This window comes from Streptomyces macrosporus, from assembly GCF_039533145.1.
In the GTDB taxonomy this organism is placed as follows: domain Bacteria; phylum Actinomycetota; class Actinomycetes; order Streptomycetales; family Streptomycetaceae; genus Streptomyces; species Streptomyces macrosporus.
Map to the genome: position 1 here is coordinate 1 of NZ_BAAASZ010000030.1, position 115,343 is coordinate 115,343.

At 70.8% G+C, this 115,343-nt stretch carries 87 protein-coding genes and 21 pseudogenes (1 of these 108 running past the window's edge); 55 read left to right on the forward strand and 53 right to left on the reverse strand.

Annotated features, from left to right (window positions below; all coding sequences use genetic code 11):
• Nucleotides 1–302: 302 nt before the first annotated feature.
• Nucleotides 303–1,112, reverse strand: a pseudogene (locus tag ABD335_RS21365) (phytanoyl-CoA dioxygenase family protein); the annotation flags it as partial.
• A gap of 114 nt (nucleotides 1,113–1,226) precedes the next feature.
• Between ABD335_RS21365 and ABD335_RS21370 the strand changes: the two are divergent.
• On the forward strand, nucleotides 1,227–1,709 hold the full coding sequence (locus tag ABD335_RS21370; RefSeq protein WP_344326024.1) for a transposase: 483 nt from the start codon (nucleotides 1,227–1,229) through the stop codon (nucleotides 1,707–1,709).
• A gap of 19 nt (nucleotides 1,710–1,728) precedes the next feature.
• Here the strand turns inward: ABD335_RS21370 and ABD335_RS21375 are convergent, their stop codons facing one another.
• Genes ABD335_RS21375 through ABD335_RS21390 form a run of 4 tightly spaced genes read right to left on the reverse strand, consistent with a single transcriptional unit; the run spans nucleotide 1,729 to nucleotide 3,730 of the window.
• Nucleotides 1,729–2,331: a dihydrofolate reductase family protein gene (locus ABD335_RS21375; protein WP_344326027.1), complete on the reverse strand. Its 603-nt coding sequence runs from the start codon at nucleotides 2,329–2,331 to the stop codon at nucleotides 1,729–1,731.
• Nucleotides 2,328–3,182, reverse strand: a complete 855-nt coding sequence (locus tag ABD335_RS21380; RefSeq protein ID WP_344326029.1) for a metalloregulator ArsR/SmtB family transcription factor — start codon at nucleotides 3,180–3,182, stop codon at nucleotides 2,328–2,330. The genes ABD335_RS21375 and ABD335_RS21380 overlap by 4 nt, the downstream gene beginning before the upstream one ends.
• A 33-nt stretch (nucleotides 3,183–3,215) precedes the next feature.
• On the reverse strand, nucleotides 3,216–3,599 hold the full coding sequence (locus ABD335_RS21385) for a hypothetical protein (RefSeq protein WP_344326031.1): 384 nt from the start codon (nucleotides 3,597–3,599) through the stop codon (nucleotides 3,216–3,218).
• Entirely contained in the window at nucleotides 3,599–3,730 is a 132-nt protein-coding gene (locus ABD335_RS21390) for a hypothetical protein (protein ID WP_344326033.1), read from the reverse strand. Before ABD335_RS21390 ends, ABD335_RS21385 begins: the two co-directional genes overlap by 1 nt.
• Nucleotides 3,731–4,459: 729 nt before the next feature.
• On the opposite strand from ABD335_RS21390, the gene ABD335_RS21395 reads away from it, so the two are divergent.
• Nucleotides 4,460–6,442 carry a DNA translocase FtsK gene (locus ABD335_RS21395; protein WP_344326035.1) on the forward strand — a complete coding sequence of 661 codons (1,983 nt, stop codon included), beginning with the start codon at nucleotides 4,460–4,462 and terminating at the stop codon, nucleotides 6,440–6,442.
• A 460-nt stretch (nucleotides 6,443–6,902) separates the two neighbouring features.
• On the opposite strand, the gene ABD335_RS21400 is transcribed toward ABD335_RS21395, so the two are convergent.
• Both ABD335_RS21400 and ABD335_RS30875 read right to left on the reverse strand, forming a co-directional pair.
• A complete protein-coding gene (locus ABD335_RS21400; RefSeq protein WP_344326038.1) occupies nucleotides 6,903–7,709 on the reverse strand; it encodes a thioesterase family protein in 807 nt (268 codons plus the stop codon).
• A 122-nt stretch (nucleotides 7,710–7,831) separates the two neighbouring features.
• Nucleotides 7,832–7,945 (reverse strand): annotated as a pseudogene (locus ABD335_RS30875) (IS5-like element ISMt1 family transposase); the annotation flags it as partial.
• Nucleotides 7,946–8,244: 299 nt separating this feature from the next.
• Here ABD335_RS30875 and ABD335_RS21405 point away from each other — a divergent pair.
• A complete protein-coding gene (locus tag ABD335_RS21405) occupies nucleotides 8,245–8,664 on the forward strand; it encodes a hypothetical protein (RefSeq protein WP_344326206.1) in 420 nt (139 codons plus the stop codon).
• 338 nt (nucleotides 8,665–9,002) lie between these two features.
• Here ABD335_RS21405 and ABD335_RS21410 read toward each other — a convergent pair whose 3' ends face one another.
• A complete protein-coding gene (locus ABD335_RS21410; protein WP_344326040.1) occupies nucleotides 9,003–10,403 on the reverse strand; it encodes a helix-turn-helix domain-containing protein in 1,401 nt (466 codons plus the stop codon).
• A gap of 351 nt (nucleotides 10,404–10,754) precedes the next feature.
• On the opposite strand from ABD335_RS21410, the gene ABD335_RS21415 reads away from it, so the two are divergent.
• Nucleotides 10,755–11,489, forward strand: a complete 735-nt coding sequence (locus ABD335_RS21415; RefSeq protein WP_344326042.1) for a DUF4232 domain-containing protein — start codon at nucleotides 10,755–10,757, stop codon at nucleotides 11,487–11,489.
• A 324-nt stretch (nucleotides 11,490–11,813) separates the two neighbouring features.
• Here ABD335_RS21415 and ABD335_RS21420 read toward each other — a convergent pair whose 3' ends face one another.
• The 4 genes from ABD335_RS21420 to ABD335_RS21440 form a co-directional block, all read right to left on the reverse strand.
• Entirely contained in the window at nucleotides 11,814–12,026 is a 213-nt protein-coding gene (locus ABD335_RS21420) for a hypothetical protein (protein WP_344326044.1), read from the reverse strand.
• Nucleotides 12,027–13,100: 1,074 nt separating this feature from the next.
• Entirely contained in the window at nucleotides 13,101–14,723 is a 1,623-nt protein-coding gene (locus ABD335_RS21430; RefSeq protein WP_425583705.1) for a glycoside hydrolase family 27 protein, read from the reverse strand.
• Between the two features lie 168 nt (nucleotides 14,724–14,891).
• Complete coding sequence (locus ABD335_RS21435) at nucleotides 14,892–16,532, reverse strand: glycoside hydrolase family 43 protein (RefSeq protein WP_344326048.1); 1,641 nt, start codon at nucleotides 16,530–16,532, stop codon at nucleotides 14,892–14,894.
• Between the two features lie 1,265 nt (nucleotides 16,533–17,797).
• Nucleotides 17,798–18,178: a VOC family protein gene (locus tag ABD335_RS21440; RefSeq protein WP_344326050.1), complete on the reverse strand. Its 381-nt coding sequence runs from the start codon at nucleotides 18,176–18,178 to the stop codon at nucleotides 17,798–17,800.
• A gap of 695 nt (nucleotides 18,179–18,873) precedes the next feature.
• Here ABD335_RS21440 and ABD335_RS21445 point away from each other — a divergent pair.
• Complete coding sequence (locus ABD335_RS21445; RefSeq protein ID WP_344326219.1) at nucleotides 18,874–19,233, forward strand: hypothetical protein; 360 nt, start codon at nucleotides 18,874–18,876, stop codon at nucleotides 19,231–19,233.
• 411 nt (nucleotides 19,234–19,644) lie between these two features.
• Here the strand turns inward: ABD335_RS21445 and ABD335_RS21450 are convergent, their stop codons facing one another.
• Nucleotides 19,645–19,872 carry a hypothetical protein gene (locus ABD335_RS21450; protein WP_344326053.1) on the reverse strand — a complete coding sequence of 76 codons (228 nt, stop codon included), beginning with the start codon at nucleotides 19,870–19,872 and terminating at the stop codon, nucleotides 19,645–19,647.
• An 865-nt stretch (nucleotides 19,873–20,737) separates the two neighbouring features.
• Here ABD335_RS21450 and ABD335_RS21460 point away from each other — a divergent pair.
• The gene (locus tag ABD335_RS21460; protein WP_344326055.1) at nucleotides 20,738–21,574 is read left to right on the forward strand and encodes a DUF4231 domain-containing protein; all 837 of its coding nucleotides are present in this window, start codon (nucleotides 20,738–20,740) and stop codon (nucleotides 21,572–21,574) included.
• Nucleotides 21,575–21,579: 5 nt separating this feature from the next.
• Here ABD335_RS21460 and ABD335_RS21465 read toward each other — a convergent pair whose 3' ends face one another.
• Entirely contained in the window at nucleotides 21,580–25,119 is a 3,540-nt protein-coding gene (locus ABD335_RS21465) for a TIR domain-containing protein (protein WP_344326057.1), read from the reverse strand.
• A 304-nt stretch (nucleotides 25,120–25,423) separates the two neighbouring features.
• A pseudogene (locus tag ABD335_RS21470) lies at nucleotides 25,424–26,980 on the reverse strand (SpoIIE family protein phosphatase).
• A gap of 789 nt (nucleotides 26,981–27,769) precedes the next feature.
• On the opposite strand from ABD335_RS21470, the gene ABD335_RS21475 reads away from it, so the two are divergent.
• Both ABD335_RS21475 and ABD335_RS21480 read left to right on the forward strand, forming a co-directional pair.
• Entirely contained in the window at nucleotides 27,770–28,333 is a 564-nt protein-coding gene (locus ABD335_RS21475; RefSeq protein WP_344326059.1) for a dihydrofolate reductase family protein, read from the forward strand.
• 8 nt (nucleotides 28,334–28,341) lie between these two features.
• Nucleotides 28,342–28,557 (forward strand): annotated as a pseudogene (locus ABD335_RS21480) (transposase); the annotation flags it as partial.
• On the opposite strand, the gene ABD335_RS21485 reads toward ABD335_RS21480, so the two are convergent.
• A complete protein-coding gene (locus tag ABD335_RS21485; RefSeq protein WP_344326061.1) occupies nucleotides 28,535–29,425 on the reverse strand; it encodes a cyclase family protein in 891 nt (296 codons plus the stop codon). The pseudogene ABD335_RS21480 and the gene ABD335_RS21485 sit on opposite strands and share 23 nt — an antisense overlap.
• A gap of 233 nt (nucleotides 29,426–29,658) precedes the next feature.
• Here ABD335_RS21485 and ABD335_RS21490 point away from each other — a divergent pair.
• The 3 genes and pseudogenes from ABD335_RS21490 to ABD335_RS21500 form a co-directional block, all read left to right on the forward strand.
• Nucleotides 29,659–29,892, forward strand: a pseudogene (locus tag ABD335_RS21490) (hypothetical protein); the annotation flags it as partial.
• 51 nt (nucleotides 29,893–29,943) lie between these two features.
• Complete coding sequence (locus tag ABD335_RS21495) at nucleotides 29,944–30,486, forward strand: GNAT family N-acetyltransferase (protein WP_344326208.1); 543 nt, start codon at nucleotides 29,944–29,946, stop codon at nucleotides 30,484–30,486.
• Nucleotides 30,487–30,529: 43 nt separating this feature from the next.
• Nucleotides 30,530–31,117, forward strand: a pseudogene (locus ABD335_RS21500) (transposase); the annotation flags it as partial.
• A gap of 377 nt (nucleotides 31,118–31,494) precedes the next feature.
• Here the strand turns inward: ABD335_RS21500 and ABD335_RS21505 are convergent.
• Together ABD335_RS21505 and ABD335_RS21510 are read right to left on the reverse strand one after the other, a co-directional pair.
• Complete coding sequence (locus tag ABD335_RS21505) at nucleotides 31,495–32,850, reverse strand: alpha-lytic protease prodomain-containing protein (protein WP_344326063.1); 1,356 nt, start codon at nucleotides 32,848–32,850, stop codon at nucleotides 31,495–31,497.
• Between the two features lie 157 nt (nucleotides 32,851–33,007).
• Nucleotides 33,008–33,979 carry a LysR family transcriptional regulator gene (locus ABD335_RS21510; RefSeq protein WP_344326065.1) on the reverse strand — a complete coding sequence of 324 codons (972 nt, stop codon included), beginning with the start codon at nucleotides 33,977–33,979 and terminating at the stop codon, nucleotides 33,008–33,010.
• A gap of 304 nt (nucleotides 33,980–34,283) precedes the next feature.
• On the opposite strand from ABD335_RS21510, the pseudogene ABD335_RS31040 reads away from it, so the two are divergent.
• Nucleotides 34,284–34,415, forward strand: a pseudogene (locus ABD335_RS31040) (four-helix bundle copper-binding protein); the annotation flags it as partial.
• Between the two features lie 327 nt (nucleotides 34,416–34,742).
• Here ABD335_RS31040 and ABD335_RS21520 read toward each other — a convergent pair.
• From ABD335_RS21520 to ABD335_RS21535, 4 genes are all read right to left on the reverse strand, one after another.
• Complete coding sequence (locus ABD335_RS21520; RefSeq protein ID WP_344326068.1) at nucleotides 34,743–35,564, reverse strand: dioxygenase family protein; 822 nt, start codon at nucleotides 35,562–35,564, stop codon at nucleotides 34,743–34,745.
• A 53-nt stretch (nucleotides 35,565–35,617) separates the two neighbouring features.
• Nucleotides 35,618–36,520, reverse strand: coding sequence for a helix-turn-helix transcriptional regulator (locus ABD335_RS21525; protein WP_344326070.1), 903 nt, complete (start codon nucleotides 36,518–36,520; stop codon nucleotides 35,618–35,620).
• Nucleotides 36,521–37,460: 940 nt separating this feature from the next.
• Complete coding sequence (locus ABD335_RS21530) at nucleotides 37,461–37,976, reverse strand: lytic polysaccharide monooxygenase auxiliary activity family 9 protein (protein WP_344326072.1); 516 nt, start codon at nucleotides 37,974–37,976, stop codon at nucleotides 37,461–37,463.
• 633 nt (nucleotides 37,977–38,609) lie between these two features.
• A complete protein-coding gene (locus tag ABD335_RS21535) occupies nucleotides 38,610–39,152 on the reverse strand; it encodes a DapH/DapD/GlmU-related protein (RefSeq protein WP_344326074.1) in 543 nt (180 codons plus the stop codon).
• A 105-nt stretch (nucleotides 39,153–39,257) separates the two neighbouring features.
• Between ABD335_RS21535 and ABD335_RS21540 the strand changes: the two are divergent.
• The 3 genes and pseudogenes from ABD335_RS21540 to ABD335_RS21550 all read left to right on the forward strand — a co-directional run bounded on the left by ABD335_RS21540 (nucleotide 39,258) and on the right by ABD335_RS21550 (nucleotide 42,442).
• Nucleotides 39,258–40,172: pseudogene (locus ABD335_RS21540) on the forward strand (IS982 family transposase).
• 34 nt (nucleotides 40,173–40,206) lie between these two features.
• Nucleotides 40,207–41,019 carry a VWA domain-containing protein gene (locus ABD335_RS21545; RefSeq protein ID WP_344326076.1) on the forward strand — a complete coding sequence of 271 codons (813 nt, stop codon included), beginning with the start codon at nucleotides 40,207–40,209 and terminating at the stop codon, nucleotides 41,017–41,019.
• 562 nt (nucleotides 41,020–41,581) lie between these two features.
• Entirely contained in the window at nucleotides 41,582–42,442 is an 861-nt protein-coding gene (locus tag ABD335_RS21550) for a methyltransferase domain-containing protein (RefSeq protein WP_425583706.1), read from the forward strand.
• A 244-nt stretch (nucleotides 42,443–42,686) separates the two neighbouring features.
• On the opposite strand, the pseudogene ABD335_RS21555 reads toward ABD335_RS21550, so the two are convergent.
• Nucleotides 42,687–42,971 (reverse strand): annotated as a pseudogene (locus ABD335_RS21555) (IS5/IS1182 family transposase); the annotation flags it as partial.
• Nucleotides 42,972–43,630: 659 nt separating this feature from the next.
• Complete coding sequence (locus ABD335_RS21560) at nucleotides 43,631–45,067, reverse strand: aminotransferase-like domain-containing protein (RefSeq protein ID WP_344326080.1); 1,437 nt, start codon at nucleotides 45,065–45,067, stop codon at nucleotides 43,631–43,633.
• On the opposite strand from ABD335_RS21560, the gene ABD335_RS21565 reads away from it, so the two are divergent.
• The 3 genes and pseudogenes from ABD335_RS21565 to ABD335_RS21575 all read left to right on the forward strand — a co-directional run bounded on the left by ABD335_RS21565 (nucleotide 45,030) and on the right by ABD335_RS21575 (nucleotide 48,128).
• A complete protein-coding gene (locus ABD335_RS21565) occupies nucleotides 45,030–45,968 on the forward strand; it encodes a DMT family transporter (protein ID WP_425583697.1) in 939 nt (312 codons plus the stop codon). The genes ABD335_RS21560 and ABD335_RS21565 overlap by 38 nt on opposite strands.
• Before the next feature lie 208 nt (nucleotides 45,969–46,176).
• Nucleotides 46,177–46,941, forward strand: a pseudogene (locus ABD335_RS21570) (transposase).
• A gap of 449 nt (nucleotides 46,942–47,390) precedes the next feature.
• Nucleotides 47,391–48,128 (forward strand): VOC family protein, encoded by a 738-nt coding sequence (locus ABD335_RS21575; RefSeq protein WP_344326210.1) that lies wholly within the window; start codon nucleotides 47,391–47,393, stop codon nucleotides 48,126–48,128.
• Between the two features lie 172 nt (nucleotides 48,129–48,300).
• On the opposite strand, the gene ABD335_RS21580 is transcribed toward ABD335_RS21575, so the two are convergent.
• Nucleotides 48,301–48,720 (reverse strand): hypothetical protein, encoded by a 420-nt coding sequence (locus ABD335_RS21580; protein ID WP_344326085.1) that lies wholly within the window; start codon nucleotides 48,718–48,720, stop codon nucleotides 48,301–48,303.
• 105 nt (nucleotides 48,721–48,825) lie between these two features.
• On the opposite strand from ABD335_RS21580, the gene ABD335_RS21585 reads away from it, so the two are divergent.
• Nucleotides 48,826–49,365: a GNAT family N-acetyltransferase gene (locus ABD335_RS21585; protein WP_344326087.1), complete on the forward strand. Its 540-nt coding sequence runs from the start codon at nucleotides 48,826–48,828 to the stop codon at nucleotides 49,363–49,365.
• Nucleotides 49,366–49,579: 214 nt separating this feature from the next.
• Here ABD335_RS21585 and ABD335_RS21590 read toward each other — a convergent pair.
• Together ABD335_RS21590 and ABD335_RS21595 are read right to left on the reverse strand one after the other, a co-directional pair.
• A pseudogene (locus ABD335_RS21590) lies at nucleotides 49,580–49,696 on the reverse strand (IS110 family transposase); the annotation flags it as partial.
• The gene (locus ABD335_RS21595) at nucleotides 49,648–50,289 is read right to left on the reverse strand and encodes an IS110 family transposase (RefSeq protein WP_344326089.1); all 642 of its coding nucleotides are present in this window, start codon (nucleotides 50,287–50,289) and stop codon (nucleotides 49,648–49,650) included. The pseudogene ABD335_RS21590 and the gene ABD335_RS21595, both read right to left, overlap by 49 nt.
• Nucleotides 50,290–50,678: 389 nt before the next feature.
• On the opposite strand from ABD335_RS21595, the pseudogene ABD335_RS21600 reads away from it, so the two are divergent.
• Nucleotides 50,679–50,978, forward strand: a pseudogene (locus ABD335_RS21600) (transposase); the annotation flags it as partial.
• Between the two features lie 98 nt (nucleotides 50,979–51,076).
• Here ABD335_RS21600 and ABD335_RS21605 read toward each other — a convergent pair.
• The 5 genes from ABD335_RS21605 to ABD335_RS21625 all read right to left on the reverse strand — a co-directional run bounded on the left by ABD335_RS21605 (nucleotide 51,077) and on the right by ABD335_RS21625 (nucleotide 55,727).
• On the reverse strand, nucleotides 51,077–51,550 hold the full coding sequence (locus ABD335_RS21605; protein WP_344326092.1) for a S26 family signal peptidase: 474 nt from the start codon (nucleotides 51,548–51,550) through the stop codon (nucleotides 51,077–51,079).
• Nucleotides 51,550–53,391: an ABC transporter ATP-binding protein gene (locus ABD335_RS21610; protein ID WP_344326094.1), complete on the reverse strand. Its 1,842-nt coding sequence runs from the start codon at nucleotides 53,389–53,391 to the stop codon at nucleotides 51,550–51,552. The genes ABD335_RS21605 and ABD335_RS21610 overlap by 1 nt, the downstream gene beginning before the upstream one ends.
• A complete protein-coding gene (locus tag ABD335_RS21615; protein WP_344326096.1) occupies nucleotides 53,388–53,933 on the reverse strand; it encodes a TlpA family protein disulfide reductase in 546 nt (181 codons plus the stop codon). The genes ABD335_RS21610 and ABD335_RS21615 overlap by 4 nt, the downstream gene beginning before the upstream one ends.
• Nucleotides 53,934–53,942: 9 nt before the next feature.
• Complete coding sequence (locus tag ABD335_RS21620) at nucleotides 53,943–54,506, reverse strand: MauE/DoxX family redox-associated membrane protein (protein ID WP_344326098.1); 564 nt, start codon at nucleotides 54,504–54,506, stop codon at nucleotides 53,943–53,945.
• Nucleotides 54,507–54,926: 420 nt separating this feature from the next.
• Nucleotides 54,927–55,727 (reverse strand): AraC family transcriptional regulator, encoded by an 801-nt coding sequence (locus ABD335_RS21625; RefSeq protein WP_344326101.1) that lies wholly within the window; start codon nucleotides 55,725–55,727, stop codon nucleotides 54,927–54,929.
• A 480-nt stretch (nucleotides 55,728–56,207) separates the two neighbouring features.
• Between ABD335_RS21625 and ABD335_RS21630 the strand changes: the two are divergent.
• Both ABD335_RS21630 and ABD335_RS21635 read left to right on the forward strand, forming a co-directional pair.
• Nucleotides 56,208–56,881 (forward strand): annotated as a pseudogene (locus ABD335_RS21630) (transposase); the annotation flags it as partial.
• Nucleotides 56,882–56,954: 73 nt separating this feature from the next.
• Nucleotides 56,955–57,743, forward strand: coding sequence for a nucleotidyltransferase domain-containing protein (locus ABD335_RS21635; RefSeq protein ID WP_344326103.1), 789 nt, complete (start codon nucleotides 56,955–56,957; stop codon nucleotides 57,741–57,743).
• A 1,047-nt stretch (nucleotides 57,744–58,790) separates the two neighbouring features.
• On the opposite strand, the gene ABD335_RS21640 is transcribed toward ABD335_RS21635, so the two are convergent.
• The 4 genes from ABD335_RS21640 to ABD335_RS21655 are packed head-to-tail and all read right to left on the reverse strand — an operon-like array spanning nucleotide 58,791 to nucleotide 61,965.
• The gene (locus ABD335_RS21640; protein ID WP_344326105.1) at nucleotides 58,791–60,206 is read right to left on the reverse strand and encodes an amidase; all 1,416 of its coding nucleotides are present in this window, start codon (nucleotides 60,204–60,206) and stop codon (nucleotides 58,791–58,793) included.
• Nucleotides 60,197–61,000: a hypothetical protein gene (locus ABD335_RS21645; RefSeq protein ID WP_344326107.1), complete on the reverse strand. Its 804-nt coding sequence runs from the start codon at nucleotides 60,998–61,000 to the stop codon at nucleotides 60,197–60,199. The genes ABD335_RS21640 and ABD335_RS21645 overlap by 10 nt, the downstream gene beginning before the upstream one ends.
• Nucleotides 61,001–61,003: 3 nt before the next feature.
• Nucleotides 61,004–61,507: a hypothetical protein gene (locus tag ABD335_RS21650; RefSeq protein WP_344326110.1), complete on the reverse strand. Its 504-nt coding sequence runs from the start codon at nucleotides 61,505–61,507 to the stop codon at nucleotides 61,004–61,006.
• Nucleotides 61,504–61,965, reverse strand: a complete 462-nt coding sequence (locus ABD335_RS21655) for an XRE family transcriptional regulator (RefSeq protein ID WP_344326112.1) — start codon at nucleotides 61,963–61,965, stop codon at nucleotides 61,504–61,506. The genes ABD335_RS21650 and ABD335_RS21655 overlap by 4 nt, the downstream gene beginning before the upstream one ends.
• Before the next feature lie 74 nt (nucleotides 61,966–62,039).
• On the opposite strand from ABD335_RS21655, the pseudogene ABD335_RS21660 reads away from it, so the two are divergent.
• From ABD335_RS21660 to ABD335_RS21680, 5 genes and pseudogenes are all read left to right on the forward strand, one after another.
• Nucleotides 62,040–62,501, forward strand: a pseudogene (locus ABD335_RS21660) (transposase family protein); the annotation flags it as partial.
• 461 nt (nucleotides 62,502–62,962) lie between these two features.
• The gene (locus ABD335_RS21665; protein WP_344326116.1) at nucleotides 62,963–63,364 is read left to right on the forward strand and encodes a hypothetical protein; all 402 of its coding nucleotides are present in this window, start codon (nucleotides 62,963–62,965) and stop codon (nucleotides 63,362–63,364) included.
• A 385-nt stretch (nucleotides 63,365–63,749) separates the two neighbouring features.
• The gene (locus ABD335_RS21670) at nucleotides 63,750–64,412 is read left to right on the forward strand and encodes a DedA family protein (protein WP_344326118.1); all 663 of its coding nucleotides are present in this window, start codon (nucleotides 63,750–63,752) and stop codon (nucleotides 64,410–64,412) included.
• 290 nt (nucleotides 64,413–64,702) lie between these two features.
• Entirely contained in the window at nucleotides 64,703–65,698 is a 996-nt protein-coding gene (locus ABD335_RS21675; RefSeq protein ID WP_344326120.1) for a sensor histidine kinase, read from the forward strand.
• Nucleotides 65,698–66,333, forward strand: coding sequence for a response regulator (locus tag ABD335_RS21680; RefSeq protein WP_344326212.1), 636 nt, complete (start codon nucleotides 65,698–65,700; stop codon nucleotides 66,331–66,333). The genes ABD335_RS21675 and ABD335_RS21680 overlap by 1 nt, the downstream gene beginning before the upstream one ends.
• Before the next feature lie 780 nt (nucleotides 66,334–67,113).
• Here the strand turns inward: ABD335_RS21680 and ABD335_RS21690 are convergent.
• Nucleotides 67,114–68,127, reverse strand: a complete 1,014-nt coding sequence (locus ABD335_RS21690) for a LacI family DNA-binding transcriptional regulator (RefSeq protein WP_344326122.1) — start codon at nucleotides 68,125–68,127, stop codon at nucleotides 67,114–67,116.
• 427 nt (nucleotides 68,128–68,554) lie between these two features.
• On the opposite strand from ABD335_RS21690, the gene ABD335_RS21695 reads away from it, so the two are divergent.
• From ABD335_RS21695 to ABD335_RS21705, 3 genes are all read left to right on the forward strand, one after another.
• Entirely contained in the window at nucleotides 68,555–69,520 is a 966-nt protein-coding gene (locus ABD335_RS21695) for a glycoside hydrolase family 6 protein (protein WP_344326124.1), read from the forward strand.
• A 1,288-nt stretch (nucleotides 69,521–70,808) separates the two neighbouring features.
• Nucleotides 70,809–72,086, forward strand: a complete 1,278-nt coding sequence (locus ABD335_RS21700) for a CE1 family esterase (RefSeq protein WP_344326126.1) — start codon at nucleotides 70,809–70,811, stop codon at nucleotides 72,084–72,086.
• Nucleotides 72,087–72,504: 418 nt separating this feature from the next.
• Nucleotides 72,505–73,821 (forward strand): glycoside hydrolase family 10 protein, encoded by a 1,317-nt coding sequence (locus ABD335_RS21705; protein ID WP_344326128.1) that lies wholly within the window; start codon nucleotides 72,505–72,507, stop codon nucleotides 73,819–73,821.
• Between the two features lie 981 nt (nucleotides 73,822–74,802).
• Here ABD335_RS21705 and ABD335_RS21710 read toward each other — a convergent pair.
• Nucleotides 74,803–76,350, reverse strand: coding sequence for a GH39 family glycosyl hydrolase (locus ABD335_RS21710; RefSeq protein ID WP_344326130.1), 1,548 nt, complete (start codon nucleotides 76,348–76,350; stop codon nucleotides 74,803–74,805).
• A 554-nt stretch (nucleotides 76,351–76,904) separates the two neighbouring features.
• Between ABD335_RS21710 and ABD335_RS21715 the strand changes: the two genes are divergently transcribed.
• From ABD335_RS21715 to ABD335_RS21735, 5 genes are all read left to right on the forward strand, one after another.
• Nucleotides 76,905–78,176: an ABC transporter substrate-binding protein gene (locus ABD335_RS21715; protein WP_344326132.1), complete on the forward strand. Its 1,272-nt coding sequence runs from the start codon at nucleotides 76,905–76,907 to the stop codon at nucleotides 78,174–78,176.
• Between the two features lie 10 nt (nucleotides 78,177–78,186).
• Nucleotides 78,187–79,209 (forward strand): carbohydrate ABC transporter permease, encoded by a 1,023-nt coding sequence (locus ABD335_RS21720; protein WP_425583699.1) that lies wholly within the window; start codon nucleotides 78,187–78,189, stop codon nucleotides 79,207–79,209.
• The gene (locus ABD335_RS21725; RefSeq protein WP_344326135.1) at nucleotides 79,209–80,111 is read left to right on the forward strand and encodes a carbohydrate ABC transporter permease; all 903 of its coding nucleotides are present in this window, start codon (nucleotides 79,209–79,211) and stop codon (nucleotides 80,109–80,111) included. Before ABD335_RS21720 ends, ABD335_RS21725 begins: the two co-directional genes overlap by 1 nt.
• Before the next feature lie 133 nt (nucleotides 80,112–80,244).
• Nucleotides 80,245–81,255 carry an alpha-L-arabinofuranosidase C-terminal domain-containing protein gene (locus ABD335_RS21730; RefSeq protein WP_344326137.1) on the forward strand — a complete coding sequence of 337 codons (1,011 nt, stop codon included), beginning with the start codon at nucleotides 80,245–80,247 and terminating at the stop codon, nucleotides 81,253–81,255.
• Complete coding sequence (locus tag ABD335_RS21735) at nucleotides 81,252–83,048, forward strand: CocE/NonD family hydrolase (RefSeq protein WP_344326139.1); 1,797 nt, start codon at nucleotides 81,252–81,254, stop codon at nucleotides 83,046–83,048. Before ABD335_RS21730 ends, ABD335_RS21735 begins: the two co-directional genes overlap by 4 nt.
• 26 nt (nucleotides 83,049–83,074) lie before the next feature.
• Here the strand turns inward: ABD335_RS21735 and ABD335_RS21740 are convergent, their stop codons facing one another.
• The 4 genes and pseudogenes from ABD335_RS21740 to ABD335_RS30880 all read right to left on the reverse strand — a co-directional run.
• A complete protein-coding gene (locus ABD335_RS21740) occupies nucleotides 83,075–84,133 on the reverse strand; it encodes a LacI family DNA-binding transcriptional regulator (protein ID WP_344326144.1) in 1,059 nt (352 codons plus the stop codon).
• Between the two features lie 211 nt (nucleotides 84,134–84,344).
• Nucleotides 84,345–85,880 carry a glycoside hydrolase family 43 protein gene (locus ABD335_RS21745; protein WP_344326146.1) on the reverse strand — a complete coding sequence of 512 codons (1,536 nt, stop codon included), beginning with the start codon at nucleotides 85,878–85,880 and terminating at the stop codon, nucleotides 84,345–84,347.
• A gap of 58 nt (nucleotides 85,881–85,938) precedes the next feature.
• Nucleotides 85,939–86,426: pseudogene (locus ABD335_RS21750) on the reverse strand (transposase); the annotation flags it as partial.
• Nucleotides 86,405–86,991 (reverse strand): annotated as a pseudogene (locus ABD335_RS30880) (hypothetical protein); the annotation flags it as partial. The pseudogenes ABD335_RS21750 and ABD335_RS30880, both read right to left, overlap by 22 nt.
• A gap of 234 nt (nucleotides 86,992–87,225) precedes the next feature.
• Between ABD335_RS30880 and ABD335_RS21765 the strand changes: the two are divergent.
• The 5 genes from ABD335_RS21765 (at nucleotide 87,226) to ABD335_RS21785 (ending at nucleotide 93,140) form a co-directional block, all read left to right on the forward strand.
• The gene (locus ABD335_RS21765; RefSeq protein WP_344326151.1) at nucleotides 87,226–88,200 is read left to right on the forward strand and encodes an alpha/beta hydrolase; all 975 of its coding nucleotides are present in this window, start codon (nucleotides 87,226–87,228) and stop codon (nucleotides 88,198–88,200) included.
• Nucleotides 88,200–89,411 carry an acyltransferase family protein gene (locus ABD335_RS21770; RefSeq protein ID WP_344326153.1) on the forward strand — a complete coding sequence of 404 codons (1,212 nt, stop codon included), beginning with the start codon at nucleotides 88,200–88,202 and terminating at the stop codon, nucleotides 89,409–89,411. Before ABD335_RS21765 ends, ABD335_RS21770 begins: the two co-directional genes overlap by 1 nt.
• Nucleotides 89,412–89,700: 289 nt before the next feature.
• Entirely contained in the window at nucleotides 89,701–90,768 is a 1,068-nt protein-coding gene (locus ABD335_RS21775; RefSeq protein WP_425583700.1) for a fatty acid desaturase family protein, read from the forward strand.
• 459 nt (nucleotides 90,769–91,227) lie between these two features.
• Entirely contained in the window at nucleotides 91,228–92,469 is a 1,242-nt protein-coding gene (locus ABD335_RS21780; protein ID WP_344326156.1) for a sensor histidine kinase, read from the forward strand.
• Nucleotides 92,466–93,140 (forward strand): response regulator, encoded by a 675-nt coding sequence (locus tag ABD335_RS21785; RefSeq protein WP_344326158.1) that lies wholly within the window; start codon nucleotides 92,466–92,468, stop codon nucleotides 93,138–93,140. The genes ABD335_RS21780 and ABD335_RS21785 overlap by 4 nt, the downstream gene beginning before the upstream one ends.
• Here the strand turns inward: ABD335_RS21785 and ABD335_RS21790 are convergent.
• Nucleotides 93,061–93,453, reverse strand: coding sequence for a transposase (locus tag ABD335_RS21790; protein ID WP_425583701.1), 393 nt, complete (start codon nucleotides 93,451–93,453; stop codon nucleotides 93,061–93,063). The genes ABD335_RS21785 and ABD335_RS21790 overlap by 80 nt on opposite strands.
• Before the next feature lie 198 nt (nucleotides 93,454–93,651).
• Between ABD335_RS21790 and ABD335_RS21795 the strand changes: the two genes are divergently transcribed.
• Nucleotides 93,652–94,062, forward strand: coding sequence for a RidA family protein (locus tag ABD335_RS21795; protein ID WP_344326160.1), 411 nt, complete (start codon nucleotides 93,652–93,654; stop codon nucleotides 94,060–94,062).
• Nucleotides 94,063–94,395: 333 nt separating this feature from the next.
• Here the strand turns inward: ABD335_RS21795 and ABD335_RS21800 are convergent, their stop codons facing one another.
• Together ABD335_RS21800 and ABD335_RS21805 are read right to left on the reverse strand one after the other, a co-directional pair.
• A complete protein-coding gene (locus ABD335_RS21800; RefSeq protein WP_344326162.1) occupies nucleotides 94,396–95,013 on the reverse strand; it encodes an amidohydrolase family protein in 618 nt (205 codons plus the stop codon).
• 151 nt (nucleotides 95,014–95,164) lie between these two features.
• Nucleotides 95,165–95,395: pseudogene (locus tag ABD335_RS21805) on the reverse strand (amidohydrolase family protein); the annotation flags it as partial.
• On the opposite strand from ABD335_RS21805, the gene ABD335_RS21810 reads away from it, so the two are divergent.
• Complete coding sequence (locus tag ABD335_RS21810) at nucleotides 95,316–95,624, forward strand: TetR/AcrR family transcriptional regulator C-terminal domain-containing protein (protein WP_344326164.1); 309 nt, start codon at nucleotides 95,316–95,318, stop codon at nucleotides 95,622–95,624. The pseudogene ABD335_RS21805 and the gene ABD335_RS21810 sit on opposite strands and share 80 nt — an antisense overlap.
• A gap of 41 nt (nucleotides 95,625–95,665) precedes the next feature.
• Here ABD335_RS21810 and ABD335_RS21815 read toward each other — a convergent pair whose 3' ends face one another.
• Nucleotides 95,666–96,103 (reverse strand): MerR family transcriptional regulator, encoded by a 438-nt coding sequence (locus ABD335_RS21815; protein WP_344326165.1) that lies wholly within the window; start codon nucleotides 96,101–96,103, stop codon nucleotides 95,666–95,668.
• Nucleotides 96,104–96,470: 367 nt separating this feature from the next.
• On the opposite strand from ABD335_RS21815, the gene ABD335_RS21820 reads away from it, so the two are divergent.
• Nucleotides 96,471–98,012: a SulP family inorganic anion transporter gene (locus ABD335_RS21820; protein ID WP_344326168.1), complete on the forward strand. Its 1,542-nt coding sequence runs from the start codon at nucleotides 96,471–96,473 to the stop codon at nucleotides 98,010–98,012.
• Nucleotides 98,013–98,077: 65 nt separating this feature from the next.
• On the opposite strand, the gene ABD335_RS21825 is transcribed toward ABD335_RS21820, so the two are convergent.
• Complete coding sequence (locus tag ABD335_RS21825) at nucleotides 98,078–98,500, reverse strand: VOC family protein (RefSeq protein ID WP_344326170.1); 423 nt, start codon at nucleotides 98,498–98,500, stop codon at nucleotides 98,078–98,080.
• A 249-nt stretch (nucleotides 98,501–98,749) separates the two neighbouring features.
• Between ABD335_RS21825 and ABD335_RS30885 the strand changes: the two genes are divergently transcribed.
• The 5 genes and pseudogenes from ABD335_RS30885 (at nucleotide 98,750) to ABD335_RS21845 (ending at nucleotide 102,983) form a co-directional block, all read left to right on the forward strand.
• On the forward strand, nucleotides 98,750–99,418 hold the full coding sequence (locus tag ABD335_RS30885; RefSeq protein ID WP_425583702.1) for a zinc finger domain-containing protein: 669 nt from the start codon (nucleotides 98,750–98,752) through the stop codon (nucleotides 99,416–99,418).
• Between the two features lie 20 nt (nucleotides 99,419–99,438).
• Complete coding sequence (locus ABD335_RS21830; protein ID WP_344326171.1) at nucleotides 99,439–100,497, forward strand: outer membrane protein assembly factor BamB family protein; 1,059 nt, start codon at nucleotides 99,439–99,441, stop codon at nucleotides 100,495–100,497.
• A gap of 21 nt (nucleotides 100,498–100,518) precedes the next feature.
• Nucleotides 100,519–100,773, forward strand: a pseudogene (locus ABD335_RS21835) (transposase); the annotation flags it as partial.
• A 518-nt stretch (nucleotides 100,774–101,291) separates the two neighbouring features.
• Complete coding sequence (locus ABD335_RS30890; protein WP_425583703.1) at nucleotides 101,292–101,741, forward strand: hypothetical protein; 450 nt, start codon at nucleotides 101,292–101,294, stop codon at nucleotides 101,739–101,741.
• Between the two features lie 111 nt (nucleotides 101,742–101,852).
• A complete protein-coding gene (locus ABD335_RS21845) occupies nucleotides 101,853–102,983 on the forward strand; it encodes a methyltransferase (protein WP_344326173.1) in 1,131 nt (376 codons plus the stop codon).
• Between the two features lie 547 nt (nucleotides 102,984–103,530).
• Here ABD335_RS21845 and ABD335_RS21850 read toward each other — a convergent pair.
• A complete protein-coding gene (locus ABD335_RS21850) occupies nucleotides 103,531–104,565 on the reverse strand; it encodes a PucR family transcriptional regulator (RefSeq protein ID WP_344326175.1) in 1,035 nt (344 codons plus the stop codon).
• A 108-nt stretch (nucleotides 104,566–104,673) separates the two neighbouring features.
• Between ABD335_RS21850 and ABD335_RS21855 the strand changes: the two genes are divergently transcribed.
• Nucleotides 104,674–105,570, forward strand: a complete 897-nt coding sequence (locus tag ABD335_RS21855) for an alpha/beta hydrolase (RefSeq protein WP_344326177.1) — start codon at nucleotides 104,674–104,676, stop codon at nucleotides 105,568–105,570.
• Between the two features lie 94 nt (nucleotides 105,571–105,664).
• Nucleotides 105,665–106,951, forward strand: coding sequence for a serine hydrolase domain-containing protein (locus ABD335_RS21860; protein WP_344326179.1), 1,287 nt, complete (start codon nucleotides 105,665–105,667; stop codon nucleotides 106,949–106,951).
• A gap of 383 nt (nucleotides 106,952–107,334) precedes the next feature.
• Here ABD335_RS21860 and ABD335_RS21865 read toward each other — a convergent pair.
• The 3 genes and pseudogenes from ABD335_RS21865 to ABD335_RS21875 form a co-directional block, all read right to left on the reverse strand.
• A pseudogene (locus ABD335_RS21865) lies at nucleotides 107,335–107,490 on the reverse strand (GNAT family N-acetyltransferase); the annotation flags it as partial.
• Nucleotides 107,491–107,827: 337 nt separating this feature from the next.
• A complete protein-coding gene (locus tag ABD335_RS21870) occupies nucleotides 107,828–109,138 on the reverse strand; it encodes a hypothetical protein (protein ID WP_344326181.1) in 1,311 nt (436 codons plus the stop codon).
• Nucleotides 109,139–109,645: 507 nt separating this feature from the next.
• On the reverse strand, nucleotides 109,646–109,819 hold the full coding sequence (locus ABD335_RS21875; protein ID WP_344326182.1) for a hypothetical protein: 174 nt from the start codon (nucleotides 109,817–109,819) through the stop codon (nucleotides 109,646–109,648).
• 801 nt (nucleotides 109,820–110,620) lie between these two features.
• Here ABD335_RS21875 and ABD335_RS21880 point away from each other — a divergent pair.
• The 5 genes and pseudogenes from ABD335_RS21880 (at nucleotide 110,621) to ABD335_RS21900 (ending at nucleotide 113,940) form a co-directional block, all read left to right on the forward strand.
• Nucleotides 110,621–110,974: a hypothetical protein gene (locus tag ABD335_RS21880; protein ID WP_344326184.1), complete on the forward strand. Its 354-nt coding sequence runs from the start codon at nucleotides 110,621–110,623 to the stop codon at nucleotides 110,972–110,974.
• Nucleotides 110,962–111,393, forward strand: a complete 432-nt coding sequence (locus ABD335_RS21885) for an ArsR/SmtB family transcription factor (RefSeq protein WP_344326186.1) — start codon at nucleotides 110,962–110,964, stop codon at nucleotides 111,391–111,393. The genes ABD335_RS21880 and ABD335_RS21885 overlap by 13 nt, the downstream gene beginning before the upstream one ends.
• A 698-nt stretch (nucleotides 111,394–112,091) precedes the next feature.
• Nucleotides 112,092–112,436, forward strand: a pseudogene (locus ABD335_RS21890) (transposase); the annotation flags it as partial.
• 243 nt (nucleotides 112,437–112,679) lie between these two features.
• On the forward strand, nucleotides 112,680–113,027 hold the full coding sequence (locus tag ABD335_RS21895) for a hypothetical protein (RefSeq protein WP_344326188.1): 348 nt from the start codon (nucleotides 112,680–112,682) through the stop codon (nucleotides 113,025–113,027).
• A 28-nt stretch (nucleotides 113,028–113,055) separates the two neighbouring features.
• On the forward strand, nucleotides 113,056–113,940 hold the full coding sequence (locus ABD335_RS21900; RefSeq protein WP_344326190.1) for a fructosamine kinase family protein: 885 nt from the start codon (nucleotides 113,056–113,058) through the stop codon (nucleotides 113,938–113,940).
• A 24-nt stretch (nucleotides 113,941–113,964) separates the two neighbouring features.
• On the opposite strand, the pseudogene ABD335_RS21905 reads toward ABD335_RS21900, so the two are convergent.
• Together ABD335_RS21905 and ABD335_RS21910 are read right to left on the reverse strand one after the other, a co-directional pair.
• A pseudogene (locus ABD335_RS21905) lies at nucleotides 113,965–114,195 on the reverse strand (IS701 family transposase); the annotation flags it as partial.
• 96 nt (nucleotides 114,196–114,291) lie between these two features.
• Nucleotides 114,292–115,343 carry the 3' portion of an MFS transporter gene (locus tag ABD335_RS21910; protein ID WP_344326215.1) on the reverse strand. It continues 187 nt past the right edge of the window, so the window shows 1,052 of its 1,239 coding nt (coding positions 188–1,239); the start codon falls outside the window, past its right edge; it ends in the stop codon at nucleotides 114,292–114,294.

Below are 115,343 nucleotides of genomic sequence, written 5' to 3' on the forward strand. Positions count from 1 at the left end.
TGCCCGGAAGAAGTTCCGAGCAGCACGAACGTGCCGCTCCGGTTCAACCACGGAGCAGCGGAACGTTCAGCAGAAGTGAGACGAACGCCCCGCCGCTAGCGGAGCGTCCTCGTCACCGCGGCACAGGCCGCGCACGAAGCACCAGACATGTCGCCGATACTATCGGGGCCGACCGCCGTCTGATCCTGGCGGGGCCGGCCTCCGCCCGCATGGTCACCGGCCCGGGCTTGGCGCTGCCGGGACGTGCCGCCGCCCGGGCACTGGTCCTCCGCCCGGTTCCGGGAACGGATGAAGCATGTCCACCCGGCGCTGCCGTCGGTGCCGTCCCCGTCCGGACCGGGGGTCTCCTGTCCCAGGCCCCGACGGATCGCGATCTCCACGGGTGAGTACGCGCCGTCGGCCCGCTCCAGTTCGTACGGCGCGGCCGGCATCAGCGGCGGCTGGGCCATGAAGCGCGGCCGCACCCCATGGTGCGGTTGCGCCGCGTGCACCAGGAACGGATGGCACAGGAAGACGTCGCCCGGAGACCCGGTGGCGAGGGCGAGTGGCCGGTGGTCGGACGCCGCCACCAGATCGGGCGCAAGGGCCGGCCCGCTCGCCCCGTCCTCCCCGTACTTCTCCAGCACCTTCGGCACGTCGAGGTGTGAGCCGACCCGGATCCGGGTCGGGGCGTCCTCCTCACCGACCTCGCTGAACAGGAACAGCATCAGCAGCGCCCGGCCCCGGGAGCGCAGGTTTGTGAAGTACCAGCTCTCGCCCTCCGGCAGATAGCTGCCCTCGATGTGCCAGCCCGCGTCGTCCGGCTCCTCCTCGTGGGGGAAGCGCAGCGGGAAAGTGCCCAGCGAGTAGCGCGGCTCCCAGCGTCCCGTGCCGACGAGCAGGTCGTACGCGTGATGCAGGAACGGGGAGTTGGGTGCGGCGGCGAACGGCCCCTGCGCCATGCCGGCCACCCGGTGCACGGGCTGCGTCCACGTCGCCGGATCGTCCGGGTCGCAGCCCGTCTCTCGCCACAGCAGCCGTGCGCAGTCCGCGGCCACGCGCGGCGCGACGGCGCCCTCCAACTTCACGAAGCCGTCGCGGAGGAAGCGGGATACCAAGGTCGTGTCGTCCATGCCCTCATCGTGCGGCGACACCGGTTCCGATCACCCGACACTTTCCGCACCGCCTTTGTCGGGTGCTCACCGAGCCCCTTCCTGCCCCCTCCCGTCCGACCTGACCGACGAACAGTGGGCGCTGATCGAGCCGTCGCCGGCCTGGTGGACTTCCGGTCGGTGCGGGCCGCCGACACCCTCGGCCCGCTGCTCGCCGTCCACGTGGTCGCCGCCGGTGTGCAAGACCGTGACGGCACCCGGCGGCCACTGCCGCGGGCCCGGCTGGACCGCCCCACCGTGGAGAAGGTCTGGACGGACCAGGACTTCGCCGGCCGCCTGGTGGCCCGGGCCGAGGAGGTCCTGGAGCGCACCGTGGAGATCGTCCGCAAACCGTCCGGCCGACGCGGCTTCCAGGTCCGGCCCAGACGGTGGGTGGTGGAGCGCATCTTCGCCTGGATCACCACACGACGCCGTCTGGCTCGGGGTCACGAGCGCGACCCGGCGCACTCCGAGTCCATGGTCCGTTGGGCGATGACCGAGGTCGTACTGCGCCGCCTCGCCCGCGGTCGCCCCGCGATCCGAGCAGCACGGCGACCTCTGCGACGAACCACCCCGTAGCCCGACCTCGAACACGCTCTCAGCGGACTCGGTCGTAGACCAGAGCCAACGTGCCGTGCTCGCCCGTGGCCTGGCTGACGAGCGCCCACCGCCCCGCGGGCAGACCGTCGTCGAAGAGGCGCGGCCCGCCGCCGAGGAAGACCGGGAAGACCGTGAGCGCCATCCGGTCGACCATGTCGGCCGCCGGCAGCGCCTTGATGACGCTCGCGCTGGAGAGCACGAGGATGTCGCCGCCTTCGGTCGCCTTCAGCTCCGCGGCCACCTCGGCGGTCGGCTTGTCGACGATCCTCGTCCGCTCCCACGGCGCCTCGCCGAGGGTGGAGGAGAGGACCACCTTGTCGGTCCCGACGAGCCACTTCGCGAACTCCTCGTCGCGCGGGTCGGCACCCTCCATGCCGATCACGGTGGGCCAGAAGCCGAGGAACCCCTCGGCGTTGACCCGCCCGAGCAGGGCCGTCGTCGCCGGCTCCCACAGGCTGGTCAGATGGTCGCGGGCGACATCGGTGACGGCGTACGGCATCACCCGGCTCATGTCCCGGGGATCGTCCGGCTTCGCGCAGCGGCCGTCGAGGGAGAGGCTCATGTTGGTGACGACCCTGCGGCCGGCGGTCTGCTCTGTCACTTCGTGCTCCGTGTGTCGGTGCTGTCGGTGCCGTGCGGGTCCGCGGCGAGGATCGCCGCGAGCCTGTCGAGGCTCTGGCCGAAGCCGATCTCGATGCCTGCGACGAAGTCCGCGGAGTCCACGGTGCTGTCGGCGATCCGGTAGTGGACGTCGAGGTCTGTGCCGGCTTCGGTGGGTTGGAGGTCGAGGACGACGTGGGCGGTGAAGGCGGGGCCGCCGTCGGGGAGCAGCGGGGAGAGTCGGTAGGCGAGGCGTTCACCGGGGCGTACGTCGTCGACGACTCCCTCCGCGCGACCGGCGGCCGGACCGGAGCCTTCGGTGTCCTCGGCGTCGCGGTACTCCTGGACGATCCGCCCACCCGGCCGTGCCTCGAAGACGAGTTCGGAGACGCGCAGGTCGTCGGGTGTCCACCAGCGGGCGAGCAAGGGTGCCTCGGTGAGATGGCGCCAGACCAGCCCGGGGCGTCCCGTCAGGGACCGGAGGAACCTGAACGAGCGGCCGTCGGCCCACCCCGGCTCCTCCGCGGCGAGCCGCTCCGCGCGGAGGCTGAGTCCGTAGCGGTCATAGGTCGCGCGCGGGCCGCCGGTCTGGTCCGCGGTGTCGGCGAGTCGGTTGAGCACGGCCGCCAGGTCCCGCAGGGGAGCGGGCCGGAGCGCATAGACGCGGCGCCGGCCGGTGCGCTGGGAGGTGACGATGCCGGCCCGTTCGAGGGTCTGCAGATGCTTGGTCGTCTGCGGCTGACGCGCCTCGGCGAGCTGGGCGAGGACACCGACCGAGCGGGGCCGCTCGGCCAACAGGTTCACGAGCCGCCAGCGGACCGGGTCGGCCAGTGCGGTGAGAAGCGCGTCCATGGGGAGAAGCATTCTTGATGAAGAATATTCCCGTCAAGGAATATTTCGCGGATCGGCCGGACCCCGCTGCGAATCCGTCAGGCCGCTGCCACCGCCGGTCCGGAGACGCCGACCACTGACGCCCGAGGCTGTGCGGAGCATCCGCGGCCGGCGCGGCCAGGGCACTTCGTCGCTCTCGGTCGGCCGGGCGATCGTCGGCCCGGCACGGACGAGGGCACCGACCGTCTCGCCGAGGCCGTGCGCCCACTCGTGGCTGTCGGTGGCGCCCTCGAGAGGAGGTCCGTCGGTGTAGGTGTGGCGCACCCGACGGCGGATGGCACCGCGGCCGCCCAGGTGGTCGTGCCGCAGCAGCAGTTCGTCCTCCTGGCCCTCCTCCGGTACGTCGCCCAGCGAGTGCGGCAACGGGTGGAACTCCATCACGCGGACCCGACCCCGTCGCGCGGCAGGCCGGCGACGACCTGCGCCCAGCGGTCCAGGTCGGGCAGGTGGCGCAGGGCGCCCTTACCGGTGCAGACCAGATCGAAGCGCCGCTCGCCCAGGATCTCCACGGCGTCGTAGACGTTGCCTTGGAGGTACTCCGCCGTCAGCCCCGTCCGTCCGGCTCCGGTCGGGCTCGCCCCGGGCGTCGAACTCGTCCGGCACCAGGCGCTCCACGAGCGTCACGCCCGCAGACTACCGACCACCCCACATGAGATGGCCTGTAAAGAACAAGTTCAGACGCGGCCGGCGCCTCGGCGGCTCGTCCATGTGGCGGTGGGAGGTGAGCCCGTGGGCAGGAAGACAGGACGGGAGGCCCTCGGCCGAGCCGGTCGAATCCGGCCTCAGTTGCACGACGCCGGTGTTGCCGGGCACCGACAGCACCGCGCACCGAGGCCGCCGCGCGCAGCACGGGCTCACCGGGTGGCTGGGGGAACACCCCGGCTTTGGTACGGTGTGCCTCCGGCGGTGGCCGGGCGCCACGACCGTGCCTGCCCCAGTGGGTCCGCCGAGCCACGACTCCTGGACCGGGGCAAAGCCCCCGTCGAAAAGCGGAGTTGATGAGTTACGGACGGTTCCGCAGGTCAGCAGGCTTCTTCCCGCGGATGCGGACTGCCGTACCGCCTCCACGAACACCTCCCGCCGTCCGCTACAGTCCGTCCACCTGGATGTGGCACAAGGGGGCGTAGATGCGTCGCGGCACATGCCCGGTCTGCAAGCACCGAGCACCGGTGGCAGGCGGGATCATCAGTCACCACGAGAACGGTGGTCAAAGCTGCCGTGGAGAGGGACGTACAGCCGTGGAAGAGCGACTCTCACATGAAAGCGCCTCGCGTGCCGCCGGCGGGGAGGACACCGCCGCGGGCGCGGCATCGCGCTCCCCGAGCGACGCCCGGACGAGGGCGGTCATACGCCTGTCCGCGTTCCTGACGGTGGCCGGCCTGCTCGTCTTCGTCCTCGGAGTGGTCCTCGGCTCCCTGCCTCTCCTGGTGGGCGGAGGCGTCGTCTTCGCCGCCGCGGGCCTCGGCGCCCTCGCGGTCCGCCGCACCCCGGCGGGCCGGCGCGGCGCCCCCCGGGAGCCAGCCGAGGAGCGGGGGACGGCCTCGGCGGAGACGGCGGACATCGTCTCCGCCGAGCAGGAGCGGGAAGAGGAGCCGGACGAGGAGAAGAAGCAGGAGGAACGCTGCGAGCGCGAGCCCGAGGCCGTGGACGCCATCCCCGCCCGGCAGGAGACGGAACCCGAGGCACCGCGGGAGGGGGAGCACCCCGAGCCGGAGCGGGAGCACCCCGAGCCGGAGGCGGCGAACGCCCTGCGGAACGCGGTGCGCGAACTGCTGAGCGGCCTGCCCGAGCGGGGGGCCCCGCTGGAGAAGGCGATCGCGTACTGCCTGTCCAGGACGGACTCGGCTGACGACCCCCGGGTCCGGGACGAGGCCGAGGAGCTGGCGCGCGAACACGTCGCCGCGGACGAGCGCATTCTGTGTGTGGCTCTCTCGGGGACCCGCGAGGACGAGGGGCGCCCTGCCCTGCTCGTCCTCACCGACCGCGGCGCGGCCGTGTCGGACAAGGGGACGTCGTACCGGTTCGTTCCCGGACCCGAGGATGTGTTCGATCCCGTGGGAGACGCGTCGTGGGGGTGGCTGTCGGTCGGAGAGCTGACCTTCTTCTTCCGCGACAACCCCGACCTGCGCGCCGCCCTGGCGGCTCGGGAGAAGACCGCGACCACCGGGGCGCCGGAAGCGACCGCCGTGCCGACTGTCGACGAGCCCATCGCGTCCGCCGAAGAGTCCGGCAGCGACGAGGCCCGGGAGCCGGAAGTGTCTGCCGACGAACCGGAGCAGGCCGCTGACGAGCCCACCCTGCCTGCCGACGACCCCGAGCCGGTCACCGACGAGCCCACCCCGGTCACCGACGAGCCCACCCCGGCCACCGACGAGCCCACCCCGGCCACCGACGAACCCACCCCGGCCACCGACGAACCCGAGCCGGCCACCGACGAACCCGAGCCGGCTGCCGTAGAGTCCACCGTTGCCGAGGAACCCGGCAGCGACGAGGATCCGGAACCGGAAGCGCCTGCGGTCGAGGTCGAGACACCCCAGGCTCCGGAACATCCTCAGGCCGCATCCGGCAACGACTCCTCTGCCGGCGAACATGCCGCATCCACCGAAGAGTCCGACGGCGGGACTCCGGAGGCAAAGGCCCCCGCCGACGAACCGGAGCAGGCCGCTGACGAGCCCGCCCCGGCCGCCGATGAACCTGAGCCGGCTGCCGACGAGCTCACCCCGTCTGCCGACGAACCCGCCCCGGCCACCGACGAACCCGAGCCGGTCACCGACGAGCTCGCCCCGGCTGCCGACGAGCCTGAGCCGGCTGCCGACGAGTTCACTCCGGCCGCCGACGAACCCGCCGTCGAGGCCCCAAAGGCACCTGCCGACGAGCCCGCCGCACCCACCGACGAACCGGAACCGACCGCCGACGAACCCGAGCAACCCGCCGCACCCGCCGACGGGCCCACCACGTCCGCCCACGAGCCGTTCGCCCAGCAGGCGGAGGCCGCCGGAATGGAGGCCGAGGCCCTCCGCGAGATCGCGCAGGCGGTCGTCACCGACCAGAACGCCAGCATCGTCTACGTTCAGGAGCGCTTCTCCCTCTCCCGCGCGGCCGCACGGCGTGCCCTCGACGCGCTCGAGGCGCTTGGGCTGGTCTCGGCTCCGGCCAAGAACGGGCGGCGCAAGGCCTTGGCCACGTCCCTCGACCACCTCACCCCATCGGACAAGCGCTGAACCGTGTGCGGTGTCGGGGCGGAACCCGCAGGTCAGGGGTCCGCGCCGACTTCCATCCACGGTGCGCGGGCGGGTACAGGGCCGGAGGGCGCCCCTGGGGGAGCGCCCTCCGGCCGTCTCGCTCGTCGCTTTCCCCAGGCTCTGCCGCCGGTCGTCTGGTGATTTGTCAGGTGGACCTCTCCTGGTTCCTCAACGACGTTCCGGGCCGGGCCGCGCGCTCGGGAGCGGTCAAACCAGTGGCCGATCGGACGGTCGGGGCACGTCGGGTCGCTCGGACGCGAGTGGAGCCGTACCGCATTCCTGCGCAACGGCGCCAGCTCGGGGAAGGGTCCCCCGACGGCCCCCGACCGGGGCGGAGTGTGGCGGGCCATCCGACGTCTCCCTGCGTCTGCTCTCCTGGCCTTCGCCGCCCTCGCGGGAACCCTCGTCGGCTACCGCGGGCTCGCCCAAAGGGACGACCTCACGCCCCTGGCAGAGGTCGGACCGTGAGGATCTGCTGGGCGTGACCGACCGGGCCGTCGACGTCGTGCAGAACCGTGCGGGTGAGGCCCTGCCCGGAGGGGCCGAAGGTGACCGTGGTGTCCAGTCCCGTCCATGCGCCGTGTGGTTGGCGGTGGAGGTGGACGGTCAGGTCGACGTTGGGGAACATCCACGCGGTGGGTGGCTGCCGGGCGGCGATGCCGTTGGCGGTGTCGACGAGGGCGAGATACGACGCGAGTGGGCTGACGGGCACACCGGCGACCAGATCGAGCGGCGTGGAGAGCCAGGCGGTCGTACGCCCCGGCCGGGGCGGTGTGACCGGGCGGACGTCCAGGGAGGCCACGTAGCCGCCGGGCCACACGTCGGACATCTGCCACGCGGTGAGTGACTCGGGCGGGGCGAGGCGGTCGTCGGGGCCGCCCGCGACCGCGGTGGTGTCGAGGCCGGCCAGGAACCAGGCGCGGGCTCGGACGACCGGGCGGTCGGCGATCCGTACGACCGCTTCGAGGAGTTCGATGGTCCGCCCGGGACGGATGGTCTCCACCTGGATGTCGCACTCGTCGAGGGCGAGACGGCCGAGGATGTCGTAGCTGATCCGGGAAAGGACCAGGCCGCTGTCCGGTCCGGCGGCCCGATGGCGGTCGATGGCGTGGACGACGAGCCCGCCCAGCGGGCTGAAGTGCTGTTCGTCCGGATCCCAGGCCCCGCTCGCGTGCGCCGTCGGCTTGTAGCGGTGGTCGTCGATGGGCTCGAAGTAACTGCCTCGGGGCGCGGTGGGGGCGGGCAAGGGCCATTTCTCCTTCGGTGTCACAGGCGTTGTGGGGCAGCCGGAGCGGTCGCCGGGTCAGCTGCCCAGCACGCTACCGACATCTGCTCGTCTCGCCGAGTGAGAAAGTGCACATTGCAATTAACGGATCGATGCGACGTCAGCTTGTCGACCAGCCGCTCGACGGTGTTCCGCTCCGTGCACAGACCGGCGTCGTGACCGACGGGTCGGCCGCCCCGGCTCCCCTTCTCCTGCCGGCACCGGCACGTTGCCGCGGTCCTGGGCGCCGGTTTCGTCGGGCGCGTGGTTCTCGCCCTGACCGCCTGTGGCCGCGAACACGGTCACCCGCCCGGGGCTCTGCCGGTCCGACGCGGCCCCGGCGCCGCTCCGTGTCCCTCTGTTGCTCCTGCCGTCAACGGACCGCATCACCCCACCCTGGGCCGCCCCGAGCGAAACAGAGGCGCTGGAGTACGATTCCCGTTCGATTGACCGTACGGCTCTGGGGGGACGGGTCTTGAGCGCCCAACTGAGGGAAACTGCAGCGCAGTTGGCAGACATGCTCTGGCGTCGGCACACCGTGTACCGGGACCGAGCCGGGGGTGTGGTCATCCGGGGAGAGCATGTGCAGCGTTGGATCAGCCTCGCCCCCTCGGGCCGCGAAAACGAAATCCTGCTCCGTGCGGGCCGTATCCTCGACGGCGGCACCACCGCTCCGGCGCGTTCGGAGACCGTCGTACCGCTCCGTTCCGGCATCGGCGAGCTCGCCACGGCCTGCCGCCGCCTGCTCGCCGAGACCGCCGCCGACGCCGCACCGCCCGCCCCGGCGGCTCCCGGCCGAACCAAGCGGTCCGAGAAGCCGAAGCGGACCGGACGCAAAGGGAAACGGATGAGCCTCGCCTCCTGGGTGATCCTCGCCTGTGTGGTCGGCGTCGTCGCCCTGTACGCCTACAGCACTGCGGCGACAGGCACGCGCTGAGGAAAGCCCGCAGACCCATGAGGCCATCCGCTGTACTCCGCAGATGCCCGTGCGGCGGGTGGCCGGTGCCGGTGGTCCCGGACGCCGAGTCTTTCGGCAGGTGGGGCAAGCCCCACCGGGCGTAGTCCGGTTGGTCGTCGGTGCCCACGATCAGGTCGGCCGGCCGTCCCGCGTGTAGTCGGTGAGCTTGAGGTTCCGTCCGAAGCGGACGCCGTTCTCGATGGCGCCCGCGGTGCCGGACAGGCCGCCGGACCGTGCCGGGCGGCGCCGTGACCATGCCGCCCCGCCCCCCGCCGCCGGGGCTCGGCGCCGCCGGGGAGCCTCCGGGGCGGCCCGGCTCACTCCTCGTTCGGCTCCTCCGTCCAACCGTCCGTCCCCAGCGGGTACATGTACGTGGGACGTCCCTGGGCTCCGCTGGTGCGGAACGGCGTGCCGCGGTCGTCGACGCGGAGCGTCCCGCGGCGGTCGCCGCTGGACCACTCCACCTCCAGGTACCAACCGACGTCGTGGGCGTCCGTGCTCGCGGTGACGTAGAAGACCTCGGGGTCGTTCTCGCTCACCTTGTAGGGGAAGTCCCGTTGTCCGGAGGCGGGTTCGGGCTCCGGGCGGCCCGCGTCCAGGTCCACGGCGAAGTGCTTGGTGGAGACGTTGCCGCCGCAGCCGACGCCCGTCGCGTAGTTGTTCCACGCGAGGGGGGACTTCCGGTCGGTCACGCGGACGTGGAGGTCCTTGAGGACGACCGTCTCGTCACCCGTGCCCTGGACGGTCAGTTCCACGTACTGGCTGCCGGAGGAGACCGCGCCGGTGGCCGCCACCCAGCCGGGGGCCTCCGGCGCGAAGGGCGGCGGGGGGACCTTGGAGGGCGGTTTGTCGACGAGGTAGTACTGGCTGCACGGGCTCTCCCAGGCGTACGGGCGGACGGAGACGGTCAGCGGGACGCCGCCGCGCGCGGTGCCGTCGGACGGTCGTGCCTTCTTCTCGTTCCGTGCCGGTCCGTCCTCACGGCCTTTCGCGCGGCCGTCCTCGCTCGATGAGGGGGACGGGCTCGCGCTGCCGGTCCGGGAGGCCGACGGGGATGCCGAACCGTCCATTCGCTCCGAGACGGCCCCGCCGTTCCGACCGTCTCCGGCCGCGGTGACGGCGGGCCGTTTCGACGCGGTCTCCTCCCCGTCGGTCAGCGGCTGCGCGGCGAGGGCGGCGGCTCCGGCGACGAGCGCGGCGGAGACGCCGGCGAGCAGCGCGGTACGGCGCCGGCCGCGGAGGAGCCGGCGGCGGGGACGGCCGCCGTCGGTGGCCGGGACGTGGCCGGCCGCCGGCTCGGAGTCGGGGGCGGGTGCCGGTTCCGGCTCGGGTTCCGAGTGCTGTGCCGATGTGGGCTCGGAGTCGGGGGCGGGTGCCGGTTCCCGGTCCGGGGACGTGGGCGCCGTGACGGGAACGGGTTCCTCCGCGGCGGGTTCCTTCGGGGCGGCGGCCGGCTTGGTCCTCCGTCCCCGCTGCTCGTCCGCCAGCCGCCACCGTCGGTGGAGTTCCGCCAACTCCTCCGGCGTCGCCTTGCACACCCGCGCGAACCGCTCCACGGACGCGTACTCCATGGGCACCGCCTCGCCCTTGCAGTACCGGTGCAACGTCGACGTGCTGATGTGCAGTCGCCTGGCGAGGGCCCCGTAGCTCAACCCCGAACGGTCCTTCAACTCCCGCAGCGACGCCGCGAACTCGGCCGTCTCGTCAGCCGCCTCCACCGCTTCCCCTCCCTCTTCCCTCCACCGGTCCCAACGCGTGCCGTACTCATCCAAGCACGGTCGTCCCGGCCGACGGCCATGGTCGGCCACCGTCCGTCCCGTTGTGTCGCCCTCTCGACCGGTCGCGGAGGCGTCCCGGGTGGGACGGAGTTTCCGCAGGTCGGAGGGGGGTGGGACATCCCGGCGTCCCGGATGCCCCGGCCGGCGTTGTCCCGGCCGGGGCGGGACGGTCACGGTGGTGGACATGCCGCGGTGCTCGCCGCGGAGCCGATGTCCGGCTCTTTCCCACCCGGCCTGAACGCTCGTTCGCAGCACGTGGCCGAAGTATTCATCCGAAATGAGGACCCACCCGTGTTCCGTACCCGACGCATGCCCCGGTTCGCCGTCGCCGCCACGCTCGTCGCCGCCGCCTCCCTCTCCATGGCCGCGTGCCAGTCCGGCACCGGCGTGGAGAAGACGGGCAAGGCGCCCGCCGAGAGCTCGCCCGCCTCCCCGGAGCGGAAGGGGTCGGGCGAGGACGCCCCCGAGAGCGCCCCGCAGGGCACGGGCGACACCCCGGCACAGGAGACCGGAACCGGTGGGGACGGCGACGCGGCGGCCCCCGCCGACCACAAGCGCTCGACCGGCCGGGAGGGCAGCCGGGAAGGCGGGGACGCCTCCGCCACGTCCGAAAGGTGCGGACCGTCCGACGTCGAGCTCGTCGTCCGGCAGGTCTCCCGGCCCATCAACCACATGCTCCTGACGGTCACCAACACCGGAGGCGCCGTCTGCGACGTCTACGGCTACCCGCTCCTCCGCTTCGACGAGGCCCACACCCCGACCCCGCCCGTGGAGGACAGCGCCCCGCAGGCGGTGATCTCGCTGCGGCCCGGCGAGTCCGCCTACGCGGGCATCACCACCTACACCCCCGACAACGGCGACTCCGTGAGCGTCACCAAGCTCGGCGTCCTCCTCACCGACCGCGACGGCAGGGCGGTGGAGGGCGACCGCCCGGTGACGCTCACCCTGCCGAGCGGCACCGGGATCAACGCCGGTGCCCGCGTCACGTACTGGCAGGCCGACCAGGACGCCGCCCTGATGTGGTGACCTCCGGTCCCTCGTCCGGGCGTCCCCGCCGCGTCGGCCGCGGCGGGGACGCCCGCCGTCCGGCGCGGCGACCGCGCAGAGTGGAGACATGATCGTTCCCCCTTCCGTGCCCCGGCGGCCGGACCTCCCTCGGCGCGCGCCCGGCGGCCGGCCGGCGCAGCCCCATCGCCAAGGTGAAAGCTCCACCCGGCACCATCTCCCATCCGCCGGCCCACACCTCACTGCCCGCAACCACAGGCCCGGCCAGACCGGTGAGGACCAGGTCGACCGAGTAGGCCCCGGCGACCGGCACCACACCTTCCGCCTTCCGGGACGACACGGGTGTCACCGGCTCAGCCGGTAGGCGCCGTACTCCACCTGACGGCCGTCCCGCTCACGCTCCAGTCGGGCCGCCATCGCGCGCCGCAGTCCGCTCTGGTCCGTCAGCATCCGGGCGGAGGCCGGATCACCGCTGCTGCCGAAGAAGAACACGAAGGACAGCAGCCGACCGTGCGGGGCGAGGTGGTCGACGACGGAGGCAGACGAGGTCCGCGTCATGTGACAGCCCTCGTCCGTTGTGGCCTGTCCACCGGACATGGCCGGAATGTGGGCAAAGCGCGACGGTACGTCACGGCCATGGGGGAGAAGTGGCTGCATTTCGCCCGTCGATTGCCCGACAGGCCGGCCTTGCCACGGCGAAGGGCCGGCCCCGGCCGGCCGGACCGCGTCCCCCTCGTCGGAAGGCTCCCGCACGTACGCCCCACCGCTGTGGTGAGGCGGATCAGTCGCTCGTAGCGGACCAGGGCGGCGGCCAGGCCGAGAGGCCAGGTGGTTGCGGGGTTGGCGTTCATAGCGGGGAGAGACGGCGGTAGCCGGCCGGCCAGGCCAGGGCCCGCTCGATCACCCGGCGGTGCCGCCCCGGCCGCTCGCCGGACTCGATGCCTTGCGGGCGATGCGCTTGCCGCGGAGCCGGCTGCGCAACTCGGGGGCCTTGTCCCCGAAGGGTGGACACCTGTTCGTGTCGTTGTGCGGCAAGTGTGACGGTGGCCGACCGCTGCTCGTGGACGATCGGTGCCTGTTGCCCGAGGCGTGAATGCCGCCTGCGGGTGCGCTCGGTGGCCCGAAGCGCGTCGGCTACCAGCGAGGTGCGCAGGTGATCGGCGATCGACCGGCCCGCCACCTGTAGAAGCTGGAGCGGGTCACCTCCAGCACGTCGCGCAACCGCTGCACGCCGCAGGCGCGGCGGTGGTCTCAATGAACCGGCAGCGGTTCACCAGGTCATCTCTGGTGCGAAAAACTCCGTCGCCGTGCACAGGATGTCCCGTTCGGCGGCGAGCTTCCGGTTCTCCCTGCGCACGGCCGTTGACCGCGAAGACCCTGTCGTGCAGGCCGTTGAGCTTGTGGCCCCAGGGTGCCTCCTCGAACAGCGTGGGCCGGCTGCTCGCCTGAGCCCGGCGGTCGGTGGTGGTCGAATCGGGATCATGGCGCCCTCCAGGTGGTGTGGGGTGACGAGGGGCGCTCGGGCAGCCGTGGGAGGAACACGGCCGTGAGCGGGCCGGTGGCGGTGGCCACACCCGGCTGCCCCGGCGGTGAGCCGCCGGGGCAGCCGCCCCCGTCCGTGTGCGACGTCCCTTACACGCGGGTCCACTTCTGGTTGTCCTGGCCGTTGCAGGTCCACAGGATCAGCCGGGTCCCGTTGGCGGTGCCGGCCTGCTCGGCGTCCAGGCAGAGCCCGGCGTGGACGTTGCGGATCGACCCGTCGGAGCGGACGGTCCACTTCTGGTTGTCCTGGCCGTTGCAAGGCCAGGTGACGACGCGGGTGCCGTTGGTCGTGCCCTGGTTGTGGGCGTCCAGGCATTTGTCGCCGAAGACGCGGATCTCGCCGCCGGCCCAGGTGGTCCACAGCTGGTTGGCGGCTGTGTGGCAGTCCCAGAGCAGCACGGACGCCCCGGCCGTGGTGGAGGCGCCGTCGACGTCCAGGCAGCGGCCGGACCCGTTGCCGCGCAGACGGGCGGTGGTGGCGGCCAGCGGGCTGCCGCCCGTCACCCGGAAGACGGCGACGCCGTGGGCGGGGACGCTGGCCGAGATGTGGCCGGACGTGTTCGACGTGCTGCCGGTCCACAGGTCGGTGAGCGTGAACGCGTTGCCGGACAGGCCGACCTGGGCGGTCGTGGTGGTGACGGTCGCGGTGCCGCCGCCCCGGTTGAACAGGCCCACGGCGACCGATCCGTCCGACAGGGGTTTGGCGAACACCTCGGTGGCGCCGTCGTCGCGCACCCGCCGCCCACCCGCGCCCAGCGGGTCCTGGTTCACGGCCAGCAGGCGCGGGTTGCGCAGGATCGCGCTGACGTCGGCGGACATGGTGCGGATGTCGTTGCCTGCCATCAGCGGTGCCGCCATCAGGGCCCACAGCGCGAAGTGCGAACGCGACTCGGTGAGCGTCAGGCCCGGCCTGCCGACCACCAGCATGTCCGGGTCGTTCCAGTGGCCGGGGCCGGCCTGGGCGGCCAGCGGGGCATTGACGTCGACGACGTTGCCCACGCCCATCGGGTAGCTGTTGGTGTTGCCGTTCTGCCAGACGTCCAGCAGGTCCTCGGTGGTGCGCCACAGGTCGGCGACCTCGCCCCAGTTGTACGTGTCGCCCGTGATGGCGTGGAAGCTGTTGGGGTTGATGCTGTAGACGATGGGCCGCCCCGTGGCGCGAAGAGCGTCGCGCATCAGGGAGAACCGGGCGATCTGCTCCTCGCGGGTGCCGTTGGGGGAGCACCAGTCGTACTTGAGGTAGTCCACGCCCCAGGAGGCGAAGGTGCGCGCGTCCTGGGCCTCGTGCCCCATGCTGCCGGTGGAGCCGGGGTGGGTGCCCACGCGCTGGGCGCAGGTGCGTTCGGTGGGCACCTGGTAGATCCCGAACTTCAGCCCGCGGCTGTGGATGTAGTCGCCCAGGGCCTTCATACCGCTGGGGAACTTGGTCGGATGCGCGCGCAGATTGCCCTGCGCGTCACGCTGGGGGTCGAACCAGCAGTCGTCGACCACCACGTACTGGTAGCCCGCGTCGCGCATTCCCGAGGTGATCATGGCGTCGGCCGCCTGGCGTACCACCGTCTCGTTGACGTTGCATCCGAAGCTGTTCCAGCTGTTCCAGCCCAGCGGCGGGGTGAGCGCCGGGCTGCCGGGCGCTGCCTGAGCGGTCGAGTGGACCGGGGCTGTGACCGAGGCGGTGGCCGCCAGCGCGACGGACGCAAGGACGCGGAGCAGTCGTGCGATGGGGCGTTTGGGCACCGTGGTTCCTTTCCCGTGGGGCGCCGCCGGGCCGATCTCCGAACGGTATCCGCGACGCGGTCGGCAGGTGGGGTGGCGCGGGTCGACAGGTCGAGTCGGCCGGACGGCCGACCGAAGAGGATGAGCGCGGCCGGGCGACCGCGGTCATGGCGTGGTGAGCGCGAACCGCCGGACGGTGACCGAGCCGCCGAGCGCCTGGGTGGCGTGGTTGAAGATCGCGTAGCGGTGGCCCATGAAGAACCGCCAGTCGTTCCCCATGGTGAAGGCGGGCCCCATGGAGGTGAAGGCGACGCCGTCGGTGCTGTAGGAGAAGCGCGCCTGCCGACCGGTGCCGGGCCGGATGTCGGCTTGCACGCGCAGCCAGACGCGGCTGCCCCCGAGGGCGGTGCCTGCCGTCTCGTAGCCGGTGCCGGTGGTGTTCCAGTTGGTGTCCATGGTCAGGCCGGTGACCGTGACCACGCGCGACGAGCCCCCGGCGCGCTTGACGCCGATCCAGGCGGAGGAGTCGCGCAGGACGGCCAGTCCGGCCCGGTCGCCGTCCCGCATCCCGGAGACGTCGAGTTCGATCGTGGCGGTGGAGGTGGGGCCCTGAATGCGGTGGGTGAGGGTGTTGCGGGCCCCGTACAGGTCGTTGGTGACGGTGGCGGTCCGCAGGTGCAGCCCGTTGTCGACCGACCACTTGGTGTTGTCCGGGTTGTGGTTCCACTCCCAGTTCGGCTTCAGCCTCGTTCCGTCGAAGGTGTCGACGCCGGTCATGGGGGTGACCTGGCGGGGAGGGGACGGCACGTTCGGCTGGGGGTAGGTCACGCCCCAGGCGCCGTTGACGAGCTGGATGACGGGCCAGCCGTCCGAGGTCCAGGAGACCGGTGCCAGGACGGGGACCCGGCCGCCGGGGTAGGCGTCCACGAAGGCCATGTAGTACCACTGGCCGCTTGGGGTCTGTACGAGCCCGCCCTGGTGCGGCACCCCGCCCCCGGCGATCGGGCCGCGCAGGTCGAGCAGGACCTGCCGCATCGTGTACGGCCCGAAGGGGCCGGAGGTGGACTTGAGGATGTACTGGCCGTTGGCCGGACGGGTCAGGAAGATGTAGTGGTTGCCGTTGATCCTGTAGAAGCGGGCGCCCTCGAGGGTGCCGACGCTGGACGGCGTGCTGAACACCTGCTGGGTGCGGACCTGGGTGCGCCCGTCCGGCGAGAGCTGGGCCACGTGGATGGTGGTGTTCCCGTAGGCGACGTACAGGGTGTCGTCGGTGTCCACGAGCATCCCGGCGTCGTAGTAGGCGGTGCCGAGGGTGGTGAGCCGGTTCCAGGGGCCCTCGGCGGCGGGGGCGGTGTAGATGTACGTCCGGGCGAAGTCGATCTGGCCGATCCAGTAGAACGTCCGGTTGCTCGGACGGTAGGCCAGGGAGGACGCCCAGATGCCCCTGACGTAGCCGCGCCCGCCGTCGAGGTCGTACTTGGCGCCGAAGTCCAGCACCGGCACCGAGTGGCCGGCGAACTCCCAGTTGACCAGGTCGTAACTGCGCAGGATGGGCGCGCCGGGCGAGTAGTGCATCGTCGAGGCCGAGTAGTAGTAGGCGTTGCCGACGCGGATGATGTCGATGTCCGCGAAGTCCTGCCAGATCACCGGGTTGGTGAAGTCGGCCAGGGGCCGGGGGCCGGAGCCCGCGGCGGCGGAAGGGGCGGCGGCGTGGGCCGGAGTGAGTGGCAGCGCGGCTGCCGAGACCAGTCCGGCGGTGGCGGCCAGGGCCCTCCGGCGGCTCACTTCATGAGGCTTCCATGACATATGCGGCTCTCCTTCGCTGGGCGTGGATGCGGTAGGCCCTGCCGGGCGGGGATGGCTTTCCAGCCGCTGCGACTCCACCGGCAGCGAGGGGAACGCGGTCCCCGGCACGGTTCTTGGCGTGGTGCCGAACGAGGGGTGGGTGCTTGTCGCGGGCCGGCCAGGGGCGCGTCCACGCCCGTCGTTCCGGGAGGGGTGGGCATCGGCGCGGCGCGCGGGTCCGGGCGCGGCGGGCTCGACGGGGTCGGCGAGTGGGGCACTGAGCGCTCCAAGACGGCTCGGTCGGAGGGTCGGCCCACACGAACATCGCGTCGATCTGCGACTCCGGCGCGGTGCATGCGCGGAGAGCCTCTCCGGAAGGGAACAACGTGCGAATGTTCTGCGTGGCCTGCCGGGCGGGCGCAGACCGTTTCACCCGATCCAGTGTCCGATATTTCGAACGTATGACGGATGGTCGGACAGCATGGATGATAGGGAGCGAAGAGATGGTGTCAATACCCTCCACGCCTGCCGTGTCGCACGCGGCTGGGAGGCGGGCCGGCCGAAGCGGGGTACGCGGAACCGTTGCCGCTGTTCGTATGGCCGACGGGAGCGATCCGAGGCGGCCGAGCCGCCACGGAGGCGTCCGTGCGAAGGCGCCCCGCCATACGGGGTGTCGGATGTCGGCGTGCGGAGTCGGTCCGGGCGGTCCGACGGTCCCGGTGCGGACGGTCGCCGTCAACGGCCGCGCCACGCCGACCTCTTCGTCGAGAGGGCCGGCTCGGCCCGGCTCCTGGAGAAGCACGGCTTCCGGCGCGCCGGAACGTCGAGCCACGGAGAGGGCGAGCACGTGCCGCTCGTCCTCCCGTCGTCCTCCGACGGTGTGCGGGGGCTTTGACCTCGTGGTTCGTGGTGGACGAGATGGTGGGGCGCCGGTCCCCGTCCGAGGTCCGTCATCCCGTTCCGCGTCATCGCCACGGCGGAAGGAGTTGCCGTCGCGAGGCTTGACGGTGGCGAGCGGGGTCGCTATACGGCGGTCGCCGCGCCCCGGGCCTGCTGGTGGAGTTCACCGGCATCGACCACGGCGAACTCGACCGCCCAACCCGCCACCCGGGGTGACGGGTTGGGTAAAGGTGCGACGTAGCGCTTCATTTGGCCAGTGAGCATTCGAGCCGGCCGGTCCAGTGCTCCGCGGCAAGGGAGTTGTGCCCCCAGCCGTAGCCGGCGGTTCCCGGATCCTGTTGGCGGCTGTGGGGCGGCTGCTGCGTCGATCGTTCGGGCGAGGGCCGTCAGAGTGGGGCGAGGCGACGCTTGAGCAGGCAGAACTCGTTGCCTTCCGGATCGGCGAGGACGTGCCAGGAAGCCTCCGCGGGCTGACCGATGTCGACGAGTTTGGCCCCGGCGGCCAGGAGGCGTTCGAGTTCGGCGTCCTGATCGCGGTCGGTGGGGTTGACGTCGATGTGCAGCCGGGCATGCCCGTTCTTCGGCTCGTCGCTGCGGATGAGGAAGATCGTCGGCTGCGGGCCGCCGAACCCTTCGCGCGGTCCGATCTCGATGCAGCCCTCCTCTTCGCGATCGAGCTCTACGAAGTCCAGGACCTCGCACCAGAACCGCGCCTGCGCCTCGGGGTCGTGGCACTTGAGCACGAGCTCACTGATACGGCATGCCATGGGCGAAACCTGCTCTCAGCGTGGGAAATGCCGGGGCGGCCGCACGTGGATTTCATGGGCTCCCCGCAGTGACAACAAGCTCGCGATCGTACTGGGCGAGGCGAGCGGGGTCGAGTTGATTCCAGGCCCTCGCAGTAGGGCAGCCGGCCTGCCTTGATCCACCCGAGGCAAGATCATGTACGGAGCCGCCAAGAAGACCTGGGCACTCCCACAGCACGAGATCCGCCGGCCGGCTGATGTGAGACCACACCGGCCCGGCCGGGACATCAGCACCCCGCACTCCGCCCACAGAGGCACGCTTGTGGTCACCGAGACGGCTGCTTCGAGCGAAGCGCCCACCTGCGCCGCTCCGCACCGTCGGCCTGCGCTGCGGCGAGGGCTCGGACCTGTGAGGCGAGTGATGTCGAGTGAAGCGCGTGACGGTGTAACGCTGGGCGGACGGCGCGCGTTGCCCAGAAGGTGCGCGGCCCGCCGCGGAACGGGCCGCCGGCCGAGCGGAACGCGAGCTGTACGGAGGCGCAGAGGATGCCGACGGGCCGGTGGGCCCATGAGATCATCGTGTCCGCGGTCCTGGAGACCCTGGCGCTGTCGTCCTGTCGTCCTGTCGTCCTGTTGGTCACGGGCCGGGCGGCTCCACCGGAGCACAGGCGACACCGAACTGCGGTATCTGGGAGATGGGCATGGGGGGGGGCAGCGTGATGACGGAAGTGCGCCGGGAGCGTACGCGTGCCGAGCGGGTGACCGAAGGATTGACCGTTGCCGTGGCGTCGGTCCTCTCGTTCGGTCTGCTGGCCGGCCCGGCAATCGTCTTCGGCGCAACCGCCTGGCACCTGGTCACCAACGCCGGCACCACCACGTCGGGTGGGCTCTTGGTGCCGGTGACCCTCCTCGTTCTCGTGGCGCTGCCGCTCGTCCTGGCCCGCGTGGTGTTCCGCTCGGGCCGGCGCAAGGGCAGGGGGCGGTTGACGGCGGCGGTCCCGGCAGTGCTGACGCTGCTCGGCTCGTCCGTCGTGCCGTCTGCGGTTCTGTGCCTGAGCGTCGTGTACGCGGACTGACCTCGTGCATCAGGTGGTACAGGGATTCCACGCGGAGGGGTTCGGCCGGTGGGGCGGCCCCGGCGACCCCGATCGGGGAGGTGGGAAAACGGGCTGGAGTGTCGGAGGACGGGGTGCGGGGCGGGCGTGATTCGCACGCTGATACCGGCGGGGCCCGGATGGAGCTGGAAGATCAGCCAGGTGTCCGGAGGGCGCAGAGCGGTGAAGGCGGTGGGCAGACGGCTGGTCAAGGCCGAGCGGTGAGCTCGGGCACGACCGCGCCGGACCGGGGACGATCGGACACCGGTCACCTCGGGGAGACAGGGCTGCACCGAACCACCCGAAGTGTTCCGAACCGCCGGCAGTCTTGCCCTGGGATCTCAAGATCCCCGACAGAGTCGCTCAAGGACGCGCTGTTCGTTGGGAAACCTCTTACGAACAGGCTTCGGGGCGGCAGTCGTGCCGCGGACCTGTGCGCACGGCGTCGTGCGCGGCGTTGAGCATCGTGTGCAGGACGAGTCGGGCGGGGAGCGAGATGCCGCTGGTGTCGATCGCGGTGAGCAGCGCGGGGGCCGCAAGGGGGACGATCTTGTGCAGCAGGCGCTTGGTGTCCGGGCTGGGTGTGAGGTCGGGGAGGGTGATGCGGATGGTGATGGTCACGCTCGGCTCCGAGGTAGGCAGACCCGCCGGTGTGCAGGGGCCTGGCGGTGCGGCTGGACGACGCCAGGAAAAGCAAGCGTGGCGGATTGGATATGGCGGTATGGGTGCTTTGTGGTGAACTTCAGGGAAACGGAGGGCGCTGCTGGGAGTTGCGGGTTGTTTGCCGGGCGGGGGAGAGGGCGGCTACCAGGATGGCGGTGGCCGAGCAGGTGGTGACGGCGGTGGAGCGTGCCTTCTTGCCCGGTTGTCGCTCCGCACGGTGATCTGGTGGCGCGGGGCGAGGATCTCCGCGTCCGCGTCCCGTGCGCTGCTCGGCGGCAGGCGCCGCATGGCGGAAGCGTTCGCCGCACTCGGGTAGGCCAGTGGCGGCGGCACGGCCGATCGTCTTGCCGCGCTCACCGACAGCCGCGTGAGGGCGCCGGCGCGGGCGACCGCGGTCGGCACCCCCCATACCGGCTCCCACCAGGGCGGACGAGTTCTCGGCAAGGGCACCCGTGGCGAACCGACCGCGTGGATCCCTCGCGGCCGACGACCGCTGCTCGCCGCCGGCCGGGCGGGTGACGTGCCGCCTTCGCCGAGGTGCCGGCCCGCCTGGGGGTGCCCCGCCGCCGCGGCCGGCCTCGGACCAGGCCGGAGGTGGTCCGGGCCGACACGGTGTACTCCTCTCGCGCGCTCCGCGGCCGGTAAGGCACTGGATGAACCGCCCACGCTGTCGCGTAGGGTGCAGGCCCGATCCTGTTCACCGGACCGGAACAGCCCCCAATACAACCCATCTTGGCGAAGGCCTCTACGCCCTGTCATCATCCACTGTGTGGCGCGGATCTCACAGGATGCGGCGATATCCGCAGTTTGGGATCAACAGAGTGTGTGGTCTCAGGCCGCGGGGCGGCTCAAGGAGCAGGTGGTGCGGGCCCGGGCGACAGCCCTGGTGCTGGGAGTGATGGCGGCGGCGCTGGGTACCGCGGCGTCCCAGACGTTGATGTGGAACGAGGTCGTGGGCAGGACGCTGGCCTTCGCCGCCGCGGTCGCCGCCGGATGCGCGCCGCTGTTGGGCCAACGCGGCGGGCCCGACAGGGTGAGCGACTGGACTCGGCTGCGCGCTGTCTCCGAGGCCCTCAAGGCCGAGTCGTACGTGTACTTGGCCGGAGTCGGCGCCTACCGTGGGAACGAGAGCGGCGGTGATCTGCTGCGTGAGCGGGCCCGTAGGTTCGTGGCGGACGGAGAGGACCTGCTGCGGTACACGACGGGCATCACGGCTGTTGAGCGTCCGCTGCCCGAGGTCCGGGACGAGGCGTCGTACGTGGAGCAGCGGCTGCGGAGGCAGTTGGAGGGGTACTACCGGCCGCGGGCCGCGTACATGCACCGCAAGGTCCGGCAGCACGAGCGGATCGAGTTGGCGCTGGGCGGGCTCGGGGCGGTGATGGCGGCGGTCGCCGCTACGTGGGACGTGGGGCAGATCGCGGCGTGGGTGGCGGTCGCAGCGTCGATCGGAGTGGCGGTCACCGCGCACGCGCTTGGGCAGCGATACGCCTACCAGCAGCTGGAGTTCACACGCACTGCGGAGGAGTTGGAGCGGTTGCTGGAGCGGTGGTCGACCGAGCCCGAGTTGACACCGGAAGCCGCCGACCGGTTCGTGGCCGAGTGCGAGCACGTGATCTCCGCGCAGAACGAGGCGTGGATGATTCGTTGGACGGTGGGCTGACCCGGTCAGCACGGCCAGCGGAACCGCTCGCCGGGTGCGGCATCCTGCCATTCCGATGTGCTGAGCCGGCGGGTGACCATGCCGCACAGCGAGGAGACCCATCCGTCCGCCGTGACATCGGCGACCGTCGTGCCGTAGTGCCCGGCGGTCACGACGCGGTCTCCGTCCGGGGTGAAACCCGGAGTCGCCCAGGCGTCCACCTCGGCCACCCGAGGGCCGACCTGTCGGCGGCTGGAGAGGTCCCACAACGTGACCGGCAGGCGACTGACGAGCCCGCCGTCCGGGCTGCCCACAATTGCGAGCCGGCGCCCGTCAGGGCTGAACTGCACACGGGACGCCCCGGACCCGGGAACGATGTCGCTGCCGATCTTCTCCCCGCTCTCCACGTTCCACAGGGAGACGGACCGGGACGCGAGATCTGTGGTGACCAGTGTCTTTCCATCCGGGCTGAACGCCGCGTTGGCTGCATCGCGGATGACACGCAACCGGGCGCCGGAGGCCGTGTCCCACAGGCCGACGTTCTCGTTGCGGCTGGTGACGGCGAGTTTTGTGCCGTCGGGACTGAGAGTGGCGTGGTCGGCGTAGCCATCGGTCTCGGCCACCGTACGAGGCTCCTCACCAGAATCCGCCACGTCCCACGCGACCACCCTCCACTGCCCCGTCAATGCCGCATACAGCTTCTTGCCGTCGGGGGAGAACATCAGAGACGCGATGTGGTTCCTCGCGTCGTTCCCCGCCTCGAATCGGGAGACACGCCGGCCGTCCCGCACACGGAAGACCTCCACGTTCAGCCGACCCTCACCGAGCCCCGTGGCCACCGCGAGCAGCGTGCCATCCCGGCTGAGGGCAGGCATGCCTCCGGGCTCGCCGAGTCGGAAGTCCCCGGTGCGCTCACCTGTACCGGTGTCCCAGAGGCTCACGGTCCGGCCGGAGGACGAAGCCACGGTCCGCGCGTCCGGGCTGACCGCGTAGAAACCCTCCTTCGCGGGCACCGGCAGGCGCTCGCTGATCCGCCCGGTGCCGCTCTTCTCCCAGATCACGACGGATCCGTCGACGGCAGCGGTTGCGACAAGCGAGCCGTCGGCCGTCTCTGCTTCGGCGCCTGACCGGGCGGGTTCAAACTCCGGTGCGCCTTCGCCTCTGCGCAGGTCGATCGCCTTCTCAACGCTGCTCGCCGCCCCCATGCGTCGACGCTCCTCAAGGTCCCACAGCTCGAACCGTTCCTCGTCGGCGCTGAACACCGCGTAGCGCCCCTTGAACAAGGCCGCGCCGCCGTCCACCGAAGACGCGACGGCCATGCCAGGCACCGGCACCCGCGGGCGTGCCGTTCCCCACTCGTAGATGCGCGCCTCGCCCGAGACATTGAGCAGCACCCCGTCGTCGGCAGTGAAGCCCACGAAAGAGGAGCTGCCGGCTTCGATGGTCTCTGCTTCGGAGGTCATGAGGTCAATGAGCCTGAACCGGTCGCCGTCCCTGCACAGGACCCTCCGCCCCGAGGGCGCCATGCCCTCAACGAAGCAGGTGAGTTTCCTGACGATGCGATGACGGCGCACATCCCACACCACGTTGACGGACTCGTTCGAGGGCCTGGGCAACGAGCCGGCCAGCAGAAGCTCACCATCCGGACTCAACCCTCCGCTCGGGTCCATCGGGCGACCCTCTTCAACATCGGACAAGCCGGCCCTGACACGCAGCGTCCTGGTGTCGACCAGATCGACACGTGCTCCGCCGTCCACCAGCAACGCCACCGTCCGGCCGTCTGCCGACAGAGGACCGGCGCCGCCTCGGTCGGACCACAGCGGACTGCCCTGGAGCAGCCCCCGGCTCCGGGCCCGCTGCACGTCCCATACCTCGGTGGTGTCCCCGCGGGCGATGAGGAGGACGTCTCCCTTCCGGCTGAGGACCAGTTCGTCCACGGAACCGTCACCCGGGGCGACGACGGTGCGCACCCGGTTGAAGTTGGCCAGCTGCTCGGCGATGACGTTCTGTGCCTCGGCGGTGTCCGCCTGTCCTCGGGCGGCCAACGCGTACTGCAGCGCCCTCTCCGGATTGGTGCCGAACACGTCGCCGGCCGCCATGGCGGCCAACTTGCGGGAGAGCGCGGCCCGGTACTGGGCCTCCGCGTCGGCCTGTCCGGCAGCGACGAGCCCGGACAGGCCGACGATCGCGGCCGTGCCCGCGGCCAGGGCCGACCGGACGCGGAGCGTGCGCCGCCGGACGGAGCTGTGGCTGGCCTCCAGGTAGCGCCTCTGCTTCTCGGTGAGCCCGGTGTGGAAATTCTCCTCATCCGGGGTGCGCCGCCGCCACGCTTCGGCCACGGACAACTCGTCGGCCCGCAGCAGCAGCCCATCGCTGCGGCCTCCCTCCCACCACTGGTGTGCCAGCACACCGAGCCGAACATGGAATGCCACCCACCGGTGGTGCTGGTGGACGAAGGCGACGATGTCCTCGATGCCCTGGGCGAGTTGTTCCTCGTCGGGTTCCACCAACGACAGGTTCTGGTATGCCGTCAGCTCTCCCCAACCGCGCTCCCGCATGAGTCCGCTCGTGCTGCCGCGCTCCAGCTCCGGGTCGATCACCACGGGAAGGATTCGCTTGCGCAGCTCGATCGCCTGCCGGCACTCGTCCCAGCAGTACGGGGACATCAGGGCGTCCCGGCTCAGCAGCACAACGAATGCGTCCGAGGTGCGGATGGCTTCGGCGATGGCCTCGCGCCACTCCTCAGAAGGGTGGATGGCCTGCCAGTCAACCCAGAGCTCACCCAGCCGTTCCTCCAGACGGGCACACAACCTGCGGGCGTAGGCGGAGTCCTTGCGGGAGTAGCTGAGAAACACCTTGCTGGTGGGCTCGGCAGGAATCCCGAATGCCCCGGGAACACCGTGGAACGGGTCGGTCTCGCTCGTGGCCTGCAGGAGCGCGTTCCGCAGCAGGAGGCAGCAGCCGGTGGCCAGCAGACCGGCGGCGCCCACCAGGAACGCCCAGTACCACTGCCGATCGTACGTCGGTCCGAACACACTCGAGGCGACCTGTGCGTCGATCCACCGCGCGATGCTCTCGGCCTGATCCGAGACAGGCACACTGGCTCCCGCGATCACCGTCCGCACGCTGTCTCGTACCACCCAGGCACACACCCCGGACCCCACGGCGGTGAGCAGTGCCACAACAACGAGAGACGACACGGACGGCCGTACGGCGCGCAGCCTGGGGCTCGTTCCCTCTCGATCGGCGGGGACGCCTGCCACACGCACCTCGACCGCGCCACACACAGCGAACGCGGCAACCTCTGCCGGCAGGGACACGAGTGCAATCCAGAAGGCCAGGGTGTCGACGGGTGCCACGACGAGCACGCCACAGGAGAAGGCCAGTGCGGTCAGCGGCAGCGCGAGCGTCTGCACGCGCATCAGCCGTCGCCACGACCACGCAAAGGCGACTCGGCCCTTCCGCGCCCGCCACAGCGCCGCAAGCGAGGGAGACGGGAAGAAGACAGCGAAGGGGATCACCAGACCGGCCAGTGCCGGCCAAGGCCCGAGCAGCGGAAAGAACACGCCCCAGCCCGCCAGGCACGCCGCCGACCAGACAGCAGTCTCACTCGACCGTAACCGCCGCACCAGCGCGGCACGGCCCTCCGTCGCACCAGCTGAACCCGCCACATCCGCCCCCTTGTGGCACCGCCGCCAGTCTCGGCTCGCTGCCTGGCAGTCTACTGCCGTGGCCGGGACGTTCGGTCCGACGTGTGAGCTCGTTCCGCTTTGACGGACACCACCGGCGTGGTGCTCGACCACCCGATGGTGGTCCTTACCCGGCCGGCCGACGCCCGCGAACGGGCCCGCGCGGACACCGCTCGGCGCGTCAGGGCCGGGAGGCTTGGTGGTCGGGGAGGGGCCGGACCTGGGCGACGAGCAGGGCGACGTCATCGTGGTCGTCGGGGCGGCGCAGGGCGTGCAGGAGCCGGTCGCAGGTCTCCTCCAGGGGACGCTCCGGGTCGTCGAGGAGGCCGAGGAGGGTGTTCAGGTGTTGATCGACGGCCTGGTCTCGGGTCTCGACCAGGCCGTCGGTGTAGAGCACCAGCCGGTCACCGGGGCCCAGATCAAAGGGGGTGGTCTGGAACGGGATGCCGCCGACACCGAGGGGTGCGCCGGTGGGCAGGTCGAGCAGTTGGGGGGCGCGGCCGGGGCGGACCAGGGCGGGGGGCAGGTGACCGGCGAGGGAGATGCGGCACCGCGCGCGGTGCGGGTCGTGGACGGCGTAGGCGCAGGTGGCGATGGCCTCCTCCAGACGGGTGGTGGTGTGGTCGAGGCGTTCCAGGATCTCTGTGGGGGAGAGGTCGAGGTCGGCGTAGGCGCGGGTGGCGGTGCGGAGCCGGCCCATGGTGGCGGCGGCGTTGATGCCGCTGCCCATGACGTCGCCGACCACGAGGGCGGTCTTGTCACCGGCCAGGGGGATGGCGTCGAACCAGTCGCCGCCGACCTCGACGGCGAGGTCGGGCACGCACACCTCGGCCGGCTCGCGGGCGGTCTGCTCGAGGTCGAGCGTGGTCCCGATGCGCAGGGAGGCGTCGGCGATGAGGGTGAGTCGCCGCCGGGCCCGGGCCGCCTCGTTCCCCGTCCGGCGCCGTTCGGTGACGTCCACGGGTGACGTCCACGATCGAGGCGGCCACCCCCAGTATCCGTTCGCCGGGGTCCTCCAGCCGGTAGCGGGAGACCGACCAGGCATGCTCGTGGTCGGGGTCGGCCGCGGTGCGGCCGACGGCGGGCCGGTCCAGCAGCGGGACTCCGGTCTCCAGCACCTGGCGGATCACGGATTCGATGTCGGTGTCCAGATGCGGCAGGACCTCGTGAGGGCGCCGGTCGATGTGGTCGGCGGCCGGCAGACCGTTGATCCGCTCCAACGTCGGGTTGACGGCCACAAACCGCAGGTCGGTGTCGAGAACGGCCAGCCCGATCGGAGCCTGCTCGATCAGGCGCATCGACAGCGCCGGTCCCCGCTCCACCTCCCGCAGCGTGGCCTGGTCGGTGGCGATGCCCAAGGCGTAGCGGTCCCCTCGGCCGTCCTCCAGCCGCATGTTGCGGAACTCCACCATCCGTGTGTGGCCGTCCTTGCGCCGGACGGGAAAACCGCCGGCCCAGCTCCCGCCGCTCGCCATGACCCGGGCGAACAGCTCGATCGCCTGCTCCCGGTGCTCTTCCTCGAGCAGCAGCCGGGCCGCGTACCGGCGCCCAGCGCCTCCTGGGGGGTGTAGCCGAACAGAGCCTCGGCCTGCGGGCTCCACAGCACGATCCGCCCGTCCGCATCGAGGGCGACGGCCGCGACACCCGGCACGTCCAGCAGCCCGCCCGGAGCGGAGGAGACGTCTCCCACCTGCTCTGTCCGGCCGTGAACGGTTCCGAAAGCTCCCTTCGCGCTCATTTCCGGACGCCCCTTTCGCCGACCGCCGCGCAACGTGCACTGCGCCCGCCTGTGACGGTCCTCCGTAGCCCCGGAGTTTCCCTGGACCGGCCGGCCATGCATCCCACAGTCCGGGTACCCCTGCGCCCCTCCGGCGCCGCGCCGCCGGCCACGGACGCCGACAACTGTCCAGGACGCTCCACTACGGTGCACCACCCCGCAGGGCGGCACGATGCTGCCCCGATGGACGGCGTCGCTGTCACCCGCGCCGGCTCGCTCGCCCGCAGGAGCCCCGCGTACACGGCACCCTGTGCCGGCTGGGGGAAAGGGATCCGCCGTACAGGCCGAGGAACAATGCCGCGCAGGCAGGAACCCTGAGCAATCGGACCGGAGTACCGGATCACCCCCCCGTGCCCCCGGCCCAGGAGGTGGGGGGGGCGGCCCAAGCGAGTATGGGACTGAACCACTCTGCGCCTCTGCCCGTTCTTCTCTCCGGTGAAAAGCCGGCGATCGAGTCACGCGACCTGCGTCCCTCGGGCCCCTGACACGACCGTGATCAAGGCCGAAGGCCCACAGCGTGACGCGGCCAAACGGCCCGACCGGCCATTACGCCATCAGCGGCATGACGTCCACACCAGCCCGGGGGCTCCCTCTTCCGAAACCGCGGCTCCCGGGCCCGCCGCCCCACTGAGGTTTTCTCAACGAAATGATCTCGTGAGGTGACTCGGCCGAGGGGACCCCGCGAGTCGCGATGAGTCCTGCGGCGTCCGGCGGTCGTACTGTCGAACCCGTTACCGAGGAGGACGTCTGATGCGCAGCGTGACCTATTCGATGAGCGTCTCGCTTGACGGCTACATCGTCGGGCCGGACGGCGACTTCGACTGGACGGTGCCCGACGAGGAGGTCTTTCGCTTCTGGATCGACGAGATTCGAGAGGTCGGCGTCCACCTGTTGGGACGACGGCTGTACGAGACGATGCTGTACTGGGAGACCGCCGACCAGGATCCATCGCTTGACGACTCCATGCTCGAGTGGGCCGCGCTCTGGAAGCCGCTCCCGAAGGTGGTGTTCTCGACCACGCTGTCGGCGGTGCGGGGCCATGCCCGCCTGGCCTCCGGCGGCCTGGCGGAGGAGATCGAGCGGTTGCGAGCCGAGCCGGGGGAGGGCGACATCGCGATCGGCGGCGCGACCCTCGCCGCCGAGGCGGCCGCGTTGGGCCTGATCGACGAGTACCGGGCCATGGTCTACCCGGTGCTGGTTGGCGGTGGCATTCCGTTCTTTCCTCAACGCGAGCGCCGGGTGGATCTCGAACTCGTCGAGACCCGCACCTTCAACTCGAGAGTCGTCTACCTCCGCTACCGCGTGGCGCGTTAGCAGGATCGTCCGCCGAACGGCTGGGACGACGTCGCTGGGTCGTCGAACGCACCATCTCGTGGCCGGCCGGCTACCACCGGCTCAACCATCGCTACGAACGCCACCCCCGCAACCACCTGGCATTCCCCGGCCTCGCCGCCGCCCTGTACTGCCACCAGCGACTCGGCCGGCTCATCGCATCAGGACCATTAGGACACGGTCTTAGAACACGCACAGGGGGTTGACCGCGGAGCCCGTTCCCCGGGGCAGGGGCAGTGGTGCCACGGTGGCCAGGAACTCCCATGTCCCAAGTTCCTCGCAGACGGTCCCGAGCTCCTCGACCTCGGGCCAGTCCAGCAGGACGAGCCCCATCGACGCCAGGCCGATCTGGTGGAGGGGAAGGGGAAACCGAGCGCTGGGGTAAGGGATCTTCTCCACACAGTCGCCTCCGAAGACGGCGATCTCGCGGCGGTGAAACCACTCGACGCACCGGGCGTCCAGCCCGGCCCGCTCGGACACGTCGCGAAATCCCGTCGCGGACTGGAGCACGTCCAAGCCGACGCGGACGAAGAGGGCGTCCCCCCTTTCCACGCGCACGTTGGCCCACTCCTCGGCGGCCTCCAAGTCCTCCACCGTCACCATGTCGGCGGGCTCGACCCACCGCACGTCTCGCGCTCGGGCGACGTCCAGGAGCACCCCACGGGTGAAGATCCCGTCGCGCTGCGCGTGGATGGAGGCGAAGGCGAGGCCGTCACGGTCGATGACCTCCGATGCCGCCCTTCCGTTGTAGCAGGTGCCTTCCCATTGCACGTGGGCGAGTGCGTCGAGGTGAGTGCCCAAGCCGTGGATCCGCATGCCCAGGTAGCCCTCCGCGGCCATCGGCAGGTGCGGATCGCTGAGCATGAGGTGCAGCACGGCGTCCGGGTCGGCCTGGTCGGTGCGCGTTGCCAGATCCCGACCCAGTGTCACGGTCCTGCCCCGGCGTACCAAGTGCGCCGCCTGCCGGCGCTTGGCGTCGGTGATGTAGTTCAAGGTGCCGAGTTGGTCGTCCTGTCCCCAACGGCCGCGGTTGGAGCAGCGCTGGAACAGGTCGAGGACTTCGTCGTCGTGCACCGCCGGACCCTTTCGCCTTGATCGCCCGCATACACCTCTTTCGCAACTTACCGGAGCATCACTCCGCGCTCGGTGATCATCGCTGTGGCGGCACTGGACGGGCCGTCTCACGGGTCCCAGGGGCCCAACCGTCAGCGGCACCGGGAAGGGGGACCCGGCCGGAGTACCGGGTGCCGGCCGGGGCCGTTCACGCGGCGGCGGGGCCGGCCTCCTCGATCTCTCCCGAACCGTCGCGGATTGGCGTGCGCATCGCCCGCAAGGAAATCGAGTCCGGCGAACGACTGGGACGACGCCGCCGGGTGATCGAGCGGACCGTCTCCTGGCCGGCCGGCTACCGTCGACTCAACCTCCGCTACGAACGCCGTCCCCGCAGCCACCTGGCTTTCCTCGGCCTGGCCGCCGCCCTGGTCTGCCACCAGCGACTGATCCGCCTCCCACAGAGGACACGTTCTGCGGGCGTGTATTGAAAGTGCCTGGTGAGGATGGTGGAGAGCCCATGTGCGATCCAGAATGACTGGATAGTCACGCTTGAGACTCCCCGTTTGATCCTGCGTCGCTGGCGCGAGGAAGACGTTGCGCCCATGGCTGCCATCAATGCCGACCCCGAGGTCATGCGGTGGATCCGTGACGGCAGCGTCCGTGACGAACAGCAGACTCGCGACGGGATCCAGGCATGGGAGAGCGAGTGGGAGTCACAGGGTTTCGGCCTGTTCGCCGTGGAGATCCGGTCCACTGGCGAACTGGCCGGGTTCACCGGCCTGTCGGTGCCCGACTTCTTGCCCGAGGTACTGCCGGCGGTTGAGGTCGGCTGGCGGTTGGGACGTTCCCACTGGGGGCAGGGCTTGGCCACCGAGGCCGCCGCGGCCGCTGTACGGTTCGGGTTCGAAGAGCGAGGGCTGGAGCGGCTCGTCAGCATCGCTCAAGTGGGCAACGACGCCTCCGAACGGGTCATGACCAAACTGGGGATGCATCCGGTCCGTGAGACCGTCAATCCCACCTGTGGTCGGCGAGTACGGGTGTTCGAGTTGTCGTCGGAGCAGTACGCCACCACCACTCGGTGAGGACCGCTCGCGCTCGGAAAGCGAAAGGCTTCACCCCAGCGACCTGTCCGACGCCCGCAGGGAACCGATCGAACCCACGCCGACCGCCCGGCGCACCGAGCGCCGCAGCGGGGCCCTGGGCATCGGGCGCCCGCCCGGCACGACCTGCGCCGCATCATGGACGCCATCCTCTCCGTGGGCCGCACCGCGTCCCCTGGCGCCACCTCCCGCACGACTTCCCTCCCGGGGAGACCGTCCACGGACTCCTTCGCCGCCTCGTACGGGAAACCGAAGGGCGTGATGCCGAGCCGAGCGCCTGCGTACTCGACGCCCAGAGCGTCAAGACCTCCGCGAACGTGCCGATCATCGGGCAGGGCATCGACGCCGGCAAGAAGATCGCCGGCCGCACACGCCGTCTCGAGGTGGGCACCCTCGGCCCGCTGCCGGCCGTGCTCGTCACCGTGGCGAACGTGTCCGACAGCGCCGGCGACATCCACCTGCTCTCGCGGATCGCCGATGCCCACCCGCAGGTCACCACGGTCTGGACCGACACCGGCCACCGCATCGGAGCCATCGACGGCGGCGCCCGCCTCGGCGTCGACGTCGCTGGGGGGTCGAGCGGACCTTCGGCCGGCTCGTGCACCACCGCCGGGCCCGCGGCTCGGTGTTCCGTCCGGTGATCCGGGACCGGATTGTCCTTCTCCAGCACCTGGCCGGTCGTGTGGACGCCTCGCCGTATCCGCTGGTTCGTCGGTTCGGCGAACCACCGTCCACCGGGTTGGGCCAGGACGGCCCGATGGGCATGAAGCGCAGGCGACAGCGGGGACGGGTGGAGCCGGGTGTGCCGGGCCGGCGTCCGCGTCCGGGCCCCCGGGGCAGCAAGGTCACCGGGGTGGCACCGCACGCCGACCGGGATGCCCCGTGGACCGGGCCGGCATACGGGACCGTCCGGAGGGCGCTCCCTCGAGCACCCTCCGGACGCTTACCCGCCCGCGCACCTGGGCGGTCCAGGAGTGGCTCGGATGGGGGTCACACCCGCTGCCAGAGCGCCGGCGCGTTCGGCGGCTCCCACCCGGCCTGGGCCTGGTGGCCCTGGAGGCAACGGTAGGTGGCACCCCCGTAGGTCACCTGGTCACCGGCGCTGTAGACCTGGCCGGGGGCCCAGGTGCCGCCCGGGTCCTCGCCGGGCGGATCGGTGGGCGGAGTTCCGGCGGAGGTCTTCAGCATCAGCCCGTACACGGAGAGAATCTCGTTGATCGGCTGGTGGTACGTCGTCCCGCCGGTGCGGCAGTTTCCGGATCCGCCGGAGGTCACGCCTTGGGCCTGGTTGCCGGAGATGTACGAGCCTCCGGAGTCGCCGGGCTCGGCGCACACCGTCGTGCGCGTCACCCCGGTGATGGTGCCCTCGGGGTAGGTCACGCTGGTGTTGTGCTGCTGTATGGTGCCGCAGTGCCAGCCGGTGGTCGAGCCGGACCGGCAGACGGAGGCGCCCACCGCCGCCTGTGTGGAGCCCGTGACCTGGACGGTGCCGCTGGAGGTCTTCACGTACGGAGTGGCGGTCCAGTTACCGTTGGCCGCGACCCAGGCGTAGTCGTTGCCGGGGAAGGACGAACCCTGGAAAGCGCCGAGCGCGACCTGGTTGTAGCCGGAGACGGTGGTGCCGGTACGGCCGCAGTGTCCGGCGGTGGCGAAGCCCTGCGTGCTGCCCCTGGTCACGGGGAAACCGACGGAGCAGCGTCCGCCGCCGCCCATGTAGTACGCGTCGCCGCCCCTCAGGTCATACAGCGGCCGCGGTCGCTCGGCGGACTTCACCACGCGCACCAGATCGCGGTCGACGCCGGCGGCGGCTGTCAAGGACTCCGCGGCCGAGGGCTTCGAGGCGTGTACGGTCACCGAGTTGGTCTTCACATCGACGTACCAGACCGGCGCCGCGACGGTGGCGTGCTTCTTCGCGGCCCTGTCCAGTGCGGTCTTGGCAGCGTCGAGTTCGGCCAGGCTGTGGTCCACGACCTCGGCCCGGGCACCCTGGGCGGTGATCGCGGCCGTGTCGGAGGCGTCGGTGGTGGCCACCGTGAGTGTCGTGGCCGAGGCGCCCTTCACCCAGGCACCGGCGAAGTCGTCGCCGAGCGACAGCCGCAGCGCGCCGGCGGTCGCTCCCGCCCTGCTCTCGTTGATCAGCCGATCCTTCGCCTGGTCGGTGGTGAGGCCGAGATCGCGCTGCATGGCCTTGAGCAGACCTGTCGGAACCGCCTCCAGGGCCGAGGGGATTTCCCCGGCCGAGTACGGGGCGGGGTCGGCCGTCGCGGTGCCCGGCAGTCCGGCCAGGGTGAGCGCGCCGACCGTCAGAGCGGCGGCGCACAAACCCATGACGCGTCTGTGGAGCATGTGTGTCTCCTCGGTTTCGTTGGGGTGTCCGAAACCGTAGCTGTGGACACATCGGGTGAAGAGCTGTCAGCTCGCCCCCTCCCACGGCGTTATGGGGGCCTGGGGCAGGGAGCCGGCCAGGGTGCTCCGGACCGTTCGGGGGCGGCGGCGTGCGGGGTCAGACGGTCGTCGAGGACACGGTGCCGAAGCCGGGATGGTCCGCCAGCCAGGCGGTGTAGGTGGTGCTGCGCGCGGCGGCCTCGGTGTGCGCGGCGCGGGCCTGCCCGACCACCGAGGTGGCGACGTCCGCGGCGGGCGAGCCCGGGTACCAGCCGATCAGGTGCCGCCAACTCAGCGGCGTGCCGGCCAGCGGCCGGGTCACCACTCCCGGGGTCGGCGGAAACGTCGCCCGACACAGCCCGACCGCACGTCCCACCTGCACCAGGTGGACGTACGAGGCGAGGTCGGTTTCGTAGACCCGGGCGGGAGTGAAGCCGGCACGGGTGCAGGCGGCGGTGAAGCAGTCCGCGAAGCAGCCGTCCCCGGGCACGTCCGCCCAGGACTCGTCCGCGAGCCGCTCCAGTTCGATGACCCGCCGGTCCGCCAGCGGATGGTCCCGGCGCAGCATCACGAACACCGGATCGACGGCCAGGCACCGCCACACCAGCCGGTCCGCCGCCGGCGGCGGACTCTCCCCACACGTTCCCACCAGCGCGAAGTCCACCCGGCCATCGAGCACCAGCGAGGCGATCTCCCGCTCCGACCAGGAGGTCCGCGTGGTCACGGCCACTCCCGGGTGGGCCGCCTCCAGCCGGTCCACCAGCCCGCCCAACAGCGGTCCGTGCGTGGCGCCGAGGCGGAAACGCGGCATGCCCTCCCATGCCCTCGCGAACCGCGCCGCCTCCTCCTGGAGTTGGCGCACCGCGGGCAGCAGCACGCAGGCCCGGTCCAGCACCAGCTCACCGAGCGCGGTCGGTCGTACTCCGTTCCGCCCCCGGAAGAACAGCGGTCCGCCCAGAGCTCGTTCGATGCGCTTCAGCTGTGTGCTCAGCGCGGGCTGGGCCAGTCCCATAGCCGTGGCGGCCCGGGTGAGACTGCCCGCGTCGGCGATCGCCCGGATCGTCTTCAGGTGGCGCAGTTCCAGGTCCATGCCGGACAGCTTGGGCCACCCGTTCGGCCTCAGGCAATACACGGGAGCGCTATTGGTACAGACCAGAGTGCGGGCCGTTGGCGTCTTCGGTTCCGGGGCGGACGTCCCGCGTCGGTCGTGGGCTCCGGCCGGTGACGTGTTTGTCCGTGGTGGGATCGGGCCACCGGGGGGCGTAACACGCACGGGCCGGTGCGGCACGGTCGCCGGCCTGGTGGACGGAAGAGAGGCGGTGGCGATGACCACGATGGTCAAGGACATGCTGCGGACCTGACCGGCCGATCTCGGCGGCGTCGACCGCGGGGCCATGGAGCGCTGCATCTCCGAGCTGCGCAAGTGCATCCGCGCCACCATGGACTGCTCGGACATCTGCGAGGCCACCGGCAAGATCCTCTCCCGGCACACCGGCTACGACGCCAACATCACCCGCACCCGGCTCCAGGCCCGCGCCACGGCGGCGGCCGGAGCGAACCTCGAGATAGGGGGAGGACGTGTGGGACCGCCCGCTCCCCTGCTTCATCGGCAGGCGGGGCGCGACCGCCTCGCCAGGATCGGCGGCCCGGGTCGGCGGGACTGGGGGTACCGAGCGGGCGGTACAGGGCGGTGTTTCCGAGTGCCTGCCGTGCGGGTGCGGAATTCGGTGACGCCGGGAAAGAGCGCGGCGAGGGCGGCGTCGACGGTGTGCCCGTCCGGGTCGGGCTCGGCCGGGTGCTCGTGCGCTTGCGCCCCCCTGTGCCGGAGGGGCGCAAGCGCACGAGTGGACGGGTCAGATCCTCCGCCACAGGGCAGGGGCGTTCGGTGGCTCCCATCCCGGCTGCGAGAGGTGGCCCTGAAGACACTCGTAGGAGAAGCCGCCGTACTCGACCCGAGCGCCGGGCCGGTAGTCGACGCCGGTGCGCCAGGTGCCCCCGGGGGGAGGGGAGGGCGGAGGAGTGTGGGGCACGTTCAGGACGAAGTCGAAAGTAGCCTCCCGTGCCGCTCCGACCGGCCGTACGGTCATCAGCAGCGCAGGATCGAAGATCGTGTCTGTGCTGTTGCGCGGTTCGCCGGGGAAGTACAGCTGAGTGGTGAGCACGGGGTGTCCCGGAGCCTGCGCCTTGACGTGGACGTGTCGGGTGCGCCCTGGGTACAGTCCCGGGACGATCGTGGCCAGCTTGAAGGCGCCTTGCTCGTCGGTGTACTGATGGCCCCGGAACCGGTACCCCGTGTTGTCGTAGGCACCGTTGACGTCCGCCTGCCAGAAATCCAGCAGGACGTTCGGGAGCGGCCGGCACGTCGGTCCGAACACGTAACCGCTGATGGTCAGTCGTGTGCCCGGTGTGCCGGCATCGATCAGCGAGGAGCGCCGCGGCGAGTTGGGTTTGAAGTACGGGCCCTCCATCTGCGGGGGTGTCGGGTCGTCACCGTCGTCGCAGTACGGAGTCAACGGAAGTTGCTCTCCTGCGGACGGCCTGAGGTTGCGGGCGAGCGCCGGCGCGCCGCCGAGGAACAGCGGCAGGCCGGTGGCCAGCAGGGCTCCTCTCAGGACGCTCTTGCGGCTGGGGGTGGCCGGACGCCGTTGGGGGCGAGGGGTGCTGTCCTCTGCCACGGTTTCTCCTGAAAGTCAGGGCTAGTACGGACCTTTCACGAGCAGGTCTGAACTTATTTGGGTTCTTCGGGAGGGGCGATGGACATACTTCGGTGACCGTGGTGATTCCGGGCGGTGCTGCGGCGGAACGCACCGGGACTGGTGCCGGTCTCTCGTTTGAAGAAGCGGCAGAAGTACGCGGGGTCCGCAAAACCCGTCTGGCGGGCCACCTGGCCGACCGTCAGCTCGGTGCTCGCCAGCAGACGCTTGGCCTCCAGCACCCGTGTCTGCCGCAGGAGCTGTCCCGGTGTGCGGCCGGTGACGCGTTTGACCGCCTCGGTGAGGTGGCCGACCGACACTCCCAGCCATGCCGCGCACTCGCGCACCGACCACCCCCTCGCACCGGGGTATCGCAGCAGCTCATCGAAGTCCCGGACGAGTCCGGCCACCCAGCCCGCCGCCGGGGCGGGCGCCAATCGGCCGGGCAGACGGCCCGCCCGCACGACGAGTACGTGCAGATAAGCCTGGAGAACCGTGGCGTGACCGTCGGCTCGCATGCGGTACTCCCATTCCAGCTCCCGTAACAGCGCCGCCAGCCCGGCCGCCTCGTCGGGGGCGGGACACATCCACGGCCGCTCGCTGAGTGCCCGCAGCGCATCCCGGTCCTCCGGATGCGCCAGCAGGAAGTCGTCGGTGAACAGGACCACCCACCCATCCAGACCCGAGGCCCCCTGCCAGTGGTGCACCTGTCCGGGAACGACCAGGCACAGGTTCGGCGGACGCACCGGCCAGGGCACCATGTCGACGACGTGTGCCCCCCGGCCGCTGGTGATGTAAACGATCTCGTAGAAGACGTGCCGGTGCGGGAAGGCCGCCCGCGACAGCGGGCCGATGGTGTCGAAGGTACCGATGGCGAACGGCAGGACATGGGGTGTGGGCACGTCGAGCCGGTGCAGCGGAACCGGGTCGTGTGTCACTCTGCCTCCTCCTTGCGACGTTCCTCTTCGCGACGCCGCCCCGCTGCCGGGCCTTCGGCGGCCCGGCGGCCGCACCACTGTGGCGGAGGACCACCCCGGCCCGGTGTCCCGGCCGGACCCTCGGCCGAGGACGGTTGACCGCGCGGGTGGTGCCGGTGGCAGCGGTCGGAAAGTCGTGGGCGAGCACGGTCGGAGTGATGTGTCGGCACCGGCCGAGACAGCGGTGGCCCTCGTACCGGTGGTCCCGTCCGCTCGATGCGGTCCGGAAGCACTCACCGGTCCCCAGCGGGCGTCGGCCGCCTTCACCAGGGCGGCCGACGCGGTGCCGACGGCGCGTGGGCGAGGAAGCAGACGGCCTGGTCCTGACCGAAGACCAGGTTGGAGGGCGCGGACAACGCCGTCGCGAGGTTTCGACACGTCTTTCATGCGGAGGACCGCAAAGCGGGAGGAACCGGTTCAGCGAGAAGCTCGCCCTGATGCGTTGTGCCGGCTGCGCCGCCGCATCACAGGGCACCACCACTCCCTTCTCGGAAACCGCGGTCCGATCGCCCACGGGACGGCGCTCGGTGCATTGCCGACCGCGCCGACCTCAGCCGCATACTCCGCGTTCGGCATGCGGCACGAGAGGGGCCGGCCACCTTCTCCCGAATGATCCCCTCCCCTCGGAGAGGGGGGTTCTGCGCGCTGATTCGGGGACCGCTCGGACGCACAGGCGGGCGCTTCGACAGTCCTGTGGTGGGTTCCCGCTCGACCGGGCAGCCCCGGACGGTGGCTCGCACCCACGCGCCGCCGCAACAGGCGGTTGCCCGTGTGCCCTTCCGTCGACATCCGACCGAGGCGGAAAGGGGAGTTCGGATGGGGCCGTGATGAGCGGCACACCGCCCACCACGGCCCCCGCTTGCCGATTGCGCCTTGCCCAAGCCCGTCGCCGGCCTCTCTGTCAGCGAATGTTCACATCCACGCAGGCGTAGAAGGCATTGGCGGTGTCGGCGATGTTCCACACCGCGAGCACTTTCTGCTTCCCGGTCAAACCACCGAAGTTCACCTGGTGCGTGACGGTCTCTCCCGGCCTGGCGCCGCCGTCGTTGAACTCCGCGATCTTCCTGCCGCCCGCGTAGTACTGCCAAGTGCTGGTGGCGTGGCGTGCCGTCAGGCGCCAGGTGAAGCTGGTCGTACGGCTGACGGAGGTGACCCTCCAGCCCTTGTTGTCGTCATTGAGCTCGGCGAAGGCGGCGTTGCCGCCGTTACAGCTCATCAGGCCCTTGGGCCCTTCGACACTCTGCGGCTCGTACTTGATGGGACCGCAGGGAACGATGCCGGCGGCGCACTGGGCCTGCCGGCTCGGGGGTGAGGAGATGTAGCCGTGTGCGTTTGCCGTGCCGGTCGGCAGGCTCACGGCCAGGAGCGGGGCGATTCCCGCGCCGATGACAGCGGCCAGCCTCTTTTTCCTCTTCATGGCGACTCCTTCGTGTGGAAGCCCGCGCGTTCCTCGCGCGTGCTTGCCTGGGCGGAGCGAGATGAAGGGGGGCATCCGCACAGCACGACAACCGGCCGTGGGGGCACCGGCAGTCGACGGTTTCGCGGCGCACCCCCGCTTGGTCTAGACCATACTCTTTGACGGTCATCGGTCAAGGCATCCCGCGGTCACAGGAATCGGGTACCGGCACTTCCACAAGAAGCCGAGTTACGTCCCGTACCGGGTCCGGTGGTCGGGCAAACGCTGTCCGTCCCTGTGAGCGCACCCCGTTTCCACGCGCATCAGAGCGTGTCGGACGTGGTGGTCGGCTCGTTGACCGGACAGATGGAACAACCGGTGGGAGCGAACCGTTCCGGCGGCCTGCGAGAGATCGCCAAGCCGCCGCCACCGACCACGGCGTCGCCATCGAAACCGACGCCCCGACCCCGCCCACGGTCGTCCCACCACGCCCGGCACGCCTCCCCCCTAGATGATCAATTCCAAGGGGTCGGGGAGCGAGCGGAGGGTCCCTTACACCTTGGACTGGAGCCGGTTGCTTCGGGGGAAGACTCCAGGCTTCCGATGGGGTTATGGCTGCCCGCGGTTGGGCTCGGCGTGGCTCCGAAGAGGCCGTCACCACTTTCGGTGCACGGTTGCCTTACTGCCGGTCACCAAGCTTGCCGGCGGAACGTCATCGGCCACGACCGCGCCGGCGGCGACCACGGCGTCACGGCCGATGCTGACGCCGGGCAGGATTGTGGCGCCGGCGCCGATCCACACATTCTCCGCCACGTCGATGGGTGCGCCGGTGAGGTACAGCCGCCGCTCCTCGGGATCAACCGGGTGGCCGCTGGTGATGAACGTGACCTTCGGTCCGATCATCACGCGCTCGCCGAGCCGGATGCCGGCATAGTCCAGGAACGTGCAGTTCTGGTTGATGAAGACGCGCTCGGCGAGGTCGAGGTTCAGACCATGGTCCGTGAAGAAGGGTGGATAGATCGTGACTCTCGGCGGCAGTGGCTTGCCGAGGATCTGTTCGAACAGTTCCGCCTTGCCCGCTTCGTCCTCGAAAGGCAGGACGTTCAGGCGGGAGGTGAGCTCGGTGACCTGCAGGACCCTCTCGGCCATGGCCCGGAACTCGGCGCTGTGGATGCGCATGAGGCGGTCGCTGGACATGCCACGATCCTTTCTGTGCACCGGTGGCGGGACAAGACTCACCGGATGATCAAAATCAAGGGGTGGCGCCGGAGACGAAAACCAGGGCGCCCACAAGATCGTTTTGTGACGAACAACCTGGACACCCTTGCGACGGCACTCTATGTGAAGACCGACGACCTGCTGAAAGCGTCTCCGCGTCTGGTGCCATGGCGTCCGGCCGTGGGGATCGCCCCGCAGCTCACCGACGCCGAACTCGTCACGCCGGCAATGATGCAGGCCATGCTCGGCTTCCCCTCCGAGGCCAGGTGACTCCGCCACGCCCGCGGTCACCTGCGGCACCTCTTCCCGTACCTGCCCCAGCAGCCCGGCTACAACAAGCGCCTGCGCAAGGCCGCCGCGCTGCTGCGGCAGGTCGCCCGGCCGCCGGCCGCCGACACCTCGGTATGGAGCGACGACGTGTGGATCGTGGACTCCACCCCGGTGGAATGCGGCCGCTTCCGTGAGACCGTCAAACGCTCCGACCTGGTTGGATGGGCCGAGTACGGGTACTGCGCCAGTCACAGCCGCTTCTTCCGGGGCCTGCGTCTGCACCTGATGTGCACCCTCCAGGGCCTGCCCGTCGCGTTCGCCCTGACCGGCGCCAAGGCCGACGAACGCGAAACCCTGCTGGACCTGCTCGCCGCCGAACCGGGCCTGACCTCCGCCCGCCCTGGACAGACGCTGATCGGCGACAAGAACCACTTCGGCCGCACCTTCGAAGACCAGCTTGCCGAACTGGACATCCGGCTGCTGCGGCCGGCCCGCAAGAGCGAGCCGGAACGGCCCGGTGCCCCGCTGTTCAAACCATTGCGGCAGGTCATCGAGTCGGTCAACGAGACCTTCAAGGGCCAACTCAACCTCGAACAGCACCGAGGCCGCACACCAGGCGGCGTGATCACCCGCGTCATGCAGCGCACCCTCGCGCTGACCGCCGCGATCTGGCACAACGACCACACCGGACAGCCCGTCCTACGCTCACTCACCGCCTATGGCCACTGACTTGGAATCGATCATCTAGCCTCCGGGCGGGCGCATGGACCTGATCAAAGTCGAGACCCAGGTGCCGGCGCTCCTGGGCCCGGCCCGTCAGGCCGGTCAGGCGCTCGCCCGAGCCGGAGCCGCAGGACGACGCGCGGCCGTGTACCTGATCCTCGACCACGGCTGGATCATGGAGGAGCTGTACGAGTCCTTCGCCGTCCAGGCCTTCACCGAGCGGGTCTTGGCCCCGTCGGCGAACCTCGACGACGACGGCACCGTCCCCGTCGTCTTCTCCAGCGGAGACGAGCCGCTCCTGGAGGAGATCCGCCTGGACAACGATCGTGGCAGGGGCGGCCGGCTGCACACCCAGAGCGACTGGGGGTCGGACGACGTGGCCGCGGCCATGCGCGCGGCCGTCCACCACTACCAGCAGTCCGGCGCCTCCGACGCCCGGCTCCAGGCCGTGGTCGCCGAGGGCCGGCAGGAGCAGTACTCCAGGGACGGCGGCCGCCGCGCGCCGGGGCTGATCGTGGAGTTCACCGACATCGACTACGTCGAGCCGGACTTCCGACCGTGCAGGGGCCGACCCGGGTCGGCCCGCATGGGTCCTGCCCCTCTACACCGGCATCCGGTGGGAGTGGCTGCCGCCGGGCCGGGCTTCGGCTCGGGGATGACGTGCCGGCGGCGGCTGCGCGGCTGGAACAACGCGGACGTGTGGCAGCGGCTGCACGGGACGCTGCGGGCCGCCGGTCGCCCGGGCCTGTCGAGGGCGGTGATCGACAGGTCTCACGTCCGTGCGCTCAAGGGCGGCCCACGACCGATCGGAGTTCGGTCGCCCGGGGCCGGCCGGGCTGCAAGCACCACGTGATCTGTGATGGTGCCGGCATTCTGCCCGCGGTGGTGCTGACCGGCGGCAACCGCGGGAGACATCACCGAACTCGTGTCGGTGTTTCGCCGGCTTGGACACCACGGTGGAATTGCCGGAAAACTCCTCCCGTGCACGATGTGCTATCGCTACGGTTCCCTCAGTGGTTCCTCAAAAACAGGGGGAGATCGAGCATGACCCAAGGGAAACACAAGGGCGAGCCCGCACCGATCCGACCGTGGAACCCACCGCCGACACCACCGTCCCCTGATGGTGGGCCGAGCACCGGCAAGTACGCATGACGACGCTGGCGCCGGCGTGGCGAGACCGTCAGGCTCGGTTACTTGACGGCCTCACCGCCTCCGGTGCTCTCGTCCCCGGCTGGAGGCCGTCGTTCACGGCGGTGCCGCGGCACGCATTCCTGCCGGAACAGGTGTGGAGGCACGACCCCGGCGGCCACACCCCTGTTCACCGTGATCGGGATCCCGACACCTGGTGGGATCTGGCGTATGCCGACGCACCGGTCGTCACCCAGTTGGACGACGGCGCCGAGAACGGACCGGGGATGGCGACGTCGTCGGCGTCCATGCCGTCGATGGTTGCGCGGATGCTCGCCGCTCTCGAGGTCGACGACATGGAGGGGCGAGTGCTGGAGATCGGCACTGGCACCGGCTGGAATGCCGCTCTGCTGGCCCACCGCGTCGGCGACCGTCGGGTGGCGACCGTCGAGATCGACCCGGTCCTCGCCGAACAGGCGCAGGATGCGCTCTTGGCGGTCGGCCGTGCCCCGCTGGTGGTGTGCGAGGACGGCATGGCCGGATACCCCCAGGGAGGCCCGTACGACCGGGTGATCGCCACGTGTTCCGTGGCGCGGGTGCCGTGGGCGTGGGTGGAGCAGACCGCGCCGGGTGGGCGGATCGTGGTTCCGCTGCACCGGGACGTGTGGGCCGGCGGCCTGATCGCTCTCACCGTCGGGGGCAATGGGCAGGCGGCGGTCGGCCGGTGGATCGGTGAGGCGTGGTTCATGCCCGCCCGCGCCGACCGGCTTTCCCCGGCACCGGTCGACTCCGCCACCGGGCGCTCCTCGGCGACCGGTCTGGATCCGGCCCGGCTGGTCACCCCCGGCTTCGGCGCGTACGCCTACGCCCGTCTGCCGGATGTCACCTTGACCCATGCCGCCGAGGGCGGCGGGCAGCGGGTATGGCTGACCGGCCGGGACGGGTCCGCCGCGACCGCTGCCGGTGCCCCCAACGACCGGGAGTTCGAGGTGTGGCAGTACGGGCCCGACAACCTGTGGGACCGCGCCGAGGCCGCGTGGACGGAGTACCTCTCCCAAGGCTGCCCGCCACTCGAGAACTTCGGGCTGACCGTCACACCGGACCGTCAGCAGGTGTGGCTGCGCACTCCCGGGAATGTCATCGGGTGACTCTTGAACTTTGGACTCCCCACCGAGCAACCGCTCGCCTACTACGTGGAGGAGCCCCTGCGCGGCCGGGAACGAGTCGATCACCATGCCGCACCGAGGACCAAGGCAGTGAGCTCAGCGCGCCGGGTGAGCCACGCCGCGGCCCTGGTCCCCCAGGCCGCTGCCCGACAGTTCGACATCCGCGCCATCGCCAAGGCCCCGAAAGCCTCCGACAACCGAGGCACCACGCCGCTTGGAGGAGCTGACGCAATGCTTGGACGCGTCGGTAGGTGATCACGCGGCAGGCCGGCTTGAGGAATGCTTCGTCGACGTCGTCGCGGATGTCCCAGCGGATCCGCAGACGTCGGAAGCCCTGGAGCCATGCGTTCGTGCGTTCCACCACCCGGCGGACGGTGCCGAGGCCGGAGCCGTGTGGCACGCCGCGCCGGGCGATGAGTGGCTTGATGCCGCGCTGCCACGGCAGGCGGCGGTACGTGTCGTGGTCGTAGCCCCGGTCGGTGAAGAGCCGCCGTGGCCGGTGGCGTGGTCGGCTGGCGGCGTGGTCGGCCATTCACTTGGGTGCCGCTGCGGTCGGGGGGCCGAGGTCGGGGCGTCGCCGGTGCGGAGGCCGGGCAGTTTGGAGATGATGACGCGCCCTGTGGGGGCGGCTTCGCCATGGGTCGGGGCGGTGTCGCGGACCGTGGTGGCGGTCCGCTCGGCGACCGCGCGGACCTGGGTGTCGGGCAGGGACATGAGGGGCGGCACTCGGCCGGCACTCACCGGGGCCGTGCGGACGGTTGTTTCCAGGCCGCCGGGGCCGCGATGTCCGTCTTGCCGGGACTGCCGGCGTGCTCGGGCTTGCCGCGCGACTTCGTGGAGGACCTCGTCGTGGTGGGGTGAGGCGTCGACCCTGGGTGGTCGGCACAGGGGATCAGGGTGCCCCACGCCCGGTGGCAGAGGGAGGCGAGGTCCTCGCCGGCCGGCGGATTCATGGTCTTGTCCCTGCTCGCACCGTGTTGGTGCGGACGGCCGTCGGGGCGGATCAGCGGGGGCGTGCGTGTTCATCGGCGAGGTGGTCGAGCCGGATGACGTCCAGCGTTTTCTTGGTGATGCGTTCGGTGCCGTTGAACGCACCGGTCAGCACGGCTTGGCGGTGGTGCCCCCGAGTGCCACGCGAGACGTGCGCAGGGTCTCGCAGGCGGAGAATGGTCACGTTTCTGCGACGGCAGATGCCAGACGGCGGATGGCGTCGTCGATGTCCGCGGCCGACGGTGCTGCTACATAGCTGAGTCGAATGTGTGGAGCACTGCTGTCGGTGGGGTAGTAGTTGTCTCCTGGGGTGAGGGCGACGCCCTTCGCCAGCGCGGCGGCCGCGAGCTGTCCGCCGTCCAAGTGGCCCGGCAGTGACACCCAGAGGTGATAGCCGCCGCGCGGTCGAAGGGCGAGGGACTGCGGGCCGAACGTTGCCGAAACCGCATCGACGGCGACTTTTCGCCGGTTTTTCAAGGCCGAGCCGAGCGTGGCGAGAGCGCGCTTCCAAGCCGATGCGGCCACTACCTCGAGCGCCGTGTACTGCAGAGGCGCGGGCACGAACATCGTGTCGATGACGTGTGCGGAGCGCAGCCTCGCCATGACCGGGCCGCGGGCTGCCAGTGCGCCGACGCGGAGGTTCGGCGACGTCACCTTTGTCAGCGACCGGATGTGGACGACGGTGCCGTCCGGATCGTCGGCGATCATCGGCGGTGGCGTTGGCCCGGCATCCGCGTGCGCCATGTGACGAGCGAAGTCGTCCTCGATGACGAAAGCTTCATGGCGGCGGGCGATGTCGCGGATGTCGTGCTGCCGGCCCACCGAGAGGCTTGCCCCGGTGGGGTTCTGGAACAGCGGTTGGACTATGACGACGCGCGCCCTCGTACGAGTGAGCGCCTCGTCGAGGTAGTCGATGCGGAGCCCCTCGCTGTCGAGCGGGACTGGAATCGTCCGCAGCCCTGCGGCATGAGCAGCCGCGATCGTCCCCGGGTAGGTCGGTGACTCGATGACGACCGGGTCGCCCGGCCGGCCGAGCGCACGCAGAGCGGTCGCCAGGGCGCTTTGCCCCGCACCGCAGACGAGGACGTCGTGTCGGCTGAGACCACCGCCGATGTCGGACGCGAACCAGTCACGCAGTTCGGGTACTCCGCCAACGGGCGGACGATCCCACGACTCCGAGCGCCGTGCGGCGCGGGACAGCGCGGTACCGAGCGTGCTGAGCGGCTGCAGTCCGGGGTGGAGGTAGCCACCGTTGAGGTCGACAACGTCCGGTCCCGAGGCCGAGAGCGTCCCCAGGAGCGCGGACGTCTTGAAGCCGCGCGAGGCACCGGTCGACGAATCGATGCGGTTCGTCAGTTCGAGAGCCGCCTCTTGCCAAGACGTGTCTCCGGCGCGTGTCACGGGGCGCGTCTCGGCGCGGTAGGTGCCGGCGCCGGGACGAGAGGTGACGAGCCCTTGCTGGGTGAGGAGGGCCAGCGCCTGCGAGACGGTGGTAGCGCTCACCCCGAAGCGGCGTACAAGCGCGCGATGCGTCGCGATGCGAGCCCCGGCTGGTAATTCCTCGATTTCACGCGCCAGGATGCGGGCCAACTCCTGCGAACTGCTACTGTCATTCATGACAACGGATCGTAGCGCTATCGATACATCCACGGTATCGCCACTGTCGAGCGGCACCGCTTTCGCCGCACTCGGTGTTCTGAGTTTCTCTTTCAGCTTCCCTGGGACAGTGTGGGCACTCGACGGATTCGGCCCCTGGAGCGCCACAGGGGTCCGCGGCGTCCTGGCCGCCGCCATCGCACTCGCAGCACTCCTCGCGACGCGGGCACCACTCCCGGCACGCGCCGACTGGCCCGCACTCGCCATTGTCGCGGGTGGCTGCGCGATCGGGTTTCCGCTGCTCACGACGCTCGCCCTGCAGACATCGTCCACAGCGCATTCGGCGGTCGTCATCGGGGCATTGCCGATGGCCACCGCGACGATCTCCGCACTCCTCACCCGGCGTCATCCCTCGAAGGCGTTCTGGGCTGCGGCCGGGACCGGCGCGGTCACCGTCATCGCGTTCACACTTTCCCAGAACCACGGACAGCCGACGGTTGCGGACCTCTACCTCTTCGGCGCCCTGCTCGTCTGCGCCGCGGGCTACGCCTATGGCGGACGGCTCTCGGCACACATGCCGGGCTGGCGCGTCATCGCCTGGGGCGTCGTGCTCGCCGCCCCCGCCAACCTCGTCGTGTCCGCATGGGCGCTACCGCACGAGCCACTGCACCTCACGACGGAGGCCGTCCTCGGAATGGCGTACATTGCCGGCATCTCGCAGTTCGGAGGGTTCGTCGTCTGGTACAAGGGCATGGGCCTCATCGGTGTGGCGAAGGCGAGCCAGCTTCAGCTCGCTCAACCACTGCTGACGCTCGTGTGGGCCGTGCTCCTGCTCGGCGAACAACTCAGCGCCGCTGTTCCGCTCACCGCTGTCACCGTGCTCACCTGCATCGTCGTCACACAGCGGGCCAGGGCATCCTGACCCTGGGCACTCCGGGACTCCTTCCCGCGCCGCCGCGCGTGGCGAGGGGCTCCGGTACGGCGGCTCCTACGCCGGAGCAATGCTCAGAACTTGCGGATCGGCCTCGGGAGGGGTGCCTCGCGGAACGCGGAGGGCGTACCTTCCCGAGTGATCGACTCAAGGTCATCGAGCAGGCCCGCGTTGCACCGCGGGTCGGGAAGGCAGGTCCGTGCTCAGCGTGGTCGACGAGGACGGAATCACCGGGGCCGGCTCCCTGATGGACGAGATCGTCCGCGAGGGCGCGAGGTGGATGCTCGCCGCGGCGCTGGAGGCGGAAGTCGAGCAGCACACGGCCGAGTTGGCGGCCGAGCGGGACGAGGCCGGACGGCGCCTGGTGGTCCGCGACGGCCGTCACCGCGAGCGGACCGCGGGCACGGCGGCCGGGCCGGTCGCGGTGCGGGCGCCGCGGGTGAACGACAAGCGCGTCGACGAAGCGACGGGTGAGCGGATGCGGTTCTCGTCGATGATCTCCCCCGGCCTTCGGCCGGGAGGTGCCCCCAGCCACCGTGGTGCCGGAAGTTCCCGAAGATCAGCGAGGTGCTGCCCCTGCTCTGTCTGCACGGCTTGTCCAGTGGTGACTTCGTGCCCGCGCCCGAGCGAGAACACCTACGGCGCGAAGTGGCCCAAGGCGGTCAAGAAGATCACCGACGACCTGGACGAACTGCCGGCGTTCCACGGCTTCCCGGCCGAGCACCGGATCCACCTGCGGACCACCAATCCCATCGAGTCGACCCTCGGCACGGTGCGGCTGCGGACCAAGGTCATCCGCGGGGCCGGCAGCCCGGCCGCCGCCCCGACGGTGGTGTTCAAGCTCGCCGAGGCCGCCCAGGCCCGCCGGCGCGCGGTCACCGCACCCCACCTCGTCGCTCTCGTCCGCTCCGGCGTCCGCTTCGAGAACGGCGTCCTGGTCGAGCGACAGGACCAGGCCGCATGACCGTCCACGACCCCCTGCGGGAGCCGGACGAGCACGTCCGCTTCGCGGCCTACCTGGACGAACTGCGGCAGGTCACCGACGCGGACGAGGTCGACCTGGTCCGCGGCGTTCTCACCGATCCGGACCAGGTGATGGCCCGGTCCGCCGTGCCGCGGCACCTGGACCGCTTCTTCGGCGACCTCGGCCCCCACCGCGCGGCCCGCCTCGCCCACATCAGTGCCGACGGCGCCGGCTGGATCGCCGAGGCCCGCTGGGCCCCGGACGCGATCCGGGTCATGGCCCCCTTCCACGTGATCGCCTGGGCCACCGAGGTTCTGGGCGCCGAGCGGGGTGCCTCGTGGAACCGGGTCCGGCGCGAGGCCGCCAACTCACGACAGCCTGACCCACACACGGCAGGAGAGCCAGAATTCGCACGCCTGTCCCACGGGGGATCACCTAGGGTATGCGGCATGACGCTGCAACTTGTTCAGGTGAACTTCAAGGCCCGGGACGACTCGGCGCTCGGCCGGTTCTGGGCGGAGGCGCTCGGCTGGGGTGTTTCCAGCGAAGGGCCCGGCGTCACCAACCTGGAACCCGTGGGCTTCGACTGGCCGGACCCGTCCGCCGTCTGCATCGATCTCGTCCGCGTCCCAGACCCGGAGACGGTGAAGTACCGCGTACACCTCGAACTCGCCACCACCTCCGACGCCCATCAGGCCGAGTTGGTCGCACGTCTGAAGGAGCTCGGGGCGACGCCCGCCGATGTGGGCCAGGGCGACGTGCCGTGGACGGTGATGGCCGACCCGGAGGGCAACGTGTTCAGCGTCCTGGAGCCCCGGGAACTCTACCGGGACACCGGGCCGATAGCCGCCGTGGTCGTCGACTGCGCCGACCCACGGGCCATGGTCCGGTTCTGGGGCGAGGCGCTCGACTGGACCGTCCACGAGCTGACCGACGACCGCGCCCTGCTGCGCTCCGTCAAGGGCGTCGGGCCGTATCTGGAGTTTCGTCGCACGCCCGACGACGAGGTCGTATGGAGCCGCATCCATCTCGACGTGATGTCCGACCCCGTCGAGGATCAGGCGAGGGAGGTCGCCCGGCTCGAAGGCCTCGGCGCCATACGGACCGATGTGGGTCAGGGTGACGTCTCCTGGGTCGTCCTGACCGACCCGGAGGGCAACGAGTTCTGCGTCCTCGGCCGGGGCTGACGCGAAACTCCGTCCGCTCCCTCATGGCGGTGGGGAAGTGCGCGGCGTCGGGCCCCGCCTTCTCGGCCGCCAACTCACGACAGCCTGACCCACACACGGCAGGAGAGCCAGAATCAGACACTGCTGTCCGCGGACGACAGCACGGCTTCACCAACTCGGAGAATCTCCGTCCTCACCGACACGACAGCAGAGCCTTGGTCTGCCGCTCCCTCGCGACCGCGATCGCCGGGCCCACCCACCACTCGGGCGCGGCCGCGTCGAGGATGCTGTCGAACCGGGCGATCACGTCGCCGCAGACGGCCGGGGCGTTCCAGCCCGCTCGGTCATCATCGCGGCGATCGCCTCTCCGAGCGCGAGCGGGTCGCGGCTGTCGCGCCGCACCACCCGGGGCCTGCCTTCGGGGCTTCTCCTTGCGCCGGCCGCCGTTCTTCTTCGCCGCTTTCCGGGCCGCGACCAGGGACCGGCGGGCCAGGTCGACCGCGCTCATCTCGGTGTTCGCGTGATCGCTGTTCCGGCGATGTCGCCGTGCAGCGGGCAGGCTGCACACTCGGTCAGCCTGTTCTCTCACCGCGTGGGCGAGGTCGAGTCCCACGCACGCGGACCTCACAGAAACAGCCGTGAGCGGCTCTCTCACTGTCCTAGGGTCTGTTGCGAAAGTCGCTGGTCACTGGCCTTCGGGTTGTGTTTCCATGCCGCAGTGAAGAGCGAGAGCGTGTCCGGCGCGGGCGTACTCCGGTGTGTCCGACAGCGGACTGATCGCGACCTCGGTGACTGTGTACGGGTGCTGGCAGAGGTCCATGAGCACGACGGCTATCCGGTGAACTGGCCCGACTTCCCGGGCGCATGGCTCACACCGCCCTCGCTCATCGCCTCATGGGTGGCGGAACTGGACGGCCGCATGGCCGGCCATATCGGCCTGTCCCAGAGCGCCGCGGGAGACGCGGCTCCCGGGCTGTGGAGCGCTCGCGCAGGGGTGCGTATCGACGCGACCGTCGTGGTCAACCGATTGTTCGTCGCCCCGTGGGCCCGCGGCCACGGAATCGGTGCGCTGCTGATGGCGCAGGCTGTCACAGAAGCACAGGATCGTGGCTTGCATCCGGTGCTCGACGTGGTGGCTTCGGACACCGCGGCGGCAGGCCTGTACGAGCGGCTCGGCTGGCAGCTGCTGGGCAGAGTCGAACAGCAGTGGAGCCCGGAGCAGAAGGTGGCCGTTCGGTGTTATGCGGCGGCAACCTGACGGTGGCGCCCCTGGTCACAACCACTCGTTGAGGACTGCGACCAGCACGGTCGCCTCGTAGCGGACCGCGAGTTCGATGCCCCTGTGGATGCCAACCGGCAGATTTCGCACTGCACTTGGCCGGGCTGATCGTCTGGTGGACCTCTCGTGCGACGTGGCGCTTGAGGCAGCGGATGGCTTCACGGCGGGTCTTGCCCGAGGAGGCTTCTAGCGGGCTGACGCCGCGGAGTGCGGCGAAGGAGGCCTCGCTGCCCATTCGGCTCGGGGTGTCGCCGGCCGCTATCAGCGAGGTGACGGCGGTGTCCGGGCCGACGCCGTAACGGTCCAGCAGCCGCGGTGCGCAGACGGCGATGGCGGTGGCGATCCGCGCGGTGAGGTCGTTGATCTCCTCGGTGAGATGCTGGACGCGTCGGGCCAGGAGCCGGAGTGTGTGGCGGGCCGCCGCTGCTGGGGCAGTGCCATCGGCGGCCTCCGGCTCGGAGCATTTCCGGATGAGGAGCACTTCCGGATGAGTTTGGGATTGCTCAGGTCGTTCAACGCTTCGCGCGGGGCGGGGTCGGCGGCGACCAGGACGGCCCTGAGCTGGTTGATCGCCTGCGAACGGGACTTGGTCGCGGAGGTCTTGGCCACTTTGAACATGCGGATGGCCTCCACCGGGCCGTCGCCGGCCTTGGCGGTGGCGGTGGCGGTGGCCCGGCCGGATACCACCGCCTGGGCGGCGGCCGCGGCGTCGATCGCGTCGGTCTTGCCGCGGCGCCGCCGGGTGGCCTTGTCCGGTTGGTCGACCTCGGTGACCGTGATGCCCTCGCGGTGCAGGTAGCGCGTCAGTGCCGCGCCGCAGGAGCCGGTGCACTCCACGCAGGCCCGCCGCAGGCGGCCGGCGGCCGAAGGACCGAGCCCGAGTCGGCAGTTGTCGGTGGCCATCCTCGATGGTCGGAAAGCTGCGGGTGTCCAGCAGGGCTTCCACCGTGGTGATCACCGCGGCCACGTGGATGTCCTTGTGGGTGTCCACGCCGAGCACGACGTCCTCGGGTGGGGCGGTCGTCTGGTGACGGGGGTGGGTGGGGTGGGTCATGCTGAACGTTTGCCTGTCTCCTGAGCGCTTCGGGAACGCCGGTGGCCGACATCGGCCAGGTGCGGCGGTCCGGACTGTGACGGTGCTTGTCGCAAGGGCTCCTATCGGGACACGCCCACCGGTCCGGCGGCAGCACGCGCCGCCTCGAGCGGTGGTCGGCAGAGCAAACTCGGGGCGTCAGCGCCTGTCGTACCTCGGGCCGGACCGCCGCCCGAGGCGGCACCCGATCATCCTCACAGACCCCCACCGCGGCCGGTGCTGCAAACCCCGGCGACTTCGTGCGGACAAGGTGTACGACCGTGCCGACCTGCGCAGATGGCTACGAGGGAAGCGGATCGGCGTGCGCATCGCCCGCAAGGGCATCGAGTCCGGCGAACGTCTCGGCCGCAGAAGGTGGGGCATCGAGCGGACCCTCTCCCGGCCGGCCGGCCACTGCCGCCTCAACCACCGCTACGAGCGCCATTCCCGTGACCACCTGGCTTTCCTCGGTCTCGCGGCCGTGATCTGCTGCTACAAGCGGCTGGTCCGCCTCACCACACAGGACACGGGCCAAGCGCTTCGTGACGCACACCGCGCAGCGACACGGGGGAACATGCCGGCCCGTCGGACGGGCCAGGACCGGCCGGCGCGCCCCGGTCAGCGCCGCTCGGCGGGCAGGGCGCTTCTCCGGTGGGGGCGTCTGGGCCGCACCACCACGCCCAGGACCCGAGGCCTGGGGACCCAGCCCATGTGGCGTGAGTCGAAGCTGTCCTCCGCGTTGTCGCCGAGGAGCCACACCGCGTCGTTCGGTGGGGTGCCGACGGACGTGACCCGTTTGATCAACCATGTCCTCGCGGTCATGGCGGCGGCTCGGGCGCCGCGGGGCAGCGGCACCGTCGCCCATCGGCCTCCGGGGGCGGGCTGTTCGACCACGATCACCTGTCCCGGAACGAGGCGAGTGGTGCGGCGTACGAGGACCCGGTCACCGTCGCGGTAGGTGGGCGCCATGCTCGTTCCCCGGACGGTGACCACGATCATGCGGTGCCTGAACACGGCGGCGGCTGCCAGGACCGTGCCCAGGAGCATCGCTACGCCGGCGAGGGACCGGGCACCGGGCTTCCGAGAACGCATCACGTCCCCGTCCGGGCCTCGTCGGCGTACGGTCGCTCGGCGGAGGGCCGGAAACCGGCGGCCTGAAGGTTGAACAGCCGGGCGTACTTCCCGCCCTGAGCCATCAGAGCCGCGTGGTTGCCCTCTTCCACCACTCGACCTTCCGACAGCACCGCGATGTGGTCGGCCTCGCGCAGCACCCCGAGCCGATGGGAGACCAGCAGGCTGGTTCGGCCTCGGTGGTGTCGGCGGAGCATGGTGTGGATCTCGTGCTCCGCCTCGGCGTCCAGCCCCGAGGACGGTTCGTCGAGGATCATGAGATCGCGGTGCCCGCGCACCAGCGCACGGGCCAGCGCCAGCCGCTGCCACTGCCCGCCCGACAGCACCACGCCGTCCACCGGCTCCTCCTTCTCCGTCTCCGTGAAGAACCGCCGTGACAGCAAGGTCGCGTACCCGCGCGGCAGCTCGGCTATGGCTTGATCGACTCCTGTCCGCCGAGCGGCGTCGCGCAGTCGGTCGTGGTCGTCGAGTGCGTCGAGATCCCCCACGGCGATGTTCTCCGCGGCCGTCATGTCGTAGGCCATGAAGTCCTGGAACACCGCGCTGATCCTGTGCCGCAACTCGACCGGATCGACGTCGCGCACATCCACGCCGTCCCACAGAATCGATCCCTTGTCCGGATCGTAGAAACGGCACAGGAGTTTGACGAGGGTGGACTTGCCCGCGCCGTTGAGTCCGACGAGCGCCACCGCCGTGCCGTGGGGGATGTGCAAGGTGACGCCGCGGAGCACCCACGGCTGGTCCCCGGAGTAGCGGAACCAGACGTTCTGGAAGGTGATGCCTCGTGACAGCGGGGGCAGGGAGCGTGGTGCGGCGGCGACCGGAAGATCGGGGTCCGATGAGCTCACGGCGGTGTAGTGGTCGAACAGGGACAGGGCCTGATGAGTACGGCCCAGTTCACCGGCGATGGTGCCGACGGCCGTCTGCACGCCCGTCACCGCTGCCACGAAGATGGCGATGTCACCGGCCGTCAGTGTGCCGTTCCGTGCCGCGTCCACCGCCCAGACGAGCCCGCCTCCGGCGACCAGGGCCGAGAGCACCCCGAGCGCGGCCTGGACCGTCAGGTCCCTGCGGTCCATCCTGCGTTTCGCGGCGTTGGCGGCGCGCCGCTCCGCCAGCATCCTCTTGCGCAGGAAGGGCCCGAGTCCGAAGAGCCGAACCTCCTTGGCCGCAGCCACGTCCGACAGCAGCTCGTTGTAGAAGAACTCCCGTCGCTCGACCGGACCGATCTCCCAGAGCATCCGTGCCCGTCGCCGTGCCAGCGCCCACTCGGCCACCAGCACCGGGACCCCCGAGGCGAGCACCAGCAGTGCCATCGGCGGCCCGAGGACGAAGAGGGAGGCCAGCAGGCCCGTCATGGTGAGCGTGGCGCGGACCATGCCCAGGATCCCGTTCACCACGTCGTTCGGGTTCATGCCGCTGAAGGGCTGGGCAAGGCGCAACCGGTCCAGGAAGCGCGGGTCTTCGAACCGTGCCAGGCCGACGAAGCGATCCACGGTGGAGAACAGTCGCTCCTGCGTGATGACCCCGGTGCGACGGTCCAGTTCCCCCGTCAGGTACTGGGTTCCGTGCGGGAGCAGGGCCGTGGCGATACCGACCCCGGCCAGGCCCAGAGCGCAGGCGAGGAGCGCCCCGGCCGAGGCGCCGGCCACCACCTGGTCGATCACGAGTTTCATCAGCCAGGCGGTCCCCACAGGAATGGCACCCGAAGCCACCGTGATCACCAGGTGGAGGGCCAGTCCCGCGGGGGCGGCCGCTGCCACCAACGCCGCGGCGCCGGCCACGCGCCGTACGGTGGTCACCGACCGAGGGTGAGGACCGGCCGGTCCAGATCGACCCGGTCGTCGGTCACCACGGGAACCCCGCGGTCGCCCGGAGACACCCTGAGCACCGTGGGGAATGCGATGGCCTGGAACGCCGCGCTCAGCGCGCCGCCTCCCGGTTTTTCCGCCACCACGCGAGCCACCTCACCCAGTTCCGCGAGCATTTTCTCGGCGTCGGGACCCTGGCCGACCACGGCCGCCAGGACCCGCCCACGCCCACCGGGCATCTGCCGCGCGTACGCCACGAACTTCGGCAACTGCTCCCGGCACGGTGCGCAGGAGGGAGAGAAGAAGCCCACCAGCGTGTCACCGGCCAGCGCCTCGCGTGTCACCGACTCACCGTCCACAGTGGTCGAGGTGAACGCACCGACTTCCTCGCCAAGCGCGAGGGAGCCGCGACCGCTGAGGTTCGACAGGACCTCCGTGTGCTCCTTCAGTCGCCTGATCATGCCGAGAGCCAGGACCAGATTGAGGACACCCAGCACACCCACGACGGCCACGATCGTGATCAGAACGGGCATGTTCTCTCCTCAGCGGTGTTGGAACGGCTTGGGAACGGCGGGAAGGAAAAGTTCGAGGACGTCGTCGAGCACCACCACCAGCCCGCCCAGCAGTGCCCCCGCGAGTGCCGCCACGACGGTTTCGACGCCCGGCGCCGTTCCGGTGGAGGCCGATGCCGCCCACAGCGCCGACACGGCCCCCGCGGCGGCCAGCAGAGCGAGGATGGCGTTCCGGATCAGGTGCGGCAGGCCGAGGACGGCCGTGGAAGCGCCGAAGCAGCGGCACGGTACGGCGACCGAGTGGCCGAGGGCCGAGGCGATGCCGATGACGAAGACCGCCAGCAGCACGGCCGCGAGGGCGCAGCCGACGGCAGCGGTCAAGGGCGTCGGGATCACCAGCAGGATCCATACGGCGAACTCGGCAGCCACGACGACCGCCGCAACGGCGGTGGCACGTTGCGTCGGCACCGCCGGTACTCGCCGGATGGCGGCCACGAAGTCACCGAATCGGCGCCGCCCCAGCACTTTGCCGACGGATGAGACGAGGAACACGACTCCGATCAGACAGCGGACTCCGATCGCCAGAGCGTGCACCGGGGACCTCCACTTCCGGTCGGGGTCCGCGGGCTGAGGGCCTGCGCCGATGTCGGCAGGCTGCTCAGCCCGGGGACGGCCTCCGTTGAGTACGGGCGACGGCTCACCTCACGGACAGGCGAGACAGTTGCAGTTGAACCGGTTGGAGTTGTTCGGCCAGGAGCAACAGGGGGCATTGCAATTGCAGTGCCCGTCCTGGTGCCCGTAGTGCTTGTTGCACTGCCAGCACGCCGACCAGCAGGCCTGGGCAGCCGCGGCCGCGTCGAGACGGGGTACGAACAGGCCGAGCAACCGGGTGCCCAGCGATTCGATGGTCCGATACATGCCACTTCCCTCCGATCTCTTCGGAAGATGCGTCGGGAAGCACACTGCGGCCCGCTGCCCCCGCGCGTCTTGAAGAAATTCGCACCGCAGTGCGGCTCATGTCCTCAGCAGTACGCTGGTCACCTCACCGGGTATGCGGTCCACCGCGGCTGCCGCCGGCGCGGGCGACGCTGCCCGGAGCAGGAGGAACCGGCGTGGTGTGACCCCGGTCATGTTCTTGAATTCCCGGCCCAGATGGGCCTGATCGCTGAAGCCGCACCGCGCGGCGGTGTCCGCGAGAGGACAGTCGTCGGCCAGCAGCCGCAGGGTACGGCGCAGCCGCAGTACGCGCGCCACAGCCTTCGGGGACAGACCTATCTGTTCTCGGAATCGGTTGTTCAACTGCCGCCAGCTCCAACCGGTCTGCTCCGTGAGCCGGCGAATGGGAATCGTTCCGGCGGTCCGCCTGAGCTGGTTCCACGCCCACACGACCCGGGGCGAGCAGGTCGGTCCGGCGGCGCCCCAGTCGGTCAGCACGGTGTCCAGCAGGGCGAAGCGCTCGGACCACCCCGAGAGGGCGGCCAAGGCGTCACCCAACTGCCCGGCTCTTGGCCCGAGCACCACATCGGGCTCCGCGACGGTGTCGGCCACCTCGTGCATGGCGACACCGAACAGGCGGAAGGCCGCCCACGGCTGAAGGAGCACTTCCACCCCGTGGACATGGCCGTCATGCGTACCGACACGTGCCTTGACGGACAGCCCGGCGAGGAGCGAGCGGGAGACGGTTGGCTCGTCCTTTTCCCCGGCCGCGCCGCAACGGGCCACGCCACGGACCCGCAACGGACTGCCGAATCCGAGGACGAGCGTAACGACGGCGTCGGGGACCTCCAGCCGACTGCGAGGCCCGTCCAGGGCCACACGGAAACCCCGATAGCCCAAGATTCCCTGACGCAACGGTGTGTGGGCACGGCTCCACACGGACTCCCAGGATTGCTCCGGACAGCGTGACGGTGCCACGATCGCTCCCCCTTCTCGTGGGACTCGCCACCGGTACGGCTTATTCTCTTGCGCTGTCCTGGTCAGGGACGGCGCACTGCGAGAGAGCTTGTGAGCCGACGGCTGCCGCTACACGGATCCGAGCCCCACGTGACTCCGAACATTCACGCCCGCGAACTTAGGGATGTGTCCGGCCGGCATCGTCCCACGCGACCCCAGGTGCCTCGAATGCCTGTAACCGGCCAATTTTTCTCAGTCGGAGAACAGCGCCCGTCAGGGGCGGCACCGAGCGGACAACGTTGAGCTCGGCGAGTCCGTGGAACGGTTTACCGGCCCGGTTGTCGTACAGAACATCAGAAGCCTCCCGCTTACCACTTGGCAGGCTTGACAAGCGCGTGCCCCATGTGGCGGTCGGCTCGTCGACCAGCATGGGGAAGTAGTCGGTGGAGACGGATCGCCCCGGACGGGCCGTGGGAGATCGCCAAGCCGCTGATCCCGCCGTCGAAGGTGCGGCCGCAGGGCGGCGGCACCCAGGACACCCCCGATGAGACGCTGTTCGCGGCCATCGTCTGCGTGCTGGCCGGCGGCTGCGCCCGGCGGACCCTGCCGCCGTGCTTCGGGATCGCGAAGTCCACGGCCCATCGCCGATTCCTGCTCTGGTCCCGGGCCGGCGTCCGGGGGACGCCTGCATCAGACCGTGCTGCATTCACTTGACGACGCCGGGCCTGATCGACGCCACCCGCGTTGGCCCCGACTCCGAGCCCCGGAGCAGGCCGGGTACCACGATGCGCATTCCGTCGGACGCGAACGGCCTGCCCCTGATCGTCGGTGTCTCGGCCGCCAACACCCACGACAGCCTCAACCTGAAACCCGGGGTGGCCGGTCGCCCCACGAGACACAGCCCCGACCGCGGCCGCCACGTCACACCCCGGCGCCTGCCCGCCAACCAGGCCTACGAAGTCCCTCACCTGCGCAGATGGCTGCGCGTCCAGTGGATCGGCGTGCGCATCGCCCGCAAGGGCGTCGACTCCTCCGCCCGGCTGGGCCGCCACCGCTGGGTGGTGGAGCGGACGGTTCCCGGCCGGCCGGCTGCCGTCGGCTCCCTCGCCGCCATGGTGTCGTGCACGGCACTCTGCGAGGATCCTGGCCATGGCAGCGACTGCAACGGATCGCGTGCTCGAGCGGTTCGTCTCCGAGATACGCCTGGCGGTGCCGACGGTTGCCGTCTGGGCACACGGTTCCCTCGCGCTGGGCGACTTCCAGCCGGGGCGCAGCGATCTCGACCTCATTGCGGTGGTCGACAGCCCGCTGGACGGCGAGCGGAGGGACCGGCTGGCAGGCATCCACCGACGACTGCTGGACGAGGAGCCGGCCGCGGCCAAGTTGCACTGCTCGTACCTGGCCAGGGCGGCGCTTTCCGAGGTCGAGACGGGCCACGTCACCTGGGCGCACGGCATGATGCTAGAACGCCCGGTGACACCGGTCACCCGCCGGGAGTTGCTCGATGGCGGACTCACCCTCCACGGTCCGCCGCCCGCGGAACTGCTCCCGCCGCTCGCCCGCGGGCAGCTGGAGGACTTCATCCGACGCGACCTGGCAGAGTACTGGCTTCCGGCCACGAGCAGACCGCTGCTGTGGCTCCAGGATGTCTGGGTGGACCTGGGCCTGCTGGTCCTGGCCCGCGCCACGGTCACCCTGCGCGACGGGCGACTGATCACGAAGGGCGAGGCCCTGGTGGAACTGCCGGCACTCGGTGCGCCCGCGGAGGTGGTGCGCGACATCCACGAGCGTCGGTACGCAGATCCCGAGCCGATCGGCCGTCTGCGGCGTGTCCGCCGGGCGGTGCAGGCCCGTGCCTTCGTGCGGCGCGGTATCAAGCGCACCCTGGCCATGGGCGGAGGCCCCCAGGGGTCACCGCCTGGCGTGGACGAGTCATGACGGCCTGCCGGGCTCTCTGCCGGCCCGGGACGCGGACACGGGTGCGGGCTCCAGTGCCGGTATACCGGTACCGCCGGCGGGATCGAGACCGTCCAGGTCGCCGTCCGTCTCAGCCACACCTGCCGGCACGGCCGCGCTGCACCGATTCCTACCGCCTCGCCACCACCTGGGCACGAGCCGAACAGACCGAGGCCAGTAGGTGACCCATCCCGCCGTGTGTGTACGGCACCGCCCCTCGGCACGGCGGTGGCGAGGCGCCTCCATCTCACCAGCCGGGGGCGTCGGTCACGCCTGGCACGCGCGGAGAACGACAAAGGGCGGCAGCCCGGCGCGTTGCGGCTGTACGACGTCGACCTGGCACGGCCCAAGCGCGTGCCGACGCTGAACCGGGCGGTGGTCGCTCGCCAGACCTGTCTGGAATGCAAGCGCCGGTACTTCCACGCGCTGAAATGCGCGGAATTGTGGTGCCGCGTGGGTGACCGGGTGCGGCCGGCAGGGGTGGGTCATACAGTGACCGGCTTGGCCGGGACTGCCGGAGAGCGATGACACTCGTGCGTCGGCCGCATGCCGCACATGGTTTCCCGTCCGGCGGTCCCTGGGGACGGAAAGTCGGGCCGTGGCTCCCGCCGGGCGGGAGCCACCAGGGCTCGTGCTGTTTCGGCAGGTCGGCGCGGTGTGGCGTGGTGGGCGTGATGGATGTTGCGAGGATCACCGCCGGGCAGGCCCACCGCTACTACTCGCGTCAGGTGGTGGTCGGGTACGGCCGCCGCCGGGGCGGTGGATGAGGCGGGGCCTGGCCGTCCTCGGCCTGGCGGCGGGCCAGGAGGTCACCGAGGCGCAGCTGCGGAACCTGTTCGGCGAGGGAGACCGGCACCCGCACACCGACCGCCTCCAGCCTCGACGCGCCGGGTGTGGTCTCGACGGAGACCTGCGACCTGGGAACCGGTGGAAAGGGGTGGCGGCCCCCTTCTTCGCGAAGGGGGCCGCCACCGTCTATGGGGCAGCCCGCTACACCGGCCGACGAAGTGGAGGTGCCGGCGGCGGCCGTTAGACGCGGCTCAGCAGCCCGGCCAGGTGTGTGACGGTGCGGTCGGCCAGGTAGGGGCCGATGAGCTGGACGCTCAGCGGTAGCCCGCCGGACGTCTTCCCCAGCGGGACGGTGGCCGCAGGGAGGCCCGCGACGCCGGCCAGGTTGAGCCAGGTGGTCTGGTCCCAGTAGCCGCGGCGTTGGCCGTCGACGGTGATGTACCGCTCGGGGACGGGCACGCCGGTCTGGTCGGGCACGGCGGCCGTCGGCGCGGCCGGGGTGATGAGGACATCGACGTCGCGGAAGTAGTCCGCCCACTGGCGGCGCAGCCGCACGCGCCGCTCGTGGGCCAGCATCCAGTCCCGGTGCCGCATGGTGCGGGAGCGTAGATAGAAGGCGTTGGGGGACTGGTCGTTCTCGGGGAGTTTCGCGGCGGCCTCGACCTCGGCGGCGAACGCGGCCGCCGGAGCGGTGGCGGCCGCGCTCGCATACATCAGGGACTGGAACAGCTGGTCGGAGTCGGCCATGCTGACTGGCCGCGTGGTGGCCTCGACGCGGGCGCCGGCGTCGCGCAGCCGCCGGGAGACCCGGTCGAGCAGCGCGCGGGTGGCGGAGTCGACCCGGCAGTACGGGTCGTCGGCCCACAGGCCGACGCGGTACTCGCCCAGTCGCTCGTGCCGGGGGGCGGGCAGCCGCAGTCGCCACGCGGCGGCCTCCTCCGGCGGAGGCCCGGCCAGGACGTCGAGGGCGAGGTCGAGGTCGGCCGCGCTGCGTCCGAGCGGTCCCAGGGTGAGCATGTCGGAGGACGTCAGCCAGCCGGGCGGGCGCGGGATGTGGCCGCGGGTGGGCACGATGCCGTGGCTGGTGCGCAGGCTGTAGACCCCGCAGTAGTGGGCGGGCAGCCGCAGTGAGCCCGCCAGGTCGCTGCCGATGTCCAGCGGACTCAAGCGGGCGGCCACCGCGGCGGCCGGGCCGCCGGAGGAACCGCCCGCGGTGCGGGAGGAGTCGTGCGGGTTGGGGGTGGTACCGAACAGCTCGTTGCCGGTCTGGATGTCCTGGCACATGGCCGGGGTGTTGGTCTTGCCGAGGACGATCGCGCCGGCCGCGCGGAGCCGGGCCACGGCGTCCGCGTCCTGGTCGGGGATGTGCCGGGCCAGGTCGGTCGCGCCGCACGTGGTGCGCAGCCCCGCCGTCTCCAGAGAGTCCTTGAGAGTGATCGGCAGCCCGAGCAGCGTTCCTCCCCGTCCGCGGGCCCGTCGCCGGTCGGCCTCCTTGGCGGCCTCCAGAGCGGCTTCCGCATCGACGGTGACGACCGCGTTGTACTCCGGATGGCGCGTGATGCGATCCAGGTGCGCGGCGGTCAGCTCGCGGCTGGAGACCTTGCCACGGCTCAGAGCGTCCAGCTGTTCGGCGGCGGACAGGCGTGTCAGGTCCATGAAGGGGAGGGATCCTTTCCGGCGTCGGCGGTGGTGAAGTGGGCGGCGATGCGCACCAGCGCGCGGACGTCGTCGTCCGGGGTGCGCAGGTCCTCGCGGGTGGCGGCGTCGGCGTACTCGGCCGGGTTCTGGGAGGTCTCGCCGCACCGGTAGGCGGCCAGCGCGGCGCGGAGCCGGTCGGCGGTGGCGACGGCGGCCAGACGGACGGCGCTGTAGCCGAACGTCAGCACGGCGCCGGCCGCGACGATCCGCAGCCCGCGAGCGATCCAGACCTCACCGGTGCGGCGGGCGACCCGCCGGCACCTTGCGACGAGGTACGCCTCGCCGATGACGTAGGCGGTGATGGAGAGCGTCAGATAGCCCTGGTAGACGCCGTCGTGCAGGTAGTTGACGGTGAAGCCGTGCGGGGTGGACCGGCCGGTCGGAGTGAGCTGGAAGAACAGCACCGCCAGTGCGGTGACGACCGCCGCCCCGGCCGCCGGCGACCAGCGAGACCGCCGCCGGGCCTGCTCCGGCGACAGGTCCCAGTGGGCGAGGACGACCGGCTGGAGCGCCGGCATGGCCTCCACGTATCCGAAGGCGGCGAGGATGCCGGTGGAGGGGCGGCCGGTGAGGTCGTCCAGCGTCCGCCGGACCGGCTCCAGCGACACCAGGAACGAGACGGCGGAGAAGCCGTAGACCCCGGCGAGAGCGGCCAGGGCGCGGTCGCGGCGCAGACGCTCGGGCGGCCAGAGCAGGAGCAGGAAGCCGAGACCGGCCAGGGCCAGGCATATGGGGTGGAGAAGCTGCTGCACGGTCTACCTCCCGAGACGCAGCAGCGTCTGCGCCACGCGGCCGGTGGTGCGATGGACAGGGCGGCGGTGGACGTGCTGCTGGAGATAGGAGCCGATCAACTCGGCTTCCTGCTCGTCCCGGTGCTCGTAGTCGCCGCGGCCCAGCATCATCCGCACCACCGCCGGATCGAGCGTGGGCACCAGCCGTTCGGTGACGGGACTCACCGGCCCGGACGCCGGCCCTCCCCGGTGGTTGCGCAGAACGTGCCCCAGTTCGTGCGCGATGATGTGGTCCTGGTGGAAGCGGCTGGTCTCCGGGTGGACGAAGACGTAGTCGACATCGGCGGTGCGGATCCACATGCCGCACAGGCTCCGGTCGGTGCCCGCAGGGGCGGGCATCAGGCGGATCGGGTGGCCGGGTCGTTCCTCGATGGCGGGCAGCAGGTCCCGGATGCTGTCCGCCGGCGGCAGGCCGAGGCCGCGGACGAAGCGGCGACTGTCCCGGTGGAGAGAGGCTCCGAGCTTCATGGGTGGCCCCCTGCGGCGTCACCGCCGGATCCGGATTCGGCGTCCAGGCCCTCGCGGTGGCGGATCTCCTCGATGGCGGCCAGGACCTGTTCCAGACTCTGGGGCGACAGACCGGCGACCCGGGCGGCGACCCGCTGTACCTCGCTGTCACGCAACTGCCGGACGAGCCCCAGCTCCGCGTCCACCCGGGCGGCGGTGGCGTCGTCGAAGAAGTAGCCGACGGGCACCCCGAAGAAGCCGGCGGGGGTCTCCAACTGCCGTCGGGAGGGATTGGTCGCCCGTCCCGTGCGCAGCTTCCACAGACAGACATGGGAGATGGTCTCGCCGCCGCGCTCCCGCAGCAGGTCGGCGACCTCCTGGTTCGAGTACGTCCCTCGGCCCGGCGGGTGCACCGACTCGAACAGGTGATTCAGTCGTGCGACGAACGTATCCGTCGACTCCGTGGGCTCTGTGGGCATGACGCTCTCCTGGACACCCCGATCACTGTGAGTTGACGCTGTCTGACTTGGTGTGCCGGATTCATCTTCTACCGGGGCCTCGCCTGTTCCTGATGTGCACCCCAGTGGGCATGCCCATCACTTGGGCCCTGGCCGGCCCGAAGCTCGATGAACGCGAGGTGCTGACCGCGATGCTCGACCGAGAGCCGCACTTGGCCGCCGACCGCCCTGGCCTGCTGCTGATCGCGGCCAAGGGCTTTGCGGCCAAGGAGTTCGAAGCCGACCTGGCCCGGCAGGGCATCAGGCTGCTGCGGCCGTCCTTCGATCGGGAGGAGAATCGGGCCGGCGAACCGCTGCTGAAGTTGGTTCGCCGGCTGATCGAGTCGGTCAACGACACCCTCAAGGGCCGGCTCGGGCTGGAGCAGCACGGCGGCCGGACCTTCGAGCGTGTGGCCGTCCGCATCGCCCAGCGGATCCTGGCGATGGCAGCCGCGATCCGGCACACCCACCACATCGGCGCACCCACCACCGGATCACTGATCGCATGCGACCAGTGATCACATCGGAACCACTCGTCTAGAGGGTATCGCCAGGCCGTATCAACGGCCTCCCCGCAACGGCTCCGCAGCACCTTCCGGGAGTCGTTGCTCTCCCGCACTCGCGGGGGTGGCCCCGTCTCCACGGACACGCCCGGGCGTCCGGTGTTTCCTTGCCACAGCCCCGGTTCCTCCAATGCGGCGGCCCGCTCACGGGGGTTGGTCGCGGCGGCTTCTCCGGTTGCCGAGCCATACCCCGAGTTTGATCGGGTGCTGGTGTCCGGCCTGGTCGTGGACGGTCTCGACCCATGTTCGGGGCGCCCCTGCGGGTGTCCTTCCCCTCCGGGAACTGGCCCGGGGCCGGTCGGGTGCTCGCCGCGCTGCCTGATGGCCTGTGTGGGCGGGGACCGAGGTGGCAGGGGGTGAGTCGGGTCGGGACGGGGACTTGACCTCAAGCGTGGTTGAAGGGCCAGGGTCGAGCCATGACCACACAGGACAACACGATCCTTCTCTTCCGCAACACCATGCGCATCACCGACGGTCATCTGGAGAGCTTTCGCGGCGCCATCGCCCGGGCCGTGGAGTTCGCGCGGCAGCACGGGCCGCAGCTGATGGTGGAGACGTTCGTGGACGAGGAGCGGATGCTCGCGCACAGCTTCCAGCTCTATCGGGACTCCGACGCGGTCCGTGTGCACTGGAGGCTCGCGGACCCGTACATCCGCGAGGTGATGGAGCACTGCCGGGTGGAGCGCTTCGAGGTGTACGGCGAGCCGGACGCCGAGGTGGTGGCGGGCGTGCGCTCGGCGCTCGGCGAGCAGTGCCCGCTCACGTTCTCCTCCCGTATCGCCGGCTTCGTCCGCTTCGCCGCGGAGCCTCGGACGTAGCCGTCGTGCCCGCACGGCCGGGTAGAGAGCCGGATCGGTGGGCGGTGACGCGCTCTCGGTGGCTGTTCCACCACGGCAGGACGCTGCGGTCGGTACGCGGCTCCTCGGCCGGAGCACGGCGGAGGGCCCGGACCGTCGGGTCCGGGTCCCAGGTCACAGTGCTCCCGGTTCTGCCGGCGCGGCGGCGCGTTCGGCCGGCCCTGCGCGACCGCGGTGCGGGGCGCGCCCAGGGCCCCACCCTGCGGTTTTCCGCAGGGTGGGGGTGCGGGAAACCGTACAAGTTCGACGGCAATCCTCATACCCGCGTCAAGCTGCGGTTTCTAGCGTGAGGAGGGATCGCGGCGCATGCCCGCGGCGACCGCCTCGCCACTCTGGAGAAGCATCCATGGACCTCATGACCCTGGCCCTGCCCCAAGAGCCCGCCGACGGAATCGCGGGGTGGGCAGCCGATCTCGTGGACACGATGGGCGGCCCCGGGGCGGGGCTGGCCATCGCTTTGGAGAACCTCTTTCCGCCGCTGCCGAGCGAAGTGATCCTGCCGCTGACGGGATTCGCGGCGGGACAGGGCGTCATCAGCCTGTTCTCCGCCCTGTTCTGGACCACGCTCGGATCGGTGGTGGGTGCCGCCGTCCTGTACTGGATCGGCATGCTGTTCGGCCGTGACCGCATGTACGCCATCTGGGCCCGACTGCCCCTGGTCAAGACGTCCGATCTGGAACGGACCGAGCAGTGGTTCGCCAAGCACGGCACCAAGGCCGTGTTCCTCGGCCGCATGGTGCCGATCTTCCGCAGCCTGATCTCCGTGCCGGCCGGCCTGGAGCGCATGTCGATGCCGGTCTTCCTGCTCCTGACCAGCCTGGGCAGCCTGATCTGGAACACGGTGCTCGTCATGGCCGGTTACTGGCTGGGCGACCAGTGGGATCTCGTCGAGACGTACGTCGGGGTCGTCTCCAAGGCCGTCATCGTGCTGGTCGCCGCTGCTCTGGTGTTCTACCTCGGCTTCCGCCTGCGCACCCGCAGCACCGCACGACACCGCCGCACGTCATGACCTCGCCCGTCGCCGCGGCCGCCAGGCGATCTTGCCCGCACTGTGCGGCCGGGCTAGTCTCGGCACCTGTGCAGGGGGATTCGGCCCGCATCACCATCCACCACCTCCCGGGTGCTGCGGGACCCGCCCACCCGGAGGGCGGAACCCCGTCGGCGCCCCCTTCGTTTACACGTCGCGCCGCGGGCGTGATGCTCGGCTGCGGCACCGCGTTGACGGGATTGCCGTACTTCGCCACGGTCGGTCTCGCCTTGGGGCCGCTTCTGCTGTGGTCGCGGACACGGCGGTACGCCATGGCCGCACTGACCGCCGGAGTCCGTCGGCTCGTCGCGGTGGAGCGGTTGCGCCGCTCGGCCTTCTTCGGCGACCACTTCCCCGCTCGCCGGATCTCGGACCGGCGAGCGCTGCGCTACCTCGCGGTACGCACCTGCACGGGCTTGCTGACAAGCGTCGTCGTCGGGTTGCTGGGTTTCGGAGCCGTCCTGGCGGGGCTGCTCGTCGCCGGTCTCGCCCGGGGCACGCTCGGCTGGTGGGAACTGCTCACCCAGGTGCTCCTCGGCAGTGTTCTCCTTTTCCTCGACGTGCAGGGCCTGTTCTCGCTGGAGGCGCTGGACTCGCGCCTGGCACGCGAGTGTTTCGGCCCCTCGGAGCGGGAGCTGCTGCAGCAGCGCATCGACGAACTGGCCACCAGCCGGGCGGCGATGGTGCTGGCGGTGGACACCGAGCGCCGCCGCATCGAGCGCGACCTCCACGACGGGGTCCAGCAGCGTCTGGTGGCGCTGGCCATGCTGCTCGGCCGCGCCCGCCGGGCGGGCCGTACGCCCGAACAGGCCGACGCGCTGCTGGAGCAGGCCCACAAGGAGTCCCGGGAAGTCCTCGCCGAGCTGCGGGAAGTGGCCTGGCGGGTCTATCCGACAGCGCTCGACAGCCTGGGCCTGCAGGAGGCCCTTGCCGGGGTCTCCGAACGGTGCGGCATCCCCATCCGCATGGACTTCACCCTCGCCACGACGTTGCCCGCGTCCGTCGAGACCGCCGCCTACTTCGTCGTGTCCGAGTCCGTGACCAACGCCGCCAAGCACTCGTCCGCCACGGAGATCCTCGTGAGCGTGCGGCAGCACGGCCCCGTCCTCGTCGTCCGGGTCGAGGACAACGGTGTGGGCGGCGCCGATCCCACCGGCAGCGGACTCACCGGGCTGCGCGGCCGGGTCGGCGCCCTCGATGGCCGGTTACACGTCCACAGCCCTTCCGGGGGCCCCACCATCATCACTGCGGAGCTGCCGTGCGCGTAATGCTGGCCGAGGACTCGACCCTGCTGCGAGAGGGGCTGGTCCGGCTGCTCACCGAGGAGGGCCACACGGTGCTCGCCGCGGTGGGCGACGCCGCCGCCCTGCTGCGGGAGGTCGAGGCGCGGCCGCCGGACATCGTCGTCGTGGACATCCGTATGCCCCCCACCCACACGGACGAGGGGTTGCGCGCCGCGCTCGAGATCCGGAGGCGCCGGCCCCGGGTCGGCGTGCTGGTGCTCTCCCAGCACATCGAACGCAACTACGCCGCCCAGTTGCTGACCTCGAACGCCGAGCGGATCGGCTATCTGCTCAAGGACCGGGTCGCCCAGATCGAGGAGTTCCTCGACGCCCTGGAGCGGATCCACGCGGGCGGAGCGGTCATCGACCCCGAGGTGGTACGGCAGTTGGTGATCCGCACCACGCACACCGACCCGCTGGCCCGGCTGACGCCGCGCGAGCGGAGCGTCCTGGAGACTTTGGCCCAGGGGTACACCAACGCGGCCATCTCGCAGAAGCTGCACATCTCCATGAGCACGGTCGAGAAGAACCTCAACACGATCTTCGACAAGCTCGAGCTCGCCCACACCACGGGATACAACCGCCGGATCCTGGCCGTGCTGCGCTACCTGGAGTCGTGAGCCGGGCAGCGGAGGGTTCGCCGCCGAGGTGGCGGCGGTGACGGCGGCACCGGTGAGTTCGGTGTCGTCGATCCGGTCCGACAGCGGCGGAGACTCCGGGATGTCGTTGGTCTCTGTGCCGATCTCGCGGCAGGCCAGGGTGGTGCCGTCGCCGTGGCGGACCGCGGACAGGGCGAAGACCCGGCCGTCGTCGGGCGTCCGTGGCGCGGAAACGGCGGCTCCGCCGGGCGGCAGCGGAGCGGGGGCAGGCGTCGCCGGCCGGGGCCTGCCGGTCGTACCGCGTCCCCGGACGCCACCGGCGACGGCCCGCCCGGTCGCACCCACGCCCGCAAGCCCGCCGGGAGAGCCGAAAACGTACCGGCCGACGTGCACGCCGCCTGACCGTCCTCGCCCACCGCAACCCCACCCGCGACGGCTTCTTCACCCTCGACCTGCGGAACGCCCGGCTGCCCGGTGTCGAGCACCGGTTCCGGCGCCCCGGGAGACCTGCGGGACCGACCGGTGCGTTGCTGTCCGGCGCGAAGGACCTGGAAGGACCTGCGAGCGCGTCGGGCGGTTTCCGCCGTGATCGACTCGACCACCGAGCTGCCGCTCCTCCGGCCGGTGACCCGGCCGCCCCGGACAGGGGTTGCCGAAGCCTGGAGGGACCGCTGAGAACGGCGGGCAGGGCGGTGAAGGCCGCTCACAGCGCCGCCGGGTACCGCCGTGTCCGCTTCCCGCCCGACGGACCGTCCAGGCTGCCCCCGTCACAGCAGAGCTGCCCCCGCCACGGCGGGCCTGTCAGGCGCTGGAGCGGGTGACCAGGCGGGTGGGCAGGATCAGCGGGGTGGGGTCCTGGCCGTTGACGAGTGCGACGAGCATGCGCGCCATCTCCCGTCCGAAGGCGTTGATGGGCTGGTGGACGGTGGTGAGTGGCGGGTCGGCGAGCTCGGCGACGGCCAGGTCGTCGAAGCCGACCACGGAGACGTCGTCGGGGACTCGTCGGCCGGCCTCGCGCAGCGTGCGCAGCGCTCCCACTCCCATGTTGTCGTTGGCGGCGAACACCCCGTCCAGGTCGGGATGCTCCGTCAGGAGTGCGGCCATGGCGGCGGCACCGCTGGACTCGGTGAAGTCCCCCTCCTGCGGCGGGAACGGATCGAGGCCGGCCGCCAGCATGGCGTCCCGGTAGCCGCGGTACCGGGCACGCCCGGCCTCGGTGTCCAGGCGCCCGCAGATCATGGCCACGCGCGTGCGGCCACGCGAGACCAGGTACTCGGTCGCCTCGCGTGCTCCGCCGACGTTGTCGACGTCCACGTACCACCGGGGGGCTGGACCGACCGGGCGTCCTCCGAACACGACGGGCATCTTCGCCCGCTCGGCCATGGGGACGAGCGGGTCGTCCTCGCGCAGCGCCATCAACATGGCGCCGTCGGCGCCCTTGGCCCGAAGGAGCCGCTCCACCCGCTTGCGGCCCCGGTCGGAGGCCGCCAGGCACAGCATCAGATGCAGGTCGGCTTCCTCCAGGGCGGCCGACGCCCCCACGATCACCTGGGCGAAGAACGGGTCCGCGAAGATCGACGGGTCTTCTCCCGCGACGACCAGGGCGGCTGCTCCCGTGTGGCGGGTGGCCAGAGCGCGGGCGGTCGGATTGGGCACGTAGCCGAGCTGCCGGACGGCCCGTGCGACGGCCTCGCGCTTGGCGCGGCTGACGTGTGGTGCGTTGTTGAGGGCGCGGGAGGCCACCGAGCGGGAGACACCGGCGAGTTTTGCCACCTCGTCGAGTTTCGGCTGCGGGTGGGGCGCATCTACTGCCATGGAGCCATGAGCCTTTCCCTCTCGACCGGACGAGAAGCATCTCACTCCGGTCTTCTCCGCTGCCACCCACTCGGCCGGTGACGGCGGACAGGTACGGGGCCTGGGAGGGTCGGCGAACTGGAAGCGCTTCCAGTCTGTGGCGCCTGTGGAGCTTGTCATCGTCATGCGAAGGGCGGCCGTACGTCGACCCTTGACACTCCTACCAGCCCGTCACATGATACCGAGCATCCCTCAAAGCCCTCAGGGACTTTGGGATCGCTTCCGGTGGGAGCGCTCCCAGTGTGTTGCTGACGGCCCTTCGGGGATGTCGTCCCTGCCGACCGGTCGCCGCTGCGGGGGGACGTCGTACCACCGCACTTCCTCAGCGCGTCGCATGCTTGGGACGAGAGCGTGCGACGCATCCCTGCCAGGAAATCGAGGTACAGTCATGCGCCGCAGACTCCGCGCCCTGGTGGCAGCGCTCTTCGCGCTGCCCCTGGCACTCACCGTCGCACCGTCCGCCCACGCGGCCGACCCGACCACCATGACCAACGGGTTCTACGTGGACCCCGACTCCAGCGCGAAGCGATGGGTCGCCGCCAACCCCGGCGACGGCCGGGCGTCCGCGATCAACGCCTCCATCGCCAACACCCCGACGGCCCGCTGGTTCGGCTCCTGGAGCGGGGCCATCGACAGCGCCACGAGTGCGTACACGGGAGCGGCGGACCGCGCGGACAAGCTGCCCATCCTCGTCGCCTACAACGTGTACAACCGCGACTACTGCGGTGGGCACTCCGCCGGCGGAGCCTTCTCGCCGTCCGCCTATGCCACCTGGATCTCCCAGTTCGCCGGTGGGATCGGCAACCGCCCGGCCGTCGTCATCCTCGAACCGGACTCCCTCGGGGACTACGGCTGCATGAACCAGGCCCAGATCGACGAACGCGAGAGCATGCTCACCAATGCCCTCGCCCAGTTCAACCGCCAGGCCCCCAACACCTGGGTCTACCTCGACGCCGGCAACCCGGGCTGGGCCAGTGCGCAGGCCATGGCCGGGCGCCTCCACGAGGCCGGTCTCCGCCAGGCCCGCGGCTTCTCGCTCAACGTCTCCAACTACTTCACCACGGCCGAGAACATCGCCTACGCCAACGCCGTCAACAGGGAACTCAGCGCCCGCTACGGTTACACCAAGCCGTTCGTCGTGGACACCAGTCGCAACGGCAACGGTTCCAACGGCCAGTGGTGCAACCCCGCGGGCCGTCGTATCGGCACTCCCACCCAGTTGGGCGGAGGCGCCGAGATGCTCCTGTGGATAAAGGTCCCGGGCGAGTCCGACGGCAACTGCGGAGTCGGGGGCGGCTCCTCGGCCGGACAGTTCCTCCCCGAGGTCGCCTACAAGATGATCTACGGCTACTGACGCCGGGATTCCCGTGGCCCGGTCCATCCCCGTCCCATGACCGGGCCACGGGCGCCGTCACGTGCTGTTGGCCCGTCACACCCTCGGCCGACCCGTCGGCGTCACACCCCGGCACGCCGAGCGGTGTTCCTGTTGTCCGGAGGCTCGTCGTCGCCTGCCGGTGGAAGTCCGGTCCGGGTGGCTGCCAGGAGGCCCGGGTGACCTGCGGAGGGTCGGCATCGGAAGCGCGCGTCCCATGACCGTTGATCCCGGGAAAGGGGCGCGGACGGAGGAGCCCTACGGTGTCCCTGCGGCCTCGCCACGAGTACGCCGCAGACCTTCCTCGTGGCCTCCCGGCCGGCTTCGGCAGACCACCCCAGGAGTTGGCGGACCACCCGAAGGATGCCCCGCATACGCGCCGCCTCCGGCCCTGATCCTCCAGGTTCGAGCCGGTGCTCGTTGAGAGACGTGAAACGCCGGTTCCTCGCGTACTCCTCTCCACCGCGCTTGCCGGACCCGCCCCATCCGGCAGTACGGGACACGTCCCGGCTTCGCCGGGGCCGCTCTCACTCTCCCGTCACCCCCGGAACAGGTTGCCCTCGGCTTCCACCCGTCTGCTGCGACAGCGAGCTGGTGCAGGTCCTCCACCTCCACGCGAACCACCAGCGCCTCACGGCGCAAACCGAAAGCGCGACAGATCTGTTCGACGGGCGGACCCGGGACCGGAGGGTGTTGACATGCCCGGGGGCCTCCCTATCATCCATAGCTGTCCGACAGCGCGAATGGTGTTCGAAATTTTGAACAAAGTTCTGTTGTCGCTGTTCAAGGAAGAGTCGTGCGCCGTCCCTTGTGTTCCTGTGTTTCCGCTCGCGCCGGCCCCGCTGTCGTTCCGGGAAGGAGCCCTGGTGCCCAGTCGATCAGGCGGGCGGCTCCTCCGCTTCGTCACAACCACCGCGGGCGGTGGCCACCGCGTCCGTCACGGCCTCTGTCCGCCATCCGGCCGCTCGCCGGCCGGTGTCTCCCAGAGGTCAGGACGGTCCCGGCTCGGCTCTTGCCCACCGCCGGAACGAGGTCCGTCCGGGCGGCCATCCGGTCGATGGGCCTCGGCGGCATGACGGGCCTCTGGGGCCGCCGCTCCGGCCCACCGGCGGCAGCGGCCGGCGGCTCGACACCATCTGGTGGCAGCCGCCGCCGGGGCCGTCGTTGCCCGCACTGCGGCAGCCCGGCCGCGCAGCGCATCCTCACACGTCGCGCCCCTCTGACCCCTGCCTGCGCATGACAACGCCCCGACGAAAAGGAGAGTGACAGGATGACAAGAGCAAGGCCCCTCTTATGGCCCGCCGTGGTGGCGGTGCTGCTCACCTTGACCATGGGAGGCACGGCACTGGGCAGCGGCCACGGCCCGAACACGCCGCTCACGGCCTCCGGCACCACGGCCGCCACCTCCGGATGCGGCAAGGCCCCCACCCTGACGAGCGGTACGCACACGATCCAGAGCAGCGGCAAGAACCGGAGCTTCATCCTGCGGATCCCGGACGGCTACGACCGAAACCACCCCTACCGGCTGGTCTTCGGATTCCACTGGCTGGGCGGTACCTCCACCGACGTCGCCACGGGCCGCACCGTGGAGACGGGCACCTGGGCCTACTACGGGCTCCAGCGGCTGGCGAACAACAGCACCGTCTTCGTCGCGCCCCAGGGCCTCAACAACGGCTGGGCCAACACCGGAGGGGAAGACGTCGCCTTCGTCGACGACATGATCAGGCTGATCGACGCGGAGCTGTGCATCGACACCACACAGCGCTTCGCGCTGGGCTTCAGCTACGGCGCCGCCATGTCCTACTCGCTCGCGTGTTCCCGGGCGACGGTCTTCCGGGCGGTCGCGGTCCAGAACGGCGGGCAGCTCAGCGGATGCAGCGGCGGCACCCAGCCCATCGCCTACCTCGGGGTGCACGGCATCCGGGACACCGTGCTGAGCATCTCCGGCGGGCGGGCGATGCGGGACAGGTTCGTCAGGAACAACGGCTGCACCCCCCAGAACCCGCCCGAGCCGGCGCAGGGCAGCCTGACACACCGGGTCACCACCTACTCGGGGTGCTCGGAAGGGCATCCGGTCGCCTGGGCCGCGTTCGACGAAGGCCACATCGCCGCTCCGCAGGACGGAGCTCCCGGGGACAGCGGCTCCCGGACCTGGCTGCCGCAAGAGGTGTGGAAGTTCTTCACGCAGTTCCAGACCCCCACCCCGTCACCCGACCCGACACCCGGGACGTCGACCTGCAAGGTCACCGACACCGTCACCGCGTGGAACACCGGCCTGGTCTCGAACATCACCATCACCAACACCGGCACCACCCCGATCGACGGTTGGTCCCTGGTCTTCACCCTGCCCGGCGGCCAGGCCGTCACCTCCGGCTGGAACGCCGACTACTCACCCGCCTCCGGCCAGGTGACGGCCAGGAACACCCCCCACAACGCCACCATCGCCCCCGGCGCGTCCGTCGGTATCGGCTTCCAGGCCGCCCACACCGGCAACACCGCCACGCCCACCGCCTTCACCCTCAACGGCACCGCCTGCACCGTCACCTGACCGGCAAGCGGCCCGGGAACAGATCCGGACCGGCTCCGCCTGGAAGCCGAGGCCGGGATCCGTGAGGACTGCCGCGCCGCGTCGGCACCACGGCTTGTCCGGACCGGGCCGATGCCCCGACCGGTGTGCTGCTCCATCCGGCTTCTCCGCAACCGGCACAACGCGCCCGCGGCGGCCGGGGCGCCGTGGGAGGAGCCGGATGGAGCCCACCTCCACCTCGACACCGACAGGTGGTCCTTCCCGTCCACGGGAGGGAACCGGGACAAGGCCGGATCGGTTCGCTGCCCCACCACCACGGCAACACACCAGGCCCCGGACGTTTCCGAATCGAAGGAGAATCATGTTCCGCCACCACCCGGCCCGAGGCCGCCGCACGGCCGGTCTCCTCGTCACAGCGTTGACGACCTTGTCGGCCGGCTTGACCGCGGTCGCGCCCACTCATCCGGCCTACGCCGACACCGCCACCTTGGGCGAACTGGCCGAGGCCAAGGGCCGTTACTTCGGCTCCGCCACGGACAACCCCGAGCTGTCCGACACCCAGTACACGCGGATCCTGGGCAGCGAGTTCAACCAGATCACCGTCGGCAACACCATGAAGTGGCAGTACACCGAGCCGTCTCAAGGCCGGTTCGACTACACCGCCGCCGAGGAGATAGTCGACTTGGCCGAATCCAACGGCCAGTCGGTGCGCGGACACACCCTGGTGTGGCACAACCAGCTGCCGAGCTGGGTCGACGACGTGCCGGCCGGCGAGCTCCTCGGGGTCATGCGCAACCACATCACCCACGAAGTCGACCACTTCAAGGGTCGACTGATCCATTGGGACGTGGTCAACGAGGCGTTCGAGGAGGACGGCAGCCGCCGGCAGTCGGTCTTCCAGCAGAAGATCGGCGACAGCTACATCGCCGAGGCCTTCAAGGCCGCCCGCGCCGCCGATCCGGACGCCAAGCTCTACTACAACGACTACAACATCGAAGGCATCGGCCCCAAGAGCGACGCCGTCTACGAGATGGTGAAGTCCTTCAAGGCCCAGGGCATCCCCATCGACGGCGTCGGCATGCAGGCCCACCTGATCGCCGGCCAGGTCCCGGCAAGCCTTCAGCGGAACATCCAGCGCTTCGCCGATCTGGGCGTCGATGTCGCCCTCACCGAACTCGACATCCGCATGACCCTGCCGCGCACCGCCGCCAAGGACGCCCAACAGGCCACCGACTACGGCACCGTGGTCAAGGCGTGCCTGGCGGTCTCCCGGTGCGTCGGCATCACCATCTGGGACTACACCGACAAGTACTCCTGGGTTCCCTCCGTCTTCCCCGGCCAGGGCGCCGCCCTGCCATGGGACGAGAACTTCGCCAAGAAGCCCGCCTACCACGCCATCGCCGCCGCGCTCAACGGCGACAACCCCATCCCCGGCGGCAACTGCACCGCCACCTACCGCGTCACCAGCCAGTGGCAGGGCGGCTTCACAGCCGAGATCACCGTCGAGAACGGCCACACCGCGCCGATCGCCGGCTGGACCGTCATCTGGACGCTGCCCAGCGGCCAGTCCATCGGCAACGTGTGGAACGGAGAACTCACCGTCGACGGACGGAAAGTCACCGTCCGCAACGCCGACTACAACGGCACCCTCGGCAGCAACGGAAGCACCACCTTCGGCCTCCAGGGCCGAGGCACTGCCGACACTCCGGCGGACGTGACCTGCACCCCCGGCCAACCGTCCAGGACCCCGGCGTAGTCGGTCGACGCCGGTTTGCCGGCGGCTCGCCGTGCCGGGAGGAGCCGGTGAAGTGGGTGGACTCCCACGGCCGGACCCGTACTCCGATCCTCGGCCCACCGCGGACGTCGTGGCCGAAGTCCGCGGTGGGCTCGGCGCCGAACCGCCGGCGCAACCGGTCGATGACATGGGTGCCGTGCTACACGAGGCCGCCGCCCGCCGGCTCGCCGTGGACCCGGTTCATCGCCATGAGCGGTCCGCCGAGGGCGCATCTGCTGTGGACTTCCCGCACCTGCCCGACACGCCCCTCGCGGCGCCCGGACGGGGAGTGGGTCGTGCTGGTCGTCGTGTGGGGTGACAGGAGACGGGGAAGCTGCCGTTTGCCACCGCTGCCTTCCGGGTGCTGCGGGACGTCCCCTGGAGCCGTCTCGCCGAGCCCTTCGACTGGTAGGGGAGGGGTACCGGCCGGGGCCGGGCACTGCCCGTAGGGCGTCGGCGGCCACCGGCGTCCGCGTCTGCCCGGCCGACCAGCGGATTCGCCGGTCCACGGGTCGGTGGACCGCGGAACTGTCAGGCCGGGTCGGCTCCCGTGATCTGGGGCGTGGAGGGCGGGCACGGGACGCTGCTGGGGCGTGCCGGACTGGAGACGTGGATCGGTGGCCGGGCGGGGACGGGCCGCCGCCCTGGACGGCGTGGCGGCCCGTCGTGGTCCGTGATGCCCGGCCCGCTGCGGTCGTGCGCCTGGACGGGCCCGGCGCGGTCGCCGAGGTCAACGCGCTGTGGCACCGGCTCGCGGCCGAGTACGGGATTCTCGGCGCGGACGGCGCCTTCCTCGTCGACGTCGCGAGAAGACGGCGCGGGCGGAGGCCCGGGAGAGCCCCGAGGAGCGCCGGACCGCGTGCTCCTGGAAGTGGCCGCCTGGTAGGGGGCAACCCCTTCGAACCCGACCGGCCCCGGAGCGGCAAGGGCCCGCTGCCGAAGCCCCGGTGGGCGGCGGGGCGCTCACGACCGGTTGACGGAGGCGTCGGAGTCCTCGGTGCCGAGGCCGAACAGCCGGTTGTCGCTCCACCACTCCGGCGTCTCGTCGACGACCGGGGTGAGTTCCAGCAGTGTCACCTCGTTGCGGCCCAGGACGAGGTCCACGTCGGCGCGCCCGCCGGCGATGGGCACGCTCCGGTGCGAGCGGGCGGGTTCGCCGGCTTCGCGGAGGGCGTCGAGCAGGCGGTTGCCGGGCGCGAGCGGTCGCCCCATCTCGCACCAGGCGGCCCAGGAGTTGCCGGCGTCCTCGCTCACGGAGCGGCGGCGCGCGAAGGCGGAGCCCTGCGCGTCCGGGGCGCCGACGGGCAGGGACAGTCGGACGGTGTGGCCGGCGACGGGCACACCGCCGGTCGGGTCGGCCGGCGCCCAGGCCAGCACGGTGATGCGCCCGTCGCCGTGCCGCGTCACCAGGTGGTCCTCGCCTCGGGCGAGCACCTGCTCGCCCATCTCGGCCATGAATGTGTACAGATGGTAGGTGGGCTTCTTGATCTGACGGTGTGTCAGTAGTCCGAAACCGCCGTGGAACGGCGCGGTGGGGATGCCCACCTCCTCGAACACGTCGCTGAACGTCCAGTACGAGAAGGAGTCCGCGAGGTCACCCCCGTTCACCAGCACCGGCGCAAGGTACGCCGCGTGGAACGCGGTGTCGTGGATCGGGTTGTCCGGCCGGTACGAGGAGTTGAACTCGGTGATGTGGACCGGCAGGTCCGCGAGCTTGGTGCCCGCCAGCTGCCGCCGTGGGGCGCCGAACTGCTCCAGCAGCGCCGACGCCGGCATGAGCGTCTGGTGGGCGCCGAACGGCACGGGCTGGACGGGGCCGGAGGAGTAGGCGTGGCGGCTCACGAAGTCGATCGGCAGGTCGCGGGCCTCGACGAACTCGGCGAAGCGCTGGATCCACTCGTCTCCGTAACCCGGCGCCAACGAGGGGCCGCCGACCTGGAGTTCGGCGTCGACCTCCTTGACGGCCAGCGAGGTCACCTCGTAGAGGCGGTGGTAGGCGTTCTGGTCCGCGGACCAGAACGCCGACAGGTTGGGCTCGTTCCACACCTCGACCGGCCAGCGGCGCACTTGGTCGATGCCGTAGCGGTCGACCAGGTGCCCGATGACGGCGCGGACGAGGTCCGCCCACTCCTTCTCGTCGCGAGGAGGAGTGATGTTGCCCTTCCACCAGAACACGGTGTCGTCGCCGGAAGCGAGCCCGGACGGCATGAAGCCGAGTTCGAGGAAGGGCGCGATGCCCCTCTCCAGGTAGGCGTCCACGACCTGGTCGACGTACGTGAAGGCATGGCGCACGCGCCGCTCGCCGGCGTAGTCGTAGGGGCGGTGGACGCCCATCCCGTCACTGAGCAGGCCGTGTCCCCGGATGTACCGGAAACCGATCTCCTTTTGGACGAGGTCGAGCGACTCCTGATAGTCGCGCCGCAGCGCGAGGTCGAGCCGACCCGTGCCGACGCAGTGGCGCCAGGCGTCGGAGAGCCGGGCTGTCGGCTGCCGGGGAACGACGATCCGCATGGTGGAGGTTCCTCTACTGCGGTGCGGTGTGGGATGAGGCCCGCCGGGGACGGGCGGGTGGATCAACCGTGCTCTTGCTTGACGTGCTGCGCGCCGTGGGGAGCCGGGGAAAACGGTGTCGAGGTGTCGAGCGGTCCACCTGCCCGCGCTCGGCGGCCTCCCGGTGCGTGTGCCGGCAGGTCAGGACCGCGACGAGCATCTCGTACTTCCCGCTCGGCGACAGCCGTCTGCGGGGCTTGTGTCCCGATGGGGCGTCGGAGGCGTTCGGCATGGGAGCCAACCTTCCGGATCGAGGTGCGGAAGCCGGTGCCTGGCTGAGTGCGACTGGGTCCGTTCCTGATCGTCACCGCATCCGTGTCTGATCACGTACGACGACGGTTGTGTCGGTAACGATTGCGCAACTTGCGAAAACTGTTGGTTGCTTCTCGCTCGTTTCTGACTGTACATCTTAGCTTCCGCTTCGCGGACGGCCCATTAGTTTGCGCAAACTAATGGCAGCTGGATCACTGACAACAGATCAGGGAGTTTCCACGACGATGAGGAAAACCCGCAGCGTGACGGCTGCCGCGATCGGCTTATGCATCGCACTCGCTGCCACCGGCTGCGCCGGCGGCAGCGACGGCAGCGGCGGTTCGTCCGATGGCCGGGTCGCGTTGACCCTCTGGACGAACGCGATGGAAGGGCCCGGTGCGCAGTACTGGAAGGACGCCGCGAAGGAGTACCGCTCGCTGCACCCGAACGTCACGATCAAGATCCAGTCGGTCCAGAACGAGGACTTCGACGGCAAGCTGCAGACCGCGCTCAACTCGAACTCGGCGCCTGACATCTTCCTGCAGCGCGGTGGCGGCAAGATGCAGGCCATGGTCGACGCCGGCCAGATCCAGGCGTTGGACCTGACCGACGCCGACAAGGCGAATGTCGGCGCGACGGCTCTCGAGGGCGTTTCGATCGACGGCAGGGTCTACGCGATGCCGCTCGACACACAGCCCGAGGGCATCTACTACAGCAAGGACCTGTTCAAGAAGGCCGGCATCACCTCGACGCCGACGACGATGGACGAGCTCAAGGACGCCGTCGCGAAGCTGAAGGCGATCGAGGTCGCGCCGATCGCGGTCGGCGCCAAGGACGCCTGGCCGGCTGCGCACTGGTACTACAACCTCGCCCTGCGCGAGTGCAGTCAGGACACCATGATGGAGGCCGCCGAGTCGCTCGAGTTCGACGACGCGTGCTGGACCAAGGCCGGTGAAGACCTGGCTTCGCTCCTGGAGGTCGACCCCTTCCAGAAGGGCTTCCTGACGGCTTCGTCGCAGCAGGGCGCCGGGTCGTCGGCGGGCATGCTCGCGAACCACAAGGCGGCCATGGAGCTCATGGGCAACTGGAACCCCGGTGTGATCGCCAACCTGACCCCGGACAAGAAGCCGCTCCCCGACCTGGGCTGGTTCCCCTTCCCCGCCGTGCCCGGTGGCCAGGGCGACCCGACCGCCATCATGGGCGGCGGTGGCGGATACTCGCTGTCCAAGAACGCACCGAAGGAGGCCCTCGGCTTCCTCCGGTTCGTTGTGACCAAGGAGCAGCAGGAGGCCTATGCCGAGGCCTTCGACACGATCCCGGTGAACAAGGACGCCCAGGGGGTCGTCACCGAGTCCTACAACATCTCGGCACTGCAGGCCTTCAACAAGGCCGCCTACTCGATGCAGTTCCTTGACACCGTGTACGGCCAGAACGTCGGCAACGCCATGAACATCGCCGTCGTGAACCTGATGGCCGGCAAGGGCTCCGCCGCCGACATCGTCGAGGACGTCAAAGCCGCCGCCGAGAAGGGCTGAGGACGCGGACATGAGCAACACCCTGGGTACTGACACGGCCGACGGCCGTCAGTCGCAGGGCGCGCCTCGAGTCGGGGACGCGGCCAAGTCCGCGTCCCCGACTCCGCCACGAGCGGCTGCGCACCGCCGAGGCCGTGCCAGGATGCGACTCGAGATCGCGGCCCTGTCCGCACCGGCGATCATCATGTTCCTGACGTTCGTGATCTTCCCGGTCGTGCTCGCCGCGTACTACGGCTTCTACCGGTGGCAAGGCTACGGGGCGCCCACCGACTGGGTCGGCCTGAACAACTACAGGCTGATCCTCGCCGACCCCGCGTTCCAGGACGTCCTGTGGCACAACGGCCTGATCCTGGTGCTCTCACTGGTCATCCAAGGCCCGCTGGCGATCGTCCTCGCGCTCCTGCTCAACCGGAAGATCCGCGGCCGCTCGATCATCCGCGTCCTGATCTTCGTGCCCTACATCATCTCCGAGGTCATCGTCGGCACCGGCTGGAGCCTGATGCTCCAGAGCAACGGAGCCGTCAACGACCTGCTGCGCCGGATCGGCCTGGGCTCTCTGGAGGCCGACTGGATCGCCGACCCGGAACTGGCCATCTGGACGCTGATGGCCATCATCACGTGGAAGTACATCGGCTTCGCGGTGATCCTGATGCTCGCCGGCCTGCAATCGATCCCCGACGAGATCTTCGAGGCCGCGCAGATCGACGGGGCCTCCTACTGGCAGATCCAGCGCCGCATCACGCTGCCGCTGCTGGGGCCGACGATCCGCATCTGGGCGTTCCTGTCGATCATCGGCTCGCTGCAGTTGTTCGACCTCGTCTACATCATCTGGGGACAGTACGTCTCGGGAACCGCGGGCACCTCGACCATGGCGATCTACATGCTCGCCCAGGGCCGCAACGCGGGCAACTACGGCTACGGCAGCGCCGTCGCGGTCGTGATGTTCGTGATCTCGCTCATCGTCGCGCTGATCTACCAGCGCTTCCTCCTGCGCCGCGACCTTCGGGGCGCCGTCACCGAAGGGACCGTGTGATGAGCGCGACGACCGGCACCTCCCCGAGATCCTCCGCGGCGGAGCCGAAGGCGCCCACCGGCCGGCGCGGCAATCGTGACAAGCCGCGGAAGTGGGGGAGCCCCTTCGCCTACTTCATCGCGCTGCTCTTCGTCGGCGTCTGCATCGCACCGGTGCTCTACATGGTGCTCGGCGGATTCCGCACCAACTCGCAGATCACCACGAGCCCGGCCGCCCTGCCGCGTCCCTGGGTGGTCGGCAACTACATCGACATCCTGAAGTCGACGATGTTCTGGGGTGAATTCGCCAACTCCCTCATCGTCGCGATCGCGAGCACCGTCGGCATCGTCGTCCTCGGCCTGATGGTGAGCTTCGTGATCGCACGCTACGACTTCAAGCTCAAGGGTGCGATGTACTCCCTGTTCGCCGCGGGCCTGATGTTCCCGATAGTCGTCGCGATCACTCCGCTGTACCTCGTCATCAAGGCCCTCGGCCTCGTCGACAACCTGCTCGGCGTGATCGTCCCGCAGATCGCCTTCGGCCTGCCGACGACCGTCATCATCCTGGTGCCGTTCCTCAGGGCCATTCCGAACGAGATCGAGGAGGCCGCCGCGATCGACGGTGCGAGCCGACTCGGATTCTTCTTCCGCATGGTGGTCCCGCTGTCGCTGCCCGGTGTGGTCACCGTCGGCATCCTCGGATTCATCGGCAGTTGGAACAACTACATCCTGCCCCTGTACATCCTCAACTCGCAGGCGAACTACACCCTGCCGCTCGGCGTCCAGGTGTTCTCCTCGCAATACTCCACGGACACCGCGAAGGTCCTGGCGTTCACCTCACTCGCCATGCTGCCCGCCCTGATCTTCTTCTCGATCTTCGAGAAGCGAATCGTCGGCGGTCTCACCGGCGCCGTGAAGGGCTGAAACCGGCACCAGGATCCGAGCCGGACCGTCCCACGCCTGCCCCTGCCGTGCCTCCGGCGGGGGCAGGCCGCTGGTCGACGGCATCGCTCAGCCCGCGACACACCCCTGCCTCCCCTTGGGAAGGACCGCCGAATTGCCCCGCGCCCACATCGAGCTCGACAAGCAGGCCGTCATCGCTCCTGTCCGACGCCGCACCTTCGGTTCGTTCGTCGAGCACCTCGGCCGCTGTGTGTACACCGGGCTCCACGAGCCGGAACACCCGAGCGCGAACGGCGACGGGTTCCGCATGGACGTCGTCGAACTCGTCAGGGAGCTCGACAGCACCACCATCCGCTACCCGGGCGGCAACTTCGTCTCCGGCGTCCGCTGGGAGGAATCGGTCGGCCCGCGCGAGAAGCGCCCGGTGCGCCGCGACCTCGCCTGGCGGTCGCTCGAATCGAACCAGGTCGGTCTCGGCGAGTTCGCCAGGCGGCCCAAGCTCACCGACTCCGAGTCGATGCCGGCGGCCAACGTCGCCACGCGAGGCACCCTGCCCGCCCTGGGCCTGCCCGCATACGCCGACCACCCGTCCGGCACGGCGCTGTCGGACCTGCGCATCGCCCATGGCACGCCGGACCCGCACAACGTGCGCATGTGGTGCCTCGGCAACGAAATGAACGGGCCTCGGCAGACCGGGTTCATGACGGCGGACGACCACGGCAAGATCGCCGCTCGCACCGCCGCCGCGATGAAGAGGGCCGACAAGGACCTCGAATGCGTCGTCTGCGGCTCCTCCGGGTCCGACATGCCGACGTTCGGCGACTGGGAGCGCACGGTGCTCGAGCACAGCCACGACCGTGTCGACTACGTCGGCGAGGCATCCGTCATCGACGCCGTCGCGACCGTAGACGAGGACCGGGCCGCGGTCTTCCCCGTCAACCGCGACCCGGGGGAGGCCGCGCAGGTCACGATCGATGTGCGCGGCCTCGGCTCGTCACGCACCGTCGAGGCGGTCACGCTCGCCGACTCCGACGTGTACGCGAAGAACACGCTCGTCGAGCAGTACCGGGTGATCCCGACCGCGAACTCGAGCGCGACACTCGCCGACGGCCTGCTCACCATCGAGCCGCCGCCGACGTCGCGGACGGCGATGACTCCGCGATGAGCGACGACACGAGACCCGATCGGGAGCCGGCTCGCTTCCGGCGCGGCGATCCGGCCCGTGAAGCGCCGGACCCGGTCGCCGAGCGCCGCGAGGTGACCTGTGCGTTGCGTGATGGAACACGGCTCCGGACCGTCCTGTTGGTTCCGCACGGGACCGGGCCGTGGCCGGCCCTGCTGACTCGTCATCCCTATGACGTGACCCGTGATGAACACGACGGGATGCTCGACGTCGGGCGTCTCGTGGCTGCCGGATACCTCGTCGCGCTCCAGGACGTGCGGGGGCGCTTCGGCTCCGAAGGTGTTTTCGACCCTTGTGCGCAGGAGGTGGCCGACGGCGTTGACGCCGTGGCATGGCTTGCGGCACGTCCCGAGTGCACCGGCGCCGTCGGAATGTGGGGCGCGTCCTACGCCTCGGAGACCCAGTTCAGCGCTCGTCTGGGAGGCGCTTCGGCCCTGCGGGCGATTGCTCCTGCCCTGACGCCGGCGATGTCGGCGCTTGACGGTTTCCGGTTCCGCGGTGGGGTGCCGGAGATCGGAAGCACCCTTGCGTGGTCGCACTACGCGATCGCCCCGGACCTGATCACGCGCATCGACTCCGCCTGCGAACGGGAGGCCGAGCAGAAGCGGTGGGAAGCGACCGAGCGTGCGATCGCGACTCGAGAGGCGTTCCGGGCCGGCGCTCTGCACGCCGACGCGGACGCCGAGGCGATCGTCGTGTGGGGTTTGGACCGGTTGCGGGAGCCTCTTGAGTCGGCGCATCACCGCGCTGGGAAGATCGTTGACCGGATCGATGCGATCGACATCCCGGTCTTCCTGATCGGCGGGTGGTTCGACGTCTTTCTCGGGTCGACCCTGGAGATCCACCGGCGTCTGCTGCACCGCGCGAAAGACACCGGTGGGCCGGTGCCTTACCTTCTGGTCGGCCCCTGGTCGCACGACAACATGTCGGGCCGGATGGCAGGTGTGGATTTCGGGTCGGGCGCGTCCGCCGACGATCTCGGCGGCAGGGGGGACCTCACCGAGCAGCACGTGCGGTGGTTCGACGCCGCCCTCCGCGCAGGCGCGGCGGACATGCCGCCGGTGCGCGTGTTCCTGATGGGCTCGAACCGGTGGATCGAGCTGGACGAGTTCCCCCCGCGCGACACGCGGATGCTCGAGCTGTACCTGAGCACCGGGGAATCACTTGCGGCCGAGCCGGCTGGGAGCGGTGAACGGCGGCTGACCAGCGATCCGGCAGCCCCGGTGCCGACGTGCGGCGGTGCGGTACTCCTCTTTGCGCCGTTCGAGGCGGGTCCTGCCGACCAGGCGGCGATCGAGTCGCGGCAGGACGTGGTGTCGTGGCGCACCGTGCCGCTTGCCGAGGAACTCACGGTGATGGGCACGGTTCGTGCCGTCGTCCACCTCGCGACCACGGGAACGGACGCGGATGTGGTCGTGCGGCTGTGCGACGAGCACCCGGACGGCCGCAGCCTCGTCATCGCCGATGGCGTGCAGCGAGGGTCGGCGCGGTTCGTCGACCCGATCACGGGGCACGGCGACAGGCGACCGGTCGAACCGGACCAGGAGCAGGAGTTCGTCGTGGACCTCTGGTCGACAGCACACACGTTCCTGCCGGGCCACCGGGTGCGAGTCGATATCGCACCGAGTTCGTCACCCCGCTGGGATGTCGGATGCAACGTCTTCGAGCCGGCCGGGGTGATCACGGAGCCCACCGCGGCGGAATACACGATCCGTTATGGCGCTGCCCATCCGAGCCGCCTCGTCCTGCAGGTTGTGATGACAGCGCCGCGATGAGATCGACCGGGACACGCCTGCCCGCGTCATCGGCGTGGCGCTTCGGCTGCCGGGGCGGGCCCGGTGGAGGCACGGACGACCAGTTCGGTGGCCAGCTCCATGCGGGCGGGGGACCGGGTGCCGCCGTCTTCGCCCCGGGAGAGCTCGATCAGGAGCTTGACCGCTGCGGCACCCAACTCGGTGCTGGGCTGTCTGACGGTCGTCAGCCCGGGGGTGATGTACTGCGCCTCGGGCAGGTCGTCGAAGCCGATGACACTGACGTCCTCGGGGATCCGCAAGCCTCGAGCGTCCAGTGCGTCGTAGATGCCGAGTGCCATGGAGTCCGAGCAGGCGAAGATTCCCGTGATCCCCGGGTCGCTGTCGAGCAGGGTGTGGGTGGCGGTCGCCGCCTTGGCGCGATTCCATCCGCCATAGGCCACGGATACCGTGGCACTGTCGGCGGTCGCTGTGTCGGCTGCCGCGCGGAAACCGTCGACGCGCGCTCGGCTGAAGAGATGGCGGGCATGGCCGGCGACAACCCCCATCCGCACGTGGCCGAGGGACAGGAGGTGCTCGGCGGCCATGCGGCCGCCGTCCCAGTTCGCCACGCCGATGCTCGCCACCCCTGATGGCGGTGTGCTCATCGGGTCGATCAGCACCACGGGGACGCCTGCGGCAGAGAGCGCGCTGAACTGCGGCGAGGTGGGATCGATCAGCGTCCCGATCGTGCCGACGGTGCGCCTTCTCAAGACCCGCGATACCCAGTCGCTGTGCGGCTCGGCGAGCGTCAGTACGACATCGAGTCCCGCTGCTGCCGCCTCTCGCCCGACCCCGGCTATCAGCAGATTCGCCCACGACCCTTCGAAGTGGGTGACCACGAGATCGAGCGTGTTGGACAAGCCGCCCTCGTCCCGCACGCTTTCGCTCTTGGACCCGGCCCGGCGGGTGTAGCCGACGGCTCGCACGGCTTCCATGACCTTCGCGCGCGTCTCGGCCGAGACGTCGGTTCCGCCTCGCAGCACCTTGGATACGGTGGGCACGCTCGTACCGGCAGTTTTGGCCACCAAGGACAGTGTGGGGCGCGATCCGACGGGTCGAGGAGGCATGGGGACAGGTTACCGACGAGGAAGCCGTCCAGGACGCCGGGTCGGTACCGCGGCCGGTTGAGCCGGTTGCGGACGAGGGTTTCGAGGCGGTGAGGGCGACCGAGGCGAAGGGAGCCTTTTCCCGTCTCGGGCTGCTGCGTTCGGTCCCGGGACGAGGACGGCCTTGACCAGGACAGTGGTGCGGGTGCCGCACGCGGCCGCACGCCGAGCGTTACGCGGAGGGCGTCGAGGTCGGGGCGTACTCGAACCAGTCGAAGGCGACCGCGCCCTCGGTGGCGTACATGCCGATCACACGGCCGGTGAAGCCGCAGGCGACCTCGGTGGACAGGTAGCGCCCGTCCAGTTCGGCGAGCGGCTGGGCGCCCGGGGTGTCGGGATCGCCGAGCCAGAAGGCGATGGTGTCAGGGCCCGTGGTCCCGCCATCGGTGAGTTCGGGTGACGCGGGCACAAGGTCGGACGTCCGGATCGCTACGGTGAGGATCAGCGGCCCGGCCGGGACCGGTCGGCTGGTCACGGTCTGGCGCAGCGGACCGATCCGGGCGACGACGCCGGCCTCCCCGTTCCCGACCTCCAGTTCGTAGTGGTGGGCCTCGTCCAGGCGCACGCAGAGGCCGCCGCGTCCCGTACCCGGGTCGATCGCAGCGGTGACGCGGCAGTCGTGGTGCTGCTGGCGGCGGCCGACGAAGGTGTACCCGGGGCGGTCGAGGGTGGGGCCGGTGGCTCTGAGGACCAGCCGGCCAGGGCGCTCGGTGAGCGACCAGGAGCCCTCCGGGCGGGCGAACGGCGAGACCCAGTGCGGCGCGAGAGCGGACTCGTCGAAGTCGTCGCGGGCGGGCAGGGCCGGAACGGGGTGCCAGGCACCGCCCGGGGCCGCGTGGCGCTCGGGAACGGGCGCGACGACGGGCCAGCCGTTGTCGTCCCACTCCACAGGGGTCAGGAACGTCTCGCGGCCGAGTACGTGCACGTCGGGCGTGAAGCCGCGGGGGCGGACACCGAGCAGCACCATCCACCAGCTGCCGTCGGGAGCCTCCACCAGATCGGCGTGGCCGACGTTCTGGATGGAGCGGGCGGTACCGCTGTGGGACAGCAGGGGATTGGCGGGTGCGCCCTCCCAGGGACCGCGCGGCGAGCGGCTGCGGGCGATGGACACGCTGTGGCCGCGTTCCGTGCCGCCTTCCGCGATCAGCAGGTACCACCAGTCGCCGATGCGGTAGAGGTGCGGCGCCTCGGGGTACTTGAGGCCGCTGCCCGACCACGTGGCGAAAGGCCCCTCCAGCACCTTGCCCTTGACCGGGTCGATCCTGGCCATGTTGATGCCGCCTTCAGGCCCGGAGAAGGCGCACCAGCAGGTGCCGTCCTCCTCCCAGGCCAGATCGGGGTCGATCCCGGACAGGTCGATCCACACCGGGTCGCTCCACGGCCCCTCGGGCCGCTCGGCCGAGACGACGAAGTTGCCGCCGCCGTCGATATTGGTGTTGATGACCCAGTAACGGCCGTCGTGGTGGCGGATCGTGGGGGCGTAGAGGCCGCCGGACGCCTTGGCGCCGGGGAGAGGCAGCGGCAGTTGCTCGGGTCGGTCGAGCACGTTGCCGATCTGCTCCCAGTGCACGAGGTCCTTGCTGTGGAAGAGCGGCAGCCCGGGGAAGTACTCGAAGCTGGAGCACACCAGGTAGTAGTCGTCACCGACCCGGCACACGCTCGGATCGGGGTGGAACCCGCTGATCACAGGGTTGTCGTAGGTATGCACGGAAACGTGTTCCCTTCGAGCCGCCGGGCACCGTGAAGCGAGTCTAGATGGCGTCCTGTTACAACGGCGAACACAATGAGCTGAGTTGTCGGTGGGTGATCAGGCGGCAGACGAGTCCGAGAAACGCTCCATGGATGCCGGCTTGCCGCTCCCGACGGATCCGCAACGTCGGAAGCCGCGGAGCCGGGCGAAGGCGCGCTCGATCACCCATCGATAGGCGCCAAGGCCAGTGCCGTACCGTGTGCGTCGGCGGGCGATGGCCGACACGATGCCGCCGGCGCGGACCTGGTCGCGATGGACGCCGTGGTCGTAGCCGCGACCGGCGAACAGCGAGTCCGGCTTGCGGCGCGGACGGCCGCCCCGGCCGCGGACCGGAGGGGTTGCGTCGAGCAGCGGCAGTAGCCGGGTGACGTCGTTGCGGTTCCCGCCGGTGAGGATCACCGCGAGCGGGGTGCCGTGCCCGTCGGTGATCAAGTGGTGTTTCGAGTCGGTCCGGTCCCGGTCGACTACACCACCGTCGGGGCGGCGGCCGGGCTGCCGGCCCCGCGGATGACCTTGGCCCGCAGCCGCACCGTGCCGAGGGTCGACTCGATGGGATTGGTGGTCCGCAGGTGGATCCGGTGCTCGGCCGGGAAGCCGTGGAACGCCGGCAGCTCGTCCAGGTCGTCGGTGATCTTCTTGACCGCCTTGGGCCACTTTGCGCCGCAGGTGTTCTCGCTCGAGCGCGGGCACGAAGTCACCACTGGACAAGCCGTGCAGACAGAGCAGGGGCAGCACCTCGCTGATCTTCGGCGACTTCCGGCACCACGGTGGCTGGGGGCACCTCCCGGCCGAAGGCCGGGGGAGATCTTCGACGAGAACCGCATCCGTCACCCGTCGCTTCGTCGACGCGCTTGTCGTTCACCCGCGGCGCCCGCACCGCGACCGGCCCGGCCGCCGTGCCCGCGGTCCGCTCGCGGTGACGGCCGTCGCGGACCACCAGGCGCCGCCCGGCCTCGTCCCGCTCGGCCGCCAACTCGACTGTGTACTGCTCGACTTCCGCCTCCAGCGCCGCGGCGAGCATCCACCTCGCGCATCCTCGCCCGACACGGGCCCCGCAAACCGGGTGCACCCAGGCTTCACGAGCTGCAAGGTCGCCGTGCTCGCTGCGCCATCTGCTCCCATCCTCTCGGTGCCCTCGCTCTCCGGTCCTGCGGGAAACCCCCGCCCACCCCGGGGGCCGGCACCCAACCCACCCCCTACCCGGGTATCACTGCCGACTTGGCTCCCCAGAGTGACGCCCCACCCCCCACCGTCTTCCTACCTTCTCGCCGTCACCACGGACGAGACAGAGGGAGAGGGGCGGATGCGCCGCTTCAGGAAGACTCTGATCACTGCCCTACTGACCACACTGCTGGTCGGCGGCACGGCGGGCCGGGTCTCGGCGAGCACCGAGAGCCCGCTGAGCGGTCCGCTCCCCGGCACTGCCGCCTGGCTGGCGGACGACTCTCTGGGCAAGGAGCCACCGGACCCCACCACGGCCGACCCGTCCGAAGTGGCGGCCTTCTTCGCCGGCCTGACCGGCGCTCAGCAGCAGAGACTCGTCGAGGACCACCCCACCGTGGTGGGCAACCTCGACGGTGCCCCCGTAAACCTCCGTTATGAGGCCAACGCCTCCGCAGGCGACCAGGTCCTGGCATACGACCCGCGCGGCCGCGGCCTGATCGCGCAGGTCGTGGGCGACCTGGAGAACGCCACCCACGTCGCGGTGATCGTCCCCGGTTCGGACATCGACATCTCGACGTTCGACCGTACGGCACGGCAGGCCGCCGACCTTCAGGAGGAGGCGGGCGACGACACGGCCGTCATCGCCTGGGCCGGCTACACCACCCCCTCCGGTATCGGCCTGGACCTGGCGACGGGCCGGCTCGCCGAGCTCGGTGCCGAGCGCCTCACCCGTTTCACCGACGGCCTGGACGCGGCGGGCCTCCCCGACCCCTCCCTCTTCTGTCACAGCTACGGCTCGGTGGTCTGCGGCCTCGCCGCTTCCGGCACCGACGCGAGCGACATCGTCGTCATGGGGTCGCCCGGCATGCGCGCCGACGACGTCACCGCACTCGACACCGATGCCCACATCTGGGCGGCGAAGTCTCCGGACGACTGGATCGATCGCGTCCCCCATGTCGAGGTCCTGAGTTTGGGTCATGGCGCGGACCCCACCTCGCCCGGCTTCGGCGCGACCGTTCTGCCCGCCGACGACGTCCCGGCGCACGACGAGTACTTCACCCCCGGCACCTCCACCTTGACCGCGTTCGCGGCGATCGCCGGCGGAGACCTGTGATGAAGACCTCCACGAAGCTCGCGAAGCTCACCGCCAAGATCGACGACCGGACCCCTGCCCACCGCGACCGCGCCATCGACGGCCTGCGCGCGTTGGCGCTCCTGGCCGTCCCGACCGGCCACTGGCTGCTCGGCGGCTTCACCCTCGACACCGGTGGCGGCCTGCACAACGCCAGCTCGCTGTCCACCTTCGGCTCGCTGGCCCCGGCCAGCTGGATTCTCCAGATGCTGGGCATCTTCTTCCTGGTCGGCGGCTACTCCTCGTACCTCTCCTTTCAACGCCGCAAGGGCTCGACCCGCCAATGGACCGCCGGCCGCCTCAGGCGCCTGGGCCGTCCGGTCCTCGGCGTCACCGCCGTGTGGGCGCTGCTCCTGCCGACCCTGCACTACGGTCTCGGTGTCCCGACCGCCACTCTGCACACCGCGTCGACCCTGGTCGTCCAGCCCCTGTGGTTCGTCGGCGTCTACGCCGTGATCACGGCCCTCACCCCGTACTGTGTCCGCGCCTCGCAGCGTCTCGGCTTCTGGGCCGCGGCCCCGCTGCTCGGCTCCGTCGCGGTGGTCGACTTCCTCCGCTACGGGCCTTACGCGGACGCCATGCCGTCCTGGCTGAGTCTGCTCAACCTGCTTCCGGGCTGGATGTTCGCCTACCAGCTGGGCGTCTCCTGGGCGGACAAGCGGCTGGGCCGGCGCGAGGCGTGGCTGCTGCTCGCGGGCGGCGCGGCCCTGTTCGCCGCCCTGCTGCTCGTCTTCCACTACCCGGCGTCGATGGTGGGCGTGCCCGGCGAGTCCCGTACCAACTCCCACCCGCCGTCCCTGCTCGTCCTCGCGCTGGCGGCCGTCCAGTCCGGTGCGGCGATCCTGCTGCGCGACCGGCTGGCCCGGCTGCTCCGGCGCCCTGCCCTGTGGGTCCCGGTGGTGATCGTCAACCTGTCGGCGATGACGATCCTGTGCTGGCACCAGACGGCGATGCTCGCCGCCGCGGTTCCCGCCTCGTACTTCGGCGAGATCCCCGGCCTGACCACCGCGCCGGACACGGTCGGATGGATCCTGGCGCGGCTGGCCTGGATGCCGCTCTTCGCGGGGCTGCTCGTGGCGATCGCGAAGCTCGCTCGGCCCTTGGAGGACCCGTGGGACCGCGCCGGCACGATCCGCCGCGCGGCGGCGGGCGTGCTGGCGGCGGGCTTCGTCTACTTCGCGCTCGCGGCGTGAGCGATGGTGTCCGCACCGCCGTATCACTGCGGCCCGGGGCCACCGCGGCACGGACCTCGCCTCCGCACAACGACCCGCCGGTGGGCCGCCGGCCCGGATCCGTCCACAGGCCGCGGCCGGCGCACCCGCCCCTTCGTCACCGACGGCACGGAGCATCTCGGAGATCCGGACGAAACCGGGCACCACGACACCCTGCGCCGCGCCGCGTGCGGACATCCCCGTTCCTCCGAGCCGGGCCGACGAGCCACGCGCCGCATCGACACCATCCACCGAACACCGGAGTGCAACCATGACCATGACCGACGGAACCGCTCTGCCGCACCCCGCGAAGGCCACCGCGAGGCAATCCTCACCGGATACGGGCAGCGAATTCACGCCCCTGCTGCGCGACGTCAAGGAACAGGAGCTGCTCGATCGGCGCACCGGCTGGTACGCACGCACCATGGTGACCAACGCGCTCAGCCTGGCCGCCGTCGTCACCGGCATGGCACTCATCGGCGATTCATGGTGGGTACTCGTTCTCGCCCCCGTTCTCGCCGTTCTGTGTGCCCGCACCGCGTTCATCGGCCACGACGCGGGCCACGCCCAGATCAGCGGCAACCGGGCCACGAACCGCCGTATCGGGCTCGTCCACGGCAACCTGCTGCTCGGCATGAGCTACGCGTGGTGGAACGACAAGCACAACCGCCACCACGCCAACCCCAACCACATCGACAAGGACCCTGACGTCGCCGCCGACGTCCTCGTCTTCACCAGCAAGCAGGCCGCCACCCGCACGGGCTTCCGCGGTTGGCTCACCCGCCACCAGGCATGGCTCTTCTTCCCCCTCACCCTTCTCGAAGGCCTCGCCCTGAAGCTCTACGGCTTCCAGGACCTGCGCCGCCGGACCGGCCGCGAGCGCCTGGTGGAGGGCACGCTCCTCATCGCCCACATCGCCGGGTACCTCACCCTGCTCCTGACGACCATGCCACTCGCGCATGCACTCGTCTTCGCCGCACTCCACCAAGCCCTGTTCGGGCTGCACCTGGGCATGGCCTTCGCACCCAATCACAAGGGGATGGACATGCCCGACCCGGACGGCGAGAAGTGGGGCCACCTGCGACGCCAGGTCCTCACGTCCCGCAACATCAGGGGCGGCGTCCTCACCGACTGGTTCCTCGGCGGCCTCAACTACCAGATCGAGCACCACCTGTTCCCCAGCATGCCCCGCCCCCATTTGAAGCTCGCCCAGCCCCTGGTGAAGGCCCACTGCCGCGACCTCGGTATCCCCTACACGGAGACCGGCCTCATCGACTCCTACCGCCAGGTCCTGCGGCACATGCACGAAGTGGGGGAGCCGCTCCGTGTCGACGTTTGACGAGCCGGCGCTGCTTCGGAACCGGCCGGCAAGCGCAAGCGTCCCCCCGGCGGCCGGCATGACACCCAGCCGTATTCCGCCGCCGTCCGTCGTGCCGGAACTCGGCCCGCTTCCGCCTCCTGTGGTCCACGATCAACTCCTCCTTCGAACGCGGGCAGCGTCGCCGGGCTGCACACCGGGGCGCACGTGTGGGCGATGCGGGCCTCGGGCGACTGGATCACGGCCGTGCCCCACCTGGGATTCAGCGGCCTCGGTCACGGTGCCGACCCCGTCTCGAAGGCGTTCGACGCACACCGGCTCACGGCCCAGCGTGCGTCCGGGCACGGCAGTTGCTTCACGCCCGGCATGGGCAGCACGGCGAACCTCGCCGCCGTCGGAACCGGTGACTACGGTTGCGCCGGATCCGCCCGACAACTGCGCGTGTCCTGACGCCGCCCCACCGCACCTAAGCTGGGGCCCATGATCTCAGCGGAGGAGGAGCGCCCGCGTGCGCTGCTTGCCGGCGCGTCGCGTTGGTGGGTACGGCTGCTGCCGTGGGGCGTGGCGTTCGTGCTGTGCGTCGCACTGCTGCCCACCACCGTCCAGGTGCTCAGCGCCGACTACGGCCTGCACGGCGGCATGGCGAGCGCGCTGGCCGTCGGGCAGACGGCGCCGCTGCTGCTCGCCGTCGTCCGTCCGCTGCAGGCCTGGTACGTGATCTTCGCCGCGGACGTGGCCGGGGCGCTCGTCCTGCTCGCTGCCGACTTCGAGGAGCGGCTCTTGTGGCCGTTCCCGGCCATGGAGGTCGTCGGGTACGTCGGCCTCTGCCTGGCCCTCGGCCTGCGCGAGCCGCGCCGGACGCTTCTGCTGGTGTGGCTGGCGACGGCGGGCGCGGGCGTCGGCCTGGAGTTTGTCGCGCCCCACGGCACGAGCGGCAACAGCACACTGCTCATCGTGCTCAGCGGCGCCACACTCGTGCTCGGCGGGGCGCTCCGCGAGCGGTACGAGGCGCAGCGCAGGCTGGCCGAGCAGGAGACGATCAGCGAGGCCGAGCGCGGCCGGCGGACGCTGCTGGAGGAACGCGCCCGCATCGCGCGCGAGTTGCACGACGTGGTGGCGCACCACATGTCCGTCATCACGGTGCAGGCGGACACCGCGGCGTACCGCCTCGACGGGCTGCCGCCGGAGGTGCAGGAGGAGTTCACGTCCATCGCGGCGACCGCGCGCGAGTCGCTCGGGGAGATGCGACGGCTCCTCGGCGTGCTGCGGAACGAGGAGGCGCACGGCGAGCTCGCGCCCCAGCCGGGCCTGACGCGGATCGGGCAGCTGGTGGAGGCGACGGTGAGGGCGGGCGTGCCGGTGGAGTTCACCCCCTGCGACGCCGACGTGCCCGAGGTGGTGGGCCTCTCCGCGTACCGCATCGTCCAGGAGGCCCTCGCGAACGTCGTGCGGCACGCGCCGGGTGCTCCGACGCAGGTGTCGGTGTCGGAGTCCGTTTCGGAGGACGGCGCGTGGCTCACCGTCCTCGTCGTCAACGGGCCGCCGCCCGAGCCGCCCGCCGCGCCGCTCGAGGAGGGCCGCACCGGGCACGGCCTGGTCGGCATGCGCGAGCGGGTGCGGCTGGTGGGCGGCGAGCTGGACACCGGGCCGCTGCCGGACGGCGGCTTCCGGGTGGTGGCGCGATTGCCGGTGACAGAGAACGACAGCGAAGGAGCGGCATGACGATCCGGGTCATCATCGTCGACGACCAGGCCATGGTGCGGGCCGGCTTTGCCGCACTGCTGGCCGCCCAGAGCGACATCGACGTGGTGGGCGAGGCCCCCGACGGCGCGCAGGGCGTCGAACTGAGCCGGCGCACGCATCCCGACGTGGTGCTGATGGATGTTCGCATGCCCGAGATGGACGGCCTCGAGGCCGCGCGCCGCATCCTCGCGCCCCCGCCGGGCGTGACACATCGGCCGCGCGTCCTGATGCTCACCACGTTCGACGTCGACGACTACGTCTACGAGGCGCTGCGGGCGGGCGCGAGCGGCTTCCTGCTGAAGGACGCGCCGCCGGCCGACCTCATCGCGGCGGTACGCGTCGTGGCCTCGGGCGATGCGCTGCTCGCCCCCTCCGTGACGCGCCGCCTCATCGCGGACTTCGCCCGGCAGCGTCCCGCCGCCCGGGGCAAGCCCGCGCTGCGGCTCAAGGGCCTGACGGAACGTGAAACCGAGGTCCTCACCCTGGTGGCCCGCGGCCGGTCCAACGCGGAGATCGCGGAGACGCTGGTGCTGGCCGAGCAGACGGTGAAGACGCACGTGAGCCGCGTCCTCACCAAGCTCGGTCTGCGCGACCGTGCCCAGGCGGTGGTCTTCGCGTACGAATCGGGGCTGGTGACCGCGGGCGAATAGGACGGCCTCCGGTCTTGTTTCGGTCGGTCCGTTCGAGGATCTCGAAGACCTGACGGCAGACGGCGGGCTTGAGGTACCGCTGCGCGTCACGAGCGATCTTCCCCTCGGTGATTCCGCGGGAGACGTGTGCCTTCGTGGCGGGGGCGATCCGCGTGCGGATCGAGGTGACGGCGTGCATGGCCCGGTTGAGCTGCCGGTCTCCGCTGCGGTTGAGCCGGTGCCGGTCGGTGAGCCCGGAAGAGGCGGGGATCGGCGAGATGCCGGCGAAGGACGCGCTGCGGTGATCGCGGACACCGCACGCGCCATGCCGCACATCCTGCGTGGCTTCGTTGATCTCTAGGAACAGCGTTTCTCGACGGGTTCCGGAGTCAGTTGGTGATCACCGGGTCCACGAGTGTCGACCAGAAACGACGGCGTTGCCGAGGGGCGGCGAGAAAAGGGGAGGCGGGTGCCAACGGGTCGTTGACAGGATGTCCGCGCTCAACTCCCGATGGGAAAGGACCCGACGACCGTGGCTCATGCCATCACGCTGATCCGCTCCGCCTCCCTGTCCGACATCGCCGAGTACGCCTACGCAGCCACGGCGCCCGCCGACTCCCGCCTGATCTTCCTCGCCGGGGCGTGTCCCCTCAACGACGACGGCTCGACGGCAGCGATCGGGGACTACGCGGGTCAGGCATTGAAAGCCGTCGAGAACATGCGGGCTGCTCTCGCTGCCGCCGGCGCGTCACTTCAGGACGTCATCAGCACCAGGGTTCTCGTCGCATCGGCCCGGCGGGAGGATTTGGTGGCTGCCTGGGAGGTAGTCCGGGACTCGTTCGCTGACCACGACGTCCCCAGCACCTTGATGGGCGTCACCGTGCTCGGCTATAAGGACCAGCTCGTCGAGATCGAGGCCGTCGCCGCCGTGCTCGACTCTTGAGGCCCATTGACACAACACGGCGGCCGAGCGCGGCCTGGACCGGAAGTGCCTGACGGGAGCACCACGCATATGGGATTGCCGGCCGCCGCGATGGTCACGCCGGATCGCCGCGTACAGCTCGACCTTCGACGTCTGCGGCATGACCAGCACCTTTCACCAGGATCATCCCGATGCTGCCCTGGCAAGAGACCTGGTGCCTCCCAAACTCATCAACATCACCCGACCGTGGTTCGGGGTGCCTCCCAAACTCATCGACAAGCGACGTCACTACTGCTCGATAAAGCCATCGCGCTCGCTGTCCACCCGGGCCAAGCGGAACGGGCTGATCTTCCGCTACCCCGCCGGCCGGATCCAGGTCGGGCGATACGAGTACGCCGTGCCGCAACCGCTCGTCCCCGAGCGGGCCGATCGCTCCGTCGCGGCGGCCACCACCCCGGCGACGCGGCTCGTCCTCGCCTTCGCAGCGGTCCACGCCGCCCGGGCCGCCGTCGGCCCCGCGCCCGCGGGGATGGTCCGCCCTACCAGCCACCAGCCGAAGGAAAGCCAACTCGGCGCACGGACGCCGTGGACGCCCACTCCTGCCCCCGCAGGCCCTCCAGCCGATCGACGACCTCCACCTATCCGGCTTGAGGCGGTGGGGAGATTCACGAACGGGAGCGTGAGGTCTTGGGGAGGTGGGGGCACGCCGTCTGTCATGACCAGGCGCATCCTGCGCAGAGCCTGGAGGTCGTCGAGGGGGGTGTCGGCCACGCTCAGGAGGTCGGCGTGGTGGCCGGGGCGGAGCAGGCCGGTGTCGTGGGCGATGCCGAGGGCTTGGGCGGTCTCGTGCGTGGCCGGATCGACGATCTCGGTGGGGGAGTGGCCGAGGTGGTGGAAGAACTCCCGGCTGGAGACGGAGTCGTCGCAGACGGCTCGGCTGCTGCCCACGTCCGTCCCGGTGATCAGCCGCACCCTGTTCGTGCATCCAGCGCGGCCGGGCGAACGTCTCCTCGGCGCGCTCGGGACCGAAGCGCTGGGCGAAGCCGCGCCGGTCGGGGCCGGTGGTCGGGCGGACCGCGATGCCCTTGGCCGCCATGGCGGCGATCGGGTCCTCGCGTGCGTCGCACCCGTCTCGTCCCGTCCAGGTGCGGTGCTCGGTGGTGGCCGCGCCGGCGGCGACCGCGGCGGCGATTCCCGCGGTGCCGTGTGCGTGGGCCGCGACCGGTACCCCGGCACGTTCCGCCTCCCGCACCACCGGGCGCAGCTCTTCCTCGGTGAACTGTGCCTCCCAGATCGCGGGGCCGCAGCGGATCCAGCGCGAGCTTGCCCGCCAACTGCGTCGCTTGGCGGACATCGGAGTACCGGAAGTGGCCGATGCCTCCCTGACGGCCGACCACTTCCTGCTGTCGACCTCCGGCGCGGTGTCCGAACGCAGCCACTACGGCGCGGCTGCTCTGTCGGTCTCGGACCGCACGGCGCTCATCACCGCCGAGGTCCGAGCGTTCCTCCACGGCTGCCTGCCACACCCGGCATCGGGTGTCTCCGCGGCGGCGGAACTCCGCTCCGCACCACCGCACCGCTGAGCGCAGAAGGCCCGGCCGGGTGACGCGGCGCGGGCCGTCGGTCAGGCGTGAGCCGCCGGGGCTCGCGTGGAGGTGTCCTCACCAGGGGCGCGCCCGAGCCGGGCACGAAGGGTGGCGGCGAAGTCTTCGGCACGGGCCAACTGGAGGCGCAACTCCTCGATCTTCCGGGCAGTGGTCTGCTCGTAGGCCCGCACCCGCTCCAGGAGCGCTTCACGCTCGATTCCGTCAACCGGCTCTGCGGCGTCGAGGCGGTCGGTGGCATCCAGCAGGCCGCGCATCTCGTCCAGGGTGAAACCGAGCGGCTTCATCCGGCGGACGGCCATGAGCCGGGCGACGTCGGTCTCGGTGTAGAGGCGGAAGCCGCCCTGGGACCGGGCGGAGGGGATGACCAGGCCGGTCTCCTCGTAGTGCCGGATGGTGCGCGGAGACAATCCTGTCCGCGCGGCGACCTCGCCGATCTGCATGTGCTTGTCGTCCACGCCGCTGTCCCGGCCCTTCCATCGTGGCGAGCCGCGTCCGTGTGACCTCACCGATCTCTACTCTAACGTTAAGGTAGAGTTGCTGACGGTGAGGGCGGCCCGGCCGCCCCGCCACTGCCGTTCCGGGGCCGATGGCGCCCCCGGCGAAGATCCGATTCTTGCAGGAGAGAGCGTGCGCGAGCCCATGACGCCGATCGCCGCCGCCTGCCCGCCGTAACCCTTCGCCTCCGGACGTGAGCCGCCCGGCCGCCCGTGCGCGCCGCCTCGCCTCGCGTCCGTCCCCTTGCGACTTCCGGTCCGCCCCGCGGGCTGTTCGCGGGGCGCCGCCCGGCCCCTGCGCGTCCTTCCCGCACACCCCGGCCTGCCGATGGGGTGTGCCCGAGCACGACAGGTACGCATCTCCTTGTCTTCTGCTGCTGTGACTCCCGCCGCGCGGCTGCGCGGCCTCAAGCCCGACTGGCTGAGCAACCCGAAGGTCTGGCGCACCGAGGTCCTGGCCGGCCTGGTCGTCGCCTTGGCCCTGATCCCCGAGGCGATCTCGTTCTCGATCATCGCCGGGGTCGACCCGGCGGTCGGCCTGTTCGCCTCCTTCACCATGGCCGTGGTCATCTCGATCGTCGGCGGCCGTCGCGCGATGATCTCCGCCGCCACCGGCGCCATCGCCCTCGTCGTCGCTCCCCTGAACCACGAGTACGGCCTGGACTACCTGATCGCCGCCGTCATCCTCGCCGGTGCCATCCAGGTCGCACTCGGCGCGCTCGGGGTGGCGAAGCTGATGCGGTTCGTGCCGCGCTCGGTGATGGTCGGCTTCGTCAACGCCCTCGCCATCCTGATCTTCATGGCCCAGGTGCCCGAGATGCACGACGTGCCCTGGGCCGTCTACCCGCTGATCATCGGCGGCCTCGCGCTGATGGTGCTCTTCCCGAAGGTCACCAAGGTGATCCCGGCCCCACTCGTCTCGATCGTCATCCTGACCGTCGTCACGGTCGCGGCCGGCATCGCGGTGCCGACCGTGGGCGACAAGGGCGCCCTGCCGTCCTCTCTGCCCGTGCCGGGCCTGCCGGACGTGCCGTTCACCCTGGACACGCTGACGACGATCGCGCCGTACGCGTTCGCGATGGCGCTGGTCGGCCTGATGGAGTCGCTGATGACCGCCAAGCTCGTCGACGACATCACCGACACCCCCTCCTCCAAGACCCGCGAGTCCATCGGCCAGGGCGTCGCCAACATCGTCACCGGCTTCTTCGGCGGCATGGGCGGCTGCGCCATGATCGGCCAGACGATGATCAATGTGAAGGTGTCCGGTGCCCGCACCCGCCTGTCCACGTTCCTCGCGGGCGTGTTCCTGATGGTGCTGTGCATCGCCTTCGGGCCGGTCGTCTCCGACATCCCCATGGCCGCGCTGGTCGCCGTCATGATCATGGTGTCGTTCGCGACCTTCGACTGGCACTCCATCGCCCCGAAGACCCTCAAGCGGATGCCCGCCGGTGAGATCGCCGACATGGCCATCACCGTGATCGTGGTGGTCGCCACCGACAACCTCGCCATCGGCGTCGTCGTCGGCTCCATCACCGCCATGGTCATCTTCGCCAAGCGCGTCGCCCACCTCGCCCACGTCACCGCCGTCACCGACCCCGACGGCAGCACGGTCGTCTACCGGGTCACCGGCGAGCTGTTCTTCGCCTCCTCCAACGACCTCGTCGGCCAGTTCGACTACGCCGGCGACCCGGCGAAGGTCGTCATCGACCTGTCCGCCGCCCACATCTGGGACGCCTCCTCCGTCGCCGCACTCGACGCGATCGAGACCAAGTACGCCCAGCGCGGCAAGACGGTGGAGATCACCGGCCTGAACGACCCCAGCGCGGACCTCCACGGCAAGCTCACCGGCGAACTCGCCGGCAGCCACTGACCCCCAGCGCCACAGCACCGGAGGACCCCGGCCCAACCGGCCGGGGTCCTCCGGTCTCTGGTGCCCTACGCCGACGAAGGTCCGCGGTAGGTGCCGAAGGTCCACACGTTGCCCTCCGGATCCCGCACCGTGCACACGTACGCCGCCGCGCCCGACCCGAACCGGGTCTCATGCGGCGGTTCGAGAACCTCGCCGCCGGCGTCGACCACCCGCCGGTGCACCGCGTCCACGTCGTCGCTCACCACGTAGACCGCGCTGGTTCCCGCCCGCATCCGCCCGTGCACGCTGTCCGTGTGCCGGGTCGAACCGAACACCAGCGCACCACCACCAGGCCGGCGCAGCTCGGCGTGCCCGATCCCGCCATGCTCATCCGGTGCCGCCACCACCTGCGTGAATCCCAGCACGTCGACCAGGAAACGCAACGCCGCCCTCGTGTCGTCGTAGTGCAGGACCGGCCATACGGAAGACGGGGAGGCATCGAGCGACATGCCGCTCATCGTAGGCCTGTAGGCCGCCACGTCCCAAGAACTCCAGGGCCGTCGAATTGACATCTGAAAGGTCTCCTTCCGGCGGCATCGGAGGAGACCGGCACTCTCATGAACGTTCCTTTGCCCGAGCAAGATCGATTGCGGGCCGGGAGAGACCTTCGAACCCCGGATCGATTCGCGCGACTCGTTCTCCGTCAAAAGAGGCGCAGACCCCCTTCTGAGAGGTGCGTTGTGCGAAAACCCGGGCTCATGACGGACCCTCACTCCGCACTCGTGCCCGACGTGGACGCCATCGAGCGCCACCCGTGCCCACGTTGCGGCACCGAGCCCGGGTCACCCTGCCACTCGCGCGGCGGCGCGGTCGCCGGCGCCCACCACACCGGCCGCTTCACCAAGGTGCCCCGGCTCACCGAGCTCCTGCGGTCGGCCACGCCGGCCGACCGAGGCTCCGGGCAGCCGTGGCGGCCCGGCCCCCGCCCCTGGCGCCCATCGACCCGGACACTCCGACCGCCGACATCCGCATCGGCCACGCGCGCTGCTCGACCCTCGGCCGGGAACGCGACGACCGGATCGACGCGCTCGCCGCCAAGAACATCCCCCGGGACAAGATCTTCGCCGAGAAGATCAGCACCAGGGTGCGGGTCCGCCAACGAAGCCGCCGCCCTGGCCCTCCTCACCCGACACCGCACCCTGGGCCCCGCCTGCCGTGCCGACCCGCAGGGGCAGCCGGCGCAGGCAGACCCCCACTGGGCCACATCACCCTGTGCTCGCCGTGTCCGGGAGCCACCTTCCCGCGGAACATCGGAACATCTGCACGGTAAGCCTTGTACCGTGCGTCGCACGCACGGTTGCCGCGCCGGCGACTACCCGTGCTGCCCATGCGCCGAGAGCCGGGCGGCGCATGGTACGGCTCTGTGAAGCCGGGGTAGCGTCCGAGGGTGAAGTCGCTTGCCTGGAAGGTCAAAGCATCTGCACCCGTGATGAGTTACCCCGTGCTCTACGGGAGACGATGCTTCGTCGGCCGTGACGACGAAACCGTCACGGCCTTGGACACCGCGTCGGGCAGACAGCTGTGGCAGACGCAAGTCGTCGGCACCCGCGCCTTGCTTACCGAGATCGCGGTCACGGCGGACGTCCTGTACGTGGCGGGGGCCAAAGCCGTCACCGCGGTCGACGTCCACGACGGCCGTGTGCTGTGGAGTGTCGACCGCGACGCCGTTACCGACGCGCCGCTGTGGGACAAGCCGGTGGCGGAGCAGCGGGCGCCCACGCTGACGGCGGTGGACGAGGGCGTCGTGGTCGTCCGACTGAAGGACGTCTGTCTCCTGGATGGCCGTACCGGTTCCGTGGTGTGGCGGACGGCTTCTCCCGAGTACCTCATCGGCCCGGCGGCCGTGGACGGAACCCTCGTCGTGACGACCACCGCGTCCGGCTGCCGGGCCTGGCACCGGGCGACCGGCGAGGCACTGTGGAGCCAGGAGGTGACCCTCCACCCGAACAACGTGGGCCCGGCGGCCGTCGCGCAGGACAGCGTGTACCTGGGGACCGGAGACGGAGCTCTGGTGGCCCTGGAGAGCCGCACCGGAACTCTGCTGTGGCGCACCAGTGCCTACGCTCCGGTACGGCAGCGCGGTAAGGACATCGCCGCGTCCGTGATGGCCGCTCCGGTGATCTTCTCGGGCCACATCGCCTACACCACGCGTTTCGGAGGCTTCGCTTGCCACGACCGCCGCACGGGCAAGCAGAACTGGTTGAAGATTCTGCCGACCCGGGACTGCCCGCCCTCGACCCGGCTCAACGACCGCACTGTCATGACGGCGGATGACTCCTCGCTGGGCGCGTGGGACCTGGCCACGGGCGAGAAGCTGTGGAAGCTGCGCACCTCCCGCTTCCGCATCAGCAGGCTTGCCGTCCAGGACGATCTGGTGTGCTACGCGACGCCGCGAACCGTCTTCGCCCACCATGTGCCCGCGCCACGCGCGACCACGGACCGCTGAACCGGGCCCGCCCAGCGGGCGGTCGGCCGTCCGCCGCCGGGCAACCGCAACGACTGCACGGCCTTCGCCGAGTCCGGTACCGAGGAGGCCGGCGGCCGTGCCACCGTGCTCGCCGACGGCGGCTACCGGGGCACCGGTGCCCTCATCCCGCATCGCCGCCGGGCCGGACAGGATCGCCTATCGCAGTGGAAGGAGCAGCACAACGCCTCCCATCGGCAGGTCCGAGCTCGCACCGAGCACGTCTTCGCCCGGACAAGGCAAGCCTCCACCGACACCACATCGACCCGCACCACCTGGCCGCCCAGCGGCTCACCGCCGGCGACGAAGGTTCACGGACGGGACCGCTCCAGCCTCCGCTCACCGTCCGCCTTGACCAGCGCGGTCACCCCCTGCTCGGCAAGCTTCCCCAAGATCGACACGATGTCCACGCGCACCCCTGTCCTCCACTCGGCAAGGCACGGTACAGCCACCGATCACCCCTACGGGACAGCCTTGAGGACGTCGGCGGCGTAGCCGCTGTGGGAACGGAGCGTCGGCCGCTCGCGAGAAGTCGCACCAGGCCCATCCCGGCCGGAGGGATGCCCGAACAAAACGCTCTCAAAAGCGCGATCCCGCCGCACGTCGCTGGACGTGGAAACTGCTCGTTCGCGGCTGCCGACAGCGTTCTTACCGGCACCCCGTCACCCGACGCTGATCCCGTCAGGCGTTCAAAACCATCCCATGGCGGGTTTCTGACGCGACTGTGGCATGGCCCCACCCAGGTCCGGGCCGATCGCGGCCACGCCGGCGATCTCGTGGACTGGGCCCGCGACCGCCTCCGACTCACCCTGCGCATCGCCTCCCGACCCAAGGGCACCAAGGGCACCAAGGGCACCAAGGGCACCAAGGGCACCAAGGGCACCAAGGGCTTCGTCGTCCTGCCCCGATGTCGGAAAGTCGAGCGGACGATCGGCTGGTGCACGAGCGCCCGCCGCAACGCACGCGACTACGAACGCCTCCCGCAGCACTCCGAAGCCCACCTGAACCGGGTACTCATCGCCATGGTGACCAGGCGTCTCGCCCGCGCAAACCCCGTACCGGCAGTTGGGCGAGGAAGCCCACCCGCCGACCTGGCCGGGCTGGTGCGTTTGGAAGCCGAGCAGCACCTGTGCGAACCTGCTGCCACTCCTTCGAAAGGGCTGACCCTGATGCTCGGCATGGTTGTCTGGGACGTCCGCTCCCGCGCTTCGACGCGAGAGCGGTAACGACCACCTGCCTCGACTCCCACGCCTGTCCGATGGGCAGGCGTGGGTTCGGCCTGCTCCCCGTCGAAGTGCTCTTCGTGCCCGTGCACGTTCGACCACGAGGAGTACGTGGTGTCCACCATCCACTGGACCACAGGCGACACCCAACAGTCCGCCCGCCGGCATTCCGAGAACGCCGCCCCCCTTCCACGGCGGACCGTCGTCGCCGACGACCGGATGAAGGCCGGCGACGCCTACCGCCGGGCGTGCGAAGGAACGGCCCTGCTCTGGCAAGGCGACTTCCACAACGCCCGGCAACTGCTGCAGGCGATGAGCCGCCGTATCGACCGCAAAACGCCCAGGCCCAGCACTTCCCTGAGTGAGTCCTTCCACCTGCACCGACGCAGCAGCAGTCACCGCGCCCGTGTACTCGGAAAGCTTCTGGTGCTGCTGGACGACGACTACAGGTTGGCGTTGCGCCGGGCCCCCGACGTCCGCCAGGCGTGTCTGGAGGCCTACGGCCCCCCAAAGGGACCCATGGCGGTCTCTCTCCGGGAACTGCTGGGAGTGATCGGCGCTCACCAGTGGCGCTCGAAAGGGGTCGACGTGCCGGCGCTCGGCACTCGCATCCACCCCCACTACGGCGTGTTCGCCCCGGTCAGAGGCGAGTACGTCGACCTGGTCGCCCATACGCCGCTGCCACCGGCGGCCCTGCACAGTCCCGACACCAGTACGGCGTTCGATCTCGGCACAGGGACCGGCGTCCTCGCCGCGGTCCTGGCCCGCCGCGGAATCAACCGCGTCGCGGCCACCGACATCAGCCCACGCGCCCTGGCCTGCGCCGGGGAGAACGCCCACCGGCTCGCACCGACCGACCGTATCGAGGTGTCGGGTCCCGGCCTGTTCCCCGAGGGCCGCGCCGATCTCATCGTGTGTAACCCGCCCTGGCTCCCCGCCCGTCCGACCAGCCCCGTCGAGCAAGGCGTCCACGACCCGGACAGCACCATGCTCCACGGCTTCCTCACCGGACTGTCCGCCCACCTCCGGCCAGGTGGCGAGGGCTGGCTCGTCCTGTCCGACCTGGCAGAGCGCCTCGGCCTCCGGACGCGTCGGCAACTGCTCGACGCCATTCATGCAGCACACCTCCGCGTTGTGGACAAGATCGACACCAAGCCCCGGCACCCACGCTCCAAGGACGTCGCCGACCCGCTCCACACAGCGCGAAGCGCCGAGATCACGTCCCTGTGGCGTCTGACGGCATGAACGGCACCCCGATCACGCAACGGCACCTCGCCTCCCGGTTCACCAGGTGAGCACATCCCGTGGGCGCCCTCGCCGCGCCCACGGGATGACCCGGTTCCTCGCCGGCCGGAGGATCAAAAGCACCCACTTACGCGTTTTGGTGCGTGACGGTGGAGAGTTCGCGGTGACACGGGCGCGGCAGGAGGTACCCCGGCCAGAGCGGGAGGCCGCCGAGCCGCGAGTGGTCGACTGGTACACGGAAGCACGCGAGGGGGTCATGAACCTCGTTGACCCGCATCGCCGGAGGCCCGCACCGGCGGTGACGGCCGGGGTAACGAAGGCGCCACCCTCCGGCACCCGCCGGCCGTTCGGCGACGCCTTGCGCGGGCTGCCCTCACGCGAGTCGTCCTGCGCGTTGAGGAAAGCGGCAGCTGTGCTCCGGGGGCTGTACGGCTCTTTCCAGGGGTCGGCCGGAGGGGGACTCGTCGCATGACAGGCCGCTGCCCGCGGGCGGACGCGGTACGTCGGTGCCGCCGGCGCCCGCGGCGCCCGCGGCCCGGTGTCGTCCTCAGCCGTCGAGCAGCCGCCATGCGGCGAGGGCGAGGGTGGCCCGGACCAGTCCGGCGGGTTCGGTGAGGTCGAAACCCAGGGTCTTCGCGATCTGGTCAAGGCGGCGGGAGACGCTGCTGTGGTGCAGGTGGAGGAGGTCGGCGGCCCGGCGCAGGGAGCCGGTGGCGCAGTAGGCGTCCAGCGTCTCCAGGTTCTCCGGGTGGCCGGCGAGCCGGGCGACGGCGGCCACGTCGGCGTTGTCCCGCACGGCGTCCCGGGGCACCTCGGAGAGCAGTGCCAGCGCCCCCAGTCCGTCGTGGTGGACGACCGGCCGGCGCGCGGTGGTGAAGCGGAGGGCGGTGCGGGCCTGCCGCCAGGACCGGTCGGGGCTCCCGGCGGCGCCGATGCCCGCACGGACGCCCGCCGGAAACCGCTCCGGGTCCACGGCGGCGGCCAGGATGACGCCCACGTCGGCGAGCGGTGCCGCCTTCACCGGGCCGCCGGGGCAGACCAGGGCGCCGACCCGGTCGAGCGGGAGCCGCGACCGGGTCGCGACGACGCGGACCGGCCGGCCCAGGCCGAAGCCCAGGAGCCGCAGCGCCCGGGCCCTGGCCGCATCGTCGCTGTCGGAGCTGATGGCCAGTTCGACGAGAGCGGGGTCGGCCATGGTGGTGTGGGCCGGACCGTACCGCTCGACGGCCGCCGCGACGGCGATGGCCAGCCGGTCCAGCAACACGTCGTCCAGCGGGAGGGGCGGGCCGGGGCGCTCCAGCCACACCGTGCCGATCCCCTCCTCGTCGAGGGTGACCGGCGCACTGGTGGACGCGGGGGACGGCGGGGCGGACGCCTCCCTGCCGTCGGGCCGGACGCGGATCGCCCGCCCCGTGCCATGGAGCCGGATCCCGGCCACACACTCGGCCAGGCCCGCCGAGGCCCGGGCGAGCGCCGGGAGATCCACCCGCCGGCGCATCAGCGTGTCGTAGAACGCGACGACGCGGAGCGCGCCGTCGACGTACGGATCCAGTCCCGACAGCCGTACGGCCAGTGCCTCCATACCGGAAGGATAGAAGGGCGGGGGCGCGCCGGGCGGTGCGTGACCGGGGCGGGACGCGCGACGGACGGCGGATGATTCCGCGGGGCGGTGGCCGCCAGGATGGCCGGCATGGACCCCGAACTCGAGGCATTCATCCCGCTGTTCCCCCCGGCCGACCTGACCGACCCGGCCACCGAGCGCAAGAACTTCGCCGCCCTGGCCGCCGGACTGCCGCCACCGGACACCTCGGCCATGGAGGTCGAGGACCGCACGGTGTCCGCCGACCCGGACGTGCCGGTGCGCATCTACCGTCCGCACCGGGCCCGGGGCGCCGTCGTGTGGCTGCACGGCGGCGGGTTCGTCATGGGGGACCTGGACACCGAGCACCCCTGGGCCGCCCGGCTCGCCGACGCCTCCGGCGCGGTGGTGGTCTCGGTGGGCTACCGCCTGGCTCCCGAGCACCCGTTCCCGGCCGCCCTGGACGACGCCTGCGCCGTGCTGGCCTGGACGGCCGGGCACGCGGCCGAACTCGGCGTCGATCCGGAGCGGATCGCGGTGGGGGGCCACAGCGCCGGCGGCGGGCTCGCGGCCGCGGTGGCGCTGCGGGCACGCGACGAGCAGGGACCGGCCATCTGCTTCCAACTGCTCAACCAGCCCGGTCTCGACGACCGGCAGGAGACGTGGTCGCGGCGGAACTTCACCGACACACCCTGGATGAACCGCGACAAGGCCGCCGCGGCGTGGCGGCACTACCTGGGCTCCGCCCCGGCCACCCCGTACGCCGCCCCGGCGCGGGCCGCCGACCTGTCCGGCCTGCCGCCGGCCTACATCGCCACCGCGGAGTTCTGCCCGAACCGCGACGAGGACATCGCCTACGCGTTGCGCCTGCTGCAGGCCGGCGTGTCGGTCGAGCTGCACCAGTGGCCCGGCACTTTCCACGGGTCGCAGGCGATCCTGTCCGCCGACGTCTCCCAGCGGCAGATCGCCGAACTGGGCGCCGCCCTGCGCCGCGCCCTGGCCGGGTGAACCGCGCATGCCGACCGGCACGGGAAGAGCCCGCACCGCACCCAAGCGACGCATCCAACCGACGTACCCGACCGACCGGGAAAGGACGGCTGTCATGAGACTTCGAGTGGCGTTGTGCGCGGGCGTGGCCGCGCTGAGCGTCTGCGCGGGCACGGTGCCGGCGGCTTCCGCCCCCGGCGGGGCACGGGCCGTACCGACCGGCGGCACGGGCTCGCCGGCCGGTCTCCAATCGGCGGAGCTGCAGTCCGCCCTGGACGGTGTCCACCGCGCGGGAATACCCGGGGTCTACGCCGAGGTGCGCGACGGCGGCCGGACGTGGCGCGGCGCCTCCGGGGTCGCCGACGTCGAAACCGGCCGCCCCGTCCGGCCCGGTATGCGGCAGCGCGTCGGCAGCATCACCAAGACCTTCACCGCCGCCGCGGTCATGCAGCAGGTCGAACGGGGCCGGATCCGGCTCGACGCGCCGATCGGCGACTACCTGCCGCACCTGGTGCCGGGGGAGCGCGGCAGGAAGGTCACGGTCCGGATGCTGCTCAACCACACCAGCGGCATCAGTGAATACCTCCCCTACGCCTTCCCGTCGCTCGGAAAGTGGCCTTCCCTGCCGGACATCTCGCCCGAGAGCCTGGACGACAACCGGTTCAGACGGTTCCACTCGACCGAACTGATCGAGATGGGGCTCGCGGCACCCCCCGCCGGCGAGCCCGGAAGCCCCACCGGGGTGTACTCCAACACCAACTACCTGCTGCTGGGCCGGCTCCTGGAGGAGGTGACCGGCACCACGGCCGAGGAGTACATCACCCGGAACGTCATCGAGCCCGCCGGACTGCGGCACACCGGGTTCCCGGACGGGCCGCGCATCGAGGGACCGCACCCGCGGATGTACGAGGCGCTGTACGGCCTGATCGACCCGCCGCGCGACTACAGCGTCTACGACATGTCCTGGGTGATGACCGGGGCCGGTCTGGTGTCGACCATGGCGGACCTCAACCGCTTCTACGGCAGGCTGCTCGACGGAAAGGTCGTCAGCCGGGCGTCGCTGGCGCAGATGCGGCGCACGGTCCCGGTCCGCGCCCTGGACGGAACGGTGATCGAGTACGGCCTGGGCCTGCACAAGGTGGGCATCCCCGGCTGCGGCACCTTCTGGGGCCACGACGGCTCGGCCTGGGGAGCCGGGACGGTGTCCCTGACCCGGGCCGACGGCGAGCGCCAGATGTCCTTCGCGGTCAACCTCGCGAGGTGGAACACGCTGGACTCCTCGGGGCAGCCGCGGCACCACCCCATCGACGACGCGCTGGCGGCGCTGTCCCGGCAGGCGCTGTGCGGCGAGGAGAGCGCCGGGACCGGAAACGCCTCGCGGACCCCGGCGTCCGCCCCGTAGCCGCCGTCGCCGCCCCGAGCGGTTCGGCGACGGCGGGCACCGCCGCCGGTCCTCCGCCGCCGGATCGCCCGGGGGCGCACGTCTTTGCGGGCGGCCGCCGGGCACCGTCGCTGCTCCACCACCGTCTCCCCACGCCCGCCGTCTGCCCGTGCCGCGCACGGGCAGACGGCGGGCGTGGGCCTCACTCCCTCACACCGACAGGCGTGCGAGGTCGTCGGCGAGGGCGATGCCGAGTGGCGCCTCGGGGAGCTTTCCGTTCCGGGCGATGTGACGGCGGTCAGCGGCCTGCCCTCCTCGGCCGCGGAACGCAAGACGGTCTGCCGGAAGAGTCAGCCTCCTCGAACCGCTCCACCTCGGTGAACCCCAGCTTCGCCGCGAGGCGCATCGCGCGGTCGAGGGCCATCGGTGTAGGCGCCCGCCTCCGGCGAGGCGAACAACTCGATGAACGCCGCACGGTCCCGGGCCTCGGACTCGTGAAGCACGAGCCGCTCGGTCCTGATCGGGGCAGACGGCCAGGGGACAGGTTCGAGTCCGGTCACGGCGGGCAACCCATCGCACGCCCGTGAGAGTGACCCGAAAGAGAAGGCAGAGGAGCCGCCGGCCGACAACCGGTGCACTGTGTCGTACCGGCGGCCGGGCTCCGGCTCCTCCGCCCGGAGTGTCGCCACAATGTCCCGATCCAGGTACTGCCGCCCGGCCTCGGTCCGCACGGTGCGCAGCATGTTCAGCGAGTTGAGTTCCAGCGGAGAGTCTCCGGCCTGGGCGCGGATCCGGTTCCGTTGGCCCGACGACATCCGGTGCGCCGGCGCGGTGTGGGGCCGGTGTCCTCGACGGCCCCACGCCGCTGTGACGGGCTCGGTGAACCGCCTGGCCTGGTCAGCCGACGAATTCGACCATGACGGTCGCCGTGCCGGGCACGTGCTGGGCGTCGCCCCCGTAGGTGACCGTGTACTGGGCATACGTGTTCCAGTCGGGCGGGGTGTCGCCGAAGCTGAAGGTGCCGTCCCGTCCGACCTTCACATCCGGCAGTTCCACGCCGTTACGCGTCACCGTGACCACTCTGTGCTTCGGAAAGGGGACCAGCGAGGTCAGTTTCCCCGTCACGGTGACCGGCGTGCCGATGGGGTTCGTCGGCGGGGCGGACAGAGTGATCACGCTGGATGCCTTGGCGATGTCGGTGACGATGTCGAGAACGACCTCGCCCGAGTAGGGGAAGCGGGTGGTGAACAACCTGTTGCCGTCGGGCGCCCAGGCCACGCCCCGGGCGAGCAGATCCGCGTACCCCGACGACAACGCGACCGTGCGGTACACGGCGGTCTCCCCCGGGCGGTAGACGTAAACGTCCCACTCGCCTCCCGCCACGACCCCTGCGGCGACCGTGCCGTAGGAGTTGACAGCGACGGAGTTGGGGTAGGGGCCGGTGTCGTACGGGTCCTCCTCCGTCAGGTCCGACAGGCGCCACCGCTGGTGGTAGTAGTTGGAGCCGTTCGCGGTGATCACGCTGCTGCCGTCCGGCGTCACCGCCACGTCTTCGACATCGGCGATGGCGTCGCTGTAGGCGGTCTCCCGAAGCGTGCCGGAGCCCACGTCGTACACGCGCATGCCCAGCGCGCCCTGGCTCTCCGCGGCGACGAGCCGGTCGGGCGCGCCCGGCGACGAGGCGAGTCGCGGCTTGCCGTACCAGACAGGGTTGTCGTCCAGACTGACGGTCGGGTTCGCCTCGGCTATGGCAACCGACCCGATGCCGGCGTCGAAGACGGTGGCCTGGTAGCTGAAGAACAGCCGGCCGCCGGCGAGGGCGAGGCTTTCCGGGTCGGTGTCGGCCCCGGTTGAGATGCGCTGCGTCTCGGTCAGGGTCGCGGTGTCGATGACGGAGATCGCGTCAGCGTCCGGGAGTGCTACGTACAGAGTGGACTCGTCGGCCGACTCGGCCATGCCCCGCGCCCCGTCGAGGCCCTCCACCTTCTTCACGACCTGCCCGTCGTGGTCGATGGCCAGCACCGCGTCGTCGCCGGGCGCACTGATGTACACATGGCGGCTGTCTGCGATGGTCTGCCAGTGCGACCGCACGGGCAGGACGATGCCGCCCTGGGACTGTGCCGCTGCCGGGCCGGGGGCACCGAGCAGATTGAGCGACGCGGCCGCCAGGACCAGCGCGACACCTGCCGCGCGTCTTCGTATACGCACTTTGGGAGCTCCTTCGAGAACGACCCCCGGTCACACGGGCGCGACCGGGGGAGCAACTGTAGTGATTCACACTGACATTGGGTCCGCAAGATGACTGTGTAAGGAGCACACGTCAGGCCACGGCGAACGCGGCCTCGCGCCGCTCCAGCAGGACCCTGGTTTGCCGATTTCGTGCGATCGCGACGGCCGGATCCATCCGACACCCGAGCTGGGTGGCCTGGTAGGCGGCTGGTACTGTCCGGCGGTCGGGCGGGGCGTCCTGGCCGGTACATCCGGTCGCCTCGTCCACGGTGGTGGGCAAGGACCGCGCCTGGCCCGGCCGGAGGCGGCTGGGTTGTGCCGGGTGGCAGGACCCGAATCGCCCTGACGGTACCGTCGTTGGCGGCAGTGATCGGCCGGGAGGCGATCAGGTGGTCCTGGACGGCGTAGGCGGGTGAGTTCGGCCGCAGGTTTCAGTCGCCCGGTGGTTGGTGGAAGGCGGCGGCCGGGACGTCCGGTGTTCGTCGGTCAGATGTCGCGGAACGTCTCGATCCGCGCGCCGACCTTGGAGGCCTCACCACGGCCGCCACCCCGGCAGCCGCCGCGGACGACCGGATCACCGCCGGTGAAGTCCTCGACATCAAGGATCCGAAGACCGCCTTGGCCAAGTCCACCTCGCTCGGTACCGTCCGGGTCCGCCACGGCATCCACGGGGGGGCCGGCACGGCCGGGGACGGGTGCCGAGCGCACCGCGGGCGACAACCTCGACTTCGAGGCCGACGTCGACGGAGACGGCGTACGGAATGGGCGGCTTGGTCCGTGAACCTTCCAGGAGCCCCGGGGGATTGACGGGTGCCCCACGTAGCCCGTCGGCGTCCGCGCGTTCCGCGTGTGCATCGCCAGGAAAACATCGCGCGCGTCGGTTCCGCCCACACGACCGATCGGCGGTGACAACGCGGTCGGCGATTGAGAGCCGGGCGAGGACCGGCTCGGTGTCGACACGGCCCGGGTCGGAGGAACACCTGACGACTCGTGGGTGGTGCGGCCCGGGCGTGGACGGCGGTGGATGGCCGGGCGGTGGGGCCGCGGCCGACTCGTGAAAAGGGGCTGCCGGTGCTGTCACCGCGCCCGCGGGCAACCCGGGCCCGAAGCCGCCGGATGTCCCACCAGAGCCAGGATGTGCCCACTCGACCCGCGTGTGTCGCTGTGCGGAGCGCCGGGGTGAAAACACAGTCCGACTCGGAAAGGCTGGGCCCGCTCGTGCTGGTGATCAGGAGGGCGGGGAGAAGCGGGCGTGGCCTTTCGGATCCACTTCACCTTCGAGGACCTGGGCAGATCCCGGGTGGCACACTCCATCCGTCCACTACAGGAACTGAGCATCGCCATGCGGGTCTGGCGCGACAGGAACCCGCCCCCGCCCTGCGGGTGTGGCGGCGCGAGACCGCCGCGCGTCTGTCGGCCGCGGCACGGATGGCGTTCGACCCGACGCCGTCCCACGGCTGGGTGCCCGACTTTCTGGCCCCGGCCACGGCAGGGGAGCCCGAGGAACTGCTGAAGCAGGTCCGCGCCACCCCCCGCCGTCGGCTGCGCAGCGAGATGGAGAACATCGCCGCACGGCAGCCCGTGCCGCGCTGGACCCGATCACTCGGCGAGGACCCCGCCGTGTTGCGGCAACTCGTGGACAGCCTGGCCGCGACCTACGACGTCTTGCTGACCCCGTACCGGCCCCAGGTGGAGGCCCGGTTGGAGGCCGACAGCGCCCTGCGCGCCAGACACTTCCTGCACGGCGGGATGGAGCGGGTGCTGACACGGCTCCATCCGCGGCGGTTCCGCTGGGAGCCCCCGTGCTCTCGGTGACCATGGCCTCGGGCATCGACGCCGACCTGTACCTGGAGGGGCAGGGCCTGCTCCTGGTGCCTTCCGTCTTCGGTACGGACGCCCCCGTGATCATCCCGGACGCCCAGCCGCAGCCCGTGCTCTTCTATCCCGCGTCGTCCGATTCCACGCTGCCCGACATCGTCCGGCCGCGAACGGTCCCTCCGGCGACGCTGGCGCAGCTTCTGGGACGGACTCGGGCGGCCATCCTGCTCACCGTCGCGGACCGGGCCGGTTGCACCACAACGGAGTTGCCGACAACGGCGGGGGTCTCGGTGTCCACTGCCAGTGAGCACGCATCGGTCCTCCGGCAAGCGGGCCTCATCGCCACCACACGCCACCACAAAGCGGTCCTCCACACCGTGACACCCACCGGCCTCGCCCTGGTCAACACGGCCTGACGGACGGGACCGGCCACCGCGGCGTCCTCTTCAGCGACGACCTGCCGCCGGTTGCCCGAGGCCTTGCGCTCTCCCGAGGCCCGGCGGCCTCGTCTGGGCGCCACCGGTCTCCGTGAGGCAACCTTCGCCGGCGACACCTGGACCTCGCCACCCTGTAGTACTTCCGAAGCTCGGCCACGGGTCCGGAGCTGCGATGACGGGGGACCGTGCCGGTTCGGCTGATCCATCGGTTCGCCGTCGCGGTGCTGTTCTGGCTGGTGCTGCCGGCCGGATCGTCGGCATCGAAGAACGCCGAGACACCGGTACTGCGCCAAGAGGTCGCGGTCTTGCGGCGTGCCGACCCGAGGCCGCGGCTCGAACGGACCGACCGGGCTGTGTTCGCGGGGGTGTCCGGGATGCTGCCGAAAGCGTTGCGGCTGCACCGGATCGTCACCCCGGGCACGCTGCCGCGGTGGCACCGCCGCAGGGCCGTCAGGAAGTGGACCCGGCCTCTACGCCGCTCGCTACGACGGCGGGCGCAGCCACCGAGGCGCCGGACTGAGTCTGCGCGCCCCCGACGGCCCGAACGTGATCCCGTTCCCGGTCCGGGCGGGGCGAACCCGCCGGATACCCGTTCTCGGTGGGCTGATCGACGAGTACGAGGCCGCAGCGTGAACCACCAGGTGAGATTTGGTGACCGGGTTTCGGAAGTGGCACAGGCCCTGCGGTCGATCCGCGCGGCCCGCCCGGACGGCGTCCCGATCCACATGGTTCTCGACCACCTGTCCGCGTACCTGAACCGGCGGATCCGCCGCTGGGCGGACCGCAACAAGGCCGAGCTCTGCTTCACCCCGACCCACGCGTCCTGGGCCGACCCGATCGAGGCGCACTTCGGGCCCCTGCGGCAGTTCACCCTCGCCAACTCGAACCACCCCAACCACACCGTCCGGACCCGGGCCCCGCACGCCTACCTGCGCCGGCGCAACGCCAACGCCCGCCACCCCGACGTCCTCGCCGCCCAACGACGTGAACGCGCCCGCATCCGCAGCGAGAAACACATCCGCCGGCGATGCGTGCCTTGGAGTGGCCCAGTGCTGCGTGGAGCACGATGTGCGCGCGCATCCGGCCCTGGCGGGGAGTCTTGTGGCCATAGGCCATCTTCTTCAGCCGGTGCCTCTGCGAGGCAGTCAGCGGTATCGGGCGGGCAGCCGCAACGGGCAAGGCAGGCAGGCCGATCAGCAGAAGTGGATCTTACCGGCTGGAGCGTGCCGCACCACTGACGCGGGCAACCAGGCAGGATGACCCCTATGCCCACAGTGCCGGAGTCGACCAAGGCCTCCCTCGTCCGGAAGCCGAGCGCGCGAGCCCGTACCTCCTGGCCCACCCTCGCCGGCCTGGACGTCCGCTACCGCGATCAGTTCCCCCATGTCGACGGCGAACTTGCCGACGGCGGGTCCGTCAAACTCATGCGTCCGCGCTACGGCGGCTCCGCCTGCACCTGGGGCTTCGCCCTCTACCTCGCCGGCACCGATAAGTACGAAGACACCATCCTGCCCACCGGCGGCTTCGTCGGCACCTCCGAAGAAGCCCTGGACTGCGCCTGCGGCCTCTACCTCACCGCCCTCAGCATCCGAGCCCGGATCCACCATCGTTGATCTCGACTACGACGACAGGAGCACACCCGTGACAGACGCGATGCCCTTCTTACGCGAACGCCTGCATGCGGCCGGTCTGACCGATGTCGTCGCGGCCGAGCCGGTCACTGGAGGCCTCGCCGCGACCGCGGGGCTCGCGCGCCGCGGTGACGGCACGTCGGTGTTCGTCAAGGCGTTCGGCGAGCCGCCGTCGGACGACGCCTTCGCCGCGGAAGCCGAAGGGCTCACCGTGCTGCGCGAGGCGGGCGGCGTCGCCACGCCCGAGATCATCCTCGCGGACAGCGACTTGCTCGTGTTGTCCGTGCTACAGGCCCGGCCGGGCACCGAGGCCTTCTGGGAGCAGTTCGCGCATGCGCTCGCCCACCTGCACACCACCACGCGGTACCCCCGATTCGGGTGGCACCGGGACAACTGGCTGGGTCGTCGTCGGCAGGTCAACACTTGGGACGACGACGGGTTCGAGTTCTTCGCCCAGCACCGTCTGCTGCGCTGGCTCGACGAGCGTCGCGTCCAGGAGGCGCTCGACGCCGCGGACCGGGCGGCCCTGGAGCGGCTGTGCCACCGGCTGCCCGAGCTGCTGCCGGTCAGGCCCGCGTGCCTGACGCACGGCGACCTTTGGGCGCTGAACGTCATGGCCACCGCCGACGGGCGGCCCGCGCTGATCGACCCGGCCGTGTCGTACACGTGGGCCGAGGTCGACCTGGCCCACCTGTGGACGACGGCGCCGCCGCCCGAGGCGCACGTGTTCTTCAGGCTGTACGCCGAGCTGACCGGGCTCGACCGCGACTGGCGCGAACGCATGCCGATTCTCCAGCTACGCCAGCACCTGGCCGTGATCGCCCAGTTCGACCCCGACTGGGGCGCCGTCGATCTTGTGCGCGCCACGCTCGCCCCGTTCCGGCAGCGGCCCTGAGCTCGGCCGAGTAGACGCCAGACACGGCACCGGGTCCCCGGTGGACTGGTTCACGGACTGCCGCGGGTTCTGTTCGTTGCCGTTCGGCAGCCGCGCGGTCATGGTCTGGGTGGACGTGCGGCGGCCGTCCGGCATCAGGCCCCGCAGACAGCGGTCGCCCTTGGCCCGCTGGCCCTTGCCCGGCACCGAGGCGAACACATCAGCCGCGTACAGCGCCGACTTCGCCCGGACCCGGTTCACTTCGTGTGCGTCCATCCATCCCACATGCCCGGGAACAGGCCGATCCCGAAGACCCAACGGAGTCCCATCAGGCAGGCCTGGTCGACCCGGAAGAGGTGATCGGAGCGGTGGCTACTTCAGCAGTTGCCCGGGCATGGTGCCTCTCCGCGTCTGTACCTGGCGGAGTTCTGCCGTGCCGGACCGGAGGTCGGCGCCGGCCCGGCCTGTGCGCTGGTCGGCCGCCCAGACCGCCAGCGCACAGGCCGCGGATCCGGCTCCGAGGAGGCTGGCACCTCCCCAGCCGTGGGCGGTGAAGACGGCAGTGGTCGCCGCGGCGCCGAGGGCGGAGCCGAGCGAGTAGAAGACCATGTAACCGCCGATGACACTGCTGGTGCGGTTCGCGTGCACGACGGTGAGCTGGTGCTGGTTGCTCACGTGCACGACTTGGACCGCGAAGTCGAGAAGGATCACTCCGATCACGAGGAGCCACAGGGACCACGGTAGCTGCGCGATCGTTGCCCACGAGAGGACGAGGAGGGCGAGGGCGAGACCGGTGGCCGGCGCCGCCTTTCCGGCGTCCGCCCACCGTCCCGCGCGCGCCGCGCCGAGTGTGCCGGCGAGTCCGGCGATGCCGAACAGCCCGATCTGACTCTCGCTCAGCTGCCACGGAGAGCCCGCCAGCGGCAGAGCCAGTCCGCTCCACAGGGTCCCGAACGACGCGAACAGGAAGAAGGCGATGAGTCCGCGCGTCAGAAGGGTGCGATCCCTGAACAGCCCTCCCAGTGAGGCGACGGCCTGCCTGTACCTCGAGGCCCGGGTCGGGCGCTCCTCCGGTGGCAGCACGGCCAGGACGAGCGTTGTGAGCCCGAGTGACAGCATCGCCAGTACGGCGTAGACGCTCCGCCAGCCCCACATCTCGGCGAGCGCGCCGGTGACGACCCGCGCGCCCAGGATGCCGACCACGACGCCCGAGGTCACGACACCGATGTTCCGTCCGCGTTCGGCCGGCGGCGACGCCGAGGCGGCGTAGGCCACCGTGGTCTGCACCACGACGGCGAACAAACCGGCCACGGCGAGGCCCACGATCGCGATCCACGTGGTGGACGCGAGCGCCGTCAGGAGGAGGCCCAGCGCCGTGAGCGTGAGGTGCACGGCGATGAGCCGGCGCCGGTCGGCCACGTCGC

Excerpts from the sequence above, each read along its gene's own strand:
- ABD335_RS21380 (WP_344326029.1), bottom strand. The coding sequence starts at position 3,182 with ATGGACGCGCTTCTCACCGCACTGGCCGACCCGGTCCGCTGGCGGCTC.
- ABD335_RS21385 (WP_344326031.1), bottom strand. The coding sequence starts at position 3,599 with ATGGAGTTCCACCCGTTGCCGCACTCGCTGGGCGACGTACCGGAGGAG.
- ABD335_RS21405 (WP_344326206.1), top strand. The coding sequence starts at position 8,245 with ATGCTCTGGCGTCGGCACACCGTGTACCGGGACCGAGCCGGGGGTGTG.
- ABD335_RS21420 (WP_344326044.1), bottom strand. The coding sequence starts at position 12,026 with ATGACGCGGACCTCGTCTGCCTCCGTCGTCGACCACCTCGCCCCGCAC.
- ABD335_RS21435 (WP_344326048.1), bottom strand. The coding sequence starts at position 16,532 with ATGTCATGGAAGCCTCATGAAGTGAGCCGCCGGAGGGCCCTGGCCGCC.
- ABD335_RS21440 (WP_344326050.1), bottom strand. The coding sequence starts at position 18,178 with ATGGCATGCCGTATCAGTGAGCTCGTGCTCAAGTGCCACGACCCCGAG.
- ABD335_RS21475 (WP_344326059.1), top strand. The coding sequence starts at position 27,770 with ATGCGCAGCGTGACCTATTCGATGAGCGTCTCGCTTGACGGCTACATC.
- ABD335_RS21505 (WP_344326063.1), bottom strand. The coding sequence starts at position 32,850 with ATGCTCCACAGACGCGTCATGGGTTTGTGCGCCGCCGCTCTGACGGTC.
- ABD335_RS21510 (WP_344326065.1), bottom strand. The coding sequence starts at position 33,979 with ATGGACCTGGAACTGCGCCACCTGAAGACGATCCGGGCGATCGCCGAC.
- ABD335_RS21530 (WP_344326072.1), bottom strand. The coding sequence starts at position 37,976 with ATGAAGAGGAAAAAGAGGCTGGCCGCTGTCATCGGCGCGGGAATCGCC.
- ABD335_RS21535 (WP_344326074.1), bottom strand. The coding sequence starts at position 39,152 with ATGTCCAGCGACCGCCTCATGCGCATCCACAGCGCCGAGTTCCGGGCC.
- ABD335_RS21545 (WP_344326076.1), top strand. The coding sequence starts at position 40,207 with ATGGACCTGATCAAAGTCGAGACCCAGGTGCCGGCGCTCCTGGGCCCG.
- ABD335_RS21550 (WP_425583706.1), top strand. The coding sequence starts at position 41,582 with ATGGCGACGTCGTCGGCGTCCATGCCGTCGATGGTTGCGCGGATGCTC.
- ABD335_RS21565 (WP_425583697.1), top strand. The coding sequence starts at position 45,030 with ATGCGGGCCAACTCCTGCGAACTGCTACTGTCATTCATGACAACGGAT.
- ABD335_RS21560 (WP_344326080.1), bottom strand. The coding sequence starts at position 45,067 with ATGAATGACAGTAGCAGTTCGCAGGAGTTGGCCCGCATCCTGGCGCGT.
- ABD335_RS21575 (WP_344326210.1), top strand. The coding sequence starts at position 47,391 with ATGACGCTGCAACTTGTTCAGGTGAACTTCAAGGCCCGGGACGACTCG.
- ABD335_RS21595 (WP_344326089.1), bottom strand. The coding sequence starts at position 50,289 with ATGGCCACCGACAACTGCCGACTCGGGCTCGGTCCTTCGGCCGCCGGC.
- ABD335_RS21605 (WP_344326092.1), bottom strand. The coding sequence starts at position 51,550 with ATGCGTTCTCGGAAGCCCGGTGCCCGGTCCCTCGCCGGCGTAGCGATG.
- ABD335_RS21615 (WP_344326096.1), bottom strand. The coding sequence starts at position 53,933 with ATGCCCGTTCTGATCACGATCGTGGCCGTCGTGGGTGTGCTGGGTGTC.
- ABD335_RS21635 (WP_344326103.1), top strand. The coding sequence starts at position 56,955 with ATGGCAGCGACTGCAACGGATCGCGTGCTCGAGCGGTTCGTCTCCGAG.
- ABD335_RS21640 (WP_344326105.1), bottom strand. The coding sequence starts at position 60,206 with ATGGACCTGACACGCCTGTCCGCCGCCGAACAGCTGGACGCTCTGAGC.
- ABD335_RS21650 (WP_344326110.1), bottom strand. The coding sequence starts at position 61,507 with ATGAAGCTCGGAGCCTCTCTCCACCGGGACAGTCGCCGCTTCGTCCGC.
- ABD335_RS21655 (WP_344326112.1), bottom strand. The coding sequence starts at position 61,965 with ATGCCCACAGAGCCCACGGAGTCGACGGATACGTTCGTCGCACGACTG.
- ABD335_RS21665 (WP_344326116.1), top strand. The coding sequence starts at position 62,963 with ATGACCACACAGGACAACACGATCCTTCTCTTCCGCAACACCATGCGC.
- ABD335_RS21670 (WP_344326118.1), top strand. The coding sequence starts at position 63,750 with ATGGACCTCATGACCCTGGCCCTGCCCCAAGAGCCCGCCGACGGAATC.
- ABD335_RS21675 (WP_344326120.1), top strand. The coding sequence starts at position 64,703 with ATGGCCGCACTGACCGCCGGAGTCCGTCGGCTCGTCGCGGTGGAGCGG.
- ABD335_RS21680 (WP_344326212.1), top strand. The coding sequence starts at position 65,698 with ATGCTGGCCGAGGACTCGACCCTGCTGCGAGAGGGGCTGGTCCGGCTG.
- ABD335_RS21690 (WP_344326122.1), bottom strand. The coding sequence starts at position 68,127 with ATGGCAGTAGATGCGCCCCACCCGCAGCCGAAACTCGACGAGGTGGCA.
- ABD335_RS21695 (WP_344326124.1), top strand. The coding sequence starts at position 68,555 with ATGCGCCGCAGACTCCGCGCCCTGGTGGCAGCGCTCTTCGCGCTGCCC.
- ABD335_RS21700 (WP_344326126.1), top strand. The coding sequence starts at position 70,809 with ATGACAAGAGCAAGGCCCCTCTTATGGCCCGCCGTGGTGGCGGTGCTG.
- ABD335_RS21710 (WP_344326130.1), bottom strand. The coding sequence starts at position 76,350 with ATGCGGATCGTCGTTCCCCGGCAGCCGACAGCCCGGCTCTCCGACGCC.
- ABD335_RS21720 (WP_425583699.1), top strand. The coding sequence starts at position 78,187 with ATGAGCAACACCCTGGGTACTGACACGGCCGACGGCCGTCAGTCGCAG.
- ABD335_RS21725 (WP_344326135.1), top strand. The coding sequence starts at position 79,209 with ATGAGCGCGACGACCGGCACCTCCCCGAGATCCTCCGCGGCGGAGCCG.
- ABD335_RS21735 (WP_344326139.1), top strand. The coding sequence starts at position 81,252 with ATGAGCGACGACACGAGACCCGATCGGGAGCCGGCTCGCTTCCGGCGC.
- ABD335_RS21740 (WP_344326144.1), bottom strand. The coding sequence starts at position 84,133 with ATGCCTCCTCGACCCGTCGGATCGCGCCCCACACTGTCCTTGGTGGCC.
- ABD335_RS21765 (WP_344326151.1), top strand. The coding sequence starts at position 87,226 with ATGCGCCGCTTCAGGAAGACTCTGATCACTGCCCTACTGACCACACTG.
- ABD335_RS21770 (WP_344326153.1), top strand. The coding sequence starts at position 88,200 with ATGAAGACCTCCACGAAGCTCGCGAAGCTCACCGCCAAGATCGACGAC.
- ABD335_RS21775 (WP_425583700.1), top strand. The coding sequence starts at position 89,701 with ATGACCATGACCGACGGAACCGCTCTGCCGCACCCCGCGAAGGCCACC.
- ABD335_RS21780 (WP_344326156.1), top strand. The coding sequence starts at position 91,228 with ATGATCTCAGCGGAGGAGGAGCGCCCGCGTGCGCTGCTTGCCGGCGCG.
- ABD335_RS21785 (WP_344326158.1), top strand. The coding sequence starts at position 92,466 with ATGACGATCCGGGTCATCATCGTCGACGACCAGGCCATGGTGCGGGCC.
- ABD335_RS21820 (WP_344326168.1), top strand. The coding sequence starts at position 96,471 with ATGGGGTGTGCCCGAGCACGACAGGTACGCATCTCCTTGTCTTCTGCT.
- ABD335_RS21825 (WP_344326170.1), bottom strand. The coding sequence starts at position 98,500 with ATGTCGCTCGATGCCTCCCCGTCTTCCGTATGGCCGGTCCTGCACTAC.
- ABD335_RS30885 (WP_425583702.1), top strand. The coding sequence starts at position 98,750 with ATGACGGACCCTCACTCCGCACTCGTGCCCGACGTGGACGCCATCGAG.
- ABD335_RS21850 (WP_344326175.1), bottom strand. The coding sequence starts at position 104,565 with ATGGAGGCACTGGCCGTACGGCTGTCGGGACTGGATCCGTACGTCGAC.
- ABD335_RS21855 (WP_344326177.1), top strand. The coding sequence starts at position 104,674 with ATGGACCCCGAACTCGAGGCATTCATCCCGCTGTTCCCCCCGGCCGAC.
- ABD335_RS21860 (WP_344326179.1), top strand. The coding sequence starts at position 105,665 with ATGAGACTTCGAGTGGCGTTGTGCGCGGGCGTGGCCGCGCTGAGCGTC.
- ABD335_RS21895 (WP_344326188.1), top strand. The coding sequence starts at position 112,680 with ATGCCCACAGTGCCGGAGTCGACCAAGGCCTCCCTCGTCCGGAAGCCG.